Raw genomic sequence first — 115,343 nt, forward strand, 5'->3', positions numbered from 1 at the left:
TCTTTAAGTTTGTCTTTAACATCCCCAACGACCGAGTCCATTGCCCAGATCATAGCTGCATAAGTGGCATCGTTCTGTATGCTTCTTTCCTTTATTCCCTTATTTAGTGAATATTCAGCTTGTTCAGGAAGTCCCAGTTTTTCTCTTCGTTTTTCGAATCTTTCGACTAATTCTTTTGGAGCTTCTATTGGGGTATGAACATTATACATTGAGAAAAATAGAAAGAATGGATCTTTACTGTTCTTTTGCTCCTCAATAAATGCTACTGCCTCTCTACCTAATCTGTAAGGTAAATATTCGCCATCAGGACCATCCTTTAATCTTGGATTATGGTATGGTGAAAAAAAACTCCCTGGATTTCCTTTTGACCATCCAGCAATATTATTATCAAAACCTTGATTTTCCGGCCAGTACTCTTCGGTTTCACCTAAATGCCATTTTCCTATAAACTGGGTTTTATAACCACTGTTTTGAAAAGCTTCGGCCATTGTAAACTCCTCCAAAGGCAAATAAGCGCCAACACCCGGTTGAATCATTTTTTGATTCTGTCTATTTTCATATTCTTGAGCTCCTATCCAATTACTAATATTAACTCTTACATCAGCAGGATCTTTACCAGACATAATACTCGCCCGTGTAGGACTGCAGACAGGATTAGCTGCATAGGCATTCGAAAAACGTATACCTTCTTTGGCAAGTTCATCTATCCGAGGTGTTAAATAATATTTACTTCCTTGGATTCCTAAATCTGACCACCCCAAATCATCTACAAGTATAAAAACAACATTAGGTTTTTGGGTTGAATTTTCAATTTGACTAAAACTTATCGAGCTCAAAAGCATAATAAGCCAACTTAGAGATTTGAATATATTCATAATTTCATTGATTTTAAATTTATTATGGTTGACTATTGAAGAATATTCAACAGCTCTTTTGGAGTTATTTTCTGGTTAGGAGCGAATGCTTTTGAATTCATGTATTTCAAAATACTGTATTTTAGCTGGCGCGCTGCCGGACGATTGTCAAGATTCGTACTTACATCCATACTACTGAAGAATAGTTTGCCTTCACCAACTTTAGCCTCAAATAGAGTACCTAGGCTTCTATTGGTTACAAAATTATCAATCACTCGTACTACCGGTTCTATATCTAAATCATCTAAAATAATTGATTTAGAATTTTTACAGAGATCCCACCATTGCCATTGCGTAAATTCTTGAGTTGGAAATTGAGCTAAAGATTTGTGTTCCTTATCGATAAGCAACCCCATCGTCGCTGGTTGGTCAGGAAAATGGACGGGGCTCCAAAACACTGGCACAAACCTACCTGTTACACCTTTCAATTGCTCATAATCTGGATTAAGAAAAACGGATTTGCCCTCGTTCAACAATTTAATTGCCTCTTTAAAAGAACGCGTTACTTCAATAATTGAATTCTCGTCTAAAGACAAACGCTTCGGATATACCCAAACAGGCCAATGGTTTTTAAATTGAGTTCCTTCTAAGGCTACAGACAAAGTCCATTCTTGAGCACGGTCAACATCTATATCAACCTTAAAATTTCCAAGATTAATATTATTCCCTATTGAAAGATTAATATTTTCGAATTGAGATTCTTGAATAACTTCACCCGTATGACTTGTTAACTTTACGCTTAATGTTTGGCTTTTTAATTCTTTATAAAAATTGGCTACTTCGAGCTCAACGTTTAAAATATCTCCACTTTCATAATTTGCTTTGTCAAATCTTACCAATGGAACAAGGGCACTATTAAACTCTCTAAATGATTCTCCTGAAATAATTCCTTTGGACTCCCAAAAAGCATTAAGAAGTCCTACTAAAGCGGTTCCTTGACCTGGAAAATCCTGTAGTTGCAATAACTGAAATCCATCAAAACTTGGTGTTTTAAGTGCTCTTTCAATTTCTTCCTTATAGAGCATTGCTGCTAATTTACCAGAAGCTTGGGTAAAATCTGAGGCAAGATTCAATAATCCTTTTTGCTCTAAATCATTTTTAACTGCTATAAAATTTAGCGGAGATAAAACGCCGGTATATTTCTCAATTTCTGAAATATCTGGATAAACAGAATATTGACCAATCTCATGAGAAATTAAAGGTACTTTGATATGTTCGCTTTTACTATTAAAGTCTGCCTCGAAACTTGGTGAATAGTCATTAAAAACTCCTTGACCTCTAATCCAACCCTTTTCAGTCCATTGTGCAATAAAAAACTCATCTTCTTTTTCAGGCCTTGTACCTGCCGGCTTTTGAAAAGAGAAAGACGTTGTGGCATACAAATGTCTACTATCCTTTTCTTTCAAAGTTGACACCATAGAATTCAAAATACTGAAATCCCCTTCAAGTTCATTACCCATTGTCATCATTAAGAATGAGGGGTGATGCCCGTAATCCTCTATAATTTTATCAGCTTCTAATTTTAAAAAATCGGTGGTTCGCTTGTCTTCGCCTACTTTCAAGCTCCAATGTGGTAATTCTACTTGAAGGTACATACCTATTTTATCCGCTGCGCTGAAGGCAGCTTCTGGAGGACACCAGCTATGAAATCTAATATGATTCAGCCCATAATTTTTTGCTTGTTCATACAATTTCATCCATTCATTCTCAAGCATTGGAGGTCTGCCGGTTAACGGAAAGATCACACACTCTAAATTCCCTCGAAGAAATATTCTTGATCCGTTTAGAGTAAGCATCGCATTTTCATTTTTAATCTCCCGATGACCAAAAGTGGTTTGAATTATTTGATCCCGAATTTTAAGAGTTGATTTATATAAAACGGGATTAAACTCGTCCCAAGTTTTTAATTCACTTGGAATTGGTAATTCAAAAAACATGGTGTCCCCATCAGACTCAATCTTGTCCAATTTGGTTTTGAATTGTATTTGTCCAGATAAGTTCTCGATTCTAAACTCTATTTCATCTGTAATTTGATCTTTAGCATTAAAACTGACTTTAAGATTATTATTTTTTATATCAGAGTGGATCTGTAAATTTTTTATATCCTTATTATCAGATACTCTCAAATGCATTTCACCTAATATTCCATTCCATTTGATTTGAGTGTGATTAGTATATCCATGAGCCATTTCTTGATTTACTTCTAATGGATATCTATTTCCTATGACATTAATGTTAGGATATAAGTCTGAATTATCTATTAATACAGTTAATGTATGTTCACCGGGTTGCAACAGGTTTTTTAAATTATATTCATGACTACCTACTAAACTTTCTTTAGACCCTATTTTAACAGAGTCAATATAAAGTGTAGATCTCCACAAAATCCTCTCAAAACCTATTTCAATATCCTTATCCTCCCAACTTTTGGGTATTACAATACTTTTTTGATACCAAGCCTTACCGATATATTGATGGTTTCTTGTTAAATTAGAAAGGACCATATTATTAAGTGCGGGAGTTAAGGTATCCTCTGCACCTATTTTAGCTTCATCAAGGGTTCCTGGAAGCGTAATTTCAAGTCCTTCTAGTTTGGAATTAAACCATTCTTTTTCAACCCCTTGATTCAGTGAATCTAGTCTTACGTTCCACTTTCCTGCTAGATCAATGATCTGATCAGAATTATTTTTTATTTGCTCAGATTTAATTATGTTATCACTACATGAATGTAAGAGAATCATGATACATCCCAAGAGTGTAATCTTTGCTATTTTATTTAGTGTCCTTTTCATCACAATGCTTTAGTATATTTTAATTGCTATCTAAGATTTCTTGTAGTTCAGATTCTAATTGGTTCACTAGATCTGGATTTTTTTCGCTTATGTTATTTTTTTCTTCAGGATCCGTTATCAAATTGAATAATTGTGGACCTGAATTAAATCCTGGATCTACATATTTATCAGCGATCCATTTTGGTATCGTTGCATTCAGTTTAGGCTTAATATATTTCCATTTACCTTTTCTTAATCCATAAGTATAAGCTTCCTCAAGTAGTACCGTACGCCCTTCATCTGTTTTTCCCAACCAAGCATTCAAGAGCTGTTGACTGTCACGAGCTTCATTTAAATCAAGCTCACATCCCACCAATTCTGCTAAACTCGCATACAAATCAACTTGTGATAACAAAGCTTCAGAATTTGCTGGTTTAATTTTATCTTTCCAATATATAATTGTTGGAACGCGTGTACCTCCTTCATACACTGAATATTTAGATCCGGAATATATACCTGCAGGTTTATGCTTCCCAACTAACGCTCTAGCATAATCAACGTACCCATCATCTAAAATAGGACCATTATCACTGGTAAAAATCAATAGTGTATTTTCAATTAAGCCTTCTTCTTCGAGTTGATTCATAAGCTGACCGACGAACCAGTCCATTTGAGCAATTACATCGCCTCTAGGTCCCATCTCACTACTCTCAATAAATTTTTGGTTCGGTAATCTGGGTTGATGTATGTCATGAAAAGAATAATACAAAAAGAAAGGAGTTTTCTTATTTTTAGTAATAAAGTCTGTGGCCTTATCGTGTAGCACAAAAGGCAGTTTTTCGTCAATCCATAGAGCTTGAGTGCCTCCTTTCATGTACCCAATTCTACTAATACCATTGGTCACAGCTCCCAAATGATAACTATCTGTGAATTGCTTTAAAAGCTCCGGATGATCTTTACCTATTGGATATCCTTCTTCTATTATTGCATCATAGCTTATATAAATAGGATCGTCTTTCTGCAAATTATAAACCCTTTGATTTTCCAAGAAAACAGTAGGAACGCGATCACCGGTTGCAGGTATTAAAAAACTATAATCAAATCCTACTTCAGCAGGACCAGGTGCCACTCTATCATTCCAGTTAACATCCCCCGTACCTAAACCTAAATGCCATTTACCAATCACCCCAGTTGTATATCCTGCTTTCTTTAACATCTTAGGTAAGGTTTCCTTATCAGTGTCAATTATCAATGGAGCATCTCCTTCCAAAATCGCTGCTTTGCGTCTAAATGCATATTCACCAGTAAGCAAACTGTACCTTGAAGGCGTACAAGTAGCTGCAGGGCTATGTGCATCACTAAAATTAATGCCTCCACGAGCTAAAGCATCGACATTTGGGGTTTCTACTCCAATAGCTCCATTTATGCTAAGATCTCCGTAGCCCAAATCATCAATATAAATAAGAACAATGTTTGGTTTTCTCTGAACCGATTGCGCTATACCAACTGCGCATATAAAAGGCAGCAGCCATTGTATTAATCTATTAATAAAAATAATCATATGAGGAATGGATTTTATAGTAAGTTCAGGAAATCAATACAAGCTGCTTGCACTTTATAAGGTACTTGCTTCTTATCTAGAATTTCCTCAACCTCATTTTTAAATAGCGACTTCTTTTTAGCATACAACAAATAATTTATGGTAGTCAAAGTCAATTCGGGTTTGTCTGAAGAAATACTATTGGTTAAGATGGTCAAAACCTTATCATCTTCAACATTATCTAGCAAAGTCGCTGCTAGCGTAATTTTAGCAGGTTGATAGGTTTCAACTAAGGCAGATTGAACCTTTTTAATTTGAGCTTTTGTAAGTATTGCCCTATTTCCATAAAGTCCTAAAGAAGCCCAATATCTTACAAATTGATTACTATGATTTAATGCTTCCAATTTAGATTCTATACTTGATAGATCGTCGTAACCAACTTCAGTTGCAATAGTTAATATCTCATCAATAGGATAGTAATTATAGTCATGTTTTTTATTAAAAGGAGTATCATTTTGTGACAGTTGTTGAAGGGTATACTCCGGCATAAAATTAACATCAATAGATTCCTTAATATTTTGATGTAATAAGGCTCTGAATTCTAGTAATTTGTCTTGATAGGTATTTGACTCATTTAAATTATTTATTTCCCAAATATCGTCTTGTATATCGTACAGAACTTCGGGAGGTCGGGATTTAAACATTTTAGTTTGAATAGAATCTAATCTGCCCAACTGATAATCTTCCCGCATCTGCCGTGTGATTTCTGCTTGCTCAATGTATCTTATATACCTAAGTTCTGGATAGAACGGCATAAAATTTCTAGAGTACATAAATTTTCCGTCGGTGATTGATCGAACTAAATCAATTCCGTTATCAGCTCTATCCGATGCTAGATAAAGATATTCTGGAGCATTTTCCTTTTCCTTACCCAAAAATCTACGTCCATTTAGATGGTCAGGTTTTGATGTACTTGTCAGTCCTAAAATTGTTGGAGCCAAATCTTCAAAAGAAATTAATTCTTCGTTGACAACACCTGTTTTACCATTAGGAGCTAAGTGTTTATACTTTGGAGGAAACCAAACAATAAATGGCACCTTATATCCAGCAGCAATTCCATTAGTTTTCATTCTAGGAAGGCCTTCTCCGTGATCTGCAAAAATAAATATGATAGTATTCTCCATAAGATTATCTTGACGCAGTCGATCTAATATTCGACCCATCTTGAGATCAGTCAACTTGATGGAGTTGTAGACCCGTGCCATTTGCTTCCGCATTTCAGCGCTATTATTAAATATTGGTGGCATTCTAAATGCTGTGTCCGCTATATGATGCTTTACGTGAAGATCAGCAAATTCAGACACTAGACTATTTTCTGAATCTAATTCTTGCAAAGGCTGTCTTGGGTTATCTAGCCTTTTATCTAAACGTTTGGGGTTTTCTGGAAGGTAGTCTAGTACATTTTTCACATACCATTCGTAGGGCATTGACATAGTTCTTGACTGATGTGAATCTGCAATATTAAATACGGAAAAAAATGGTTGATTTTCATTTCGATTCCACCAACCTGCTTGTCCAGAACTATCATCCCAAGCTTCCTCTATAAAAGCTTGTTCATCTTGTACATTATAATCAGTTTTATAGTTATTAGTAACGTAATAACCTGAGTTTTTTAAATAATAAGGAAACCCTTTTATATTATCTGGAATTGCGTAATTACTTCTATGATTGCCTGTTCCCAATTGATAAGTTGGAACTCCAGTTATAATCGAGGTTCTACTTGGAGAACAAACAGTATTAGTTGAAAAAGCATTAATATAGCGTATGCCATTTTCAGCCATTTTATCCATTACTGGCGTTTCAGCATAAGGATCTCCATAACATCCTATAAATTGAGGCGAAGTATCCTCAAAAGTCAACCATAAGATATTAGGCCTGTCTTGGGCTAATGTAAAATTACAATAGACTAGCACAATCAACCACAAGTACTTGCTAGGTTTCAATGACATACGCATTAATTTAAACTAATTGAATTTTACTACACATTAACTTATGCAAATGAGCTGCTAAATGATATTTATCCAGATCAAGAACTATTTTAAAAGCTTCTGTAGCACGCTCATATTGACCTAGACCAAGTGCTCCTAGACCAATTAAATACTGACAATGAATACGATTACGTTGTTGTAAATCTTCTTCCCAAATTAATAAGTCTGGTAACGAAATAGCAAAATAGTCTAGCTTAGCTTGATCTTCCATATGCTCCTCCCCATAATTCAATAGATTATTAAATCGCCTATGTGCATCTTCAATTTGTCCTAACTTTAGCAATGCCAATCCTTGGTAGAAAATTTTATCAGGTTGTTGATCATTATAAAAAATTGCTGGGCTCGGCACACTTAACCCCTCAGCAGCTACTGTCCAAGCATTTTTTGCATCGGCCATCTTGTCAAGAAGATCGTAAGCACAACCTAACCAATAGAAAATATCATTTTCTTGTGCACCAAATAACTTTCCTTCACCTAGATTATGAGGGTAAGATTGAGCTGCCTCCAAATGGGCTATTGCTTTATCAGGATTATTTTGATCTAGTTCCATTTTTGCTAGTTCAACATGAGTATTTATATGTTGAAATGGGACTTTTCCTTCCCCCCCTTCCCAAGGATGAAATTGTCTTAGCTCCAAAAGTTTTAAAGAAGTATAATGTTCACCTTTAAAATTATACAAGCTAATCTTTTCAAGATAAAGATCATCTCGTGAATTGGTAAGGTCTTCATGTAATTCTAAAAAATCTAAACGTTCTTGGACACTAACGTTCATTTTTTTGTAAAGCTGGTCAAGCTCCATCAATAATCTAGCATCCTTTTTGTCTAGTGAAAAAGCGCGTTCTAAATATTCTTTTGCTTTGGTTTTCTGATCCGTTTTATTGTAATATAAAAGAGCAAGATTTCTATAACTTATAGCATTTTCGTCATCTAGCGTAACTGCTTTTTCCCAGCATTCCTGAGCTTCATTATATTGTCTCGAAGCATACCAAAAATTACCCAAATAATAGAGCGCATTAGCGTCCTTTTCATTTGCTTTAAATGCTGCCTGAAGTACAATTATTTCTTCAAGTCTATTGGGGAAACAGTAATCTTTGGGTAAACTTTGTGCATACTTAAAGGTTTTTTCTGCGCGTTCTGATGCACCCAATCGCTCTAGATAATAGCCTTTAAAATATGCGGTCATTGGGTATTGACAACCATTTTGAAGGGAAAGATCAAGTATTTCAATAGCTTCTGTAAATTGACCTGCTTGCGCATAATCAATGGCAAACTCGATATAATTATGCTCATTATTACGTAACAAGTCTTTGAAAATTTCTAAATCGCTTTCCGAACGAGTGATTAGATACTTCTCATATAGAATTCCAAAGTTAAATTGGTCAATTGTCAAAGACTCCTTTATCAATGATTCAGCTTTATCAATTTCACCTAGCTGTCTTAACAAAATAACCTTCAAATGCCTAGCTTTGTGATTATGCCAGTTAGATATTAAAGCTTTATCAACGTGTTCTAAAGCTAATCCTACATCCCCCTTAAAGCAATCGATTTGTGCAATATTGAAATATCCTGCGGCCTGCCAAGCAGCATTCCAACAAGCTTTATAAAAAGCTTCGTAAGCTTCATCCTTTCTACCTAAATAATTTAGGGTAACTCCTTTATTAAAATAGGCTTCACCATCGTAAGGGTTTGGATTCCTAAGGGTTAAAGTATCAATGGCTTTTTCGAAATAGAGTAGGGCTTTTTCGAATTGTGCCTTTTTAAGATACCATAACCCCATTGCATTATTACATCTTATATCACCAGGCTGGCGCTTTAAAGCTTCTAAATAATAGGCCGTAGGATCATATGTTGCGTGGCGATATTGCTCTAGGTGAAGTCCGTTTAAAAATAACTCTTCAACACTATCAATTACGTCTGGTTCTGGAGCTGCTTTTGCTGCTTCAGGAATTTCTCCCTCTACATCATCAGCTGGAGACCAGCTAACTAAACTTATACCTTTTTCAGTTTTAACTGTTAAACGCAGGTTTTGATAATCTGCTCCGTTTTTTTCTACAAGTTTTTCTAAACCATTCGCAGGATCTAAATCCAATACAGTTTCAAAAAGCACTTTCTCGTCGGAAGTAAGCACTACACTCGCCTTGTGATATACTGAAGTTACGTGCACCTTAATTCTGAAGCCGTTTTGCTCTTCTTCTAAATTGATAAGCGCTTCTTTGGAAGCATTTTTTACCACACCTACATTATAATAAGGCATAAAATACTGCTTAAAGCTCTTTTCTTCATACGGCTGAAGCCAAGAAAAATCAGGTTGATTATCGGTATACACACCGCACATCAATTCAATATACGGCCCATCACTATCAGTTAAATTTCGATCCCAGGCCTGTCCAAAATCGCCATTACCCCACGTCCATTGTTTCTTTCCAGGAGAAACATGATGATTAGCTACGTGTAGTAATCCTCCTTTAGAATCGTTTTCATATCCTCCTACAAAATCGTATTTAGATGTTATGGCCATATATGAGGTAGGTACAGGAATATTTTTATAACGAGAAATATCAGTACCTGGTGAGTAATCAACTTTGTAGTATTCTCCTTTAGCGATAGGAAACTCAGAAACATCACGTTTTCCGTGATCAAAAACAGCATTTACATCTGGTGGAAATACAGATTGATAATGATCATTAACTGCTACTGCAGGATTTGCCCACCATAAAAAGGTTTGTGGATGAACTGTACGATTGTAAAGCTGACCTTTAATTTCTATATAGGCTTTATCTGGATGCAGTGTAAAACCCGCCATTCCTTTAGTCCTAAACATACGTTCCAACTCACTCACCCAAACTGTGATGCTACCATCCTTATTTTCTTCGATGAACGAATCGGTAGCTTCATAAGTACTAGGACGGTGGTGTTGTGGCCAGTTAAACTCAATCCCACCGGAAATCCAAGGACCAGTGAGTCCTACTAATGCAGGTTTAATGACATGATTATAGTAAACAAAATCACGTTGTCTAATTTTATCATAAGCGCGCTGTATTCTACCTCCTAAAGCGGGTAATATCATTAACTGTATATAATCATTCTCTATAAATATTACATCCCAATCTTTATCAACCTTTTCATCGCTAATTTTTTCGACTACTGGATGAGGATATACCGCCCCTGTACTAGCTTGATACACTCTTTTTTCTAAAAATACGGGATATTTTTCTGGTGCTCCCACTTCATATGTGGGAATACTAATGGTTTCTCTCCAAGCTTTAACTTTATTCATATCTTATATTTTATCTTCTAACGTGAATATTTCTTTTACTTATAGGTTGTAAATGCTTAGTAGTTGATCGGCTTCAAGTTCAACTTGAGGATCAAATTTGCTTCCAACCATATAACTTTTCAGGCTGTGTAAGAGCTGTTGTGCTTCGACTCTTGAGTTAAGGTTTGTATTCAGATCAATACCGGAAATAAGTAATTTACCTCTACCAACTTTAGCTTCTGTTACTAAGGCTAAGCTTCGATTTTCAAACCAGTCATCTATTACACGCACTATAGGTTTTAACTCAGGATTTAGTTTACTTGTTATTATGACATTGCTGTGACTCATAGCGTCCCACCATTGCCAATTTGAATGAAATTGGGTAGGGAATTTAGCTAACGCAGGATGCTCAGGATCGCATAGAATACCTAAAGTGTGTGGCTTTTGCCCATTGGTCCAAGATGTATTCCAAAAAATACTTGAAAAGCCCACTGCAATATCACCTCCATATTCTGAAGCTATACTGCCTTTAGGTGTGTTTAACAATACTTTCCCTCCCTCTTTTAAAAATTCTAAAGTTTGGGAGTCTAGAAAGTTAACGACCTTGATATCTTCCTTATAGTTTTTAAGATTATTGGGATAAACCCAGATCTCCCAAGAATTAAAATTACCTGCAACCTCTACCCTTAGTTTTAATTGACTTTCTTGTTTAATTTCATCAAGTGCAATTTCAATCTTGCCGAGCTCATATTTATTACCTAGAGGTATTGAGTCTACTAGCTTAAGGGTACCTTTCTTTACAACATCACCTTCGAGTGTTTCTAGTTGCCATTTTGGAGTGACCAATTTGAGAGGTTTAGCACCAAAATGAGCTAATTCTACTGAAGCTTTTAAGGTATCATTATTTTTATATATACGTTTAGGTAGTCTAATCAGGGAAACTGTCGCCCCACTAAAGGATTTAAATTCTTCTGGACTTACATATCCTTTTTCATCCCAAAATGCGTCCAATACCCCCACTAAGGCCGTACCTTGACCAGGAAAATCATGAAGATCCAAAAGTTGAAAACCTGCAAAATCTTTAGTTCTTAATGCCGCTTCTATATCAGCTTTATAACACAAGGTTTGTAACTTACCAGAAGCTAACAATAAACTATCGGAAAGGTGCGCCAGTCCATTTAGAGCAAGTGATTCTTTAAAAATTTCAAAATTTTTAGGTTTTAAATTGCCTTTGTATTTGGAGATTTCTTTGAAATTAGGATATACACACCATTGTCCAATTTCGTGACTCACAACAGGCATTGAAGTTTTTTCAATTAATTCATGATAGTCAAAAGTTGTTTGCGGTGTTTTTGCGTTAATTATACTATTAAGATTCTCATTCCATTGCTGTATTCGAGGCTTCGGTGTATTAAAATAATCTGCATTCTCTATAAAGGGCCACCCGGCAGCACTCGTATACATTTTAGTTGCATCTAATGTTTTCAAATGATCAACGAAATCGATTAGATATTCTTTGTGATTTGCTCCACTCGGTTCATTCCCATACGCCATCATAACAAATGAAGGATGATTACCATAGGTACTTAGAATACTTTCAGCTTCTTTATACAACCATTGATCAATTGGAGCCCCATCACCAATTGTAGTCCAAGCTGAAGCCTCTACCTGTAGGTAAACACCTGCCTCATCCGCTGCTTGAAAAGCTGATTCTGGAGGGCACCACGAATGAAATCGCATATGGTTTAAACCGTGGTTTTTAATAATTTCAAAAATTCTAGACCACGCTGTTTTATCTGTAGGAGGATAACCTGTATTTGGAAAAATTGAACACTCTAAAGTTCCTCTTAAAAAAACGGGTTTACCATTAATCTCAAATCTTGTGTCAACCGCTTTGAAATTGCGCATTCCAAACTTTTCAAATATTTTATGAATTCCTTTTCCTTCACTTAGTGAAACCTCCATAGTATACAGGTTAGGATGAAATTCATCCCATAATTCTGGATGTTCACCCATTGGGTATTCTATTATAAATTTATTTTGCCCAGGTTTTATTTGAAACTCCTTACTTATAGACGCAATATTCTCAACTCCTGTAGTAAACCCTTTAGCCTGAAACCCAAGACTACCATTTTTTTGTTCTTTTGTGGTATTTTGAACAATAACTTCAGCTCTTACACTTTTTTCAACCACATTAGGGAACAAGCGTACATTTTCAATATAAGTTTTAGGTAAGGCTTCCAGTTTTAGATCACCAACTAAACCATTCCAATTACCTTGTGTATTGTCAGATATACTATGCGCATCAAGACCAACATTTATGTCCTTGACCCTATTATCCATTTTCACTGTTAGGGTATGGGGACCAGGCGTAAGAACACCTAACGTATAAGTATGAGGTGTGCCTAAATAATTGCGGTCGCCTATTTTCTTTCCATCGATCCATAGGCTCGAATACCAATGCGCCCGTTCGATACTAAACTGAACAATTTTGCTACTCCAATCTTGTGGAATTTCGATTTCCTTTTGGTACCAGGCTGCACCGTAATATCTTTTATCGGGTTGTAACCAAAAAGATATTTTTAAATTATCTTTCTCACGATATTTTTTATATTTCTCGCTTTTATACCATAGACTATCGTTCCATAAATTTCCAGTCCAATTTGTTTCTAGATTTATAGTATCTCCTTTTCCATTCTCTGACATAGAACCAGGTAGTTCTACTTGATCTTCAAAAAGGTTATTATACCATTGTTCTTGCTCCCCCAAATCGAGAGAATCAATTTTAAAATCCCAAGATCCTGCAAGATTTATTGTGTCATTTTGCTCAATTTGACAAGAAAAATTCAATGACAAACAGATAATTATTAAACAACATTTATAAAAATAGAGTTCGTTATTCCTTACTATCTTAAAGCATACTTCTAATTTTCCCATGAGAAATAATTTTTAAAAATAAGATTAGCTACAAGTCGATGCCCTTTAGAATTTATATGATTATTTTGAGCCATAAACCCTTCAAGATTTAGCTTATTATTCAATTGTTGAAAATATTGATAAGAATCAACTAGTCCTGTACGATATTTTTTTGCTAAAGCTCTAATTAACTCACTATGTAATGCTAATTTGGATTCACTGGATGTAATATCTTCACGTATATCTGGTGTTGGTGTTAACAAAATGACTTTAACATTTTGATCAAGCAATTCAATAATCATTGATTCCCAAGCCTCTTTCGCTTTTTCAAGCCCTAGGCTTCGATCATTTAAAGCATAATCAATAAAAACAACATCTGGATTATGTGATAAAACCTCATCAATTCGTTGAGCACCTTGTTCTGCATGTTCTCCACCTATCGAAGTAGTTATACTATTCACAACTGCATAAGGATAATTATTATTAATATCATTAAGCGTTAAAAAGGGGTATGCTCCAAGTCGATCAACCACTCCTTTAGTTGAATAACCAGAGGGTACAGAATGACCATGAAAAATCAAATTGATTGTTCTATTATGTGGCCACTTAGTTTTCAGCTCTTCCTTTAAATCGTGTAGGTATGTATTATCTGCTATTTGCGCACTCACCATTCCGGTTAAGAGGCTAAAAAATAGAATAATACAGCATCTATTTGCTTTAATCATTTTTCCGATTTATTTACCATTTCTAATTCAATTTCTTCTAGAGTTTTCCCTTTAGTTTCTGGAAGTTTATTTTTTATGAATACGTAGCCTATAATGCAGATAAAGCTATACACCCAAAACGTGCCGTAAGATCCCAAGAGGTCGTTGAGTATAGGGAATGTAAATGTCAAAATGAAAGATGCTATCCAAAGCGAAAACGTTGCAATTGACATGGCTATACCTCTCAACCTATTTGGAAATATTTCTGACAGCACAACCCAAGTAATGGGAGCTAAAGACATAGCATAAATCGCGATCGCAACTATAACCAATAATAATACGGGCCAGCCATTAAAATTAAAATAGTAGGCTCCACCCAATAGCGCGTAAACCATTGCTAACCCAATAGAACCAAACAACATAAGTTTGCGTCTCCCCCAACTATCTACAGTTCGCATAGCTACAAATGTGAAAATTAGGTTTACACTTCCTGTTATGATTATATTGAAAAGCATATCTCCAACGCTATAGCCAGCTGCAGTAAATATCTCTTCTGCATAGTTAAATATTATATTAATCCCACACCACTGCTGAAAAAATGCTAACACCACACCTATAATTAATATTGGTGCAATTCTATTATTAGTAAGTTCCGATAACTTAATACTTTTTGTATTTGTCTCTTTCAGTGTTCCTTTCATATTGGCTAGCTCTTGTTGCGCATACCTATGACCACCTATTGCTTCTAGAACTTTAAAAGCCATTTTTTCTTTTCTAATTTTAGCAAGATAGCGTGGGCTTTTAGGAACAATAAACATTAAAATGAAAAATAATCCTGCAGGAATTAGTTCTGCCCAGAACATCCATCGCCAACCGACTTGACCATTCCAAGACCCTAATATATCACTAGGGGTCATCGAGTTAGGTATAGGTTCTGCAATTAAATAATTTGCAATTTGGGCAGCCAATATTCCAATGACAATTGTTAACTGGTTTACAGCTACAAATTGACCTCTGAATTTTGCAGGAGCAATTTCTGCTATATACATAGGCGATAGTGTAGATGCCAAACCTATTCCTAAACCTCCAATAAGTCTGTAGATTATAAAGGGTTCGAAAGTATTGACATAACCTGTACCAAACGCTGATATTGAAAATAAAGACGCTGAAAGAATTAGTGGATTTTTACGCCCATATTTATCAGCAACAACCCCTGAGAGTACTGCCCCCAAAATACAACCTACTAAGGCGCTACTCATCGCCCACCCTTGCTGAGAAGGCAGTTCACTAATTCCAAAATAGAGTTCATAAAACGGCTTTGCGCCGCCTATCACAACCCAATCATATCCAAACAAAAATCCACCCATTGCTGATACCAGCGCAAGAAATATTAGATATTTAAAATTGAATTTTATACTGCTCATGATGTGAATAAATATTAAAGTGAAAACGTAGTTAGGGTTGTAATACTCCTCGGGGCTAGCGTTATTTCATTATTGACTATTTCTCTTCGTTCAAGATTTTTATCCTTTGACGTTTCAAATGCGTAATTAAAACTAATATCGTCTGAAACTACAAATAGCTTATCAGACTCATCTTTGTAATTAATTGCAACAATTACAACCTTATTAGATTTATCATCTTTGAACGCAGATACCATAAGGTCTTTATATTGTATTTCTAAAGGCTCCTTCAAGTTAGTTTTTAGTTCTACCCTGTGCATTCCTGGCCTCACGAATCTTGCATAGTTCCCTAGGGCCCAAAGCAGTTTTGAGTCGTGAACTATACCATCATATTTTAAAAGTTCTTCATCAAACAAATTATCTGGATCACCAGTATCTAAATAAACCAAACCATCTTTAAAATCTGCGCGGGTAATTGCAGTCCACCACTGCCATGATCTAGCATTGGCCAAAGTAAGATCAGCGTGAATAACTCGAGCGACATAAAGTGCTGTAGGCATTCCTAGATCTCTTTTACTACCTTGTCCTAGTTCATCAGATTTTTCAAGAATACAAAACTCACTTTGCCAATACCCAACGTTATTTTCATTAAGAATACGACTAAGCTCTATTCTTTTTTGAATTAAAGAAGACACAGGCCAAGTAGTAAAGTAACTATGACCAGATACAATACGATTTACGTTAGTTAAACCTCCCAAATAAGTTGACTGAGTGGTGTCTGATTCACTAAAAAATTCAATTATCTGATTGCTTCGTTGAGGCTTCCCATAGCTCTGATATAAAAAACGTAGATCAGCAGCCTCAGGAGTAGTAATCGTAGTATTTAAATGATTATCCTCAATTTTATCATTTAATATTTTTATTAATGACGTAATATTTGCATTTGTAGCAGGCGTGCCTTCTTGAGTTGCTTTTTCCCAATCCCATTGCGGTTCGTTAATTGGACTTAAATAATCAAAAGCAATACCTTCAGATTTAAAATGATTCAATATCTGAATCATAAATTCTGCGTAGTCATCGTAAAACTCGGGCTTTAAATTTAATATGCCGTTCGATGTTGCCGAATAGGCTTTACTATTAAATGACCAAAATACAGGCGGTGCAATAGAAAACGCTAAAAATTTTTCAACCCCAGCCTTTTTCGCTGATCTTAAAAACCACTGTTGCCCTTGTTGCTTAGTCCAGTCATACTCCCCTTTGTCATTCAAAAATGACTCTCCTCTTCTCCATTCATTGTTTATGTCAGAATTTACACCTTGTTCAGATGACCCAGCTCCTATGTAAAAACGCCATAGACTTAAGCCTATACCTAAAGGATTACCATAGTTGTCGACTTTTTGGCTGAATAATAATTCTGCTATACGCTCTCTTTTATTATCAGGCCAATTTTTACCAACAAATTGAGTCCTCCACGCATCGGAAGCTCCAAAGCCATCAATAGGCTGATATTTTTGATAAACATCTAAAGTTAACGTTGTAGTTTGAGCATAATTTATTGAAAATAGATTTACAAAAAATAGAAATACTAAGAACGTTTTGTATGTATTTAAAAGTTTTGTCTTCATATGTTTAGGGTCATAATAATCGCTTCTTAGCTTTTACATCATTAATTTCAACGCGACTTTTATTAAAATCAAGGGATATTTTTACGTGATACTTTTACTCTCATTAATCATTCTATGCTAATTAGATTTTATAGCACGGTAAATGATCCTAATTGCTTGAATTAAACAAGTATTTACCCTTCTACAAATTGAATTATATATTGAATGTATTCACATTCTTATCAATATAATTAGTAGTGTATTACCACTTGACGTAGGTTCTTAACCTTAGTAATAAGTTCTCTCTGGAGTATTTTTGCACGAGTAGCTTATAACAGTTAATTAAATATCCATTTCAAAGATATATCTAATCAAACTTGAATAAAATGGACAGAGTGTCTTATAAAATGGATAATTTTACAATTTTAGGGTAAAACATAATCTGAAAACTTTAGCAACTAAAAAAGTCCTAGTATTACTGCTATTTCAAGCTATATGACAATTATTTAATTTATCGGGATAGAACGGATAGATATAATAAGTTGTATTGAAAACGATGTAGCTATGTGCTAACCGTAAAATTTTACTAAAATAAAAAGGAGGCCTATTCATGTACGACCTCCTTTTAGCAATGCTTTAAAAATTTTTTAAACTATAATCAACCAGACATAATTCTATTCGATTAGTATTAACTTTTAGTACTCGCAGTTAATGTAACAATTGATTTAGAAGGGATTACAATATCGTTAAAATTCACATCTAATTTTTTGAGGTCACTTTGTTGAGAAGTAATGTACATTTTCAAAGAATCTTCATCCAATTGTAAGGCATCAGTTGTTAATTCAAAAGTTACTGATCTATCAAGATCTGTATTGTTAACTATTACCATAACAATATCATTAGTGGTCTCATCTTTAAATCCTGAAATCATAAAATTCTCAACAGCAGAAGAAGCTTCTGAATATTCTGGGTCTTTGATATCAAAACGCACCATTCCAGGTCTCACAAACCTACTATAATTACCTAAAGCCCAAAGCAATTTATTTTCTTGATATGTACCATCAGTATGAGATGGTCCATTACTGTTGGGTGTGTACAAAATAAGATTGAAACGAAAAGGATGATCACCAAATTTAGATTGATTAAAAGCAGTCCAAAAACTCCATCCTGTAGCATCACCATAGACTAAATCTGTATGTATAATACGACTTAACCATAACGCGTAATCTATTTCGTCAAAGGTTGCAATATCCATTCCTTGCTGATAAGCAGCTCCGAGTAAACTATATTCCGTTTGCCAATAATCCAAGTTTTTTTCGGAAGATGCTAGTGCATCACGCAAGGAAGTTCGCTGTGTAAGTGATTGCTCTGTAGTATTATTACTAAAATAGCTATGACCGGCTACATGATTAGATAGATATTCTAAATCCCCTATATAATTGGGACTGTCAGAATTGAAGAACTCATAGATTTGATTTGTAGTATTCTGATTACCTTCATAAAGATATGCTAGTTGAGCAGCTTCAGGTATCATTATTTTTGCATTCAAATCTTTTGCTCTAAAGACATCATTCATAATTCTCGTAACAGCAGCTACTTCACTATTAGTGGCTCGAGTACCAGATTGACTCGCTTCACCCACCTCTGCATTCCATTCGTATTGAGTTTCATTAAATGCACAAACGGTTAAAAAATTATAGCCCTGAGTCTCATAATAATCTAATACATCTGCAAGGAAATTGGCATAATCATCATAAGCCTCTGGATTACAGTTAAAGGTCGGTACTTCTGAAGTACTGAACGTGTATCCATTCTTTGTCATAAAATAAGGGGGAGTGGTAGCCCAAGCTGAGAATTTATTCACACCATATTCTTTAGCTTTTGAAAGAAACCATTGCTCCCCCATTTGTTTGTTAAAATTAAAGTTCCCATCAGGATTTAAATAACATTCTGTCTCTCGAAACCAGGAATTTGCACGAAAACCACTGTTTATTTGATCTGCTGCGCCATCTCCGATAATCGTACGCCATAAGGACAAACCTATACCTTCAGGATTTCCTTGATCGTCCATACTTGTGCTAAATAGCAATTTTGCTATTGGTTCTTTAGTAGCCTCTGGCCATTTTCCAATCCATTGATCTTGAAAACCACCAGAGGCTCCAAAATGATCAATCGTTTGGTAAGTTTGGTCAAGATTTAAGGTAATACTTTGAATTTCAGAATCGAATTTAGTATCATTTGGATCTGTGAAATTATCCTTCTCACAACCAGTCCAAAGTAGTACAAATAGAAGAATTAATGTTAATTGAATATTTCGTACGGTATACATAATTTTATTGTTATTTTTTCAATTAGTCAATTACATCTACTACTAGTTTATATATACAGTAATTGCTATTTTCATTTACGTTAAACATTATTGTTTTACCATCGATATAAAATGGAAAATTATCGATTGAATTCATTGGAATAGCATCGGCAGTATCTTCTAAATTCCCTGGTTGCCACATTTGAACAGACACTACCTCAGATATATTTTTCTTAATATCTAAGGTCACTGTGGTATAAGGTTCTTCCATTCCAGTAATATAAATCACAATATTACCGTCTTTATTACTTGCAGCCGCACCTCTAACATCCCCGTCTACTACACCTAAGACCTCTCCATTGAAGTCAGTAGCCATATCCTTGAAAAGTTGTGCAGTTGGATACGTTAATGTAAGTTGAAAATTAAATAACCCTAAACCAGGTATTGCGGGATTCGTAGGAGGCCAAAAAGCTGCCTCATCTGCTTCTGCAAGTGCATGCTCATAAATTTGTTCTACAAGTAAATTGGCTCCTTGAGCATAAACTTTTCCGTTATTATATGCTTTTGCTGGAGCCCATTCAGACAATGACAGATAAGTTTTACCTAAGTTAGCTTGACAATCGTCTATCTTTTTTTGTAAATCACGAATGTTATGCGTTTCAGAATCATAACCTGTATATATGTGCAGCGCCATTCCATCTATGTCATCTAAGTTTGGGCCAAATACATCACGAATAAGAGCAAACTCTTGAGGCTCAGTATAATCTCCATTCACCAAAATCTTGAAAGGTGCTTCAGGAAATTTATTTCTTAAGTGGAGAGCAAGTCGCTTAGCGATTTCTGTATATTTGAGTAATTTATCTTCTCGTTCTACATTTTGCCCCGCAAATTGAAGCCACCACTCATTACCTATTTCTACACTTAGAATATTATCAGCCCCAGTTAATTCAACCGCTTCTTCGGCTTCAAGTTTTAATTTCTCAATGGCATCCTCCCATGAAGCTGAGTAAACCGTTTCTAACATTGCCAAACGAATAGGTATTACTATACTTATCGCATTAGGGTTGGATTGTTTAATTGCTGAAATATCTGCACCTGGAATATCCGGTTTATTAGGCCAATCTGGAGTTCTATTTTCGCTCCAGTCATAATATTCTGATTCAAAGCCTCCCGGAAATCTAATAAGCTTGTAATTGATTTCTTCTAAAGCAGATTGAAAAGAAGTGTACATTGAACCAGTAATTCTTCTCCAGTCGTTGTTTACTCCATAGATTTCAGGTTTTATAGGTTTTGGGTCAGAATAATCAATAGATAACTGGGTTAATTTTGATGAAGTTGCGAAATATGGGCCTAAGGTATCTTCATCAATTTCTTCAGACAAATCTTCTATTTGCTGATATTTAAAATCATTAGAGTCTGTAAAATTATCGCGATCACATCCAACAATTGAGAAAACTGCGGAAAAACATCCTGTTATCACTATACTTTTTAACCTGCTTTTCATATTACCTAGCCAATTATTAATACCCAGGATTCTGAGTTATGTTACCTCTTGATAATTGAATTTCTTCAGGTGGTATTGGCCAAAGCATATGAACATTTACATCAAACAAAGCTCCTTTGTTTTGTGGCTCTCCAAGGTTTGTGGTTTCAAAAGAATCCGTACTTACTTCAGTATTATATTTAACAAAGGTACCATTAGGCCCTAATATGGAAGCAATACGTGGTTCGCCATTGAGTTTTTGACGACGCAAATCAAATAGTCTTTGTTGTTCCAGAGCTAGTTCAAGTCTTCTTTCCTTCCATATGGCATCTCTTAATGCATTTCCAGATAGAGATCTATCGGTTTCCAAATTTACTCGATCACGAACTTGCTCTAAAGAATTTAAAGCTGCGTTTTCATCGCCAGAAAAATATGATGCTTCTGAATGAATAAGGAGTAAATCTGCATATCTAAAACGTATTACAGGTAATGGATGTTGACCACGAACATAAGGCACTTCTCGTTTAGCAAGTGGTATATAAGCTTTTCTACTTACTCGACCTGATTTATTCCTATCAGGCGCTGCATCATAAGATGTGTTATCCGGATCACCATATACTGGTTCCCCGTGTTTTATGATTGTAGATCTCAATCGTATTTCATCCCCTTCTGATAAATAAGCATTTTCTAAATCACTCGTTGGCATGCACCATCCAAATCCTTGATCAGCGCGACTTCCAGCAGTTGTACTTATATGTCCTCCTATATTGGCAAAAGTGGGATTTGTAATCATATCAACTTCAAATATTGATTCCACACCATGGTGATTGTCAACACTAAAAATATCTTCAAAACGTGGCTCGAGTTGATACTCAGATAAATCAATAACTTTTTGGGCAGTAGCTTGAGCAAGCTCCCATTTTTCTCTATACAGATAGGTTTTAGCCAATAGCATTAGCCCAGCACCTTTAGTAATTCTACCTAAATCAGATGGTGCATACTCGCTTTTCCTAGGTAAATCTTCTATAGCAAGTAATAAATCTTCTTCTACGAAATCATAAACTTCATCTACGGTTGATCTGACCTTATCATTTATTTCAGGCTCTAATAACTCTGTATATGTTGTCACGATAGGAACTCCTCCATAGTTTCTTACAAGATCATAGTAATACCATGCTCTCAAGAATCTAGCCTCCGCAAGTAGACGGGCTTTAAGTTCCTCTTCCATTTCTACTTCTGGGATACGCTCTAGTGCTATATTTGCTCTAGTAATTCCAATATATGTATTCTCCCAAAATGCATTTATATAAAAAGATCCTGCAAATACATTATAAGCTGCTATTCCTGATATATCCGGACGTGGTTGTTCTGTATTTCCTGCCCAATTATCATCTGTAGACATTTCACAGATTTGTCTAAAAAACTCGATTTGAAACCAACTCTCTCCATTTACTTTTGCATAAACAGAATTTACGAATAGCTCTGCATTTTCAGGTGATGAAAAGAAATCGTCTAACTGTTGCCTTCCTCGTAAGGGTTGATCCAAAAATTCTTCTTTACTGCAACTTGTTGCTAAAAAAGTAAGTATCAATCCTAAAAATAAAATTATATTTTTCATATCTTAAAAAGTTAAATTAAAGCCTAGTAGGTACGTTCTTGTAACTGGAAATCTTGCGTAATCAACACCAAAGTCATTTATAATATCTCCTCCAGCTCCGACTTCTGGATCAAACCCAGAATACTTAGTTAGAGTCAAAAGGTTTTGGCCTGAAATATAAATTCTAGCCTTCTGCAAGCCTTTAACATTAAGGTTATATCCTAATTGAACGTTACGTAATCTTAGATAAGACGCATCTTCAATGAATAGACTTGATGGTCGCTGATAATTACCATTTCTATCTAATAAGGTAAGTCTAGGAAATTCAGCATTTGGATTATCGCTCGTCCATACGCGACCTAAAGTGCCAGAAGCAATATTTACATCTTGAGTACCAGCATTTATAAAAGTTCTTGTATAATTAAAAACTTCATTTCCTAAAGTACCATACCACTGCATTGAGAAATCAACATTTTTGTACTTTAAATTGGTGGAAAACCCTCCATAAAAATCAGGAAACGGGTTACCTATTGTAGTTAAATCATCATCATTTAGAATACCATCTCCATTAATATCTACAAATTTTAAGTCACCTGGTTGGGCATCTGGTTGTATTAATTGACCTGTTTCGGAAGAGTGACTATTTATTTCTGTTTGATTTTGAAAAATCCCATCTGTTTCAAAGCCATAAAACAAGCCTACGAGCTCTCCTAGTTCGGTGATTTTTATAAATCTATTTCCCAAATCCGAACGATTCTGCCCAAACAGTTGTTCATTCCCCGGTGCTAGTGCTACTGCCCTACTTTCATTAGTAGAAACATTTAGATCTAACCCTAATTCAAAATCACCTAGAGCCTTTGTATATCCAATTTGAATGTCCCATCCTTTAGATTTAAAGCTACCTACATTTTGTGCAACGCGTCCTGGGATTCCTGTATAGTTAGGCAACTCAACGTTAAACAATAAGTCTTTTGACGTTTTTTCGTAATACTCTATTGTAAAGTCAAGTGCATTATTAAATAGAGCTGCTGTAATACCAAAGTTCTTATCCTCTACCGTTTCCCATTTTAAGTTCGGATTTCCGAATTGTGATAAGAAATTAGTAACCACCCGTTCTCCTCCAAAAACGTAGTTTCCTGTTCCTATTGCAAAAAATTGTCCATTGCGGTTAATATTTTGATTCCCAATTTGACCATACCCAGCTTTAAGTCTTAGATTATTTATAAAGTCTACATCAAAAAATGACTCTGAATCGATATCCCAAGCAACTGAAACACTTGGAAAAACACCTAATCTATTTCCTTTAGCAAATTTTGACGATTCATCTGCTCTTAAAGTACCCGTAAAAAAATAGCGGTTATCATAACTATAAATACCTCTGAAAATTCCAGAAAAAATAGTTTCAACTGCTTCATTCCCTCCTACAGAAATTCCTTCTCCTGTAGCAGCGTCAAGATATCTTAGGTCAGGATTTTCATCACTAGGAATATCTTCTCTAAAGGCCGATACATAATTAAATTTCTGAGAGTCAAAAAGAACTCCACCTAAAAGGTTTATGTAATGCTTGTTAAAAGTTTGGGTATAGTTAATTGTATTATTGAACACATAATCAAAATTTTCATTTACCCTCCTAGAGATATTGTTTATCTCCTGCTGTTGATTAGGAGTTGTAAAATACGTTGGGTTAAAAATATCTTGAGTGGACTTATTGATATTCAATCCTAACTGAGAGTTAAATGTTAAAGCATCAGTGATTTCGTAATTAAGTTGAGTATTAGAAATCAGCGCAAAAAATTTCGTTTCATTAAAAAGCCTAGCGACATTTCCAACCGGATTAGGCACTTGATTATTACTTGGTGCATAAATACTGAATATATTACCTGTTCTTTCTTCTTGGGGTAAATACACCTCGGTCAGTGGGTCTATTCTCAAAATACTATAAAGAAGATTGGGCGTATTCCCAAAATTTTCCAGTCTAGGATTTAAATCTTGCTTTAAGGTCACCTTATCCGAAAGCTTAAAGTCTGTATTAAATCGGGCTGTGATCTTTTCATAATTACCTTTACTGTAATTAGAATCTTGATTAAAATAACTCATACTAGCTGAGAATTTTGCGTTCTCAGAACCTCCACTTGCTCTTATATTTAAATTAGTAACAGGAGCAAAATTTTCAATAGTTTCATCCCACCAATCAGTATCAGCTGTGAAATCCTCAGCATTATATAATGGTGCACTACCATCATTAGTTCGTCTTAGATTCATGACTTGAATGTACTCTTCGGCATTTGCAAGCTCAATCTTCTCTAATCTTTGATATCCTTGCGAAAAATCAACATTAATGCTAGCCTTTCCCTGTTTTCCTCTTTTTGTTGTTATAAGCACTACCCCATTGGAAGCTCGCGACCCATAAATTGCTGAAGCCGAAGCATCTTTTAAGATTTGGAAATTTTTAATATCTGCAGGGTTTAAAAAATTTAAAGATGTACCTTGAGGTTGGGGCACACCATCTAAAACTATGAGTGGAGAAGTCCCGTTGTTTGACGTAACCCCTCGAATTAAAATTTGCGGAGATGCTCCCGGATTTCCACCTCCCGAAAGAACTTGTACTCCTGCAGCCTTTCCTTGCAAACTTTCTGCTGGGTTACTGGCAACGATTTTAGTCAACTCTTCTCCTTCAACTGTTGATATAGAACTGCTAACCTTATCCCTATCTACAGCACCATATCCTATAACTACTACTTCTTCTAATGATTCTTGATCGCCTTTTAGTATAACATTTATTACGGATTGTGAATCAACTGAAATCTCTTGTTTTTGAAAGCCTAAATAGCTAAAAACCAGTATGGCATTTTCATTAACTTCAATCGTAAAATTCCCATCAAAGTCGCTTACAGTTCCATTATTCGTCCCTTTTTCGATGACATTCACTCCTGGTAGTATTGTTCCTTGATCATCTTTGATTATTCCGGTGACTTGAGACTGACTGTAAATTACAGGTGCTACTAAGAATAGAAGCGTATTGAAAAAAGTCTTAAAAATTTTCATATCGTAAAGTATTTATCTAACATTAGGACAGCATCATTCACCCCCACTGTTAGTGATGTCTATATATTTATTACAGTGATTTATTCTGATTTTTTAGCAATGGTAAAGGTGTTCAGAAAAATATCAACCACTACAGTATATTCCCCTTCATATTGAGTAGTAAAAGCGCAATTATTTCCACCTTGAGGTACTAATGCATTAGCAGATTCAATAGCTCCACTATTCAATCTCCAGAAAATGCTATAATTTACTTGGTTACCAATAAAGATAAATTGTCCAGACTCTTCATTAAATTCTAAATCTCCTGAATATCTATATTGAAAATCTGGATTAATATTGAGTGACGCTGAGCTATTCGCAGGATTAAATCTTGTAATATCAACACCATTAACTTTAAGACCTGAACCTGTTATATATACCCCTGTAAAACCTGAATTCACATTCTCAGGCGAGGTCGCAGCAATTGGGGTCACTTTATAGGAAAGATCTCTCAGGTCCATTGAAATATTATAATAGCCTTTTTCTTCAAGGATAATTGGGGTGAGGTTACTATCTGCTCCTATTATAAGCTCCCCCTCCTCTTCAGGATTAGCTCCAAAACTAAAAGGTCCAAAACCGGATTTTTGCGCTACAAAATAAACTCCTGTATTATCTTCTTCAGCCAAATAATCAATACTAAAGACGTATCCCTGTTCATTTGCAGAAGTACTCCCCTGAGCCGGGTACGGATAACCCGTTAAAGCTGTGTTGAAAGAAATCCTTTCTGAATCATCAGCTAAATACATATCAATAAAATTAAGATCCTCTACTACATTAATAGTTGTTGAAGTGGTAGTAGTATTTCCTGCGGCATCACTTAGGGTAAAGACAAATTCATAAATGGCCGCATCTTCAATGTTGAGAGACTTATTATAAGTAAAAGAAGAGCCTGTTAAGTCAATTGTTTCATTTAATACATCACTTTCAATCTTAAGCTTAGCCAAACTTTTATTATCTGTTAGATTAAGCTCAAACATTATCTCATTTCCTTCTCCAATTTGTACTGTTGCATTGTCATCTGGACTCTGAATTGTCAATACAGGGTTTTCGAAATCCGCATCCAACGAGATTTCAATTATCTGTCGTGTGATAATTCCACCTGAATTTTCAGCAATTAACTCTAAAGCGTGAGAAGTACCTTCTTCCTCATCCTCCGGAATTTGAAATGCATAATTTAATTCATAGGTTTCAGGTAGAGAATCCTTAACAATAGTTTTATCTAGAAACCAAGGCTCATACAATAATCTTATAGATTTTATTCCAGCTTGATCTTCTATTCTGCTTTGCAGATTAACCATTAGTCCCGGTAATGATGATATTTTTTCTCCGGTGTCGAAAAATTCAGGAGCTGAATCGACTTGAACGATATCATCTTCTTGACAACTCGTAAAAAGGGCACTAAGTAAAAGTGACGCTATACAAATTAGGTAATTAAATTTTCTCAAAATGAATCAATTTTAATTTATGAAAGTCTTTAGTTTGGTTTTAAACAATACGGCATCAAAAGTTTTACCTTAACCTTAAACGTTTGCGAAGTAGTTAAGAAAAACTTATAAAATGGATTAAACAATAATTACAAAAACAAATATATCGTTTTCGCTAACTCATAAAAATGGAAGACTTTCGCCTTTTAATAGATTATTTTACGATTATTAATTTATTAAGAAGTTCATTAAACTTCATAAAAGCTTTACACTTTAAGTGTTTGTAATACACTAATAAGACAACCCGTGTATGTTAGATTTATGTGACACTTTTAGTAATTTTAATCTTAAATAGGACAGTAAATGGAAATTTCTAAGGAACATAAAAAAATTAAAGATGGATTTTTAGGTCAACGTATGACCACTATGCCACCAAATGTTTTGAACGATATTATTGAAAATCCTATGATTGCTGAATTTTACATTACAGCCATAGGATATTATCCCAAAGCTATATATCATGATAGGAAGCGAAAGTATGGGAGTAATGAGTATATATTATTATATTGTGTAGAAGGATCGGGTTCTATCAATACGGATGGAAAAAAATACGAAATTACCGCCAACACATATTTTATACTCCCCCCAAACATTTCTCATCATTACCAAAGTTCATCAAAAACACCTTGGACCATCTATTGGTGCCATTTTTTAGGCAGAAAAGCAACATATTTATATGAGTATTATAAAGCTAGTTTTAAGAATATCGTTCCTTCAATAGCTCGTAGCGAATTAAGAAATAAAGATTTTTTTAAAATCATAGATTTACTTGAAACTGATTATTCAAATCCTAATTTAGAATATGCTAATATTTCATTTTTATCACTTTTGGCTAAGATGATTTATCATCGATCAATTAATGCTCTTGATAAAAAAAGTGATATCATTTCAAATTCAATAGAGTATTTAAATAATAACATTTCTAAAACATTCAAAGTTTCTGATATAGCCAAACAACAAAATTTATCAGTATCGAGATTTACAGAATTATTCAAACTAAAAACAGGCTATTCACCTGTTCAATATTTCAACAAATTAAAAATCCAAAAATCCTGTCAGTATCTATACTTCACGGATTTGAGTATGAAGGAAATTTGTGAAAAGATTGGATATGATGATCCATATTATTATTCCCGAGCGTTTAAAAAATTAATGGGGATGCCTCCATCTCACTACAGAAAGGAATATTCAATTCGAAATAATAAAAAAGTATAAGAACTGCTGAAAGTTCCCATATTTTTAAACAGCACAGAGCTTTTTAAAATATATAAATGATAACTCTGTTTGAAATTTTAATACGTGCCTTGCAGATTAATAAATCCTTGATTATAATAATTCAGTAATATCCATTGGAAATTGACCAACTCCTTTATTTAAGTACCATTATTGATAGATAAATTGAGCTATTTTCAATTTTTAATGTACTGGTCGTGTGACTTGTCAACCACGAAGTTGTGAGGTCTGAACCCAGTGTTGTCATTCATTTAAATATGGAACTCTTCGTAAGCATCTTCCAAAGAGGAAATTCGGTTTGGATTTAAATATTTATATCTAAAAGATCTAATGCAACTTTCTTTAAATTTTCATCAGTGGTTTTTCCAGTTCTTGAGTAGTCTAATTTCACATTTGTTTTTCAAGCACTTTGAGCAAACACTTAACTGATTAATTCAGTTTCGAGGTCAATCTTATATTTGAAGATAAACTATCGCACTAAAAACTCTATTATTTATCATCCGAATAACATCACTCCCATTAAAAGATTTTCCTGCACATATAGACTAACATCTAGGCAATACTATACGCTCCAACTGTAAAGCTCGGAAACGCCTTCTAGCAAAGTATAGCGATGTTTCTTAAGGCATTTTCGAAAGTATACAAGGAAAGTTTAAAAATTGTGAAGGAGAATTAAATACCCAGAAATGATTTAATAAGTGATGCTAGTATTAAACTAAATCAATCGTAAATCACTCAGCCTAATTATTAAATTTCTTAGACACAATATATTGTTCAATATTAGCTCTTTAAAAGTTTTGCATATGTACATCAAAAATACTTACTCAAACTCATCCTATGAGGAATAGGAAAAACGGAGTTCGTCTCAAATTCTGTTTTTCAGAAAAACTAAAAAGCAAAACATCAGACAATACGTAAATGCCCATTGTCCTTATAAGTTTTACTTTTAGTTGATGTTCTATTAGTCTGCTTAAGTTTAGATCTAAGACTACTCATATCTTTACTTATTTTTTGCTCTACGACTCGAGCATATTTTTGAGTGGTAGAAAGTTTAGTGTGACCAAGCATTTTTGAGACCGTCTCAATAGGAACATCGTTGAGTAAAGTCACTGTGGTTGCAAAAGTATGTCTGGCTACGTGGAAAGTGAGGTTTTTCTCAATCTTACATAGTTTCGCAATTTCCTTTAAATACTTATTGATTTTCTGATCACTGAATACAGGTAGTAACTTATTCGTATGCACATCCTGTGAAACTTCTTGATACTTTTCCAAAATTCGCTTAGCCTGCTCCAATAGAGGCAATTTTACTGGAGTTTTGGACTTCTGTCGTCGCCCCATTATCCAGTCTTCTTTATCGATACCGTTTACGATATCACCAGTTTTCAAGTTTTTAACTTCTATATAGCATAATCCGGTATAACAAGAGAAAACAAACACATCGCGAACAATACTCAAACTATCATCAGTAAGGGTTATTGATGAAATAGTTTTAAGCTCATTCTCTTCGAGAAACGGACAGTCGAAATCCTCGTATTTCAACTGGTACAATGCAAAAGGGTTAGATTTTATCCAACGATGCTTTAAGGCTAAGGTGGTGAATTTCTTTAGGCGCTCCAAGTGTTTCATCCTACCATTATTATTAAGTGGCTGCGCTTTTTTAAGCGTTTTGCAGTCTCTAAGGTAATCTTCAAATTTTACAATGAATGTATAATCAATCTGTGACAGATAAATATCATCACACTTATATTCAGATTTTACAAATCGTAAAATATATTTCTCTGTAGCAGCATAATTCTTAGCTGTTCCTGGAGCTAATTTTTTTAAATCATTTTCGGTATGGTATTGAATAAGATCCCTTATTGTAGATACAGGTCTATCCTTTCCAGTACATCTTAGCTTAACTGCCTTGGCACTTATTGGAACTCCTTCATTTCGGAGTTCTCTATATGCCTTCTTGATCTCAGAATAGATAGCATCCAATTCGTCATTGATACGTCGAGCGTCTTTGATGCGTTTTCCAACCCTGCTGGACTTATCGCACCAGTTTTGTTCTAAAACATTTTGTTTTGTACTTAAATCTACTCTACTGGCACTTCCAATGGAGATACGAGCATAGATTGGAAATGTTCCATCTTTTCGAACTGAACTTTTTTTCAGCCAAAAATGAACATTTAAAGTGTGTGAAGTAATCATAACTTTCGTTTAAATTAAAAAATTTGTTAAACGAAAGCCAAACCGCTCAATAGTCAAACCCGGCTATGATCCTTAAATGTAGTAATTTCTTCCCTAAAAAATAGGACATCAAATAGGACACCAACGAATATGCCTACAAATGGACATAAAAAAAACCAGTAAAAATGTATTTTACTGGTTTTCATAGAATTAGATATCAAACAACATATGTTAAATACCTATTTCGTCGGGGTGGTGGAATTACTTCCCCATCATCTCCTTCAGTAGCCTGAGTGTTGCTAAATAAACGTTCTTCATAAGCGTCTGCACTACAAGAGGAAAGCACGCCATTAAATGCCACAATACATAGGGCTATTATAATTTTCTTCATCTTCTTAAATTTTGTGATTGAACAAAGGGATGGCTGTCCGGGTAGTTCCCAGAGTTTCGCTTTTCAGCCATCATTGAGTTTTGGAGTACTCCTTTTGTTTTTTGGAAAGTGGAAATCTTATGCAGCAGCTTTAAGCTACTTTCCAAATTGGCCGAGCCACTGCATTATAGATTTCCGTAAGAATGAATGTTCTAGAAAAGCTATGTTAGCTATACATAGCAGCAATCATTCTCAGGAACAAAGTAAAGGAAGGATGAAGGTTTGGTTGCAGACAAGCATTAGACTTGTGTTGGACAACTTTTCGACACCAATAATCACAAGCCTTCATAGAAGCACTTGTCTAATAGATGTCTATATTTAATTTGTATTTTTAGAATAATGGAGGAATTCTACTTAAAGAAAATCACGAAAGAAGTATTTGAAAAAGCTCAAAATAAATCAGCCTCTCACAGTAATTACGCTTTATCTAAAGAAGTTGAGGCTACAACAACATTAAGCTATCGAACCGTAGAAAGAGCTTTTGATAAGTATATCAATGGAAGAGGTAAAGGCAATAAGCCTATAGCAAATACAATCGAAGAGTTTTGTAGATATTTGGGCTATAGAGATTATGCTGAATACGTTGAAAATAACAAATCAAAGAAACTAGTTCAAGAAGAAATTGGCTTAAGAGAAAATGAAGAAATTGATGACTCATCCGTAAAAGTTAAAGCTCTATCGAATCAAAAAAGATGGTATTCGATTTCTATTTTTGGGACATTTGCCCTGACGTTAATAATTATAGTTTATTTTATCGCTAAGAATAGAGCATCCGAACCAAGTGCATCTATAAAATGCATGACTTGGACAGGTTCTGAATTCGAAGAAATAGCCTGCGGATCAGGTGCCTATTCTACTTATGGAACTGCAATTGAGCCGTATGAAAAGAAACGTTTTGAGAACTTTAGACGGGTCGATGTAGATATCACGACTCAATTTTTTTCAGAACAGAATCAAAAACCATTATTCTGGTATTATAAAAATGATCAAGGAGAAATTGAATATTACACCTCTGCCGGCTTACATCCTGTAAATGGAGAAACTCTTAAAGCAATAACTGAATACATTATTGAAAAATATGTACCTATACATCAAAATAAGCCTTCATCATTTGTTCAAGACACCAAATGAAGAGTTCAAAAAATGAAAGCCGAGTAAGATTTTAGAACTACTTAAAACAATGGATGCTTCCATACTAGTTCGAATTTAGCACAATAAGAGTACTTCAGGGATTTGACATTAAGACAGCGACTGTTATAAATACTTCCAAAAAGAAAGAGGCTGACTGATGTTTCAGTACAGCCTCAATTAGAATGAATAGCCTTTAATTGTATATTTTTCTACGGTCGTGCAAAGTAAGGCTGTCTCCAAAAGCAAAATTTAAACCGCCACTATCTTATAATCTTCAACCTACCAGCAGCTTTATTAGAGGAAGTAGTTTTAGATTGCAGAACTTCTTGAAGTTTGTTCATATCCTCTTCTACTTTTTTATCTAAAACGCGTGCATAGATCTGTGTAGTTGCTATTTTGGTATGTCCTAAAAGCTTAGAAACGGTTTCTATTGGCATTCCATTGCTCAGTGTCACCGTTGTAGCAAACGTATGACGTGCCATATGGAACGTCAGATTCTTAGTAAGTCCACAAGCTTCCGCAATTTCTTTTAAATATAAATTGGCGCGCTCGTTAGTTATAGGTGGGAATAAAGTACCTGAAACTTCTGTTAATGGATGCTCCCTATACTTTTCAATAAGCCTAAGGGCCGTAGGCATTAAAGGTACTTTTACACGGGTATTTGTTTTCTGCCTGTTCGTGACAATCCATTTTTTATCATCTTCACCCTTCCAGATATTATTAGGTGTTAGCTTGTTTAAATCCGCATAACTGATTCCGGTATAACAACTAAACAAAAAAAGATCACGAACACGTTCTAAACGCTCTAGTGGAAATTCATAGGTAGCCAAATTAGACAATTCGTGTTCAGAGAGGAATTCTCGATCTGTTTTTTCAAAGGTAGTTTTCCAGCGTCTAAACGGATCCTTGTCCAGCCACTCTAAATGATAAGCGAGTCGAATCATTTTCCGTAGCCGCTGAATGTGTTTCATCACCGTATTGTGACTCATAGCTCTTGGATGCCCTTTAGGGTAGTATTGAACCAAAAAGGTTTCAAAATCGCAAATAAACTTATAATCCAATCGTGAAAGAAAAATATCCTCAAGCTTATTTGATTTTAAGAATTTGAGAACATAGTTTTCCGTAATTTGAAAATTCCGAATAGTGCCCTTAGCAAGTGTACCCTTGATTTTCTCACTGTGGTAATCAATCAATTGAACAAGTGTTTTAGTGCTTTTATCATCCCCCATAAAATAATCCTTGATCATTTGAGCCGTTAGCACTTTATCTGCTGCTTTCAGCTCCATATAGCTTTGATACAATTGAGATTTGGCTAGATCAAGATATTGATTCAGTTGTTTAGCCATAACCGAGTTACCAAGAACCCGTTTACTTTGACTATCCCATAATTCTAGAGGAACATTTCGTTTGAGACTAATGCTTAATCTCTTTTGATCCATGGTGATTCGTGCATAAATAAGCACTTCTCCATTTTTGTTTTTGCGTGTATCAGCCCAAAACTGAATTGAAAAGGTTTTTGAAGTTCGCATAGCTTTTGATTTAAATTAAACTTGATTGTTACGAAAGTCAAATCCAATCCCATCAAAACTCGTAAAGAGGTAGTTTTCTCAGCGGTTAAAAATTGTTACCGCGAAGGAAAAACGTTACCATATTGCTACCATTTAAACTGAAATCACTTCAAATTAAATGATAGTATAAAAATTTGAAAACCACGTATTTAATAAAAATACGTGGTTTTTGCATCCATTTATTTGGACCTTTTGTGACCCCGGAGGGATTCAAACCCCCAACCCTCAGAGCCGAAATCTGATGCGCTATTCAGTTGCGCCACGGAGCCTATTTATTTTAACATTTACTATCAGTATCAGTCTGATGTTCTATTCATCCCGACAATTAGCGGGAGCGCCTATGCGTGTATTTTTTTCGCTTGCGCGTAAAGTTGTTATGCTAATTTACTTTTTACGATAGTCGAGATCGTTTTACCGTCTGCTTTACCGGCAAGTTCTTGAGAAGCAAGCCCCATAACTTTACCCATATCCTGCATTCCACTAGCTCCGGTTTTTTCTATGATTGCCGCTACGACTTGCTCAATCTCTTCCTGACTTAATTGTTCTGGTAAAAACTGCTCGATCACTTTAGCCTGCGCAAGTTCTTCCTGAGCCATTTCTTCTCGCCCCTGCTCCTGATAAATCGCAGCACTATCTTTGCGTTGTTTTACCAATTTCTGAAGCATTTTGATCTCTTGGTCTTCAGACAACTCAGCTCCCGCTCCACTTTCGGTTTGGGCTGTAAGAATAGCTGATTTTATCGCGCGTAATGAGGCAAGAGCATTTTGATCTTTTGCTTTCATTGCTGCTTTCATCGCCGTCATTACTTCGGTCTGTAAACTCATGACTTCTCTAATTTTTGGAGAGCGAATATAGCCAAAATTCGCTTTTCACACCACACATTTCACTAAAAAGAAAGGCCGCTAGTTTTCACTAACGGCCGCTCCTACATCGGTTTTTACTAACTAATCGACATTATCGTGTAAGAATGAATTGTTTCTGCGTAGTTGCATCTCATCATTCTCATCGGTGCTTAAAGAAGTACGTGAAATAGAACTTTTAGCACTCGGGTTTGAATCTAGATTAACTCCCATTCTTTTATAAGCCGGTTGCTTCTCAATCTCATCAATGCGCGACTGATTATTATGGAATTTATAATTAAACTCCTTCATCATACGTCTGCGTTCTGCAGCGCGCTCGGTAAGCAATTGAGAGATGGGCGCATTCATAGGGTCACCATCTTCTTCCTTTACCTCTTCTTTTTCAACAGGCGCAACAGTTTTGCGCTCAAAAGCGATCTCTTCCTCTTGTTTCTTTTGAGGTTCTGCTCGTTTTTGCTGAGTAGGTTGCGCACTGTTTAAATGATCTTCCATCTCCATATAATCATCAAGGCTGTAACGCTTTTCTCCGTTTTCATTCACTTCGGTTACCGAAACGATTTCCACAGGGTTGTTCACCTCTATATCGTTGATGTCATCATCTAAATTATACACCACTTCTTCCTCATCATCTTCGGCAATAAATTCTTCTTGTACTGGAGATGTTTTTTCATTTAATGGCAAGTCAAAAGAAAGCGTAAACTGCTCTTCTTCCTCTTGATTAAACAAATCCGCTTGAGGTTTGTACGTAGGTTCTTCAACACTTACGATTTTAAATTCTAGCTCTTCCTCCTCTTCTTCAAAAGTGATCTCTGGTTCAGAGTGATCTAAAACTTCCTCATACACCACCTGAAGGTTTCTGATCAACTCTGTCGTCGGGATCAAATCCATTTTAGGCTTTGGTGTTTCCTTCTTAGGTTTATTTACCATCAGATCCATTGGATCATCCGTATCATCAAGCGTATGCACGATAGGTTTTTTCTCAGGAGCCGGGGCTTCCTGTTTTGGCGCAGGTGTATCAAAGTTTAACGTACCTCCGGTATTCTTAGGCGTAAGATCGTGTTGTGCACGCTGCTCATCTTCTAAGGTGTGAATGATCTTCTTCGTTTCGGTATTAACGATATCATTTTGCTGTTCTACATTAAACCCCGTAGCGATAATTGTTACCGAAATCGCATCACCAAGACTTTCTTCTTCTCCAACACCCATAATGATATTTGCGCTATGACCAGCCTCATCTTGAATGTGATCGTTGATCTCACCAATCTCATCAATAGTGATCTCTTCGGTTCCTGAAACGATAAGCAACAGTACGTTCTTGGCACCGGTAATTTTATTGTCGTTCAACAATGGTGAGTCTAATGCTTTTCTGATGGCGTCCTGAGCACGACTCGCACCACTAGCATTAGCACTACCCATAATAGCGGTTCCGCTATTACTCAATACGGTTTTTGCATCACGAAGGTCAATGTTTTGCGTGTAGTGATGCGTGATCACTTCGGCAATACCTCTTGAAGCAGTAGCAAGAACTTCATCTGCTTTGCTGAATCCGGCTTTGAAACCAAGGTTACCATATACCTCACGTAATTTATTGTTGTTGATCACAATAAGCGAATCAACATGCGAGCGTAATTTTTCAACTCCCAACTGCGCTTGTTCATTACGCATTTTACCTTCAAACTGAAACGGAATGGTCACAATACCTACGGTAAGTACATCCATCTCTTTAGACATTTTTGCAATCACAGGTGCTGCTCCGGTTCCGGTACCACCACCCATTCCGGCAGTGATAAATACCATTTTGGTATTGGTTCCTAACATTTGTTTTACATCCTCAGAGCTCTCGATAGCTGCCTTCTCACCAACTTCAGGATTGGCGCCTGCACCTAAACCTTCAGTAAGGCTAACACCCAACTGAATTTTAATAGGCACCGGACTGTTCTCTAAAGCTTGTGCATCTGTATTGCAGACTACAAAGTCTACTCCTTTAATCCCCTGACTAAACATATGGTTGATGGCATTACTACCACCACCTCCTACGCCTATCACTTTGATGACGTTGCTCTGATTTTTTGGTAAATCAAACGAAATGTTTTCAAAATCTGTGTTGCTCATAATATATCGTTTTACCGGTTGTTTCTTTTGTTTTCTCTTTTTCTATTGGCTTTATAAACGTATTCGCTTATCGTTTTTTTATTTTATTCTGCGTTATCTAAAAAGTCTTTAAACTTTTCTGCCCACGTATCAAAAATGCTTTTGCGTGGTTTCTTTGCCGCTGCCGGCTTTTCTTCTTCTTGTTCAGCAGGATCATCTTCCAGAAGCGGTTCTATTACAGGTTCTTCTTCTACCACTGCGGTATCCTGCGGCTCGTCGTCCTGAATGTTGCGTTGATGCTCTAAACTATTCATCACCAAACCTACGGCTGTTGCATACAACGGACTCGTAGTTTCTGAATCGCTATCACCTGCCAAATGCTCGTTAGGATAACCTATACGTGTATCCATACCCGTGATGTACTCTACCAGTTGTTTTAAATGCTTCAGTTGTGAACCACCACCGGTAAGCACAATCCCCGCAATAAGCTTTTTCTTTTGTTCCTCGTGACCGTAATTTTTGATCTCGAGATACACCTGCTCTACGATCTCAACCACGCGTGCGTGAATGATCTTAGAGAGGTTTTTAAGCGTAATTTCTTTAGGCTCTCTACCCCGTAATCCCGGGATAGACACGATCTCGTTATCTTTATTCTCTCCCGGCCAGGCTGAACCAAATTTTATTTTAAGAAGCTCTGCCTGCTTTTCTATAATGCTGCAGCCTTCTTTGATATCTTCGGTGATCACATTACCTCCAAATGGAATTACTGCCGTATGCCGAATGATTCCGTCTTTAAAAATGGCGAGATCTGTTGTACCACCACCTATATCAATAAGTGCGACTCCTGCTTCTTTCTCTTCCTGACTCAGTACCGCGTTTGCTGAAGCTAATGGCTCTAACGTAATTTTATCAAGATTGAGACCTGCACTTTTTACACAACGACCAATGTTGCGTATGCTGCTCACCTGCCCTACGACCACGTGGAAATTGGCTTCTAACCTTCCACCATACATCCCAATGGGTTGTGTGATTTCGGCTTGACCATCTACTTTATATTCCTGTGGAAGCACGTGAATAATTTCTTCTCCCGGAAGCATAACCAGTTTATGCACCTGATTGCAAAGCATATCGATGTCTTTAGGCCCTATAACCTGATCTGCATCGGCACGAGTGATATAATCGCTATGTTGCAAACTGCGTATATGCTGCCCGGCAATACCCACAACTACATCTTCTATTTTCATCCCGGAAACACTTTCTGCTTCCTGCACAGCTTGCTGAATAGACTGTATGGTCTGCGTGATATTATTCACTACCCCGCGATGTACGCCTAAACTTTTAGACTTACCAATACCTAAGATCTCTAGCTTATGATATTCGTTATACCTACCTATCATTGCCACGATCTTTGTGGTACCAATATCTAGCCCTACTGCTATGTCCTTATGCTCCATAACTTACTTTTTTGTCCCTACGACCTGCCCTTTAAAGCGCAGATCAACACTTTTATAAACTTCAAGACTATTGTCTTTTATCGCCTTTTGATAAAATGCCTTGTAGTTAGAAAATTTACTAGACAACTGCTCTATTTTGCCTATTACGACATCATAATCAAGCACTCTTAACGTGAGACTATAATCGCCATTTTTAAATCTTGAAATCCCAACAACCTGAGTTGCCAGAACTTTATCTTCTTGTAAATACTTTAAAAGCGGATAAACTTCTTTTACCTGCTCTTGTGAAACACCTGTCACTAAGGGCACACGTGCCGAATAGTTAGATGATAGCGGCATCGTCTTGCCTTCTTCATCAATATAAAACGGGGTCTGAGTCTGAACTCGAGCTAGAGGTTTTCTTTGCTTTACAGTCGCTCCCACTACACCATCTAACGTCATATAAACATCTGCATCTGCGATCATTGCGTGCGCATCGAGTTTATCTTCGAGGTCTTTCAAATCTAAAATTTCTTTGTACTGCCCCTCAATAGGTTTCCCGTTTTGTATCAACAATTTATCAACCGATTCTGCTGTAACAAAGAGGTTTGCACCGGCTTCAAAATTGATTTGAACTTCTTTTACTTTTCGGTTGGCATTGCGTTTGTGCGTAAAGGCAACCAAGCCCAGAGTAAGGACCACCAAAACCAGCATTCTTATGTAAAACCAATTGATTTTCATACCGCTAATGTTTTAGTCAGTTTTAAAATTTCTTCTCCGATATCTCCAGCTCCCATCATCACTTTTACAGTGGCTTTTGACGCCTGCAGTTTCTCTTCCAGCTGTGCTTTTGAAATCACTTCTTTTCGCGTAAGCGGAATTAACTCCAATAACTTTTCAGAAGTAACACCTCCAATAGGTTCTTCCCTAGCCGGATAGATATCTAAAAGCAGCAACTCATCAAACTGTGCTAAACTCGCTGCAAACTCTTCCATAAAATCACGCGTACGACTGAACAAATGCGGCTGAAAAACTGCCAAAACTCGTTTGTTTGGGTACATCTCGCGTACAGCACTATGCACTGCATTTATTTCTGCAGGGTGATGCGCATAATCATCAATGAGCACCTCATTTGCCTTTTTAATACGGTACGTAAATCTGCGGTTAACCCCTTTAAATGCAAACAGAGCTTTGGCGAGCTTATCGGCAGGGCAGCCGTAATGTAAAGCCATCGCCAAAGCGGTTGTTGCATTAGACAAATTATGTCTACCGGGCAGGTTAAGCACTAAATCTTCTATGAGCCCATCAGGATGTTTTAAATCAAAATGGTAGGCTCCGTTTTCTATTTTTACGTTTAAAGCAGCATAGGCTGAATGGTCTTCTACACCTACAGTAATTCCGTCGAGCGGTAGTCCGTTTTTTACAAACAGGACACCGTCTTCTTTTACTTGAGCTGCAAAATCTCTGAAGCTTTTTTGCAAGGCTTCGGCATCGCCGTAAATATCCAGGTGATCTGCATCCATCGAAGTGATTGCCGCGATATTAGGAAACAGTTGCATAAACGAGCGATCAAACTCATCAGCCTCTACCACCACGATTTCCTCACCTTGCTGAATCAAATTACTCTGATAATTTTCTGCAATTCCGCCTAAAAATGCGGTCACCGGCAGCTCGCAAAATGCCATCAAATGACCAAGCATTGCACTGGTTGTGGTTTTTCCGTGGGTTCCGGCTACTGCCAAGCAGAATTTCTCCTGAGTTAACCAACCCAAGACTTCAGCGCGCTTTTTGATCTGAAAACCTTCAGTTAAATAAAACTGATAGGCTGTATGCGCTTTAGGAACCGCAGGTGTATAAACCACCAGCGTTTTGTCTAAAACTTTAAATTCAGCAGGAATCGCTTCCAAAGTATCTTGATAACTTATACCGATTCCAAGCTCCTCAAGCGATTTGGTGATCTGTGAAGGTGTTTTATCATACCCAGCCACTTCTTTCCCGGCAGCGTGAAAATATCGCGCAAGCGCGCTCATCCCAATTCCGCCGATGCCGATGAAATAAATATGCGATATGTGATCAAGCGTTTTCACCTACTGCTTTAATAATTTTTCTACTTCGTTTACGATATGTTGTGTTGCCTGTGGCAATGCGATCTTTTTAATATTTTCACCCAAAAGCTGTTGCTTGGCTTCATCGTGAACTAATGTTTTAAAAACAGGCTTAAATTGCTGTTCTGTTTCTTTCTCTTTCAGCAGAATCGCTGCGTTTTTTGATACGATCGCCTCTGCATTTTTGGTCTGATGATCTTCTGCCACATTGGGAGATGGTATAAAGATCACCGGTTTCCCAACTAACATCAATTCAGACACAGATCCTGCCCCAGCTCTGCTGATAATGATATCAGCTGCAGCATAAGCCAGATTCATTGTGTCTATGTATGGCAACACCTGTACATCCTCAACGGCATTATGCTTTTTATATTCTTCATAATACAGCTGCCCACTTTGCCAGATGATTTGCACCTCTTGATCTAAGATGAACTGCAATTCTCTATCCAGCATTTTATTAATGGCTCGAGCTCCTAGACTTCCTCCTAAAACCAATAAAGTCTTTTTATCCTTTTTTAGGTTGAATTTTGCTATCCCTTGCTCGCGCAAACTATCAATCGCTAGCAAATCCTGACGCACAGGGTTACCTGTTTTTACAATCTTATCTTGCGGAAAAAAGCGCTGCATTTCATCATACGCTACACAAATTTTCTGCACCTTTTTAGCCAGAAGCTTATTGGTTATGCCTGCATAACTGTTCTGTTCCTGAATCAATGCCGGCACTTTGTAACGTGTTGCCATCTCAAGCAAAGGACCACTCGCAAAACCACCTGTACCGATAACCACGTCTGGCTTAAATTTTCTAATAATTCCTGCCGATTTGAATAAACTACTGATCAGCTTAAATGGAAACATCAAATTAGACCAGGTCAACTTTCGTTGAAGACCCGCGATCCACAGTCCTTTGATCTCGTAACCTGCTTTAGGAACTTTCTCCATTTCCATACGATCTTGAGATCCCACAAAAAGGAATTCCGCTTGCGGATACTTTGCTTTTAAAGCATCGGCAATTGCAATCGCCGGGTAAATGTGCCCCCCGGTTCCGCCTCCTGATAGTATGAATTTATAGTTCTTCAAATCGTTACTTTCGTTTACATCGCTTCGCTTAATACATCAAGCGGATTCATCTCATCTTCTTCTTTAGCGCGCACTTCATCACGCTTAGCACTTACGCTTAAAATAATCCCGATCGCTAAACACGTCATCCAGATCGAGGTTCCACCACTACTCACCAGTGGCAAGGTCTGCCCGGTCACCGGAAATAATTCTACCGCAACCGCCATATTGATCAATGCCTGAAACACGATAGGCAAGCCTACTCCCATCACGGCGAGCTTCCCGAAAACCGTATCGGCTTTATGTGCTACTACTAAAATTCTAAACAGCAGTAACAAGTACATTAACAACAACATCAAACCACCTACCAGACCAAATTCTTCTACGATGATCGCATAGATAAAATCTGATGAGGATTGGGGTAAAAAGTTTTTCTGAACACTTTTACCCGGTCCTAAACCGGTAAGGCCTCCGGTTGCAATCGCGATTTTAGCTTTCTCTATCTGGTAATCTCCTTCGCTATCTTCATCATCAGCAAAACTGTCTATACGGCTCATCCAGGTATCTACACGGTTGGGAAACACCCCCGGAAATGCTTTAGCCGCCAAAACAAACATTGTAAGTGCTAGTAAACCGGTCGCTACGATTATGGCTAAATATTTAAACGGGTAGCCGCCCATAAATACCAATGTCAACACCATCGCAAAAATGATCGCTGTAGTTGAAAAGTTCGCCGGAAGTATCAATCCTAAAACCAAAGCCACCGGCACCCAAAGCGGCAAAATGCTTTCTTTAAACGTGATCTGCTCGTCCTTAATTTTTGAAAGATAACGCGCGATATAGATCATCAACACCACCGAAGCCAAAGTCGAGGTTTGAAACGTAATCCCCACAAACGGCACTTTTATCCATCTACTGGCGTTGGCGCCATCAATGGTCGTCCCTTGCGCCATCGTGATCAACAAAAGGATGATCACTATAGGAATTCCTATAATTGACAATCCCTTAAAGTAATGCGCAGGTACTTTGTGCACCCCATAAATGATCGCAAAACCTAAAACCAAATGCATAAAGTGACGCACCAAAAACGGCAATGTTTCCCCATTACCATATAAGTAGGCAAGGTTGCTGCTCGCACTAAATACCGGTAAAAAGGAAAACAGCGCTAAAAAGGCAGTGATTGCCCAGATCGCCCGATCTCCCTTCAAGGTTGAAAATATGTTTTTGGTTCTACTCAACTCTACTTTCTATTTTATAGATTACGCACAGCTTCTTTAAATTGACGCCCGCGATCTTCATAATTTTCAAACAAGTCAAAACTTGCACACGCCGGAGACAACAACACATTATCTCCTTTATCGCTCAATTTGTAAGCGATTTTCACTGCTTCGGTGATCGATTGAGTTTCAATGATGTTCTCTACCATTCCTGAGAAGGTCTGCATCAACTTTGCATTATCAACACCAAGGCAAATGATCGCTTTTACTTTTTCATTCACTAGTGGGAAAAGATCTTTATAATCATTTCCTTTATCCACTCCGCCAACAATCCAAACCGTTGGCGCACTCATACTATCTAAGGCATAAAACGTAGCGTTCACATTAGTCGCTTTTGAATCGTTGATGTAAGACACGTGATTGATCTTAAGCACCTGCTCTAAGCGATGTTCAACCCCTTGAAAACCTTCTAAAGATTCTCTAATGGTCGCTTTACGAATACTTAATAAACGTGCAGCAGTTGCCGCAGCCATCGCATTCTTAGTGTTATGCGCCCCTTTAATAGTTAAGTTTTTTGTTGACATAGTCATCGTTGTATCGTCAATTAAAATGTTTATTTCTTCTTGAGCGTAATACGCTCCTTTTTTTAGTTGTTTTGAAATTGAAAAAGGTATGCACTGCGATCGCACGGGATGTTTTGCCAACCAATCAGTAATCACGGGATCGTCTGCATCATAGATCAAGTAATCCTTTTCGGTTTGGTTTTCCGCTATGCGAAATTTAGACTTGATGTAATTTTCAAAATTATACTCGTAGCGATCCAAATGGTCTGGTGTGATGTTGGTCAAAATCGCGATATGAGGCGCAAAATCTACAATACCATCCAGCTGGAAACTGCTAATTTCTAGAGCATAAAAATCCTGATCATCAAGCGCCACCCTTTTTGCAAAACTGTCTCCAATATTTCCCGCAGCCACACTTTTCAATCCGGCTTGCTTAAGCAGGTGTGCCATAAGCATTGTGGTGGTGGTTTTACCGTTACTACCGGTAATGCCGACCAAGGTTGCCTTAGTATAGCGGGCTGCAAACTCAATTTCTGAGATCACGGAAATACCTGCTTCAACCAACTTTTTAATGAGTGGTGCTTTATCAGGAATTCCCGGACTCTTCATCACGAGGTCTGCATTGAGAATTTTTGCTTCGGTGTGACCACCGTCTTCCCATTCAATTTCATTGTTTTTAAGAACGTCAAGGTATTTTGGTTTAATCTTCCCAAAGTCTGAGACAAAAACTTCAAAACCTTCTTTTTTACCCAAAATGGCTGTGCCAATTCCACTTTCACCACCACCCAAGATCACTAAGCGCTTCATCTATCTAACTTTTAAAGTGACAATGGTGATGATCGCGAGTAAAATGCCTATAATCCAAAAGCGCGTTACGATCTTACTCTCGTGAATGCCTTTTTTTTGATAATGGTGATGCAACGGCGACATTAAAAAAATGCGACGGCCTTCACCTGTTTTTTTCTTGGTGTATTTAAACCAACTCACCTGCAGCATTACCGATAGCGTTTCCATAAAGAAAATCCCGCAGAGTAATGGAATGAGTAATTCTTTACGAATAGCAATGGCGATCACGGCGATGATTCCGCCTATGGTTAAACTTCCCGTATCTCCCATAAAAATTTGGGCGGGATACGTGTTGTACCATAAAAACCCTACTAGAGCTCCCACAAATGCAGTAATAAAAATTACCATCTCTCCCGAACGCGGGATATACATCACATCGAGATAATCACTAAAGATGATGTTACCAGACACCCACGCAAAAATCCCCAAAGTGAGCACGATGATCGCTGAAGAGCCGGCAGCTAAGCCGTCAATTCCATCCGTAAGGTTGGCCCCATTAGACACTGCAGTAACAATAAATATGACAATAGGAATAAATAATAACCAAGCATATTTTACATAGTCCTCGCCCAACCAACTCACTAGAATGCTATAATCGATCTCATTATTTTTTACAAAAGGAATGGTGGTCGTTAAAGCCTTTTCTTCCGAAGAAAATTCGGTAGTAGAACTGTCAACTAATTCTTCTTGTTGCGCCGGTTTATTTGCGATCTCATCTTTTACAGTCACACCCGGATGGAAGAAAATGGTTGCACCCACAATAATTCCTAAACCAACCTGACCAAATATTTTAAACTTGCCTTGAAGTCCTTCTTTGTTCTTCTTTCTGATTTTCAAGAAATCATCCATAAAACCTATGGCACCCATCCACAACGTGGTCACAATAAGTAGGATGACATAAATATTTTCGAGCTTAGCTAACAAAAACACCGGAATCAATGTGGCCAAAATGATGATTAATCCACCCATTGTTGGGGTTCCTGCTTTCTCTACCTGACCTTCTAACCCTAAGTCACGTATAGATTCGCCCAATTGTTTTTTCTGTAAATACAAGATGATGCGCTTTCCCCAAATGGTAGAAATCGCCAGCGACATGATGATCGCTATTGCCGCGCGAAACGTGATAAAGCCAAATAAACTTGCCCCGGGGAAGTTGTATGCACGCTCTAAATATTCAAAAAGGTAATACAGCATTTAAAATTCTTTTTCGCCTTTGGCTTTTGCTTATTTATTCAGCTCGGTTAATAGTTCTTTTACAATTTTAAAATCATCAAAATCGGTACGCTCTCCCTTTACCTCTTGGTAGGTCTCGTGTCCTTTTCCGGCGATTAAAATGATGTCATTTTCTTCTGCCATCTGGCAGGCTGCTTTGATCGCTTGCTTACGCGAAGTGATCGCAACAGTCTTCTTATAATCTACAGGCTCCACGCCTTTTTCAATCTCCTCAATAATCGCATCAGGATCTTCACTACGCGGGTTATCGCTCGTAAAAACCACCTTAGTGCTTAGTGCCGCAGCGATTTTGCCCATTTTTGGTCTTTTGGTTCGATCGCGATCACCACCACAGCCCACCACCGTGATCAACTCTTCATTTTTTGTACGGATGTCATTGATGGTTTCCAAGACATTTTTGAGTGCGTCTGGTGTGTGCGCATAATCAACAATTGCCGTGATCTTTTTAGCTGAAATCATATACTGAAATCGGCCGCTCACACTGGTCAATTCTGATAAATATTGAAGCGCTTCAAGCTGACTTAAGCCTAGCAATTCTGCAGCAGCATAAATCGCCAATACGTTGTAAGCATTAAACGAGCCTATCAACTTCACCCAAACTTCCTGATCATTCACTTTTAATAACAGTCCGGTGAATTGATTTTCTAAAATCTGCGCGCGATAATCTGCAAAAGATTTTAGCGCATAAGTCACTTTTTTAGCCTGCGTATTTTGCAACATCACCTGCCCGTTCTTATCGTCTATATTCGATAAGGCGAATGCCGTTTTAGGCAGATGATCAAAGAACGATTTCTTCACATCCCGATACTCTGCAAACGTCTTGTGATAATCCAAGTGATCGTGACTAAGATTGGTAAAGATTCCACCTTCAAAGTGCAATCCTTCGGTGCGTTTTTGATGAATTCCGTGCGAACTCACTTCCATAAAGCAATATTCTACCCCGGCATCATTCATCATCGCCAAGTATTTATTGATGGTAAGCGAATCTGGAGTTGTATGCGTTGCCGGAAACTCCTCATCTCCTACCAGAACTTTCACAGTTGAAAGCAATCCGGCCTTGAAACCAGCTTTAGTAAACAACTGATGCAATAAAGTCGCAATGGTGGTTTTACCGTTGGTACCGGTGATGCCCACCAACTTTAAATTTTCAGAAGGATTCTCATAATAATTAGACGCCATCACCGCCAAAGCCTGTGCCGTATCTGAAGTTTGCACATACGTAATGCCGTTGACAAATTCTTCAGGCATGCGCTCGCAGATGATCGCTATCGCACCTTGTTCTTCAGCCTTTTTTATAAAATCATGACCATCACTTTGCGTCCCGCTGATCGCCACAAAAACATCATTTAGCCCCACTTTACGCGAATCAAAATGTATCGCGTTCACAGGTACATTAGGATTACCGGTAACCGACTCCAGCGTCACTTTATACAATATGTCTTTTAAAAGAATCACGACAGTTGTAAAATGATTTTTTGATTTTTACTTAATTTTTGTCCGGCTTTAAGTGACTGGCTTTTCACTTTTCCACTTCCTGAAAACTCTACCTGTAAGCCTAAATTCTCCAGCAAGGAAACAGCGTCCATCCCACTCATCCCCCTTACATTAGGAATTGTCTCAGCTGCCTTCTGGGCTTGCTGATAATAGTTCTCAAAATCTTTTTCTACGGAAGAAGTATTTGCATCAGCTAGTTTTACTTCATCTACTAGCGGCGTATCGCTATAAACTTTCTGAGCGATCTTTCTAAACACCGGCGCAGCGACAACACCACCGTAATAGCCTATTTTTTTATTCGGTTTATGAATAACCACTATGCACGAATATTCAGGATTCTCAGCCGGAAAATAACCAGCAAAAGAGGCGATATATTTCCCCTCTTCTTTCCAGTATTCTGTTTGACAAGTTCCTGTTTTACCGGCCATTGAGAAATTTTTAGAATAAATATCCTTTCCGGTGCCGCGCTCTACCACATTCTTCATCATTTCTTGAGCTTTATCAATGGTAGACTGGGAGCAGATCGCCGGATTGATCACTTCTTTTTCAAATTTTTCTATGGAAGCATCCCATTTTTTAACCTCTTTAATGAAGCGTGGCTTAACCATCTCTCCATCATTTGCTATGGCATTATAAAATGTCAACGTCTGTAACGGCGTAAGCGAAACTCCATAACCAAAAGCCATCCAAGGTAAAGTCGTCCCGTACCAGTTAGCATCACCGGGGTACGGAAACTTAGGACTTCCCTCTCCTTTTATCTCAAGCCCCAACTTGTCATTAAGCCCCATATTATAAAGACGCTTCAAGAAACGCTTAGGATCATCTTTGTAACCTTCATTGATGATTTTAGCAAAAGCCGTGTTTGAAGAAAGTTCGAATGCACGCGCAGCAGAGATTTTCCCATACCCACCCCAATGCGAATCATATACCGTTCTGTTGTAAAAACGTACGCGGCCATTTTCGGTATCCACTACATCACTCGTATCGATCACCCGGTCTTCAAGTGCAGCAACCATGGCCATCAGCTTAAAAGTAGAACCAGGTTCAGCCGACTCGTAAACGGCGTAATTTCGATCTTCATAATACCCATCACCATCTTCGGTACGACCCAAATTTGAGATCGCTTTTATCTCTCCAGTTTTCGTTTCCATCACCACTACACAGCCGTGGTCTGCTTCAAACTTTTCTAACGAAGCCAACAACGCGTGATGTGCTATATCTTGAATATTCACATCAATCGTTGAAATCACATCATAGCCATCCTGCGGCTCTACAATATTATCATCGCCTATAGGTTTCCACTGTCCTTTTGCAATGCGCTGTTTTAGACGCCTCCCTTCTTTACCTCTTAAATAAGGCCCAAAAGCTCCTTCTAAACCTGCCTCGCTATAACGGCCATATTCCGTAAGACGATCGTAACCTATGGTACGCTCGGCAATTTTATCTAGTGGATGCTCACGTACGGTACGTTGTTCGGTGATAATTCCTCCTTTATAAGGACCTTTATTAAATAGCGGCAATTTTTTAATCGCGAGATATTTTGAATACCCCAGATTACGCGCCAGTAGCAAGTAGCGGTTTTTATTCACTCGAGCTTTGCGCAAAAGGTCTATATAATAAGACTGAGGTTTCCCCAATTGCTCAGCAAGTCCTTTAGAAAGTCCCTGAATGTTTTCTTCAAAATCAGTCTGCTTTGGAGCCAAAGCATCAAAACGAATATCATATTTAGGTACCGAAGTAGCTAACAAGCTACCGTCACCGGCATACAAATTCCCGCGATTCGCCGGAATCGTAAACATACGCTCGGTACGGGCTTCTGCAAGCTCTTTGTATTTATCACCTTCAGCCAACTGAATGTCGCAAAGTTTAAACGCAACAAAAAGGGCGAAGAGAAACATACCTCCTGCCACTAAATACATCCGGTTCAATATGTTCTTTTCGCTGGTAGCCATTTTGAACTTAAGGTGTTTTTGTTACTTTAATTTTTTTGGGCGGCGTCAAGGAAGGCGCTAAACCTTGCTCTGCCACTTGCCGCGTTACCACGGTTTCCATTTTTAACCTCCGGGCTTCAAGCCGCGTATCTACAAATTCACTATGCAACTCTTTTACTTCAGCATTTAACTGAGAGATCAGATGCACTTTTTTATCTGCACGATGCGAACTCCCAATCATCACAATTGCCAAAACCGACAAAAAAATGATCATACGCCAGTTCTTAACCGCATCGTCACTAAACAGGAACTTACCTTTAAGTATGTGATAAATACCTTCTTTCAAATCCCTTATAATTTTTCAGCAACACGCAGCTTTGCACTACGCGCTCTGTTGTTTTGTTTTATTTCTTCTTTAGATGGAACAATCAAGCCGCCAACCTTTTTAAAAGGCACGCTGAAATTTCCAAAAATGTCTTTCTCCGGCTCTCCTTCAAAAAGACCATTGCGCATATAGCGCTTTACCAACCTATCTTCTAATGAGTGATACGAGATCAAACTCAAGCGCCCGCCGGGTTTCAACATCTCTTCGGTTTGCTGAAGAAATTCTTTCAACACCTCTAACTCCTGATTCACTTCAATACGGATCGCCTGATAAATCTGCGCCAACAATTTATGCTCGCGCCCTTTAGGTAAATACGATTGAAGCGCTTGCTTTAGATCTTCAGTAGTCTCTATAGGCTGATCTTTGCGCACAGAAACTAAAGTTCTCGCCAGCTTAGGCGCACTTCTCAATTCACCGTACTGCAACAACACTCGTGACAAATCCTCTTCTGCATATTCATTAACCACGTGATACGCCGAAAGCTTATCACCTTGATTCATGCGCATATCAAGTTTTGCATCAAAACGAGTCGAGAATCCGCGCTCAGCAACATCAAATTGATGAGACGACACTCCAAAATCACCCAAAATACCGTCTACTTGCGCCGCTCCATAAAACCTCAAAAAACGCTTCGCAAAGCGAAAATTCTCATTAATGAGCGTAAACCTAGGATCATCAATAGCATTCTCCAACGCGTCTTTATCCTGATCAAAAGCAAACAATTTACCGTCAGCACCTAGACGTTTTAGGATCTCTCGAGAATGACCACCTCCACCAAAAGTCACATCTACATAAACTCCGTCAGGTTTGATCGCCAAACCATCAACAGTTTCTTTTAATAAGACCGGGTTATGATAATCCATCAGGTATGTCATTTTGATCTCCCATTACTTCTTCTGCCAAGGCAGCAAAATCTCCATCATCATTACTCACTGCCTCTTCATAACCTACAGCATCCCAGATCTCAATGATATTTCCTCCGGAAGTCAATACGATATCCTTTGTAATCGACGCAAACGCAATCAGATCTTTAGGAATCAACAACCTCCCGGAAGCATCAGCTTCAACTAACTTTACACCTGCCGTAAACCTCCTGATGAAATCCACGTTTTTCTTCACAAAGCGATTGAGTCCGTTGAGCTTTTTCATCATCACCTCCCATTCAGACATTGGCCACAACTCTAAACACGAATTAAACACAGAACGCTTCACCACAAAGCCTTCCTGCAACTCTTTTGCAAGCTGTTTTTTCAACGCAGACGGCATCATGAGCCTTCCTTTAGCGTCAACTTTGCACTCATATGTTCCTATAAGACTGAGCAAGAATACAGTAGGTTTTAGGTATAATATTTTCAAATATATAGAATTTTATACCACATTCTCCCACATTCTACCACTTTGTTGATAAATTATCCCACTTGTTAATTATTCTGAAAATCTTAACATTAGGTTAGTAGGCTGGCTTAAAACCTCTTGTTATCGCAAGGCGGCGCAAGCATTAAAGACAAGTGTATTTTTAGATTTTCAATTTGGGCTAAATGTCTATATTTGTGGCAAAGCCGCTTGCCGACCTATTAATTATGAAGCACCAATTAAAAACCGAGGGAAAATTTACTTACTTAGAAGTAGGCGAAGGAACCCCTATCGTAATTCTTCACGGACTGATGGGTGGCCTGAGCAATTTTGATGCGGTAACCGATCACTTTTCGCAAAACGGCTATAAAGTCGTAATTCCAGAATTACCTTTATATTCTATGCCTCTTATCAAAACAGGTGTTAAAACATTTGCGAAATACCTCAACGACTTTATCGCGATGAAAGGCTTTAAAGAAGTTATTCTTTTAGGGAATTCACTCGGCGGTCATATCGCATTATACCACACTAAGCTCTATCCGGAAGTGATGAAAGCCTTGGTGATCACCGGAAGCTCGGGGCTTTACGAGAGCGCAATGGGTGAGAGCTACCCGAAACGCGGAGATTATGAATACATCAAGAAAAAGGCGGAAGATGTGTTTTATGATCCTGCAGTAGCAACCAAAGAAATTGTAGATGAAGTTTATGAGACGGTAAACGACCGAAACAAACTCATAAAAACACTTGCGATCGCTAAAAGCGCTATACGCCATAATATGGCTCAGGATCTCCCGCATATGAATACATCTACGTGTATCATCTGGGGCCGTAACGACAATGTCACACCTCCTGAGGTTGCCGAAGATTTTGATAAGCTATTACCAGATTCTGATCTATACTGGATTGATAAATGCGGTCACGCTGCAATGATGGAACACCCAAAAGAATTTAATGAGATTCTTTCAAGGTGGTTAAAAGAGCGCAATTTCTAATACACTCTTCTTATGCATATAAAATCTGCTGAATTTCTTGTAAGTAATTCTAATGTGGCCAAGTGCCCTAAAAATAAGATGCCTGAATATGCATTTATAGGACGGTCAAATGTTGGGAAGTCGAGCTTGATCAATATGCTTACCGACCGTAAAAATCTGGCTAAAACTTCCGGAAGACCCGGAAAGACACAATTGATCAATCATTTTGTGATCAATCAAACTTGGTATCTCGTCGATTTACCGGGTTACGGTTATGCTCGTGTTTCAAAAAAAGTAAAGAAGGAATTTCAAAAATTCATCACGCAATATTTTGAGGAGCGTGAGCAATTGGTTTCAGCGTTTGTACTTATAGATTGTCGCCATGAACCACAGCCTATTGACCGAGAGTTTATGCAATATCTCGGCGAAAAACAGATTCCGTTTTCTATAATCTTCACCAAAGCAGATAAACTGAAGCCAAAAGCTTTAGAACGCAATATTGAACATTATAAACAGGAATTACTCGCTGGCGCTTGGGCCGAAATGCCTAATTATTTTATTAGCAGCGCTACAAACAGTACGGGAAAAGATGAGATTCTTGACTATATCGATGCGATAAATGAGCAGCTTAAAGAGTCTTAAGCTTTGCTTTTATCGCTTGAATAAGCGCTGCTTCGGTATTTAATATTTCTAATTCTTCTTTAGACAGAAAAACATTTAGACATGTTTCGGTTTTAATCAGAATTACCGGAAACTCCCATTGGTCATTCCTTTCAGCCGTATAGTTTTGAAGAAACTCATCACGATGGCAAAACTCCATGTTTAAAGCTGTAGATTGCCTAAATGCCTTCCACATTTCACGCTCTTGAAATGCGCCATGCGTGAGCGTACACAACTTACATGAATACGTAGACGGACTCACAATCTTATGAACACCATCTAAAAGTGCATTTAAGGTTCCGGAACGTGCGTTGTAAACAAAAAGAAGTGTGACCACCTTCCGGAACTATAAAATTACTTTTTCAATTCTAGTTTTTCGGCAAAATAATCACAGAAATCCATCATCGTAGCAGACATTTTATCATCGTCTGTAGCGCGCTTAAAGGTATTAGCCATACTCACTAAAGTCTGATGAAAAAACACCTTCATCTCATCAACCGGCATATCTTTGGTCCATAAATCTATACGCGCAGCTTCCTGTTTTTTGTGATCCCAAAGCGAAAGCATCAAAGCCTTTGCCGGCTCGTGCGATACACCGCCATCGGGTGCATTCCAAGAGATTTTCTCCGGCACTCTGTTCTCATCTAATTCTACACTTAGTTTGATTTCAGTTTTCATCAACTGTTATTATTTGCGGGGTTTATAATTTGCTTGTTTAAAAATCTCGTCACTGCTTTTACCGGGCAACATTTGCAAAGGTATGGTATTCCGCTGCATATACGCTTTCACCATTTGCCAACCGATATAGCGACCCAACCTTGGCGGACTTTCGTTATCAAATTCTAAATAGAATTTTGAAAATGGCGCAGGGTTGATAAAACGGCTTAATAGCTTACTATCTGTATCAAATAACAATTCATTTTCAACAAAATACGTCCAGATATCTACTTCATTAGCTTCTGCCCAATCCAGCTGCTCAGGCGTATAGCCTATGATCTCATTCTTGGCTTCTAAGGTTAAAAGCTGCTCCATCATATAAAGTCGTTTGCCGTGATAAATCATTTCATCTAAAAAACGACGGCTTCCCTGCTTGCGCACTAAGGCTCTTACAAAAGCATCAGCAACATCAACATCTATCTGCTCCTTGCGGAAATTCTGCGTGTAAAAACGCTGAATACCCTTATAAAAATGATGGTCTTTACCTAAGTAATTATCTAACCCTATGATCAAAAGACTATCCGTTAAAATCACAGGAGTTCGGTATGCGACATCAGACGTAATGGTAACTACTTTAGGCAATGGCGTTTTTGGATAATAATATTTTATATGCTTAAATAAATTGTCAAGCTCCTGAGTTTCCTCATTAAAATCAGGAAAAGATTGAGCTACTTCGCTATTCAATTCAAGCTGAATGGTGTCCTGTATCTTATCGTGCCAAAACTGCTCATCATACTGCTCAGGAAAAAGATAAGGATATGCAGCGATCAATTCTGGGAGTTCTGAAGCATCAACTTTGGCAAACTTCTGATCAAATCGATCTACTTCTAAAGCGATAGGAATCTGTGAAATTTCTTCTGGGATTTTTACATCATTCTTACAACCCACCATCAAAAACACGGTAAGCCCTAAAAAAAACCTAAAACCCATGCTTAACGCGATGCGCACCTGCTGAAACATTTCAATTTTTAGTAAATTCACCATCATAAATTGCTGCGCAAAGGTAGCATTTACAAACCATAAATCCTGTTTCTTATGCAAACCGAAAAAGTAATAGATCATATTGTTAACTGGCTAAAAACCTATGCAACCAACGCAAATATTCAAGGTTTTGTTGTAGGTATTAGTGGCGGAATTGATAGCGCTACTACCTCAAGTCTTTGCGCTAAAACAGGATTACGTGTGCTTTGTGTAGAAATGCCCATTCACCAACCTCCAAGTCATGTTACGCGAGCGCAGGAACATATTGCACAACTTAAAAAACGTTTTGCGAATGTATCTGATGTACGTGTAGATCTCACCGAAACTTTTGAAACTTTTAAAACTGCTTTACCGGCTGCCGAAACAGATACAAACCCCGGTCTTGAGTTAAGTTTGGCTAACACGCGTGCTCGTTTACGCATGAGTACCTTGTATTATTTTGCGGGATTACACGGCTATCTGGTTGCCGGAACAGGTAATAAGGTTGAAGATTTTGGCGTTGGTTTTTATACAAAATACGGTGATGGCGGTGTTGATTTGAGTCCGATTGCAGACTTGATGAAAAGTGAAGTTTATGCGTTAGCCAAAGAACTTGGAGTTCCTGAAAGCATTCAAGTCGCTAAACCTACCGATGGTTTGTGGGGAGACGACCGTAGCGATGAAGATCAAATTGGCGCTACTTATGACGAACTCGAGTGGGCGATGCTTCAAGATGAGCAAGGTAAATCAAGCGAAGATTTTGAAGGTAGACAAAAGCAGGTGTTTTCTATTTATAAAGGCTTTAATAACGCCAATAAACATAAGATGGAGCCTATTCCAGTTTGTACGATCCCTGAAGATTTGAAATAATTTTGAAGTTCATCCTGTAAATTAATTCTTACAGCGAAAAGCATTTGCAGTTACAATTATTGGTTTTATTTTCGTCTCAAAGCGTATAAAACTCACTATGATTACTATCACAATTGCAGATCATCACCCTATAATCGTTGATGGATTAACCCATATTCTTAAGAATACCATTCACGAGATCATCGATGTGGTTTCAGACGGAAAAGACCTAATCGCATCACTAGAAGAAGAGGTGCCTGATCTGGTAATCATGGAAATTGACATGCCCAACCTTCAAGGCCTTACAGCGATCAAAGAACTGCGTAAGCTTTTCCCCGGAATTAAAATTATGGTGTACAGCACACACCCCGAAGGTATGTACGCGCTCAGCGCCATTAAAGCCGGCGCAATGGGTTACATTGGCAAAACTGCTGATACTGCAACTGTTTTAAAAGCGGTAATTCAAGTAGCGCGTGGTGGTATTTACCTCAACAATAATTTAGTGGAAATGCTTTCTAATACTGATCCTTCTCACAACAGTACGCTGGCATATCGCTACAAAAAGCTTTCTACGCGTGAGACCGAAGTTTTAAATATGCTTTCTTCCGGAAAGCGTAACAAAGACATCGCTGAATCTCTGGATATTAACGAAAAAACGGTAAGTACGTATAAAACGCGTTTGCTTAAAAAGTTAGACGCCGGAAGCTTAGCAGAACTCATTCAGCAGGCTCGACTCTTGCAAACTTCAGACCTCTAACGCATAAAAGGCATAATCACCAGATTTCGCTTTTTGGCAATTAGTACTTCTAGCGTTTTATAATCTTTGTAGTCCTCAAGGAATTCTTGAGCATTTTCTGGTAGTTCCCCTGTTTTAAGCTGCTCTCCAAATTCTGCCATTTTACGCTGAATAAGGAAGTGACGTAGATTGAGTAGGGTTTGCACCGTTTCTAATCCTGAATTTTCCTTTAAGGTTTTTACATAGATCTCGTGACGGTCCCACGCGTGCAGCGTATGCTTTTCAGGTTCAAAAGCTATAGATGATATTTTTTCCATTTGAGAAGCCGGCAACACTTCGCCCAATTGATCTAACTTGATATCGCCTTCTTCTCTGGTTAAATGCTCTATAAGTAATGGATAAATCGCCTTAAAATCATCATTAGCAAACTCTACCTCGTCTTCTTGCAAGTCTAAATAGATCTTTTCGTAGATGATCAATTCTCGCTTTTCTTCTCGCTCTATGAGTTTTCCGTCTTTATCCTCATCATATACAAGATCTACAAACTGCACCGGCTCATTAGCAAATGTAATGAGCAGCTTTATGATGTTTTGCTCCAATTCGTATTGCCGCTCAAACTTTACCTTTTCTTCATTTTTAAGCGGAATCATCTCACCTTCGGCAGGACGTTTTTCGGTGGTTTGAACAGCCTCTTTTTTACCTTTATTTCTAATTTGTGCAAGCGTATTAAAAAGCACATCTTCTTTAATATCCATAATACGTGCGCACTCTTGCACATAAATTTCGCGCTTGATCACATCAGGGATTTTAGCGATACTTTCTACCATATCGCGTACGAGACCCGCTTTTTTGATGGGATCCCCCTGAGCTTCTTTTACAAGCAACGAAGCTTTATACTGAATAAAATCTTTAGCGTTTTCCTTTAAAAAATCTTCAACCTCAGTAAGCGTATGAGATTTTGAAAAACTATCGGGGTCTTCACCTTCCGGAAAGCTGCACACCTTTACGTTCATTCCTTGCTCCAAAATCAAATCGATTCCGCGTAAAGAAGCCCGCTGCCCCGCAGCATCTCCATCAAAAAGTACTGTGATATTAGGTGTCAATCTATTGATCAAGCGTATTTGCTCTGGAGTCAAAGCAGTACCTGAAGAAGAAACCACATTTTCAATCCCCAATTGATGCAGCTGAATCACATCGGTATACCCTTCAACCAAGTAGCAATTATCTTCTTTAGCGATTGCCTGCTTGGCGTAATAAATACCATAAAGCACTTTTGATTTGTGGTAGATCTCGCTCTCCGGACTATTTAGATACTTTGCCGCCTTTTTCTCATTAGTAAGAATTCGGCCTCCAAAACCTAAAACACGACCGCTCAATGAATGAATAGGAAACATCACCCGACCTTTAAAACGGTCAAACTGCTTCTCTTCTTTGACGATGGTCAGCCCGGTTTTTTCTAAAAACTCCAGCTTGTAGCCTTTGCGAATAGCTTCTGAGGTAAACGCGTCCCAAACATCAGGAGAATACCCCAATTGAAACTTCTCGATCGTTTCTTCGGTAAATCCGCGTTCTTTAAAATACGACAAACCTATCGCCTTGCCTTGTTCAGAATTCAGTAAGGTTTTGTGAAAATAATCACGTGCAAACTCTGAAACCACATACATACTCTCTCGCTCATTAGCCTGCTCCTTTTGCTCATCGGTTTGCTCGGTTTCTTCAACCTCAATATTGTACTTTTTTGCGAGATACTTGATCGCTTCGGGATACGTAAAATGCTCGTGCTCCATCAAAAAAGCAACGGCATTACCTCCTTTTCCACTTGAGAAATCCTTCCAGATTTGTTTTACCGGAGAAACCATAAAACTCGGAGTGCGCTCATCTGAGAACGGACTCAAGCCTTTAAAATTTGATCCTGATTTTTTCAGCTGAACAAAATCACCGATTACCTCCTCAACGCGAGCGGTCTCAAATACGGCATCTATGGTGGTTTTTGAAATCAAAAAAATGAAAATTTCTTCGGTTAAAATTAAAAAAAGGTGGTCGCAAATTTACTAATAAAAAATACCTGTACGGGTTTAATCGCGCAGGTATTCTATTTACTTAACTAAGGCTGCTTGTATCTAATCCATATCAAAACGCAGACCTACTGAAAAATTGCGTTGTTCAACCGGATTATTTTTAAAGATTGTATTCAAATCGTATTTCACATAGAGCGCTGTATCTCCAAACGCGATGTAACCGCTTAGGCCATAGATAAAATTATTTGTATTAAAATTCTGCTTGAATTTATCCTTGCGATCCTCTCCGTTTTCTTCATATTTTAATTTCTGAATCGTGAGCAAATTGAATCCTGCATAACCTCCCAAACCAAGCTTAAATTGGTTGTGTGTAGAATATCTAAAGTAATCATCGTGTACTTTTTTAGTGGAAGGACCAATCTCAAAATGCACAGGAAACACCAGATGATCCATTCTGAATTTTGACTTATCCAGATCTAGCGGAAAAGTTTCTAAAACGGTCTGATCACCTTGTTCTACTAAATATTGATTATCGTCTATTTTCAAACCATTGAACTGAAAACTGAATCCATACTTTAGTCTCAGAAAATTGGTATTGTCAAAAACACGAGTTTTCCAGGCAAGACCAAGTTCAAAGAAACGGCTACCTCCTATTTTATAGGGTGAATCGTTAAGCGATTGCCCGTCAATGATCGCATTATTAAACCCAATCCCCAATACGATATCTGAGGTTGTGCGACGGTCATAAACCACCTCTTCTTTATCGCCAGAACCTAAGGTCACTTTATCTTTCCCTATAAAAATTCCAAAAATAGAATCATCATCCAGATCAGTCTCGTTGCGCTCCAGCAAATCAATTTTACTTTCTAAAATAGCGAGTTTATCTTCAATATTTCTGGCGTGCTTTTTTGCAGCTTCTTTCTTTAAAATAGTCGCTTCTTCTTCGGTTAATTCTCCGTTTTCAAAACGTTTGTTAATGGCAAGCACTTCAATTTTAAGCGCTTCTTTTTCTTTTTGCACCACTTCTTCTTTTTTCGCGTTTAATGTGGCGATCGTTTCTTCTTTTTCGGTTTCCTGCGCAAAAGTTTTTTGCGGCAAGACACTTGACAAGGTAATTAAAAGTAATAGTAAGAATCTCATAATTGTTGATTTAAGTAAAGGTTGCAGCTTCCCGCCCCGTCGAGACGGGAAGATCAACTTCCTTTCCTTTAGATTGATGAATGAATTTTTATTGGCACCCCAAAGTGCATTTTACCCCGAGGTAGTTTACTAATTGTTGCGAGAAACAATGGCTTCCCGAGCTTTTATAAAGCCATCTTTAAGCGCTTCAAAAATGCGGTCTCTAAAAGAAGGATCCAGTTCTTCTTCAACCTCATAAAGCAAAGCTTCTGCACTTATCGTATTACGCTCGCGGTCAAACATTTTTTCCGAAATGATATCTCGCTGTGCATCTCGTAAAAGTTGGTCAATTTCTGCATCAGAATAGGCGACTCCGCTGTTTTGCTGCTCCTGTACTTTACTGATCAAATCATTTACTTCGGCATCAATTTTACTTTGAGTCGTTTGATCAAGCTTTTCATCTGCTGAAGCTTTCTGAGAATCGGTCACCGCTACTGCTTCTTCATACTTTTGAATTACCGGTTGCTCCTTACGTTTCTTAGGCGGTTCAGCGATCTGTTGCTCTTCGTGAACTGCTACACTTGCTTCTTCTTGTGCTACAATGTCTTGTTGCTTTTGCTGAAGAGTTTCTATAGGTTCGCTTTTTTCCTGTTTTTGCATTTCAGCCGGAGTTTCCACCACTTGATTTACAGGGTTTTTATCCATCTCATCCTGAAAAACATAGCGTCCTGCAAGAATAAGAATTCCAATAAAACTTGCTGCGATCAAAACCCAGCCGTAGCCTTTGTTACTTTTTGCAGGCTTGGCCTCTTGATCAAGGGAAGCCTCTAGCTTTTGCCAAGCTTCAGCCGATGGTTTGATCTCCCGATGCTCCAACCGCTCTCTAATGTTATCTTCAAACTTTATCGGTGCCATACTGATAGGTATTGAGTTCGTTTAACTTTTGCTGAAGCAGTTTACGCGCTTTAAAAAGCTGAGATTTTGAAGTACTTTCAGAAATAGCAAGCATTTTTGCGATTTCCTGATGCTTATAGCCTTCTACCGCATACATCACAAACACGGCGCGATAACCTTCTGGCAAGCGATCTATCAACAACTGAATTTCTTCTGCATCGAGTTCGCTATCCACAGGATTATAGGTTGTATCATCAGCCTGCTGCTCATAATCTGTAAAGGTGATTTTCTGTTCTTTTCGTAGATAGGAGATCGATTCATTAACCATAATGCGTCGCACCCAGCCTTCAAAACTACCTTCGTCTCTAAAGCGATCCAGGTTTTTAAATACCTTTAAAAATCCGTTACACATCGCTTCTTCGGCTTGCATCACGTCATTTAAGTAGCGACGACAAACGCCCAGCATTTTAGGTGCGTGCGTATCATAAAGTTTGCGTTGCGCTTCGCGATTGCCCTGCGCGGCTTTCTTTATGAGTTGTTTCTGGCTATTAAAGAATGTAATGACTTTCACAAATCCTGTTTAAAACTGTCTTCATTAATAAAAACGCAGAAAAGTTCAAAATGGTTGCCCGGAAGATAAAATAATTTGAAATAAACTTTCAAATAACTAAATATCAGTAATTTAAAAAATTATTTTTTTCGTTCAATCACGTAATTCACCATCAGCACAAGAGCTTCTTTGTACTTTGACTCAGGGTATTTATCTAGAATTTTTAATGCCTCTTGCTGTAGTCCTTTCATTTTTGCCACGGCGTAATCCAATCCGCCGAATTCTTTCACGTAGGCAATCACCTCATTTACCCGCCTCTTATCCTTATTGTGATTTTTAACCGAATTGATGAGCCACTTGCGCTGCTTCTCATCACTGTTGTTCACCGCATAGATAAGCGGAAGCGTCATTTTTTGCTCTTTGATATCTATCCCGGTGGGCTTTCCTATTTTTTGCGAACCGTAATCAAAAAGGTCATCTTTAATCTGAAAGGCAAGACCTATGAGTTCACCAAACTTACGCATCGCCTCCACATCCTTTTTGCTAGCGTGAATGGCGCAAGCACCCATTGCGCAACAGGCAGCGATAAGCGTTGCCGTTTTTTGCCGAATAATCTCAAAGTAGACTTCTTCGGTAATATCGAGATCGCGGGCTTTTTCGATTTGAAGTAGTTCGCCCTCACTCATCTCTCTAACAGCTACCGAAATGATCTGCAGCAAATCAAAATCTTCGTTATCAATTGAAAGCAGTAATCCTTTAGAAAGTAGAAAATCACCAACAAGCACGGCGATTTTATTTTTCCATAGTGCATTTAAGCTGAAGAAACCACGACGACGGTAGCTGTCATCAACCACATCATCGTGCACTAAAGTTGCAGTATGTATAAGCTCTATAACCGAAGCACCGCGATAGGTACGATCGTTAAGACGCTCGTCGCCCAACATTTTAGCCACAAGAAACACAAACATCGGGCGCATTTGCTTTCCTTTACGGTTTACAATATAATGTGTGATGCGATTAAGAAGCGGAACTTTTGATTTCATCGAAAGCGAGAACTTCTGCTCAAAAAGTTCCATTTCGTGAGCAATAGGCTGCTTAATTTGTTCGACTACTTTCAAGTTTTAATTTTAGTGCAGTTAGTTCGCTTTTAGAAATTATAATGTTGTAGCAAAAATACTATTTTTAATACTATCCATTTTTATTAGCCAATTGCCCACAAGCCGCATCAATATCTTTTCCGCGCGAGCGACGTACGGTTACTGTGATTCCGCGATCTTCAAGTTTCGCCACATAGCGATCAATTGCTAGCGGATCTGCCTGCTGAAACTGGCCGTCATCTATAGGATTGTATTCAATTAAATTCACTTTACTAGGAACCGCCAGACAGAAATCAATTAATGCTTCAATATCCTTATCTTGGTCGTTAATACCGCGCCACACTACATATTCATAGGTGATGCGCTTTTTGGTTTTCACATACCAGTATTGCAAAGCTTCTTTCAATTCCTGAAGCGGCATTTGCTCATTAAACGGCATAATATCGGTACGCACATCATCTAAAGCCGAGTGCAGCGAAACCGCAAGATTGAATTTCACTTCATCATCTGCCATCTTTTTGATGATCTTAGGTACGCCGGAAGTTGATACCGTGATGCGCTTGGGAGACATTCCTAAACCTTCAGGATCTGTGATTTTTTCAATAGACTTTACCACGTTTTTATAGTTCATAAGCGGCTCGCCCATTCCCATAAAAACAATGTTAGATAACGGCCTGTTATGATACAACCTACTTTGCTGATCGATCGCAACCACTTGATCAAAAATTTCGTCAGGGTTAAGATTCCGCATACGCTTTAAACGTGCGGTAGCACAAAACTTACAATTTAAACTACAACCTACTTGTGAAGAAACGCAAGCCGTAGTGCGTGATGCGGTAGGTATCAAAACCGATTCTACCGTAAGATTGTCATGAAGTTTTACGGCATTTTTGATCGTACCGTCTGAACTGCGCTGCATTTGATCAACTTTGATGTGATTGATCACAAAATGCTCGTCTAGAAACGCACGAGTTTCTTTTGAAATATTGGTCATATCATCAAAAGAATGCGCGCCTTTTACCCAAAGCCACTCATACACTTGATTTCCACGGAAGGCCTTTTCGCCCTGCGAAACAAAGAAATCACGCAATTCTTCTCGCGATAGTGCTCGTATGTCTTTCTGTGTATTTTTCACGTTGCAAAGTTATCAATTAAGTCGCTCTCTTAAACCGGAATTTTGATTATAAAAAAATCCCCGTTTGCGCGGGGATTTTTTATGCTGAATAAACAAGTGATTAGATGATCAACATCGCATCACCGTAGCTATAAAACTTATATTTTTCTTTTACTGCTTGCTCATAAGCCTCTTTCATAAAATCGTGTCCTGCGAATGCAGAAACCATCATCATCAAGGTTGATTTTGGCGTATGGAAGTTTGTGATCATACAGTTTGCAATACTGAAATCATACGGAGGGAAAATAAATTTATTTGTCCAACCGCTAAATTCGTTAAGCGTTTTATTAGAGCTCACTGAACTTTCTAAAGCACGCATTACGGTAGTTCCTACAGCGCAAACTTTACGATTTTCACCAATTGCTTTGTTAATAGTAGTAGTTGCAGAACTATCAATGTACGCTTCCTCACTATCCATTTTATGCTTAGAAAGGTCTTCTACCTCAACCGGGCTAAACGTCCCTAGACCTACGTGAAGCGTTACTTCTGCAAAGTTTAATCCTTTAATTTCTAAACGCTTTAACAAGTGTTTACTAAAGTGTAGACCCGCAGTAGGAGCAGCAACTGCACCTTCATTTTTAGCAAAAATCGTTTGGTAACGCTCTGCATCTTCCGGCTCCACATCACGTTTGATGTATTTAGGAAGTGGCGTTTCACCAAGCTCAGTCAATTTATTTCTGAATTCTTGATACGAACCGTCATATAAAAAACGTAAAGTTCTTCCTCGTGAGGTAGTGTTATCAATAACTTCAGCAACTAGACTTTCGTCATCTCCAAAGTACAATTTGTTACCAATACGTATTTTACGTGCAGGATCTACAAGCACATCCCAAAGACGCGTTTCTGAATTCAATTCACGAAGTAAAAACACCTCGATACGCGCTCCGGTTTTTTCTTTATTTCCGTAAAGTCGTGCAGGAAACACTTTGGTATTGTTCAATACCATCACATCGTTAGGCTCAAAATAGTCGATCAAGTCTTTAAATAACTTGTGCTCTATAGTTTGTGTTTTGCGATTAAGAACCATCAAACGCGCCTCATCTCTGTTTTCCGCAGGATATTCAGCGAGTAGTTCTTTAGGCAAATCAAAGTTAAAATGTGAAAGTTTCATTCCCATGGGACCTCTGTTTTTTAGGTATTTAAAATAGCGTGCAAATATACAACCTCAAGGTAGGGGTTGTCAAGTAAATAAGCGATTAATTTAAAAACCAAGCAATCGCAGTATTTTCAGCAGAAAAATAAGTGCTACACTTCATTAATTTTAAAGCCCAAAGTGTGTAGATCTTCCCAGAAATCAGGATACGATTTATTGACCACTTCGGCATCTTCAAAAAGAATAGAAGCTCGCAAAGCGAAAGGTGCGAATGCCATGGCCATCCGGTGATCCTGATAGGTTTTGATCGTAACATCTGACTGAAAATTGGTCGAGCCTTCTAAATGCAAGGATTTGTCAGTCACCGAAATATGCGCTCCTAATTTTGTCAATTCGGCTTTTAAGGCTTCAAGTCTATCGGTTTCTTTGATCTTTAGGGTATGCAAGCCATACAGATCACACGCTACGCCCAACCCGTAACAAGTCACCGCAATGGTTTGCGCAATATCAGGGCTGTTAGCCAAGTCAAACTCTACACGTTTCGGTTTTGGCTGATCTACTTTTTCCAGAAGTACCGCATGCTTTGCAAAAGTAGTCTTGACTCCTAATTTTTGATATAATTCTGCCAACACAGAGTCGCCCTGCAAACTGTCTTTTTTATAACTGGAAATTTTCAGCTTTGCTGTATCACAAAGTGCTGCTAAACTGTAATAGTATGAAGCGCTACTCCAGTCTGATTCTACGACCATTTCTGAAACGTTGATCGCACCGGCTGGTTTAATTTTTATTTGCTGTCCTTCAAAACTACTCTCGACACCCAGTTGCGTGAGCAGTGCGCGAGTCATTTCTATATAAGGCACTGAAGTAACCTGACCTATGAGGTTTATTTCAATTCCGTTAGGTAAAGAAGCGCCCACCATCATCAACGCAGAAATGTACTGACTGCTCACATTTGCAGCGAGTGAAACCGTACTCTTAGTAAGCTTTTTACCTTTGATCAAAAGCGGCGCGTAGCCCTCATTATTTTGATAGGTAATGTCTGCTCCTAATTCTCTCAGGGCATCAACCAGCAAACCTATAGGACGCTCCTGCATACGCGAACTTCCTGTAAGAATGGTTTCTCTACCTTCAAAAGCTGCAAAATACGCAGTTAAGAAACGCATAGCAGTACCCGCGTGATGTATATCAACTGTCTTTTCTTTTGACGCTAATGCTTTTTGCATCACCTGACTGTCGTGGCTGTTAGACAGATTCTTGATCTTAAAATTCCCGAATAAAGCCTGAAGCAAAAGCAATCTGTTGCTCTCACTTTTAGATCCTGTAATTGCTATGTCTCCGTCTAAATGCGGTTCTTTCTGGTGGAGTTTCAGTTTCAAAATGCGTGGTTTTTGGTTGATTGTTTGTTGTGGATTACTGCAACTTTTGATTATTGTGATGCCTGTCGTGATCCCTTTTGGTTTTAAGGTCAAGCTTTTTATCAAAAGCATCTTGAAGGTCAATTCCGGTTTGATTGGCTAAACACAACACCACAAAAAGAACATCGGCAAGTTCTTCTCCCAGATCTTTATTTTTGTCGCTTTCCTTCTCACTTTGCTCTCCGTAGCGGCGCGCGATAATACGCGCTACCTCACCTACTTCTTCGGTAAGTTGAGCCATATTGGTCAATTCGTTAAAGTAGCGAACGCCGTGATTATTGATCCATTCATCAACTGCTTTTTGAGCATCATCAATTTTCATAGGTATATAATCTTTATGAAGATGCTAAATTAAGGTAAAGCAAAAAAATGAGTGCAAACTCACACGGCTTATTAAATACTTTTCTGAAGAATCACCTTCTCGGTCTCTTTTGCCACCCTGCGATTAAAAAACTCTTTCAGGCTTTGATAATAATCATAAGGAACAAATGTACCGGTTAGATTAAACTTAGTCATCACCTGCAAGGTCTGCCCCATATGCGTAATTGAATAAACAAAGCTACCCAATTCGCCGGGTAGTGCGATTTTTATAGGTTCTGGCAATTGTTGCACTTCGTAACCTTCCGGCAGCTTTAAGGTGACATTGGTATTATGAAAAAAGGGATAATTAAACTCTACCGGTGAAATACGCACATCAGACTTAAAAGGATTATCGCCCATTGTAAAAAACAGTAGTGGGTTGAGATAAATCTGGCCGGGAACCTGATCTACTCCTTGATTAATTTTGAATTCTAAAGATTCTGTTATTGGGGCGCTTAATTCTTCAATACCTTCTAATTTGAGATTAGTAACTTCATCAACTCCCAGATCAACTGCTCGTTCTTGAGTATATGTTTCTAAGCTTTCTTCATCAACCTTATGCCTAAGCTCAAAAGCTTCAAGACTTTTATAGCGCTGCTTGAGCACACCATTGATGCTTCCATCTTCATTTAAGTCTGCCATCACGTAACGATCTTTCTGCGGACTAATGGTCTCATACAAATCGATCTCCTGAGAAACACCTTCTTTATTTACCATTCTGCCATACCAATTATAAACACGTGTAGGCAAGATATTAGGCGCGCTAAACTTATCAGTAGCATCAAGAAGAATGGTTTTAAGACCGTCTCTCACACCAACAACCACATAGTTATAACCTTCTAGCGTTGGAAATGACGGAATACCGTGTTGCTTGGTACCTATCAACACAGGATTTGCCTGTACGCCACACTCTCTCAGCAACACCGTTAGCAAAAGGTTTATTTCAGCCACATCACCAGAGCCACGCTTTAGCGCCTCATCGATGCCGTCGTCTGTATATTTCCCGTAGTTGCCATTCCACTTTATTTTAGACTTGACATAGGCCAAAGCGGCTTCAATTTTCTCGGCTTGGGTTTTATGATCAGCTACCATACGAGCAGCAACTTTTTTTAAGGATAGAGACGGTCTCATCTGTCCGCCGAATTCTCTTTGCTTAAAAATTGTCTTTGCAACTTCTTCCCAAGTCGTTGCATATTCTTTTTTATTTCCTTCAGTAAATTCAGTAGATATCAACTCATATACGATGCTTCTTCGGTAATTATCAGGATTTATCAAAAACACTTCTTCCTTTAATGCCGGAACGTCGTTTTGCGTATATTCTGCAACCAACTCCTTATAACTAGCATAATTAGATTGACCATAAGCATTCTCAAAATTCACCCCACCATCAGCGATAGATTCTTTAGGAGTAATGTCAAAATATCCTTTTTTTAATCTGCGGAAAGTAAACATTCCCGGAGTTCTGATCTTTGCATAGTATTCGACAATAGGAAGGTCTTCTTGCAAGATCAAATCATCGATTTTGTAAAACGGCGATATGGTGGTGTAACTCCATTCTACGATACTCCCAACCTGTACTGCCGGCATCGTAATCGAGGTTTCGTCCCAATGCTCAGAGCGCTCATTTTCAAAAATCCCATCTTTTTTGAGTTCGATTTCTTCAATTTTACCATTAACAAGATTATACGTCACTCCCTCTATGTCATCTACGCGCTCTTTATCACTATCATTTTTATAGCTCAAAATCTTTTTTGTTGCGTAGTCCAGACCCTCTTTTGATAAGATTTTTATACGCTCTTTAAATTCGTTGATGATCAAAAAGCCGCTTGAGGTTTTATAATCAAAGTAGGTCTCTCTTACCTTGTCAAGGTAGATAGCCGCAGCGGTCGAATCTTCAGCATACACCTTTAGCTCCAACTCGTCTTTAGTTACTTTGTCTAGTTTTATTTTTTGGGCCTGAGCGCAGTGAACTGCACCCAACAAAACTACCATAGTAATCATTAAAAGTTTAAAACGCATTTTCTCTTAATTTAAATTTTAGTAAGAACGATCTTTTCATTTTGCTTTGTTACGATAGTCTCGTAAAACTTTTTAAGATCTTGATAATAATCAGGAGCGATGATCGAAGAATTGAACGCCATCTCTGTAGAGATATTGATTTTATCCTCTGACGCTGAAACTCTGTAAACATAAGAAGCCATCTTATCAGTCATATGATACAAGGCACTTTCCGGAAGGCTTTCAACTGTATATCCTTCAGGTATTTTAATACTTATAATATAGCGGTCTTTCCAAGGGAATTTAAAATCTACCGGATGTGCACGCACTTCAGATTTAAACGGATTTTCAGTAGTGGTTACGTGTAGCAACGGCGAGACATACAACTTACCCCCTACTTCTTCTACTCCGTTAAGCATCTCAAAATTATAAGCCACCTCTAACGGATTTGATACTTCTAAAGCGTTTTTCAATTCTAAGTCAGCGATGTCAACTCCAGAATGCATTTGCTCAAAAGCTTTCAATTGCTCTTCTTCTGTTCTAGAACCTAAATTTTTTCTATAGTTTAGACCATAATTCCCAGTATATCTGCTTTGCAAGTTTCCTACAGCAACCAAATCTTCGGTGATTTCTGAGCTTATGATCGTGCTTTCAGTAGCGTGCTTGCTAGGATATAAATTCACCCATTCTGAAGATCCACCCTCTCTAATTACTCGACCATTCCAGTTAAGTAACTCTTCATCTAGCAGGTCTGGCATTCCCATTTTGTTTGTAGCATCCATCAAAAAGGTATGCTCTCCTATTTTGGCTCCGGCAATTACGTCGTTAAAGCCATTACGCGTAGGAAAGACCGGGATTCCGTTATCACGTGTACTTAGGATCACCGGGTTTGCATCTAAGCCTGCATATCGAAGCATACTTACCAGCATCAAGTTGATATCTGCACTGTTTCCAACTCCTGATTTGTAAGCTTCTTTCACCCCTTCATCTGCATATATACCTATGTATTTGTTCCAAACCATCTTTTGCTTCACAAATTCATAAATGCGCGCAAGCTTTTCAACAGGATCATTTGCTCCTGTAAGCAGTTCATCTATATCATCATCAAAAAAACGTACCGACTTGAGCTGACCTCCAAAGTTTTCTGAATCATAGATAGTTTTAGAAACTGCCTCCCAACTACTGGTAATTGTTTCCAGAGGCTCGCCAGGATATTGAGTAAATGAAAGTTCAAAACTTAAAGCAGCTCTGTAATTATCAATATTTGATGAATACGCCTCCTCGCGCATTGCCGGAATATCTTCAGCCAACACCTTATAGCCTTTCTTTTGATAATCTATTTTACGCATTTGAACCCCGCTCCCCACACTGCTTCTTTGCGCAAATCCTACTGACCCTCCATTAGAAACACCTTGACGCACACGATAATTGATCGTAGCAGCCTTACTGGTCTGCTCAATATCTAAAGGAAAAATACCTTTTCGGTGCAATTGATAAACCAACCATTCTGGCGTATAAAAGCTAACATCTGCTTTATTTACAGGTATTTCTTCCTGTAATCTGATCTCATCAATGGTCGACAAATAGGGCGACACCACTTCATATTGAAATTCTATCACGCAACCTGGCTGTAAGTTGGGCATGGTGAACTTTTTTACATCGTAGAATTTATTTTTCTCCTCATCAAAAATACCATCGTTGCGCAATTTACTTTCTTCAATTTTATCTCCATTGAGTGTATAGGTAACCCCTTTTATTTTACCTACACTCTCGTTTTTTGAACCGCCGGTATATAATGGAATTTGTTGGGTTCCCCAGTCAAAGCCATCTGTATTGTAAATTTTAATGCGCTCATAGACTTCCGTTGTCAACATCAGCCCATCATTCTCAAAGTAATCTATATGAGAAAACTGCTCTCTATATAAAATTGCAGCATCTGCATCAGCATCTTTTGGGTGTACCTCTTCCTGCAGCTCTTCAACAGTTACTTTACCAAACCTAAAATCCTGAGCAACCCCAAATGAAGTCACTAGTAAAAAAGCAAACCAAGTAATTTTACGCATATTATATTTTTTGTATTAATACTTTCTGACTGTCGTTGCGTACGACAGCTTTATAAAAATCCCGATAGTTTTCATACTGAGCTACAGGGTAATTTCCTTCATTGAATTTAAGGGTGCGGGTGTAGTAAAGTTGTGTTCCCTCTCTGCGAAAAGTAGTCTGATAACTACCAAATTGCTCTTCAATAACCACATCTTCTGGCAGAGCTCCTACCTCATAACCTTCGGGAAGCGTTATCGCAATTTTATCTTCTTGAGCTGTGCCGCGCAGGATAATCAGCTCAGATTTTCGATGAGCATATTTAGGTGGAATAGCATCTCTTCCTAAAGCAAAAGCATTGAGACGCAAGAGAAAATTAGCCCCTACTTTACTACCGTAATTTGTGGCACGCGCATCAAGCGACTCCGTATACACCACATTCATTCGATCATTATTCAGCTGAATATTACTAACTGAAAGTCCGTTTATAGCATCAAAGGCTTTATAATAATAATCAGACAAATCTTTCTGATCTAAGCGTGCTAACGACATACGGTTAGCGTAAAAAATCCCCGAAGATGCTCGCGTGATCGTACCTTCAAGACCACCTGAAGCATCAAATTTAAATGTGGCCTCAAGCGCTACCCGGTTTTCATCTTGCTCATATTTTGTGGTTCTTGCAAGTTTACCACCCTCTTCTGTTAAGAGTAAAACCTCGCGATCATCAGTAAACGAACCCATGTACCCAAAAGGTGTTTCTTGACTGGTACACTCTAAGAATTGGATTTCGTCTCCCAATTGCACACCTAAAATCGCGTGATTTCCTTGCATAGCGACCACAACTGTATCAAGAGATTCCTTATCAGATTTCCCATACAATACCGTGTAATACGATTTAATCCCCACAGCTTTTAACAAACTCTGGGTATAATTGCTCAAGGCTTTACAATCACCGTATCCCAAACGATGCACATCTGATGCGTTCATAGGTTTCCAGCCGCCAATCTCTACCTGCACGCTGATATAGCGTACCTTATCCTGCACATATTGGTAAATAGCGCGGGCTTTTTCCTCGTCAGTTTCTAAACCGGCAACTAAGGTTTGCGCTTCGGTGATTGTGGCTTGATCCAGATCTTGTGTGTCTTTCACTAAATCAGTGTACATCCAACGGCCAAAGTCTTTCCAGGTTTTAGCAATACCCGGAACACCTGATAAATAAAAGGTGTCAAAAAAGCATTTCACTCGAGGCACTCGTTGATCAAGATCAGGAGCACTATACTCCCAAGTAACCGGTGCAAGATCCTTGGCCATCCAGACCGTTCTGTCTGCTAATTCTTCCTTTTCAATAGCATATCCATCAAGGTGTGTTTCTTTGACGTGAAGCGTTTGTTCCGGCGGATAAATCACTGTAAATTTTGAAAATTCGGTGCCGCTTTTATAGCGCGATAAGGGCATCCAAGGTCTTAAGAAGGCGGTAGTTTCTGAAGTGGTTTCTGATATAAAATGTACCGTAAACGGATAAGTTGTTGGCGTATAATCTAAGTAAAGCACCCTGCTATCAGCATACAGTGTACCACCATCAACAGCGCTTACATCTTTAAAATCGCGTTCTTTAAAATGCTCGCGTTCTTTACCTGAAAGATCATAAACATACGCCTCGATGCTGTTCACCTTGGTGTTGTTGTCGTAACCCGCGTATGCCGCAACATCACCTAAACCGGCTTTGTTATAAACGGTTACTACTCGAGAAATAAGCGTCTTTAATTTACCTTCCCGAGAAAGATCTAACGTAATTTCTTCGTTGCGGAACACACTATCTGCACCCTCAGAAAGTTCGGGATTTACAGTAAGCGCAGAAAGTTTTAAGTCTTGACTAAAAGCTACAGAAGATGCAACAAATAGTAATAGAAGTAGTTTTTTTGCCATTCAATAGATTGTATGGCAATATAGCAAAATCTTAATATAATCTTAAATTATTCTTTATTCTTGGAATCAATACTGATGGTCACAGGTCCATCGTTAACCAAAGCTACTTTCATATCTGCACCAAACTCACCAGTTTGTACTTGACGCTGTAACTTTTTTGAAAGTTCCCCAATGAATTTTTCATACAACGGAATCGCCTGATCAGGCTTCGCGGCTTTTATAAAAGAAGGGCGGTTTCCTTTTCTGGTAGAGGCATACAAAGTAAACTGACTAATCAATAAAATCTCTCCGTTTTTATCAAGAATGCTTTCATTCATTAAACCTTCGGCATCGCCAAAAACACGTAACCCACAAATCTTTGAAGTCAACCACTCTATATCCTCTTCAGTATCCTCTGAAGTGATCCCTAGAAGCACTACAAAACCAATTCCTATTTTGCTTTTAATGACATTTTCGATAGTGACCGAAGCTTCGCTCACGCGTTGTATAACTACTCGCATTTAATTGTTTTTAGGGGTTTTAATCATAAATATTACGGCGGTAATTCTCCTCACCACCTTCAATGATCTGCTTATAACTTTCGTATCGTGACCAGTGCAGCTCATCCCGCTCTAAAGCTTCTTTCACAGCACATTTAGGCTCTTCTAGATGCAAGCAATTATTGAATTTACAATGCTCTTTTAGCGCAAAGAATTCCGGAAAATAATCTCCTAATTCTTCCTTTTCAATGTCAACCACTCCAAAGCCTTTAATACCCGGTGTATCTATAATTCTAGCATCAAAACTTAAGTCGAACATTTCAGCAAAAGTAGTCGTATGCTGGCCTTGCATATGTTGATCACTAATAGCCTTAGTTTTTAAATCAAGCGCCGGCTCAATAGCGTTGACCAAGGTAGATTTTCCCACACCGCTATGTCCCGAGAACATACTCGTAGTTCCGGTCATCATCGCTTTGACCTGGTCTACATTTTTACCCGTTTTTGCCGAAATTCCAATGCAGGTATAACCGATTTCTCGATACATTTCTGCAAGGTATTTTACTTCGCCAAATTCTTCTGCCGAAAGCGTATCTACTTTGTTAAAGAGCAAAACCGCTTCAATCCCATAAGCTTCACAGGTCACCAAAAAGCGATCAATAAAAGCTGTAAAAGTAGGCGGATTGTTTAGTGTGATAATTAAAAAACAGCGATCTATATTAGCCGCAATAATATGCGTTTGTTTTGAAAGGTTAACCGATTTTCTAATGATGTAATTATCACGATCTTCAATCGCCTTGATCACTCCGGTAACCGCATCGCCGGTTTCTTCAAGTTCAAAAACAACACGGTCACCTACCGCAACAGGATTGGTGCTTTTGATACCCTGAATCCTAAAACGACCTTTAATGCGGCAATCGTAAAAATTGCCTGAATCATCTTTTACACTGTACCAGCTTCCGGTTGATTTATAAACTATTCCTTTCAACAAATCTTTTTACTAATTTCAACATGTAAAACTACTTTATTTTAAAGTAACTAAAATCGTTAACGCTTAAAATACTACATTATGAAATTTAAAACTACGCTACTCCTTTTACTTGGCTTGTTGAGCATTCCGCTGTGTGCACAAGTGATGGAATATCAAACCGTAACCGTAATTGAATCTATCATCCCTAACGGAATTGGCCGTTCAAGAATGATCTCAACCGAAGCTGAACGCGATTACAAAGAATTTACCAGTGAACGCTCTGATGAAGATAATTCCCGAAATAAGGCTGATCGTGGTGATATTCGCGTAAAGAATTTTGAGGAAACTAAACTGCTCAACTTTTTTAATTTAGGCGGAATACGGTTTCAAAATATTGCTGCAAATGACGCGGTAGTGACATCAAAAATCAACGCTATGGCCGAAGAAGGCTGGGAACTTGCTTTCGTCAACAGCGGTGTTGAAAGTTATGGTGGAAAAGATGATGAAAATGGGATTTACGTAACCCGCTATATTTTTAAAAGACCTAAGCAGGGATAAGAAAAACACCGAAATGTAAGAATCGGGAGTATTTCACCTGTAGGCGGTTCAAAAAAAAAAAAAAAACGGCGCTCAATGAGCGCCGTTTCTATTTAAAATGTATGCAAGAGCCTAAGCTTCTTCCATTCTAGAAATTTTCTTCTGGTGATTGATAGACTCTTGGTGAATCGCTTTAAAAACACGTAGAATAAACTCTTCGCTCAAGTTGTGCTTTTCACCTTCTAAGATCATTGCGCCTAAAATTTCATTCCAACGTTTAGACTGAAGGATCGCAACGTTATTTTCAGTTTTAAGTTCACCTATAGCATCAGCGATTTTCATACGCTTTCCTAAGCTTTCTATCAATTGATGATCAACTACATCGATCTGTGTACGCAGCGTATTCAATTTATTATTAAATTCTGCAGCGGTACCTTCTTCTTTACGAATTTTTAGATCTTTCATAATCTGTACCAAAGTAGACGGTGTGATTTGCTGTTTAGCATCACTCCACGCATTGTCTGGATCGTAGTGGGTCTCCACCATAATTCCGTCGTAATTAAGATCAAGACCAGTCTGGCATAGATCAAAAATAATATCACGACGCCCGGCAATGTGTGATGGATCTAGAATTAACGGAAGGTCCGGAAACTGGTTTTGTAAATCAACAGCAACTTGCCATTCTGGATTATTTCGGTAACGGGTTTTCTCATAGGTTGAAAAACCTCTGTGAATCACACCAAGATTTTTAACATCCTGCGTATAAAAACGCTCCACAGCCCCTAACCATAAAGCCAGATCAGGATTCACCGGGTTTTTAATAAGAACTGTTTTATCTGTTCCTTTAAGCGCTTCAGCAATTTCTTGAATATTGAAAGGAGAAACGGTGGTACGCGCACCAATCCATAGAATATCTACATCGTGTTTTAACGCAAGCTCTACGTGATTAGGATTTGCAACCTCGGTAGTAGTTAACATACCGGTTTCCTCTTTAGCTTTCTGAAGCCATTTCAAACCTAGCGCTCCCACCCCTTCAAACATTCCCGGGCGGGTACGTGGTTTCCAGATTCCTGCTCTAAAAACAGTAGCATCTGTGTCTTTTAGCTCGTGAGCAATTTTTAATACTTGCTCTTCAGTTTCTGCGCTACAAGGACCTGCGATTACAAGCGGATGATCCAGATTGAAAGCGTCTAACCAGTTTCTAAGTTCTTTCTTATTTTCCATATTCAACAAATTTACAGCTTTTAGCTGATTACGATAATCCTTTAAGTATTGATTTTATGTGGTTTGTATTGTGCATTTCATTAAAAACCTCTTCATAATTTTCGGCTTCTAGAACATTTTTGAAATGCGTTAAATTATTGATGTATTCGGTTAAGCTTTCCAGCACGTTAGCCTTATTTTCTTTAAAAATAGGCGTCCAGGTTGCCGGATTACTTTTTGCCAGACGTACTGTGGAAGCAAATCCACTGCCTGCCATATCAAAAATATCTTTTTCGTTTTTCTCCTTTTCGATCACAGTTTTCCCTAGCATAAAGCTGCTGATGTGCGACAAATGCGACACGTAAGCAATATGCTTATCATGCGAATGCGGATTCATATACCGAATCTGCATAGGCAATGCTTCAAAAATCTGCATAGCTTTTGCCAATAGATCTTCACGGGTTTTCTCAACCTCGCATAGAATCATGGTTTTGTTTTTATACAAATTCTCGATCGCTGCCGATGGCCCTGAAAATTCGGTTCCTGCAATCGGGTGCGCTGCCAAAAACTGATCGCGCTTAGGGTGATCTTGAACCGCATCACAAACGCTGCCTTTAGTTGAACCTACGTCCATCACCAAAGCGTTAGGTGCAATCGCGTCTAAAACCGGTGGTAAAAACAAATTAGCTTGATCTACCGGAATCGCCAAGATTACTAAATCGGCTTGATTGATCGCTTCAAAGCGCGCCGAATGATCGATCACACCCAGACCAACGGCTTCATCCAGGTGATCGTCGTTGCTATCAACACCATAGATTGTACTCCCCGGCAACACCCGTTTTAAATCACGCGCCAACGAACCTCCTATGAGTCCGATTCCCAGAACGAATATGTTTTTAAAATCTTCCAATGGCTTCTTTAATTTTATCTTCCGTTACACAAAGTGAAAAGCGAATGTACCCGGCTCCTTGCGAACCAAAAATACTTCCCGGCGTGATAAACACGCTTTTATTGATCAAAATATCATCGATAAAGGCTTCGGCATCTCCTGCTCCTTCGGGCAGTTTTGCCCAAACAAACATTCCTGCTGCATTTTTATCATAAGTACATCCCAGCAAATCAGCCAGCTTCCAAACTTGCTCCCGGCGCTTTTCATAGATCTCGTTCAAGCCGTTGAACCAGGCTTCACCTTCAGTCAGTACAGCAGCGGCCCCTTTTTGAATTCCGTAGAACATTCCGCTATCCATATTACTTTTTACAGTAAGCACCGTGCTTACATAATCTGCAGCACCGAGCAACATCCCAACGCGCCATCCGCTCATATTAAATGATTTACTCAAAGAGTTCAACTCAATAGCCACTTCTTTTGCACCCGTAACGCTCAAAATACTCTGCGGATTTTCATTAAGAATAAAGCTATAAGGATTGTCGTTTACTAGTAGGATTTCATTTGCTTTTGCAAACGCTACCAATTTCTCAAAGTCGGCGGTAGTCGCTTTAGCTCCTGTAGGCATATGCGGATAATTTACCCACATTAATTTCACCTTGCTCAAATCTCTTTTTTCCAGAGCTGAATAATCAGGCATCCAATTATTTGAGGCATCCAAATTGTAATAAACCGGCTCAGCTTCAACCAAACGCGTTACCGAAGTATAGGTTGGATATCCCGGATTAGGGATCAAAACTTCATCTCCCGGATTTAAAAAAGCCATGCTGATGTGCATAATGCCTTCTTTAGAACCCATTAATGGTAGAATTTCTTCTTCAGGATTTAACGTTACTGCATATCGTTTCTGATAGAAATCTGCCATAGCCTCAGTAAGCTGAGGAAGTCCCTTATAACTCTGATATTGATGTGCAGGCCCGTCTACCAACGAACTCGTCAAAGCTTTAATCACGTGGGGAGGTGGCGGTAAATCTGGACTACCAACTCCCATATTGATTATAGGTTTCCCGGCAGCCGCAAGAGCACGTACTTCTTTTAGCTTACGCGAAAAGTAGTACTCAGAGGTTTGGTTTAGCCTATTAGCCGATGCTATAATCATGATTTTCTGTTTTTATATTCACCCAGAATTTTAAATTCCTGAGCCATAATATCTAATAGTTTTTTAGCCTTTTCAAAATCTGCATAATCTTCAAAGGTTACATCTACGAAGAACGAATATTTCCAAGGCGTTTCAATGACCGGAAGCGACTGAATCTTGGTCAGATTAAGTCTGCAATCACTCATCACATTCAAAACTGCAGCGAGGCTTCCGCGTTTGTGATCGGTCAAAAATTTAACTGAAGCTTTATCGGGAACATCAGCCTCTGTACGCCCGTTAGTATTCAGTATAAAAAAGCGTGTTGAATTATCTTTAATCGTCTGAATATCGTGCGCGATCACATCTAGACCGTAAATTGAAGCCGCCGTAGTTCCGGCAATAGCACCAATTCCTTTCAGGTTTCCATCTGCAATACGTTTGGCGGCACCTGCGGTATCATCATCTTCTACCAACCTGATGTGTTCTTTATCTTTAAAGAACTCCTTACACTGCAAAAGCGCCATAGGATGCGACCACACCTCGTGAATATCTTCAAGCTTTTGGCCCGGCATCACCATCAGATTCTGACTTATAGCCAAGTAGCGTTCGCCTTCAATATTCAAATTATGATGATCTAGTAAAGCGTAGTTAGGAATAATGCTTCCTGCAATAGAGTTCTCGATCGCCATAACAGCATCTGTCGCATCGCCTTTAATCAGACGATTCACCAGGTCTTGAAAGCTGTTGCAATCAATCACCTCAACGTCTTCACTAAAAAAATCCTGAGCGACTTTATGATGAAAAGACCCTTTAATTCCTTGTATGGCTACTTTATGTTTCAACTGGTTAACTTCGGTTTATAACAAAAAAAGTCCCGATTTTTTAAATCGGGACCCTATATGATATTGTAATACTATACGTTACTCTATAGCGGTCCCATCTCTTTCCAGAAGAAAAAGAAGTAATAGCGGTTATAAAAGTAAAGTACGTTAGACATGCTCTTGTTTAATTATGCTGCTAAAGTAAATAAATAAATAGGAACTCGATTCAAAGCCGCTAATTTTTACACATATTAAAGCAATCCGCGATTTTATTTAAACATGACAAAATATAGACCCCATATTTAGGCTTTTGATTAAAAAATACATTACAACTCTTTAATTCCAACCCTCGCACGAACTTGATCTTATAAATTTTAAGGTTTTAAAAACAAAAGGCTGCAGGCTAAATGTGTACTTTTAACTTTTAAACCTTCTCCAATTCTTGCAATATGTCTATTAATGTAGAAACCATTACCAAAAATTATGGTTCGCAGAAAGCCTTAGATGGTTTATCGTTCTCTGTAAACAAAGGTGAAATCACCGGTTTTTTAGGACCCAATGGTGCCGGAAAAAGCACTATGATGAAAATCTTAACCACCTATTTAAAACCTACCTCAGGCGAGGCTACGGTAAATACCTACTCAACAGAAAAGCAACCTTTGGCGGTGCGCAAAAGTGTGGGATATTTAGCAGAGAACAATCCGCTTTATCCCGAATTGTACATTAAAGAATACTTAAAGCTGCAAGCAGAATTGAACAAGGTATCTACTTCTCGAATAGATGAAGTCATAGCTTTAACCGGATTGCAGCCTGAAATCTCAAAAAAAATAAAACAACTGAGTAAAGGCTATAAGCAGCGCGTAGGGTTAGCCGCAGCACTGATTCACGATCCCGAAGTTTTGATCCTTGACGAGCCCACGACAGGTTTAGATCCTAATCAACTACGAGAAATTCGCGCATTAATAAGACGTATAGGAAAGACAAAAACGGTTTTACTTTCTACTCATATTATGCAAGAGGTTGAAGCAGTCTGCGATCGTGTGATCATCATTAATAAAGGTAAAATTGTTGCCGATAAGCGTTTAGACGAACTGAAATCTGGCAGTGATCAAATCATTGTGGTTGAATTTGATTACCGCGTGGAGCTTGAATTTTTTCAAAAACTTGATCGGGTTACGCAAGTTGCCAATCCCGTAGGCTTTGTTTATGAGATCACCTTCAACACGGAGCAAGACAAGCGTGCCGTGCTCTTTGATTTTGCGCACGATAATGGGCTGAAAATCCTTCAGCTCAATAAAAAAAACACTTCGTTAGAACATCTTTTTCAGCAACTCACAAACTAATACCCCATGGTTTTATATGCCTTTGCTATTTTTCTGGTCATCATCGCTTTACTACCTTTAACGCAAGGCACGCATTGGATCATTAGAGGCTGGGACTTCATTCGTGTACAAACTTCTGTTTTACAAATTATTGTACTCGGGCTACTCCTTTGGCTTGAATACCCGGAAGCATCCTGGCAATATGTGGTGCTCATCAGTCTCGCCATTACCTTAGTATTTCAACTTTATGTGGTTTTTCCATACACCAGTTTTTTTCCGCGCCAAAGCAAGAAACCCAAAATCACGGCAAACCTCAATAAAATAAGTTTACTCAGCTCTAACGTGCTACAAACCAATAGAGAATATCAAAAACTTATTGAGCAGGTGCGCTTGCACAAGCCCGATCTATTATTGGTTATGGAAACCGATAAACAATGGGAAGAGGGTTTAAGCGAAATCGAACAAGATTATCCCAACGTTGTGCGGGTTCCGCTTGATAATTTCTACGGAATGCATTTGTATAGCAAATACGAACTTTCTGAAACGCAGGTGAATTATTTGGTCGAAAAGGATGTCCCTTCAATTTTCACTAAAGTGCATCACGGCGGTTCAACTCCACTTGAGCTCATTTGTGTGCATCCTGCCCCGCCTAGTCCTACCGAAAATGAAACCTCTGAAGAACGTGATGCCGAATTGCTTATCGTAGGTAAAGCGGTACGCATTCTAGAAGATAACCACCCCATTATTGTTTGCGGGGATCTAAACGACGTGGTCTGGTCTCGCGTAAGCAAATTATTTGCAAAAGTCACCGGGCTTATAGACCCACGTATTGGTCGCGGACTCTTCCCTACTTTTCACGCAGATTACTGGTATCTTAGATTTCCTATAGATCACTTGTTTCACTCTACTAATGTGACCGTAGATAAAATGATGCGCCTGCCCCATATTGGCTCCGATCATTACCCGATGTTCTTCTCTTTTTGGTTAGAGAATGGTAAACCCATTTCTCCGCCTGAAGTTGAAAAAGAGATCGAAGAAGAAGTTGAAGAACGCATTGAAGAAGGTTTAGAACGCGCCGAATAGACTCATCAAACTTTGGCATAAAAAAAGCCTCCTTTCGGAGGCTAGTAGCCAGATCTAATGTTCTATAAAGAACGAGTCCCTAAACCCAACCTGACTGTTTTCTTTTTAAAAAATTTCGGCGGAAAGCTTCTCGTAATTTTAAATTGAATTACTCTCAATCATTCAACAAACCACTATTAATTTCCATCGATAATACTTGTACAATAATACGTATAATTATTATTAAAAATAATCATTTTTTCGAAAAAGAATTCGTTCAAATACTATTAGAAATAATAAAGCAGCGCAAAAGGAATCTATTGAAGCGCTTTAATCTAAAGAAGAACTGAATTTGAACAGCTAATAACCTAATGCCCTGAAGGTTCAGCAGCATTAGCAGTTTCACTCACACCTAGACGTTTAATTACCGCGCCCACCGAAAGACCTTGCACGATGATTGAGAAAACGACGATAACATAGGTAATCACTAAAAACAAATCTCGATGCATTTCTTGTGTTAAGCTCAATGCTAGTGCGATAGAAATCCCGCCACGCAAGCCACCCCACGTCATTATCACATCAGTTCGCGGTACAAAATTGAGGTGTTTTTCAAAAAAGTTTATAGGCAGTAAAAGCGAAATATATCTACACAACAGTACTACAGGAATAGCAATACAGCCAGCAAGTAAAGCGCTGGTATCAAATGTGAGCACCAGCATTTCCATCCCAATTAAGACAAATAATATGGTGTTGAGTAATATATCTATCAGCTCCCAAAATTTGTCAACATAGGTTTCGGTTTGTTTTGACATTGTTGTTTTACGCACTGTGTCATTACCAACCACAAGACCGGCGGTAACCATCGCCAGCGGCGCAGACATATGCAATTTTTGCGCGATCACAGTACCCACCATTACCGCAGCAAGAGTGATAATAACTTCAATATCATAATCATCAATGGATTTCATCAATTTATAGGCAACCCAGCCTAATGCTAAGCCAAGAGCAATACCTCCTAGAACTTCAAGCCCAAATAATTCTAGAATATCAGTAGTAGTGACAGCTTCGGTTGACCCTGCTATTTTATATAAGGTCAAAAATACAACCACCCCGACACCATCGTTAAACAAAGACTCCCCGACGATCTTAGTTTCTAACTTCTTAGGCGCACCGGCTTGTTTTAAAATTCCTAAAACCGCAATGGGATCTGTGGGTGATATCAACGCTCCAAAAAGTAAACAGTAGATAAAACTTATGTCAAAACCTAAAAGCATCAACACATAATAAAGTGCGCTACCCACTAAAAACGTAGAGGTTAAAACACCCACAGTGGCAAAAACCATAACCGGCCAACGCTGCAACCTCAACTGTTCAAAATTGGTATGTAATGCTCCCGCAAAGAGTAAGAAGCTCAGCATTCCATCTAGGAGTACTTTTTCAAAATCAATGTTGCTAATGATTTCTTTTTCGGCTTCTAATAAAGTATCATCAACTGCGCTTAAGGCCAAAACCGCCAAAGTAAACAACAAGGTTATCAGCATTAAGCCTATGGTATTTGGGAGCTTTAAGAAACGTACATTGATGTATCCAAAAGCAGCCGCTAAACCCACTAAGATCGCAGTGATGAGGTAAAAATCCATGCTATAGCGTATTTGTATTTATTTCTATCCAATACCCATCGGGGTCTCTTAAATAGATTTGCCGCACCCCATCTGGACGCGAATTTGTAACACCGGGTTCACCGGGCCAATTCTCAAAAGGAATATTCTTTTGTTTTAGAAATGCCATAAAGCCATCTAAATCATCCACATTTAGTGCTAAATGTACGCCTTTGTGCGGTGTAAAGGAATCATCTTCACTCTCGATCAAATGAATTTGTACCTTATTATCTAGAGCAAACCATCTAAACTTTGGTCCCAAACCTGCATTATAAATTTCCGGAAGACCTAAAATAGTGCTGTAAAATTGAGCTGACTTTTCTAAATCTTTGACCAGCAAAGCATCGTGATCTTTAGTGAATTTAAAATTCTGAGCATTCAGTGCATGCATTGTAAATAGTATTGAAAAAAGAATAAATGACTTCTTAAAAACATCTTTAGCCATAAAACTAATAAATTTCATTGATCATATTGGCAATAAGCGCCGTCCAACCGGTTTGATGAGAAGCGCCAATCCCTCTTCCTGTATCTCCGTGGAAATACTCATAAAACATCACCAGATCTTTAAAGTTCGCATCTTTGTATAGTTCGTCGTGCTGTGCATTTACAGGACGATTTCCCTCTTCATCGGTTTGAAAAAGCGACAGTAGTCGCTTCATTAAATCATTACGAATTTCATTCAAGCCTAAGATCTTTCCGCTGCCTGTAGGGTATTCCACTTCTAGGTCTTTGCCATAATAATCTCTAAATTCTTTAATGGCAGTTACAAACAAGTAATTGAACGGCATCCATACAGGACCACGCCAGTTAGAGTTTCCTCCAAACATTGACGACTCAGATTCTGCCGGTTCATATTTGATTTCATAGTTGGTTCCGTTGATATCAATTTTATAGATCTCCTCGTGAATTTTAGACAACGAGCGCAAACCGTGATCGCTTAAAAATTCGTTTTGATCAAAAACCGCTTTCAGCATAATTTCAACACGTTCTTTAGGCACTAGCGCCAAAAGCAAATCTGAATCCTCTGAAAATTCTTGAATCACCTGATATTTTAAATTGGCCTGTCTATACTTTCTGAACCAATTGACACTATACTTAAAATTGGGCAGGCGATCTAGGGTTTCTTTACTGATATGCAGCACCGCAATAAGCGACATAATCCCGACAATAGAACGCACTTTTATAGGCTGAAAGGTTCCATCTTCAAACACCAGTTTATCATAAAAGAAGCCTTCTTCTTCATCCCAAGTGCCTTCATAATCCTCATTGAGCTTGTTAAGTGCTTCGGCAATAAAAATAAAATGCCCAAAAAACTTCGTCGCCATTTCCTCGTACGAAGGATCTTCAAAAGCAATTTTGATACTTATTTCAAGCATATTTAGGCAGTACAACGCCATCCACGAAGTACCATCAACTTGTTCAAGATGCGCATTACCCGGTATCCCGCTACTGCGATCAAAAACCCCAATATTATCGAGTCCTAAAAATCCTCCTTGAAAAACATTGTTCTGTCTACGGTCTTCTTGATTCACCCACCACGTAAAGTTGAGCGACAATTTATTAAATATGCGTTTGAGGAAATCTATATCCTGTTTGCCAACCGTATCGCGCTCGATTTTAAAAATCTGAAGCGCGGCAAAAGCTTGAGTAGGCGGATTCACATCACTAAAATTCCACTCATACGCCGGGATCTGCCCGTTAGGCGCCATATACCACTCTTTAGTAAATAGCAGCAATTGTTTCTTGGCAAACTCAGGATCTACATAGGCCATCGTGATACAATGAAATGCACTGTCCCAAGCCGCATACCACGGGTACTCCCATTTATCTGGCATAAGATGAATGTCGTGATTCCGTAGTGTTTTCCAGTTGCTATTGCGCCCAGATTTTCGCGATTCGGGCGGTGTAGAAACCTTGGGATCACCTTTGATCCACTGTTCTACTTCATAATTGTAGTATTGTTTTGACCAAAGCAAACCAGCAAATGCCTGCCGCTGAATCCCTTTAGCTTCGGCATTTTCAATTTGATTTACACCTTCATAAAAATCAACACACTCTTCATAGCGCTGGGTGAATAACGCATCAAAGTCAGACGAGAATGCTTCGGTTAGGGTTTCAGTGGTGAGACGTACTTTGAACACGACGGTCTCACCTCCTTTTAATTTTCGTTTATAATAAGGAGCAAACTTGGTTCCTTCCTCTTTCTTTTTCGCTAGGCGGAAATTTTTATTAATAACTGCTGTATGAAAAAAGTCCTTTTTATAAGGATGATCGTTAGGCTGAAGATACAACCGCTCATCATTGGTTTCATTCTCTGTAAACAACAGTTGATCTGGCTTCTCAAAGTAGAAATTATAATCTCCCGTGTACGGATGCTTTATGTGTACTGAATGTTTGTCGCCCTCATTTTTAGTGATCGAAGGCTTAAAAGGCATGTCTCTAAAACTCCAGAAATTACGAATCCATAGCTGCGGCAACACGTGCAATTCGGCTTTTTTAGAATTCCTATTTGTTACCGAAATTTTGATACAAATATCATCCGGGCCTGCTTTTGCGTATTCTGTAACTACATCAAAATACGCATCATTCTTAAAAACTCCGGTGTCTATTAGTTCAAACTCGGCTTCTTTACGATTGCGTTTTTGGTTTTCGCGCACCAAATCTCCGTATGGAAATTTTGCCTGCGGGTACTTATACAAATGCTTCATATAAGAATGCGTAGGCGTATTCTCCAGATAATAATAAAGTTCTTTAACGTCTTCACCGTGATTTCCTTCGGGGCCGGTAAGGCCAAATAAACGTTCTTTTAAAATGGAATCGTTACCATTCCACAACGCCAAACCAAAGCATACGTTGCAATACCTATCAGTAAATCCGGCTAAGCCGTCTTCTCCCCAACGGTAAACTCTACTTCGTGCGTGATCGTGGGGAAAATAGCCCCAGGCATCACCTTGCGGACTATAATCTTCTCTTACCGTTCCCCATTGTCTTTCACTCAAATAAGGCCCCCAATGTAACCAATCTTCTTGCCCTGCGTAATGTGCATCTAGGCGTTTTTGTTCTACTGTATTTTTTTTACCCATTTTTTGTAAATCCAGGATAGCACGTCATACCGCCATCTACAAATAGCGTCGTACCATTAATATAATCTGATTCATCTGAAGCTAACCAAGCCGCTGTATCGCCTACATCTTCAGGTACTCCTATACGCTTGTATGGAATAACCTTATACAATTCTTGTAAAGCGCTTTCGGTTTCCCAAGCATCCTTGTTAATATCGGTTTTTATCGCACCCGGAGCAATACTGTTACAACGAATTTTTAAAGGTGCATATTCTTGGCAGATGCTTTCCATCAACATTTTTAATGCTCCTTTAGAAGCAGCGTAATTCGCGTGACCTGCCCAAGGAATCACCTGATGTACAGAACTCATATGTATGATTTTCCCCAGCGCTTTTGACACGTCTTCACGCATCCCACGTCTCATAAATTCACGTATGGCTTCTCGGGCACATAAAAATTGTCCAGTGAGGTTCACATCAATAACCGTTTGCCAATCATTTAATGTCATCTCGTGAAGTGCAGCATCTTTCTGGAGTCCGCTATTGGCAACAAGAATATCTACGGTGCCAAACTTTTCGATGGTTTTTTTGAACATCGCCTGCACTTCTTCTTCTTTACTTACATCACATTGAACTATGATTGCTTCTCCGCACAGCGATTCCTTATTGATTTGATCTGCGACTTCTTGAGCTTCTTCTTCAGAAGAGTGGTAATTGACCACCACATTAGCCCCATCTCTTCCTAAGGCAAGTGCAACAGCTGCTCCAATCCCCGTACTGGAACCGGTAACTATAGCCGTTTGATTTTTGAGTCGTTCATTAGGTTTTTGCATTTCTAGTTGGTTTTAGTCTCTAAATAAGATAAAATAAAATATTATCTCTAGCCGCGCCCTTGGGTATTCTACCCATTTGGCGCCGCCAATAAAAACCTAAGTTACTGTAACGTGATGAAGAATAATAAGCTCTTAACGTTATTTAGTACTTTAAAAATCAGGAAATATCAATTCTTTAATAAAAACAGAGTCTGATTCTATTTTTAAAAATACCAAACACAAGCGACATATCAATTCGCAAATCAACTTGAGAGTTTACACCGAAGAGCAGCGAACCATAAAAAAAGCTGCCAATAAGCAGCTTTAGAAAACGATATGTATGATGTATTATTTAATAAGCACTCGCTAGTTTACCCAGCTCAAGCCCTTCAACAGGTGTGTTCATCACCTTTTTAACCAACTCGTGTAGCTCAGGAATCACTGAACTTGCTAATGAAGTTTGACTGTTAAACAGCACACAAATCCCCAAATCTTCTCCCGGAAAAATCGCAATCTCATTTCTAAAGTCACTCACGCTTCCGCCGTGATGAATCATTGTAGACGCATTGCCTGTTTCTGCATCTACAAATTCGTGTACTCGCCAGCCGTAAGCGTATGAAGATCTTAGGTGGCCTTTCCAGCGCTGATAATATTTATGCGCATCAGGAATTTCAATTTCCGGCTTAAAAACTGCTGCAAGACCTTCAGCATCAAGAATAGTTTCGCTATGCCCCAATAAGAAGCGCATCCACTTCCCCATATCGTCTGCACTCGCATTAACACCACCAGCCGCTACAGCATTAAAATACTTTCTATTCACAGGTAAACGTCTCCAGCCCTTCCAGGTGCTTTTATGCGGAAATGCATAGTTATTGGTAGTGATCATCGCCTCATAATCTGTAGAAGCCGTATTCATATGCAGCGGAGTGAATAGTTTATTCTGAAGCAACGCCTGCAAGGTTTGGCCTGTGGCTGCGTGCATCATTTCACCGCTCAACGCAAACATTGCGTTCTGATAACTGTAGATCAATCCCGGCTTTGTATAGGTATTGATTACTTTAAACCGATCTGCAATCGTCTGAAGCTTCAATCCATCTTCAACAAGATTGGTGTAGCAATGATACGGGACACCAGTGGTATGCGATAATACATTAGATAACGTGATCGTCTGGGCATTTGTTTTATCTTTTAAACCAAAAGCAGGCACGGCATCTATAAGTTTATCTTCCCAGCTCAAGTTGCCTTCTTTGACTTCAATACCCGCAAGTATTCCTGTAAAGCCTTTAGAAAGCGAACCCAATCTAAAAACCGTTTGATCATTTACCGTATCAGATTTGTAAACATTGCGCTTGCCGTAACCTGATTTTAAAATAATTGAATCGCCGGTCACGATACTTACCCCTGCGCCTATGATCAAACGATCATCTATCGCCTTTTTGAAGTACGCATCAATAGCTGTTTGTAAAGCAGCTTTACGCATTTTAAAAACACGTGCCTTTTCTTGTTGCTCTTTTAAAATAAGGGGATTAAGGAATTCGGCTGCGGGTTGCTTATGAACCGTTTGTGAATGAAACTGAGGTCTGGTAAGTGCAAATACAGCGATCAAAACAATTAAGGTGCCGATCACAAGTGGCTTTCGTACAATCATTTAGAGTCGGGGTCTTGAAATTTAGGGGTTCAAAATTAGCATTTAAACGTGTTATTAACACACCTAAACGCATTCAATTTTAATATTTATTTAAGAAAAATGCAAATAAGCCCAGTAAATTCAATATCTACTGCTATTTAATCTGAAAAACGAAATGGTTTGAGAAAATCTTTTAAGTAAGATTAAACCTACTTTAAATCAAACTTTTAGCGCATTTGTATATAACAACTATAAAAACTTGAAAAAATTATCTATGTTAAGAATTTTAACAAGTTGAATTTCTGTGAGGATATAAAATCGAGCTGAATTATGCGATCGCAAGTGCACTACTTTTAAATAGAAAGAAAGCTCGCGACTTAAGAAAAAGTATAAAACCAAAAAAGGCTTCCATTTCTGGAAGCCTTTGTGGGCGCGAAGGGATTCGAACCCCTGACCCCTTGGGTGTAAACCAAGTGCTCTGAACCAACTGAGCTACGCGCCCTTGCTGTTAGCGGATGCAAATATAAACCAATTTTTAAGTTTGCAAAGCCTTTTTTCAAAAAAATTAAATTATTTCTGCAACCACAAAAGTGCTCCCTCCCACAAATATCAGATCCTCAGCATCTGACGCCTTTTTAGCAGCATTTAAAGCTTGTGAAATTTTTTTAAACTTTTTTCCGCGAAGGCCAAAATGCAATGCTTTTTGCTGTAAATCTTCTTCAGAAAGTCCTCTTGGCACATCAGGCTTACTGAAATAATATGCCGCATCTTTAGGAAATAACGGCAGCACACTATTCAAATCTTTATCAGAAACCACTCCTAAAACAATGTGTAGCTGCTTATACTGCTCTTCTTTCAATTGTCGCATCACATAGGTCAGACCTTCTTTATTATGGCCTGTGTCGCAAACGATCTTAGGATTGGATTCCTGTATAATCTGCCAACGCCCCAACAAGCCTGTATTGCGAATGACATTTTTGATCCCGGTTATTAACGCAGCTTCCGGAATTTCAAAATCGGTTTTTTGATTCAAGACGCGTATCGCCTGTTGCACGGTAGCTTTATTTTTCTGCTGATAGCTACCTTTTAATTCGCTTTCCAGATCAGGAAACTGATTATCTGAAGCAAAAACTATAGGCGCGTGATTCTTATGAGCGCTAGCCTCAAAAACTTCTGTAGTTTCTTCTTGGCGCTCGCCGATCACCACAGGAATATTCGGTTTTATTATTCCTGCTTTTTCTCCAGCAATTGCCTTTAACGTGTCTCCCAAAAAAGCCGTATGATCTAAACCAATGTTAGTAATCACCGATAATTCTGGAGTAATGATATTTGTTGAATCTAATCTTCCACCCAGTCCAACTTCAATAATCGCAACATCTACCTGCTGGATTTTAAAGTATTCAAAAGCCATCCCAACGGTAAGCTCAAAAAAAGAAAGCTGGTGCGCTTCAATAAAAGCTTTATGTGCCTCTACAAACTCGACAACGAAGTTTTCCTCAGCCATCTCCCCATTAACGCGTATACGCTCTCTAAAGTCTTTTAAATGCGGTGAAGTATGCAATCCCACCTTGTAACCGGCTTCCTGCAAAACAGAAGCCAGCATATGACTTGTAGAGCCTTTACCATTGGTTCCGCCTACGTGAATTGACTTGAATGTATTTTGAGGATTATTTAGGTAGTCACACAATTTGGTGATATTCCCTAAATCTTTTTTGAATGCTGAAGCGCCTTGTCGCTGAAACATGGGCAAGCGCTCAAACATGTACTGCAGCGTTTGCTGATAGTTCATTATTCTGAAAGACTAAACTTGTAAACTATTTTACCGATCTGTCGTGAAGGAGCATCAGTATCCGGATTGAATTTAGTCGCCAAAGCAGCGGCTTTTGCAGGATCTAGCAAACAACGGCTATTATTTGTAGTTCCGCGCACTCCTGGCGTCGCTTTAATCACATTTCCATTGCGGTCTACCTCGATACTCACGACCACGATTCCGGCTTCGTTACAATCCTGAACACGCTTAGGTTTACTTAAAGCCTTACGCCCTCCTAACTGATAGTTTCCATCACCGTCTAAGCCTTTTCCATTTCCATAATAACTTGATGCATTAGGATCGCCGTTAGGATCTCCCTTATCTCCGGCTTGATTATCATTGCCTTCACCTCCACGTTCAGTACCCGAACTTTTAGGTCCGTTTAAAATACTTGACAGCGCGTCTGTGGTAGACTTATCTGGTTTTGGATCAGGTTTTTTAGCTTCAACCGGTTTGGTTTCGGTTTTCTTTGGCTGTTGCTCGACTGGCTTTTTAATTTCTTTTTTAGGCTCTTCTTTAATCACAGGAGCTTCTTCGGTCTCTTGCGTTACCACCTCCTCTTTCACCTCTGTAGATTTCTCAACTTGCGGAGGTTCTGGAGTGGTATTTCGCGGCGCAGATTCAACTGCAGCTTGCGGCTGAATAGTTCCTGAACCTACATCTGAAGTCCCAAAATTTATCGCAATACCACTTTCTGGCGGAGGATCTAGATACGTGAGTCCGGCGAAAAACAACAAAATCAAAAACAAGACATAGATGATGCTTGTTAAGGTAAAAGACTTGCGTTTATGTTTTGTATCTAAAAAGCTCAAGACAGCAATATTGGTTGAACATCTATGAATCAAAAATCAAACCGAATACTGCTATTCGGTTTGATGATTTTTAGTTTGGCCTAACGGCCAATACGATTTTGTATTTGTTGCGATTTGCGATATCCATCACCGAAACAGCTTCTTCGATAGGAACTCCTTCTTCCGCTCGTAAAATAATGGTAGGATCTTCTACTCCTGAAAGCTCACTATTGATAAAGGATTCAAGATTATTAGGCAAAACCCGCTCTTTATTCACGTAAATATCCAAATCTTTTGTAATGCTTACAGAAAGATTTTGCTGATTACTCGTTTTCCCTTTCGCTTTTGGCAAAATTAAGTCAAGGGCATCTGGTGTAATCGCAGGAGAAGTTAGTAAGAAAAACACCAACAACAGAAATACAATATCTGTCATGGAGCTCATACTAAACTCCGGACTCACTTTATTTCTTCCGCGTAGGTTCATACTAAACCGGTTCGTTTAACATATCTAAGAAATCTACCGCTGTAGCTTCCATCTGGTGTACTACTTTATCAGTACGCACCACAAGGTGGTTATAACCAATATAAGCGATAATACCCACGATTAGACCTGCAACTGTAGTAGTCATCGCCGTGTAAATACCTTCGGCTAAATTACCCATTTCTGCCTGACCGCTACTGGTTGCTAGCTGATGAAAAGCAAGTACCATCCCAATCACCGTTCCTAAAAATCCAATCATAGGCGCAGCACCGGCAATCGTTGCCAAAACACTCACGTTTTTCTCCAGACGATAAACTTCAAGACGACCTGAATTTTCAATAGCAGTATTTATATCTTCTAACGGACTCCCAATACGACTGATTCCTTTAGCGGTTAATCTTGAAACCGGACTGTTTTGCTGTGCGCAAAGCACTTTTGCAGCTTCGATCTTTCCGTTAGCGACGTTGTCTTTAATCTGATTCATAAAATTGCTATCCATTCCGGAAGCAGCTTTGATCGCAAACAAACGTTCAAAATAAATATAGATCGCCACAAAAAGCAGCACAAAAAGCACGAGTATAATTATTTGTCCCGGCAATCCGCCGCTCATCAATAAATCAAAAAGCGAAAGCGTCTTTTCTACCGGTTCTTCTTCGGCAGCAAGTGATGGCAAAGTTTCAGCACCTTCTTGCAACAAGAGTGTAAGCATAGTTTTTCTTAATTAGTTATGAAGTTAACGTGCAAAAGCGTTTTAAATTATATGCTCAAATACAGGATTTATAAATTTTACAAGAACATATAAACTCCCAGTAAGCCCACACCTCCTAAAACAATAGTGTACGGAAGCGCCATTTTTACCATTCTTCCGTAAGAAAGATTGATGAGCGGAGCCAATGAAGAAGTTAATAAGAATAAGAATGCAGCCTGACCGTTAGGTGTTGCAACACTAGGCAAGTTTGTACCGGTATTGATTGCCACAGCCAAGTGATTAAATTGCTCACGCGTAATATTCCCGGCATCAAAGGCAACTTGAACTTCGTTGATATAAACCGTAGCCACAAATACGTTATCACTAATCATTGATAAAATTCCGTTAGCTAAGTAGAACATCGAAGGCTGACTTGCAGGATCCATTTCAAGAACATACTCAATGATGGGAGTAAATAAATGCTGGTCGTGAATCATCGCAACCACCACAAAGAATACCACTAAAAGTGCCGTAAACGGAAGCGCTTCCTCAAAAGCCTTACCTAAACTGTGCTCGTCAGTGATTCCCATAAATGCCGTTTGAACTACGATCAAGAATAAACCGATGAACCCTACAGGCGCTAAGTGCAATGCTAAACTTAAAATCAATAAGATCGCTGAAATACCTTGAATCCAAAGACCGAAAGATTCTTTTGGAGTTCTTTTTTCGTCAACCTCAGCGGTGTAGTTCTCAATGATCGTACGCGCTACAGCCGGAAGCTTATCTCCAAAACCAAATAACTTTGTTTTTTCTAGTAAGAAGGTGGTAAGTAAACCACATACTAAAACCGGAATAGTGATTGGCGCCATACGCTCAAAGAACTCAATAAATTCCCAGCCCATTTTTTCACCAATCAATAAGTTCTGCGGCTCTCCTACAAGTGTGCAAACACCACCAAGAGCAGTACCCACAACACCGTGCATAATCAAACTACGAAGAAAACCTCTAAACTGTTCAAGCGTTTCACCACTTAAAGCTTCTCTATCCGGAACTTTATCTGCATCATAATCGGCACTTTCCATAGAGTGAATTTTATGATAAACTCCATAGAATCCTACTGCCACACTGATCAACACAGCGGTTACTGTTAACGCATCTAAGAAAGCAGAAAGCACTGCTGCCAGAAAAACAAACAGCATAGAAAGCACTACTTTAGATTTTATTTTAGTGAACACCTTAGAGAAAATGTACATCAACATCGGTTTCATAAAGTAGATACCAGCCACCATAAACACAAGCAGTAATACTACTTCTAGGTTTTGGTCAACTTCTTCATAAGCAGCCTCCGGACTCGTAAGCCCTAAGATCAATGCTTCTAAGGCTAAGATACCTCCTGATTGTAACGGATAGCATTTAAGAGCCATCGCCAGGGTAAAAATAAATTCCCCAATAAAAAGCCAAGCGGTTACCATAGGTCCTAAAACATAGTAAGAGATGACATTAAATATTAAGAAAGCAATCATAGCCATCTTAAACCAGCGTGGGCTGCTACCCAAAAAGTACTTTAACATTTGTATTCGTTTGTTGGTTAATTATTCAATTTTAATATTAAACGAGCTGCTGCAATGCTAGCTCAAAAGCAGTTTCACTCAAATTTTGTTTACTGCTGTTGTGATTAAATGTATTCTGAATTGCGTTTTTAATGGTCAATGAAGTATCGTTAAAGATCGCTTCATCGGTCATTTGTACACGACGCTCCATAAAATAGGCAAAAACACGGGCCATCCCACAATTGGATATAAAATCAGGAATCACCGAAACTTTAGCATCGGTATATTCCATAATAGGCCCAAAGAAAATCTCTTTATCTGCAAAAGGTACATTTGCACCACAAGAGATCACCTCTAACCCGGCATCAATCATCGTATCTATCTGTGCTTTAGTCACCAATCTTGATGCTGCGCAAGGCGCAAAAATTTCGGTTTTGATCTCCCAAATGCGCTTATTTACCTCTTCAAAAGGAATAAGATTTTCGGCTACCAATGTATTGCCCTTTTTATTCAGGAACAAATCTTTTATTTCTTCAAAAGAAAAACCTTCTTCATTTATGAGTCCGCCTGCTGCATCAATGATCCCAACGATCTTGGCTCCTTGTTGCGCCAAATAATACGCTGCCGCAGAACCTACATTACCAAAGCCCTGTATAACGGCGCGTTTTCCTTCTAAATTTCCGCCGTAAATCTCATAAAAATGGCGTGCTGCTTCGGCTACACCATAACCGGTGATCATATCTGCAACCGTATATTTTCTGGAAACATCAGGAGAGTATGCCGAATTCTCAAGCACTTTGATCACTCCTTGACGCAATTGCCCAATGCGATTGATCTTATCCGCTTCGGTAGGTTTAAAATGTCCGTTAAAAACACCTTCTTGCGGATGCCACACACCACTTTCTTCGGTAATCGGAATCACTTCGTGAATTTCATCTACATTAAGGTCTCCTCCGGTTCCGTAGTAACTTTTAAGTAAAGGCGAGACGGCTGCATACCAGCGCTCTAGCACTCCTTTTTTTCGGGGATCTGAAGGGTCAAAGTTGATTCCGCTTTTAGCTCCGCCAATCGCCGGGCCAGACACGGTAAACTTCACCTCCATAGTTTTGGCAAGTGACAACACTTCGTTTCGATCAAGCCCTACACGCATTCTTGTTCCGCCACCGGCAGCTCCGCCTCTAAGCGAATTGATCACCGTCCAGCCTTCGGCTTCGGTTTCGGGATCGTTCCAGTGAAAAACAATTTCCGGCTCTTTATTCTCGTAACGTTTTAGTAAATCTTTCATTAATTAATCTAGAGGGTTGACAAATATAACGACTTAGGTGGTTTTCCCTATCGTTTTCATATTAATTTAAGGTGAATACAGTAAACCTGCGCAATGATCTTTTGAAGCTCCTGTAACACACTTGAGTACATTGTTTGTGTTGCGTAAACGCAAAACACCCATAAAAGCAAAAATCAATGCTTCTTTAAATTCGATGAGGCTCGCTTCAGGCACGATCAGCTTATGCTGCACAAGATTTTGGGTGGTAGCTATAAGATGTTTGTTATACGCACCACCACCGGTTACTAATATTCCATTTTTTGCTGCTGGCAGTTGGGCGAACGTTTGTGCAAGCTGAACCGCAATATGCTGCGTAAAGGTTGCAATAAGATCTTCTACCGAGGCATCGCTCGCGTTGAGTATAGGAAAAATTTTGGCTTTCACCCATTCAAGACCCAAGGATTTTGGGCCGGTTTGCGAATAAAACGGTAACGCATTCAGTTGATCTAAAGCAGCTGTGTCAATCTTTCCACTTTTAGCAATCTGACCGTCCTTATCAAAAGGCAGCCCAAGTTTACGAGTGAGTTGATTGAGCACGATATTAGCCGGACACGTATCAAAAGCTATACGCACTTCTCCCATCTGAAAAGATAAATTTGCAAACCCGCCAATATTTAAACACGCATCATACTTGTGAAACAAGAGTTGATCTCCAATAGGCACTAACGGTGCTCCTTGCCCACCTAAAGCCACATCCTCAACTCTAAAATCACAAACTACCAGATTATTGCAAAGCTTTGCCAATTCTGGGCGATTGCCGATTTGATAAGTAATTCCCTGAGCTGGTTGATGTAAAATGGTATGACCGTGAGAGGCAATCGCGTCTATATGTTTCAACGGATTTCTAGCCCGAAAATCTTGTATTAGGGTTGCCAAATAAGCCGTATATTCTTGATCTAAACTTGCCAAGGCTGACTGAGGCAGGTCTACGGCATTTTGTAAGCGTGTAACCCACTCTGTTTCGTAAGGTATAGTCTCGCAAGAAAGCAGTTCGTACTGCCAATGCTTGGTTTTCGTAAAGCGCACATAAGCAAGATCAACTCCGTCTAAAGAGGTTCCGCTCATCACACCGAGCATTAAATAAGTGGTTGAATTCATAAAATGAATTATGCTTTTTCCTAAAAACTAGCTATAATTATAAAGAATATTTAAATTACGGCATATTTATCATTAGTTTTTGAATTTTCTATAAATTAATTGGTTTAATTTACAAAGTGTTATGCAAGCATAATAAATTGATTAATTTATACCCAAATAACACCTTTATATTTTAAACTGAACACAATTTAAGAAAACGATATAGTACAATCTAAAAGCACAAGTTAATATGGACTTTAGTTTAAGTGAAGAGCATTTAATGATTCGGGACGCAGCTCGCGAATTTGCTCAAAATGAATTACTACCCGGAGTGATTGAGCGCGATGAGCAGCAGCATTTCCCTAAAGAATTGATCAAGAAAATGGGCGAAATGGGATTCTTAGGAATGATGGCACCAACCGAGTTTGGCGGTGGCGGTATGGATACTATCTCTTATGTTCTAGTCATGGAAGAATTATCTAAGATAGATGCTTCTGCCTCGGTGATTGTTTCGGTTAATAATAGTTTGGTTAATTATGGTTTGGCAAATTACGGCAGTCAGGCTCAAAAAGAAAAGTACCTTTCTAAATTAACGACCGGTGAAAAATTAGGCGCATTCTGTTTAAGCGAACCAGAAGCAGGAAGTGATGCTACTTCTCAAAAAACCACCGCGATCGACAAAGGTGACCACTACATTTTAAACGGAACCAAGAACTGGATCACTAACGGCGGTTCTGCAGATTATTACTTAGTCATCGCTCAGACAGATAAAGAAAAGAAACATCGCGGCATCAATGCTTTTATTGTTGAAAAAGGCTGGGAAGGTTTTGAAGTAGGCCCTAAAGAGCAAAAACTAGGAATTCGCGGAAGCGACACGCATTCGCTGATTTTTAACGACGTAAAAGTCCCCAAAGAAAATCGCATTGGTGAGGACGGCTTTGGGTTTAAGTTCGCTATGAAAACATTAAGCGGCGGTCGCATAGGTATAGCAGCGCAAGCGCTAGGTATTGCGGCCGGAGCCTATGAATTGGCTCGTGATTACTCAAAAGTGCGCAAAGCTTTTGGCACTGAAATTTGCAACCATCAAGCCATCGCTTTTAAGCTTGCTGATATGAATGTGGAGATCGAAGCTGCACGTCATTTAGTAATGAAAGCAGCCTGGGATAAAGATCAAGGAAACAACTATGATATTTCGAGCGCAATGGCCAAACTTTATGCTTCTAAAGTTGCCATGGATGTTACTGTTGAAGCGGTACAAGTACACGGAGGAAATGGTTTTGTCAAAGAATACCACGTTGAACGCTTGATGCGTGATGCCAAGATCACTCAGATCTATGAAGGCACTTCAGAAATTCAAAAGATCGTAATCTCTAGAGGTTTACTGAGCTAGCACAAACAAACTTCTTTAATACAAAAGCCTTGAGGTTTAATACCTCAAGGCTTTTTTTACGCACTTACTTTAGCACTACATTATATGATTTTGGCGTGTTAAACTTTCGGCTAAACCAAAAAAAAGCCCGTTTGGCAACGGACTTTAAACTATTGATTCTCGTATTCTATTTGGCAAAATAGATATAAATACCAACTACGATCAGACAGATCACAATACCCACCTGATTCACGTATTTATACGGCTCTATAGAAACCTTTTTAGTGTACTCAAGTACAAATGGTTCCTTTCTAGGAACTACTTTGCCTATAAGCAACATGATAATAATATTAGTCACAAACAGGATCGCCATCACGTGCAGATAGTGCGGATAATTCTCCTCGCCAAAGTAAGGTTTCATCACAAACTGACTGATGATATACAGAATAGAACCTGAAACAATCCCAATTTTTGCTGCAATAGCTGGAACACGTTTCGTGAAATAACCTACAACAATTATGGTAAAAATTGGAATACTGTAAATACCGTTGATTTCTTGTAAATAGCTGAATAAACTTCCGGCGTTTGCAATCAAAGGCGCAATAAACATCGCAGCTAGCGCAAGACATACTCCAAAGATCTTTCCGTATTTAACTACCACACTTTCTGAAGCTTCTTTGTTAATATGCTGCTTATAAATATCAATACCGAATAAGGTTACAGAACTGTTCAACACACTATTAAACGAACTCAAAATAGCTCCAAACAATACCGCAGCAAAGAATCCCATTAACGGCTTTGGAAGCACTGCACGCACCAATTCAGGATATGCAAGATCACTGCTTGCTAATCCACCTTCAAAATAATAATATGCGATCATCCCAGGTAATACCAAAATAATCGGACCTAAGATCTTTAAGAACGCTGCAAGCAGAAGTCCTTTTTGACCTTCAGCTAAACTTTTTGCGCCTAATCCTCTTTGAATGATTTGCTGGTTGGTTCCCCAGTAGAATAACTGTACAAGCATCATCCCGGTAAAAATTGTAGCAAAAGGCACTTCCTGTCCCGGTTCGCCGGTAGAATCAAAACGCTCTGGATTTGCATCAACTAAAGTGCTTAACCCTTCTAGAACGCTTCCGTCACCAATAGCCATCAAACCAAAAACAGGAATCATTACCCCGCCGATGATCAATCCTACTGCATTGATACTATCAGATACCGCAACCGCTTTGAGTCCGCCAAAAACCGCATAAATAGAACCAATGATCCCGATTCCCCAAATACAAATTACAAGTGCCGTAGTATCTGAAACGCCCAGTAAGGTGGGTACGTCAAACATACCGCTGATGGCTACAGAACCAGAGTATAAAATCACGGGCAGTAAAACCACAACATAACCGGTTAAAAACAGGCCTGAGGTGATGGTCTTGGTCGTGGTATCAAAACGTTCCGCTAAAAATTGCGGTACTGTGGTGATCCCTCCTTTTAAATAGCGCGGCAATAAAAAGATCGCCGTTACAACGATAGAGAGTGCTGCCAGCGTTTCCCAGGCCATTACAGATAAACCGTCTTTATAAGCGCTTCCGTTTAAACCTACGATCTGCTCAGTAGATAAGTTGGTTAAGAGTAAAGAACCTGCGATCACTCCGGCGGTTAAACTACGTCCACCTAAAAAGTAACCGTCAGAGGTAGATTCATCAGATTTTCGAACAGCCAACCATGAAATGACCGCTACTAAAATGGTAAATGCTAAAAAGGAAATTAATGCCATAAATTTAAGTTTATCAAACTACACCGTTGTAGTTAGGTGTTATGAATGCTCATTTTTTCTGCCTCCAAATGTAAACTAAACGATTTGGTATTTATTAAAAATAGGGCTCAAAAAATGTCAAAACCCTACAAAAATGCGTCAATTTTTATTCACCACAAGATTTTGTTGTGTTTTTTAAAAGCGCGATTAATCAAAGTCTTCCAAAAACTAATTGCCCTATTCACCTTACTTTTTTAAAGTTCAAAATGGTATTGCTCAAAAAGCACCTGAGCGCATCGTTCACACCATCAGTATCTTATTGAATTTCACAAAAATAGTTTAAAAATTTTTAAACGTACAAATTACATTTAATATTATATATGTATCTTTGACATTCATTTACACAACTAATCTAAATCCTCAACGGTATTTTGGAACAGCAAATTACATATTCGCAATCTCCCGAACATATTGCGCAGCTAGGTGCATTTAAAGCCGAGGTTGTTATCAATTCACCAGGTCGCGTCAACCTTATTGGTGAGCATACTGACTATAATAATGGTTTTGTGATGCCTACCGCAATTGATAAAACCATTCAGTTTTATTTAAAAAAGAATGGCACTCCGTCTCAGGCACGCATCACCAGTTTAAACTATGATTCGCATTTTAGTTTTGACGTTGCGACTTATGATCCTAACGGCGTCGAATGGACACGATATATTGTTGGTGTTGTAGAAGAAATTAAAAAACTGGGGCATAGTCTTAAAGGTTTTGATTGTATGATGTACAGCAATCTGCCTATGGGAGCCGGCATCAGTTCTTCAGCGGCCTTAGAATGTGGTTTAGCCAAAGGGCTTAATGAACTTTTTGATTTAGGTTTGACTGATCTGGAAATCATCAAATTATCACAAATGGCCGAGCATAACTATGTAGGCACCAAATGTGGTGTTATGGATCAGTTTGCTTCTGTGATGAGTAGAGAGAACCACGTGATCCAATTGGATTGTCAAAGTCTCGAATATCAATTGCTTCCGTTTGCCATTGAACCTTACAAGTTGCTCCTATTGAACACCAATGTTTCTCACAGTCTGTCTACGAGCGAGTACAATGTACGCAGAGCGGAATGTGAAGCGGGCGTCGCATTGCTACAAAAGTGGTATCCTGAGATCATAACCCTGCGTGATGTAACTTTAGAACAATTGCAAAAACACAAAGCCGATTTTGATCCCGTGGTTTTTAAGCGATGTGAATATGTTTTAGAAGAGAACCAGCGTGTGGCGTTAGCGGCTAAAGCGCTTAAAGCAGAAGATCTAAAAACCTTCGGAACTTTAATGTATGGTTCTCACGAAGGACTTCAGCACAAATATCAAGTGAGTTGTAAAGAATTAGATTTTCTTACCGATTTTTCTAAGAATTATGATGCTGTTTTAGGTTGCCGAATGATGGGCGGTGGTTTTGGTGGCTGTACCATCAATCTAATTCACGAGGACCACATTGACGCCTATGTGGAAGCTGCTAAAAAAGCATATCACAAACAATTCAATATTAAACTCTCTACATTTACAGCAATGCCTGCAAATGGTGGAGAACGTATACACTAAACAATACAAGCCTGATTATGGTAGATTTTAATGATAATTCACACAGACGTTACAACATACTCACAGGAGAATGGATTTTGGTTTCTCCGCACAGAACTAAACGTCCGTGGCAAGGTAAAGAGGAAGATATCGTTGTTGAAGAGCGCCCTTCTTACGATCCCAATTGTTATTTATGCCCCGGAAATGAGCGTGCCGGTGGTCATATCAATGAAAATTACACCGAACCGTGGTCGTTTGTTAATGATTTTGCTGCACTTAAAAATGATGTGCCCCAAGCCAAATTTAAAAGCGGTTTACTTAAAGCTGAATCTGAAAGTGGGATTTGTAAAGTGGTATGTTTCTCGCCTGATCATTCTCTAACACTTCCTGTTATGGATGTTGAAAATATTGACAAAGTCATCGCGCTTTGGCAAAGAGAATATCGCGAATTGGGCAAAAAAAGTGATATCAACCACGTGCAGATCTTTGAAAACAAAGGTGCAACCATGGGATGCAGCAATCCGCACCCACACGGTCAAATTTGGGCGCAGCGCACCATTCCGCAGGAAGTGGCTAAAAAAAACAAACACCTCAGAGAATACTGGAATGATAACGGAGTTAGTCTTTTAGCTGAATATTTAAAAGAAGAGCTTGCCTTGCAAGAGCGTATCATTGTAGAAACCGAATACTTTGTTGCTCTGGTGCCTTATTGGGCAGTATGGCCTTACGAAGTAATGATTCTACCTAAAAAACAACACAGAACTATTTTAACCCTTTCTGAAGCAGAACGTCTCGATTATGCTAAGATCATTAAAGCAGTAACCATTAAATATGACAACCTGTTTAAGATCTCGTTCCCTTACAGTTCAGGAATTCATCAGGCACCCACTGATGGTCAGGATTGGGACTGCTGGCATTTTCATATGTCGTTCTACCCGCCATTACTGCGCTCAGCTACGGTTAAGAAGTTTATGGTAGGCTATGAAATGTTTGCTACACCACAAAGAGACATCACAGCAGAGATGGCTGCAAAAACTTTACGTAATTTAGCAGACACACATTACACTAAAAATTAAAATGTCTACTAAAACCACATTAAAAGGAATTGCAGAACACCTCAACTTATCTATTTCTACAGTCTCAAAAGCATTAGCAGACAGCCCAGAAATAAGTGAGGCTACAAAACTTTTAGTAAAAACAGCAGCCAGACAACTCAAATATCGCCCTAATGCGATGGCTCGGGGATTAAAAAGCAGCCGTACCAATACCCTTGGCGTTGTGATCCCTAACATTATGCATAACTTTTTTGCAAAGGTCATTGTGGGGATGGAAGAAGAAGCCACAAAAAATGGTTACAGTCTGGTTACCTGCATCTCTAACGAATCTCTAGAAAAAGAAAAGCAAAGCCTCAATATGCTGAGCGATGTTTCGGTAGATGCGATTATTATCAGCCTTACTTCTGAGACGCAGGAATCTAACGAAATCGAGCATCTCAATGATGTATTGCATTATGATATTCCGTTAGTGATGTTTGACCGTGCAAATACTGATGTAGCTTGTGATAGCGTGGTAATTAATGATTTCTCCGGAGCTTTTGAAGCCACCAGTTATCTCTATAAAACGGGTTGTAAAAATGTGGCGTTATTGTCTACATTGAGCAATACTTCGGTGGGCAATAAAAGACTCGCGGGATATCAAGCCGCCGTTTCAAAAGAAGAAGGTGCGGTTCCTAAAGTTTTATATACCAAGCTGGCAACGCTGGAACAGGATTTAGGAACTTTTCTTGACAAGAATGAAATAGACGCTCTGATCACCACAGACGAATCTAGCGCGATCTACGCGATGAATACCATTCGCACTAAAGGTTTAGAAGTTCCTAATGATGTAAGTGTTATAGGGTTTACTGACGGAACGCTGGCGCGAAATTATTTCCCATCGGTGACCACAGTAAAGCAACAAGCCGAAATTATGGGAAAAAAGGCAATCGAGATCGCACTTAAAAACATCAACGCCAAAGAAAAAGAAGCACCCAAACAAGAAGTTATAGAAACCGAATTGGTGATTCGTAATAGCACGCGCAAACTTTAAAACATACATTCTTTAAAAAAACACAAAAGCCCAAATCGGATTGATTTGGGCTTTTGTGTTTTACATCGCTTTTCAAATTACTTAATACCGCGAACTTTTTTCTCCCATTTCCATGCAGAGTCAAGTGCATCAGCGAGCGTCAACTCTGATTTCCATCCGAGTTCGTTATTGGCGTGTTCGGTGTCTGCATAGGCTGCAACCACATCACCTTCTCTTCGGTCAACAATCTTATAAGGCAGTTCCACTCCGGAAACTTCTTTAAAAGTATTGATCACTTCAAGCACAGAACTTCCGGTGCCGGTTCCTAAATTAAATACTTCGTAATTGCTTTTATTTTCGCTTTCCACCAAACGTGTTAGCGCCTTTACGTGCGCTTTGGCCAAGTCAACCACGTGAATATAATCACGTACACACGTACCATCTTCGGTAGGGTAATCATTGCCAAACACACTAAGTTCATCACGCAATCCGGCTGCTGTCTGCGTAATAAACGGCACCAAATTCTGCGGAACGCCTAGCGGCAACTCCCCTATTTCTACACTTTCGTGTGCTCCAATCGGATTAAAATAGCGTAACGCTATAGCTTTAAAATTCTCGTAAACTTTAGCCGTGTCTCTAATGATCTCTTCCCCGATCTGCTTAGTATTTCCGTACGGAGATTCCGCAGGTTTTACCGGTGCGCTTTCGGTTATAGGCAATTCATCTGCCTGCCCGTAAACCGTGCACGACGAACTGAATATAAAATTAGCCGAAGCTTTTCCCGTGAGTTCTTTCAACAGATATACTAACGAACTTAGGTTGTTTTCGTAATACAACAAAGGCTTATGAACACTTTCTCCTACTGCCTTTGAAGCTGCAAAATGAATCGCCCCGCTTACGTCTGCATATTTTTTAAAGAAAGCTGAAACCGCGTTACGATCTCTTAGATCCAATTTTTCAAACTCAGGCCTTTTGCCGGTAATGGCTTCTATTCCATCTAAGACATCTTCTGAAGCATTAGACAGATCGTCAATAATGACCACCTCGTATCCTGCATTTTGTAATTCAACTACGGTATGCGAACCTATAAATCCGAGTCCGCCGGTTACTAGTATTTTCAAAATTCTGCTACGTTATTTTCAACGGAAAGCTTCTCTAAAGCCTCGTCGATGTTAAAATCTTTGAGTGAGTCGATGACCATATCAGGACCAAATGCATACGTACCTATTTCCTCTTGCTTCGAAACCCCAGAAAGGGTGAGAATGGTTTTATATCCCATCTGGATAGAACCCAAAATATCAGTATCCATCGTGTCTCCTATTACTATGGTTTGATCTGTGGTCAAGCCTAATTTTTTTCGAGCGGCACGCATCATTACAGGACTAGGTTTTCCGACAGAAAAGGCTTTACGCCCGGTGGCTTCCTCTATCATTTTTACGATCGCTTTGATTCCTAGATTAGACCAACCAATTTTCTTAGGCGAAGGGTCTAAATTGGTTGCGATCAGTTTAGCGCCACCAAGTATCATATCTACAGCATTGTTTGCCATTTCTAAAGTGAAATTTCGACCTTCTCCCACCACAACATAATCAGGGTCTTGAGTTACTAAGCTGTACCCATTTTCGTGTAAACTACTAAGAAGTCCACCTTCACCAAGAACGTAAGCTGTTCCGTTAGGCTTTGTAAACCCTAAAAACCAAGCGGTTGCCATAGCACTGGTGTACACATTCTCTTCCTTAATATGAATTCCCATCGGGCGTAATTTATTTACGACATCAATAGGACTACGTTGACTGTTATTGGTCATAAACAAGAACGGAATCTCCCGATCTTGCAATGTTTGTATAAATGTATCTGCTCCCGGAATCAAGTCATTACCGCTGTAAATGACTCCGTCCATATCTATTAAAAATCCTTTGTCCATTGGGCTATTTATTTAAACGTAAAAATAACGTTTAATTTTTAAGAGCTAGAAAGCTTAAGCAGAAATTTAGCTAAGAATCTCAGATTCATAAAAATGCGTTGCATCGTATAACAACTCGTCAAGCTTCTTATTTTCAAAAGCAACGCGCTCTTCATCCCAATCTAAATAGTTGATAAAATCTTGAACAGCTATTTGACGGTATTGCTCTACCGTATCGATATTGAAATAAAGTCGGCCCGTGCGTCGCACAAAGAAATCTGCCAGACTGTTGGTCATTTCATAATTTACACTGTACCATAATTCGGCACGCAACAAACGATCATTTACATCTGAATCTCTAAAATAATTGATCTTATTCTTGATAACATCGGTCTGCTTGCCGTAAGTAGAGACAAGGTACCAAGCTTTAAAAGCAGCGTTGTCAATTTGCATAAATTCTAACTCCTGCTGTAAGTAGTTTTGATAATCTTCTACCTCTTGGGTATTCCGCATTGCGTGAGAAGTCAAGGCAATATGCTGAGTGCGCGACTCATCATAGGTTTTGCCAAACTTCTCTTTAAGTCGCTTACTTACTGTTTCGTTTACACGTTGGGCCATTTTACGGTATCCGGTAAGTTTTCCGCCGGCAATAGAGATCAAGCCACTTTTACTAATAAATGTTTCATCCTTACGCGATAATTCTGAAGGATCTTTCTCATCCTCGTGAATGAGTGGTCGAAGTCCTGCCCAGCTCGACTCGATATCTTCTTCGGTCAAATTAATATCAGGGAAGGTTCCGTTTACGGCATCAAGCAAATATTTAATATCGGCTTGGGTAGCCACTACTCTATCTAAACTTCCGGAATAATTGGTATCTGTGGTTCCCACATAGGTCACTCTACCTCGCGGAATCGCAAAAATCATACGTCCGTCTGGAACGTCAAAATAGAGCGATTGATGAACGGGTAATTTTTCCTTCGGAAAGACCAAATGCACTCCTTTAGTCAAATGCAAATGCTTGTTGTTCATCGACTCATCTTTCTTCCTAAGCTTATCAACCCAAGGGCCGGTGGCAGAAACAAACGTTCTTCCTTCTACCTCAAAGGTTTTTCCTGTGTTATGATCCTTGCAGTTAACCGCGGTGATCTTGCCTTTATAGTTGTACACAAAATCTTCCATCTCGCAGTAGTTGAGGCAAATCGCACCAAAACCAGCGGCTTTTTTCATCAACTCAATAGTAAGACGAGCATCGTCAGTTCTATATTCCGCATAAAAACCACCACCCAGCAAAGTGCTCTCATCAAGAATGGGTTCGCGCTCGAGCGTCTCTTCTTTGGTCAACATACGACGTTTATCTTCGTCATCTACATTGGCAAGCAAGTCATAAACTTTCAGCCCTATAGAAGTCAAAAATTTACCATACTGCCCACCCTCAATAAGTGGTAGGAGCATTTTCTCAGGCACCACAAGGTGCGGCGCCAACTTGTGTACGATGGCACGCTCTGTCCCTGATTCTTTGACCAGACCGATTTCCATTTGCTTTAAATAGCGCAAACCGCCGTGTACCAATTTGGTACTTTTATTACTAGTTCCTGAAGCGAAATCATTTTTCTCGATCAGGCAAACGCTCATACCGCGGGTCGCTGCATCGAGCGCGATCCCCGCTCCGGTAACTCCGCCACCAATGATGACCAAATCAAATTTTTTCTTCTTCGCTTTTTTGATATAACGCTTACGATCCCGCACGCTAAAACGTAGAGGCTCTTTTTCCTTTTCGATGGTTTCTGCATAACCAGAGCGTGTGCGCATCACCGCAAGCTCCCAGCCTTCTTGCTTGTGGTTACGCGTTCTTACATCCATTTGAGGTTCAAAAACCTGATCAGCACTGCGCAATGTAGCAATGTCTTTTTGGGTCCAAATACCCACTTTGATTCCCGCTAATAAGGCCGCACCCCAGGCGGTAACTTCAAGCATTTCTGGGCGATCTACCTGCGCATCTAAAAGATCTGCTTGAAATTGCATCAAGTAATCATTAGCACAAGCGCCACCGTCAACCTTCAGAGTTTTTATTTGCTTACCACTGTCTTCTTCCATCGCTTTAATCAAGTCGGTTACTTGATAGGCAAGCGCTTCAACCGTAGCTTTTACTAGTTCTTTGCGACCTGTTGAAAAGGTCAATCCTTGAATACTTCCTTTCGCATTTCCGTCCCAATATGGAGCTCCAAGACCGTTGAATGCAGGAACAAAAAACAGATCTTCAAGCGGCGGAATGCTTTGACAAATCGCATTAGTTTCTTCAGCATTCTCAATAATTCCTACCTGATCCCGCAACCATTGGATTGAAGCTCCTCCCACAAATACACTTCCTTCTAGAGCATATTTTGGCTTTTTATCTTCGAGCGTGCAGCATAAGGTTGTTATGAGTCCGTTTTTAGAAAACGAAGGTTTTTTTCCGGTGTTCAAAAGCATAAAACAACCAGTTCCATAGGTGTTTTTTGCCATTCCTGATTTGTAACCGCCTTGCCCAAAAAGCGCCGCCTGTTGATCACCGGCAACTCCATAAATAGGAAAATCAAATTCCTGATACGTTATCGTCCCAAAATCTGAAGATGAAGGTTGCACTTTAGGCAACATTTTTTTCGGAATAGTCAATTCCTCAAGCAACTCCTGATCCCAAGCCATATCTTTAATATTGTACAGCATGGTTCGGCACGCGTTAGTATGGTCAGTACGGTGTTTGCCGGTGAACTTGTAGATCAACCAGCTATCTACCGTACCAAAGAGCAGATCACCAGCTTCGGCTTTTTCACGCGCTCCTTCTACATTATCAAGAATCCACTTTATTTTAGTTGCCGAAAAATAACTGTCAATTACCAGTCCGGTGTTTTTAAGAATATATCTTGAAAGGCCGCGCTCCCGCAAGCCTTCGCAAATCGCTTCGGTACGCTTATCTAACCAGCAGATCGCGTTGTAAACCGGTTTTCCAGTTTTCTTATCCCATACAACAGTAGTCTCACGCTGATTGGTGATTCCAATTCCTTTTATTGCATCAAGCGGAACTTTTGCTTTTTGGACCACCGCCTCAAAAACTTCCTTTTGATCATTAAAGATCATTTCCGGATCGTGTTCTACCCAACCGGACTTCGGATAATATTGTTTCAATTCCTTTTGTGAAATAGCAACAACCTTACCGTGCTCATCAAATAAAATGGCCCGAGTACTGGTTGTGCCCTGATCAAAAGCGATGATATATGAAGTTTCCATTTATAAAAATTTATACGTGATGGTATGCTTATACTGTTCTCCCGGTTTTAAAACCGTTGACGGAAAATTGGGATGGTTGGGCGTATCCGGGAAAAACTGTGGTTCTAAACACAAGGCCGGCGAAGGCCCTTGAATCGTTCCTGTCTTGTTCTCTATCTTTTCAATTCCGTTGGCGCTATAAAACTGTATCCCCGGTTGGGTGCAGTACAATTCCATTTTAGGTATTCCCGAAGGTGCAGCAAGTACTGCAGCCGGTACTTCTTTACTGTATTTTTCAAGAACATAATTATGATCATAACCGCCTTCAAGTTGCGCAAGCGGCTGTTCTAAAACACGAAGTTCACGCAGATCAAACGGCGTATTCTCCACCGGTTTAACGCTACCGTCAGGAACGTTTTGCTCTGTTTTGGGTAAAATCCCTTCTCCGTTAATCAATAGTTGATGCTTTGCAATGCCTTCCCCACTTGACGGGTTTAAATTGAAATATTCGTGACGGGTAAGATTTACAATAGTTTCTTTATCGGTTGTGGCTTCGAGACGCATTTCTAGCGCATTCTCTTCAGTTAGTTTGACAAACATTTTAGTCTCTAAATTCCCGGGATAGCCTTCTTCACCGTCTTTACTCAAATAAGAAAAAACCACCTCATCTTCCAGCTCAGCAACTTCCCAAATTTTCTTACCGAAACCTTCAAAACCACCGTGAAGATGATTTGTGCCTTCGTTAGCACTCAAAGCAACTTTTTTCCCGTCAAGGCTCACTGTTGCATTAGCGATTCGGTTTGCGCTTCGACCCACCAATTGCCCCATAAAAAAGGTATCTTCTTCATAAGAACGCAAGTCATTATATCCCAAAACCACATCGGTAAATCCGCCGGCGTCCGGAACAATTAATCGTTGTAGTATGGCGCCATAGGTGATGAAATGTGCTTCCATCCCTGAGGAGTTTTTCAGTATTACACTTAAAACGGGATGACCGTCTTGCGTGGTATCAAAGGGTTTTATTGTTATCAAAGGAACGTTGTTTTTTAAAGCTAAATATATGAAATACTAAAGGGAAACGTCACGGAATTACCGCCCTCTTTTAAAGCATGCTGTAATTCACGTGCTTATCGATTCCTTTAAAATCAAACCAAAAAAAGCGTTTCTTCGTAAGTTTTACCAGAACTAAGAAACTGCCTTTTTAATACCTCAGAATGAAATTTCACCTGCTTCTCGCTCTTCTACTTCCTCTTTTAGGCTTCTGCCAGAAAAAATCTATTGATAAACTTCTGGAAACCTACAACACCCGAAGCATTCCTTATATTTCTGTGCAAGAACTCAAAATGAATTTCGAAGCTTACACCATTCTAGACACCCGTAAAAGACAAGAGTTTGAGGTAAGCCATCTTCCGTCAGCGATCTGGGTTGGAGAAAAACCTCAAGATGCATTTTTAGATTCCATATCAAATAAGAAAAAGCCAATCGTAGTGTATTGTACTGTGGGCATCCGTAGTGAAGATTTTGGCGAAAAGCTTGAACGTAAAACCGGCAAAACCGCTTATAATCTCTACGGCGGAATTTTTGCTTGGAAAGACGCAGGCTTTAAAATTGTGGATGCTAAAGGCAAAAGCACTCAAAAAGTACACACCTTTTCAAAAAATTGGGAAGATTATTTAAGTACGGGAATTGTGGTTCATTAAATTTGACTTTTATCAATTAACAACATCTAATGGGTCTATTAAGCAAAAAAGACACCGATTCTGAAAAAGATTTCGAGACAGAATTTCATTTTCCTACCTCAGATAAAGCCCTTTTAATCTTTACCCGCAATCCCGAATTGGGCAAAGTAAAAACCCGACTTGCAGGCGGTGTGGGTGATGTTGCTGCGCTTGATATCTACAAGTTTTTGCTTCGGCACACGGTTAGAATTACCCAAAATTTGAGCGTAGATAAACAGGTTTTTTATTCTGAAAAAATACGTGCTTCAGATTATTGGGATGAAAACACGTTTACCAAAAAATTACAACACGGTGATGATCTGGGAGCCCGAATGCAAAAGGCGTTTTCAGGGACTTTTGCGAGCGGCTATAAAAAAGCGATCATCATTGGCAGCGATATGTATGACCTTTCTCAAAAAGATCTAGAGGAAGCATTTGCAGCAATTGATGAGCACGATTTTGTAGTAGGTCCGGCTGAAGATGGCGGGTATTATTTGCTCGGAATGACCTTCTTAAAGCCAGAACTTTTCAGCAATAAAACTTGGGGCACCGAAACCGTTCTTAAAGACACGCTTGCCGATTTAAGCTCAGAATCTGTTAAATTGCTCGAAACCCGTAATGATGTAGACTATTACGAAGACATAAAAGGTATTGAGGCCTTCAAGCCTTTTTTACCAGAACATTTGAAATAAAAATCCATGAAAAAATTTATTGAAGAATCTGCACAGTTTCTAAAAGAGCGCGGTTTTGAAGCTCCGGAAATCGGTATCATTTTAGGTACCGGTCTTGGCCAATTTGTAGATAAAGTTGAGATCATCAGTTCCGTGAGCTACAACCACATTCCTAACTTCCCGACCGCCACGGTTGAATTCCATACCGGAAAACTGATCTACGGAACTTTAGGTGGAAAAAAAGTGATCGTGATGCAAGGTCGTTTTCATATTTATGAAGGCTACACCCTACGCGATGTGAGTTACCCGGTGCGTGTTATGAACGAACTTGGCATAAAAAAACTACTCATCAGTAATGCAGCCGGAGCGATCAACCTCAACTTCAAAAAGGGTGAGATTATGCTTATTGAAGATCACATCAATCTGCAAGGTGGTTCTCCCCTAGCGTTTAAAGGAGTTGAACAATTAGGTTCACGCTTTACTGATATGAGCGAACCATACGACGTTCCTATGCGCAACATTCTTAAAGATATCGCAAAGACCGAAGGAATCACGTTGCATGAAGGTGTTTATGCATCTGTTGTTGGCCCACAGCTTGAAACCCGCGCCGAATATAGATTCCTTAAGATCATCGGCTCTGACACGGTTGGGATGAGTACCGTTCCAGAAGTGATTGTCGCCAACCACCTCGATTTGCCGGTTGCTGCAGTCTCGGTAATTACCGATGAGTGCGACCCAGAAAACCTGGCACCTGTAGACATTCAAGATATTATGGCTGCCGCCGGAAAAGCAGAACCTGATATGGTTAAACTTTTTACGCAGCTCATTGAAAAACTTTAGGGTTTTTCCGCATTAAAAAAACCACAACACAATTATCTCCGTAACTACTCGTGTAGTTATGCTTTTTATAACTCAAAACAAAAAATCATCATGGCTAACAACAATTATTACGATCCGGCAGACCTGAGAAAATTTGGTAAGATCACCGAATGGAGCGAGGAACTGGGTACAAAATTCTTTGATTACTACGGAAAAGTTTTTGAAGAAGGTGCGCTTACTGCACGAGAGAAGGCGCTTATCGCCCTTGCTGTTGCGCATACCGAGCAATGCCCGTATTGCATCGACGCGTACACCAAAGATACCTTGCAACGTGGCGTGACCAAAGAACAAATGATGGAAGCCATTCACGTGGGTGCTGCGATCAAGAGTGGCGCTACCCTCGTACACGGTACGATGATGATGAATAAAGTGAATAAGCTAGAAATGTAGCACTAAAGGCTATATTCTAGCAACTTAGTCCTATCTTAGTCACTACTGAAAAAGAAAAACAAACGCTTTTATGCCTGCAACTCAAACAAAAAAATCCCTACATAAACGTCACGACGATCTCGCTCAAGCCAATAAACAGCTTGAGGTTTTATCCGGTGGAATTTTTGCCGATGGCGAACTTCCTACGTTTGCCAAAAAGATCAAAGAGACCAATCAATTTCCGTTACGACCTAAAAAACTGGAAATCCTTCAGATCAATGTGGGATATATGTGTAATCAGGTGTGTGAACATTGTCACGTAGATGCCGGTCCAGATCGTAAAGAAATAATGACTTGGGAAACGATGGAGCAGTGTCTGGAAGTGATCAAAAACACCGGCGCACATACACTGGATCTTACCGGTGGTGCTCCTGAAATGAATCCTAATTTCAGACGTTTTGTTGAAGAAGCGAGTAAAGCAGGGATTAAAGATTTTATTGTCCGCAGTAACCTGACGATTATTCGCGCCAATAAGAAATACTACGATCTACCGGAATTTTTCAAGAAACACAATGTACACGTGGTGAGCTCGATGCCGCACTGGACACGTGGTAAAACCGATAAGCAACGTGGTGAAGGTGTATTTGACAAGTCAATTAAAGCTTTACAGGAATTAAATGCCGTAGGTTACGGAATGCCCGACAGCGACTTACGCTTAGACCTTGTTTACAATCCTAACGGCGCTTACCTACCTTCTGATCAAGCAGGAATGGAAAAGGATTTCAAAAAAGCCTTGATGGAAGATTTCGGTATTCAATTTCATAATCTGTTTGCAATTACCAACCTTCCTATCGCACGCTTTCTGGATTACTTGATCGCTTCGGAAAACTACGAGGATTATATGTACCAACTTGTTGAAGCTTACAACCCGGCTGCGGTGGCGAATGTGATGTGTACTAATACGATCTCGATTAGTTGGGACGGCTGGTTGTACGATTGTGATTTCAATCAAATGCTGGATCTTAAAGTAAATTCAAAAGTGAAGCATATTTCAGAGTATAATGAAGATGTGCTAAACGATCGAAATATCATCATTTCACAGCATTGCTACGGCTGTACTGCCGGCGCAGGAAGCAGCTGCCAGGGAACTGTAGCCTAATCTCAAAATAACCAGAAACACGCGTTGCGTTTACCGCCTTATTGAAGACTAATACTGCTATATTAATTTTTGCCCGCTCTGCGGCAGAAGATGCACGACACAAGTCGATGCATAATGGCGTGCAACTTTTTGAAGCGCTCAATCGGCAGACTTTAAAAACGGTAAAACAAAGCGGACTCCCCTTCTTTATTTATTCTGAAAAGAATCAAAAAGGGGCAACGTTTGCTGAACGCTACACACAAGCCTTTACAGAAGTTTATGAGCTGGGTTACGATAATGTCATCAGTATTGGGAATGACAGTCCGCATTTAACCAAACAGCATCTACTCACCGCCGCAAACGAATTGCAAAATTGCCCGATGGTCATTGGTCCTTCCGTTGACGGCGGGTTCTATTTAATGGGTCTAAACAAAGCGCATTTTAATGCACAAGCGCTTTTAGAACTCCCTTGGCAAACCTCAAAACTCACGCAAATCATTCTGCGGAAAGTACGTGAGCAGAAAATTCAGGCTACAATACTTGAGGTGCTGCACGACTTAGATTCGGTTTTTGATGTTGCTGCACTTTTAGATCGCGGGCAACTTCCATATTTGATCAAAAAACTGCTTTTACGCATACATTTTGGAGGGACGCAACCAATCACCAACCAAAAGTTCGTCTTTGATGCCTTTCAGTATCAAAACTACTTCAACAAAGGTTCTCCGGTTAGTTTAAGTATTTAAGACAACATCATTTGTCTCGCGGTGTGCTGTACAATCAAGCCGCTTCCTTTTACTAATCAGAAACAAAAAAATGAAACACCTTTATTTTGGGCTAATGCTCTTGCTGTGTGCAGTTGCCAATAGCCAAACTACCATTTCGGGTACGGTAACCACCTCAAGCGACGGAACGACCGTCCCGTTTGTAAATGTCATTGCCGTCAATACCGATGCTGCTACGATAACCGATGAAAACGGAATGTTTTCGCTGGAAGTTCCTGCTGCAGCCAACGAACTACGCTTTTCAGCAATTGGCTTCATCACCCAAACCTCATCAATCAACGGGCGAACTAGCATCAATATCATTTTACAAGAATCTACTACAGACCTCGATGAAGTAGTCATCACGGCGCTCGGTCTCGAGCGTGAGACTAAAGAGTTGGGCTATGTAGTGCAAACCATCGAGGCAGAAGAAGTTTCTGCGGTAAAAGCGCCTAACTTCCTCGACAATCTTGCAGGAAAATTAGCCGGTGTCACCGTTTCACAAGGCGCTACCGGCGTGGGTTCTTCTTCAAAGATCACCATTCGCGGTGAGGCTTCCTTTTCAAACAACAATCCGCTGTTTATCGTTGACGGAACGCCCATCAATAACAACACGGTTTTTAATGAAAGTAACGAGGCGGCAGCCGGTTTTCAAGAGATCGATTTTGGTAACGGCGCGATGGAAGTCAATCCAGACGATATTGCTTCGGTAAGTGTGCTTAAAGGCCCAAGTGCCGCAGCACTTTATGGTACGCGCGCATCAAACGGTGTGATCATTATTGAAACCAAAAACGGAAGCCAAAGCAAAGGTTTAGGCATCAGCATCAATACTTCGGTTTTTGTAGATACGCCTTTTAAACTTCCTGAATTTCAAAATCAATACGGGCAGGGAAATTCCGGTCAGTTTGAATTTGTTGACGGTTTAGGCGGCGGGGTCAACGACCTTATCTCCTATTCTTGGGGACCGCGTTTAGATCAAGGCACATTGATCGCACAATTTGATTCACCCGTAACTTTACCTGACGGAACGGTCGTTCGCGGTGGAGATACTTCGCTTTACAATGGGATCGCCATCACGCCAACAGCCTTCAATTCACATCCCGATAACCTGAAAGATTTTTACGAGACCGGCGTGACCACGATCAATAATGTGGCGATAGGCAGTGGTTTTGACAAAGGAAACTATCGTATTTCGTTTACCGATTTACGCAGTGAGTCGATCATTCCCGGAGTAAATCTGGACCGCCAAACAGTAGCTACCAAACTGAATTTTAAACCGACAGACAAAACCACGTTTAATGCTTCCATCAGTTATGTAAATTCCGGGAGCGACAACCGTCCTTCTAACGGCTACGGAAGTGAGAACGCCAATTATGCGCTTGTGGCTTGGGGACCGCGCTCGCTAGACATTAACAGCTTGCGTCAATATTGGCAACCGGGATTAGAAGGTGTGCAGCACTACTCCTTCAACTACACGTATTTTGACAATCCGTTTTTTACAATGTATGAAAATCGGAATTCTTTCAACCGGGATCGGGTTTTTGGAAATATTTCTATCAAACAGCAAATCACAGAAAACCTCAGCCTTTCGCTACGTTCGGGAATGGATTATTCTTCAGAAACACGCCAGCTGCGTCGTGCTTTCAGCTCTAACCGTTTTCAAAATGGAGGCTATGCCGAGCACGATGTGTTTTATCGCGAGATCAACACCGATTTCTTACTGAATTACAACAACATCTTTGGCGACTTTTCTCTTGATGTTTCGCTGGGCGGAAACCGTCTGGACCAAAAAGCCAACACCAAACAGTCACAAACAGTGAATCTTGCTCAACCGGGAGTTTTCAATCTGAATAACGCTGCTTCGCCAATTGACGTATTTCAATTTGAATCAAATAAGCGCATCAATTCCCTCTACGGAATTGCAAAACTAGGCTACCGCGACTTTTTATTTTTAGACCTTACCGGCCGTAATGACTGGTCAAGTGCGCTTGCCACACCGTTTTCGGTAGATGGGACTTCGTTCTTTTACCCTTCGGCATCGGCGAGTTTTATTCTTTCTGAAGTTGCTGAGTTACCCAAAGCTTTTTCCTATGCGCAACTTCGCGCGAGCGTAGCTCAAGTGGGTAACGATACGCAGCCTTATCAAACCAGCGGTGCGTTTATTTCACAAACGGCTTACAATGGGCAACCCACTTTCAGCAATCAAAATTTCATACCGAATGCTAATCTGAGACCTGAGCAAACTACCTCCTATGAAGTTGGTGCCGACATCCGATTTCTTAAAGATCGTATTCGATTAGATGCGACCTATTACAACGCGTTGACCAAAGATCAGATTATTTCACTACCCATCGCGATCTCCTCAGGATACAATCAGCAGGTGGTGAATGGCGGTGAAGTGCGCACCCAAGGAGTCGAACTTATCGCAGATCTCACACCGATTCTGACCGCTAATTTTAAATGGAATACTACATTCAATTTTAGTAGTAATGCGTCGAGAGTAGAAAGTTTACCACAAGCTGACGGAAGGCTGACCTTGGCTTACAGCCGAATTTACGACAGTGCCAACCAGACCGTTTGGTTTCAGGTAGAAGAAGGCGGAAAAATTGGCGATATCTACGGAACCGGCTATCAAAAAACCGAAGACGGCCAGTTTATCCTAACTCCTTCCGGAAGCTATATTGCAGATAATAACCTCAAAAAAATAGGAAACTACACCCCTGACTTTATGCTAGGTTGGAACAACAGCTTCAGCTATAAAAATTGGAATTTGAGCTTCTTATTTGACTGGCGACAAGGCGGCGAACTCGTTTCACGTACGCGCGCTTTGGGAACTGTGGGTGGCCAACTTGCAAAAACAGCCAATCGCCCTGTAGAAGGTATTGTTCCGGAAGGTGTAGTTAATACAGGAACAGCAGAAAATCCGCAATATGTACAAAATACTACAGCGGTTTCTGCAGAAACCTATTACCGCCAATTTTACGATCGCAACCACGAAGAAAACAATATTTATGACGCTTCGTACCTAAAGCTTCGTCAGTTTTCAGTGGGGTATACTTTTAATCTAAAGGATGGCTTTTTAGGCTTAAGTAACGGGATGGACATCGACTTGTCGCTTGTGGGGCGCAACCTCTTTGCCTTTTCAGAAATACCACATTTTGATCCTGAGCAACTCGCAGTACAAGGCACCGGCTTTGTAAGCGGTGTGGAAGATATGAGCTACGCCACCACGCGCAGTATTGGTTTAAAAGCAGGCTTTAATTTCTAAGGCTTGAAGCCTATCAAAACTAGTTAGAAGATGAAAAACACGATATATACCATTCTAATCTTGAGTCTAAGCTTCTTTACGGCCTGCACTACAGATTTTGAAGAAAAAAACACCAATCCCAATGCACCGGTAAGCGTGCAACCGGGATTGCTTTTACGCCAGGTTATTTATGACTTTGGCGAGCAAATGAGCTATGAAGGTTTTGCCGCAGGCGATCTCCTTTCACAGCATCGCACGGCTTTAGACTTTAACCTCTTTGACCGTCACGCATTAAAATCGCCGCAATTGGGTGGAAATCCCTGGCCGATATTTTACACCAATCTTAGAGACAACGAACTCTTGCTTAAACAGGCTCAGGAAGTTGAAACCTTTAAAGTTTATGAAGGTCCGGCATTGATTCTCAAAGCGTATATGGCACAAGGTCTTACTGATTTGTTTGGCGATGTTCCCTATTTTGAAGCATTTTATGGAATTGACGGCACCGTCACCGCCCCTTATGATGCTCAAGAAGACATCTATTTAGCTGAAGGCGGAATTCTGGAC

Annotated in this window: 89 protein-coding genes and 2 tRNA genes (2 of these 91 cut by a window edge); 21 read left to right on the top strand and 70 right to left on the bottom strand. The window is 39.1% G+C overall.

Features of this window, described 5'->3' with window-relative positions:
• The 14 genes from HCN54_RS12400 to HCN54_RS12465 all read right to left on the bottom strand — a co-directional run.
• Nucleotides 1-875, bottom strand: partial view of a sulfatase gene (locus HCN54_RS12400; RefSeq protein ID WP_167598041.1) — the 5' portion only. It extends 574 nt beyond the left edge of the window; only the first 875 of its 1,449 coding nucleotides appear in the window; its start codon is at nt 873-875; the stop codon falls past the left edge of the window.
• A 32-nt stretch (nt 876-907) separates the two neighbouring features.
• Nucleotides 908-3,706 carry a sugar-binding domain-containing protein gene (locus tag HCN54_RS12405; RefSeq protein ID WP_167598042.1) on the bottom strand — a complete coding sequence of 933 codons (2,799 nt, stop codon included), beginning with the start codon at nt 3,704-3,706 and terminating at the stop codon, nt 908-910.
• 19 nt (nt 3,707-3,725) lie between these two features.
• Entirely contained in the window at nt 3,726-5,246 is a 1,521-nt protein-coding gene (locus tag HCN54_RS12410) for a sulfatase family protein (RefSeq protein ID WP_167598043.1), read from the bottom strand.
• A gap of 14 nt (nt 5,247-5,260) precedes the next feature.
• Entirely contained in the window at nt 5,261-7,234 is a 1,974-nt protein-coding gene (locus tag HCN54_RS12415) for a sulfatase (RefSeq protein ID WP_167598044.1), read from the bottom strand.
• Between the two features lie 10 nt (nt 7,235-7,244).
• Nucleotides 7,245-10,550: a DUF5107 domain-containing protein gene (locus HCN54_RS12420; protein ID WP_167598045.1), complete on the bottom strand. Its 3,306-nt coding sequence runs from the start codon at nt 10,548-10,550 to the stop codon at nt 7,245-7,247.
• Between the two features lie 39 nt (nt 10,551-10,589).
• Nucleotides 10,590-13,466 (bottom strand): glycoside hydrolase family 2 TIM barrel-domain containing protein, encoded by a 2,877-nt coding sequence (locus tag HCN54_RS12425; RefSeq protein ID WP_167598046.1) that lies wholly within the window; start codon nt 13,464-13,466, stop codon nt 10,590-10,592.
• Complete coding sequence (locus HCN54_RS12430; protein WP_167598047.1) at nt 13,454-14,170, bottom strand: SGNH/GDSL hydrolase family protein; 717 nt, start codon at nt 14,168-14,170, stop codon at nt 13,454-13,456. Before HCN54_RS12430 ends, HCN54_RS12425 begins: the two co-directional genes overlap by 13 nt.
• Entirely contained in the window at nt 14,167-15,573 is a 1,407-nt protein-coding gene (locus tag HCN54_RS12435; RefSeq protein WP_167598048.1) for a sugar porter family MFS transporter, read from the bottom strand. Before HCN54_RS12435 ends, HCN54_RS12430 begins: the two co-directional genes overlap by 4 nt.
• 14 nt (nt 15,574-15,587) lie before the next feature.
• Nucleotides 15,588-17,177: a glycoside hydrolase gene (locus HCN54_RS12440; RefSeq protein ID WP_167598049.1), complete on the bottom strand. Its 1,590-nt coding sequence runs from the start codon at nt 17,175-17,177 to the stop codon at nt 15,588-15,590.
• A gap of 667 nt (nt 17,178-17,844) precedes the next feature.
• Nucleotides 17,845-19,485 carry a glycoside hydrolase gene (locus HCN54_RS12445; protein ID WP_167598050.1) on the bottom strand — a complete coding sequence of 547 codons (1,641 nt, stop codon included), beginning with the start codon at nt 19,483-19,485 and terminating at the stop codon, nt 17,845-17,847.
• A 22-nt stretch (nt 19,486-19,507) separates the two neighbouring features.
• Nucleotides 19,508-20,968, bottom strand: a complete 1,461-nt coding sequence (locus HCN54_RS12450; RefSeq protein ID WP_167598051.1) for a hypothetical protein — start codon at nt 20,966-20,968, stop codon at nt 19,508-19,510.
• A 16-nt stretch (nt 20,969-20,984) separates the two neighbouring features.
• Entirely contained in the window at nt 20,985-22,565 is a 1,581-nt protein-coding gene (locus HCN54_RS12455; protein ID WP_167598052.1) for a RagB/SusD family nutrient uptake outer membrane protein, read from the bottom strand.
• Nucleotides 22,566-22,568: 3 nt separating this feature from the next.
• Entirely contained in the window at nt 22,569-25,589 is a 3,021-nt protein-coding gene (locus HCN54_RS12460; RefSeq protein ID WP_167598053.1) for a SusC/RagA family TonB-linked outer membrane protein, read from the bottom strand.
• An 80-nt stretch (nt 25,590-25,669) separates the two neighbouring features.
• Nucleotides 25,670-27,073 (bottom strand): hypothetical protein, encoded by a 1,404-nt coding sequence (locus HCN54_RS12465; RefSeq protein ID WP_167598054.1) that lies wholly within the window; start codon nt 27,071-27,073, stop codon nt 25,670-25,672.
• 342 nt (nt 27,074-27,415) lie between these two features.
• Here HCN54_RS12465 and HCN54_RS12470 point away from each other — a divergent pair, with 342 nt between their 5' ends.
• On the top strand, nt 27,416-28,327 hold the full coding sequence (locus tag HCN54_RS12470) for an AraC family transcriptional regulator (RefSeq protein WP_167598055.1): 912 nt from the start codon (nt 27,416-27,418) through the stop codon (nt 28,325-28,327).
• Nucleotides 28,328-29,248: 921 nt separating this feature from the next.
• On the opposite strand, the gene HCN54_RS12475 is transcribed toward HCN54_RS12470, so the two are convergent.
• The gene (locus tag HCN54_RS12475; RefSeq protein WP_167598056.1) at nt 29,249-30,538 is read right to left on the bottom strand and encodes a site-specific integrase; all 1,290 of its coding nucleotides are present in this window, start codon (nt 30,536-30,538) and stop codon (nt 29,249-29,251) included.
• Between the two features lie 748 nt (nt 30,539-31,286).
• Between HCN54_RS12475 and HCN54_RS12480 the strand changes: the two genes are divergently transcribed.
• Nucleotides 31,287-32,078 carry a hypothetical protein gene (locus HCN54_RS12480; RefSeq protein WP_167598057.1) on the top strand — a complete coding sequence of 264 codons (792 nt, stop codon included), beginning with the start codon at nt 31,287-31,289 and terminating at the stop codon, nt 32,076-32,078.
• Nucleotides 32,079-32,338: 260 nt separating this feature from the next.
• On the opposite strand, the gene HCN54_RS12485 is transcribed toward HCN54_RS12480, so the two are convergent.
• The 16 genes from HCN54_RS12485 to mraZ all read right to left on the bottom strand — a co-directional run bounded on the left by HCN54_RS12485 (nt 32,339) and on the right by mraZ (nt 50,183).
• Nucleotides 32,339-33,607, bottom strand: a complete 1,269-nt coding sequence (locus tag HCN54_RS12485; protein ID WP_167598058.1) for a site-specific integrase — start codon at nt 33,605-33,607, stop codon at nt 32,339-32,341.
• A 234-nt stretch (nt 33,608-33,841) separates the two neighbouring features.
• Nucleotides 33,842-33,915 (bottom strand) — tRNA-Arg (locus tag HCN54_RS12490).
• A gap of 105 nt (nt 33,916-34,020) precedes the next feature.
• Nucleotides 34,021-34,470: a GatB/YqeY domain-containing protein gene (locus HCN54_RS12495; protein ID WP_167598059.1), complete on the bottom strand. Its 450-nt coding sequence runs from the start codon at nt 34,468-34,470 to the stop codon at nt 34,021-34,023.
• Nucleotides 34,471-34,590: 120 nt separating this feature from the next.
• Nucleotides 34,591-36,618: a cell division protein FtsZ gene (gene ftsZ / locus HCN54_RS12500; protein ID WP_167598060.1), complete on the bottom strand. Its 2,028-nt coding sequence runs from the start codon at nt 36,616-36,618 to the stop codon at nt 34,591-34,593.
• An 83-nt stretch (nt 36,619-36,701) separates the two neighbouring features.
• Nucleotides 36,702-38,051, bottom strand: a complete 1,350-nt coding sequence (gene ftsA, locus HCN54_RS12505) for a cell division protein FtsA (protein WP_072983309.1) — start codon at nt 38,049-38,051, stop codon at nt 36,702-36,704.
• Nucleotides 38,052-38,054: 3 nt separating this feature from the next.
• A complete protein-coding gene (locus HCN54_RS12510; RefSeq protein ID WP_167598061.1) occupies nt 38,055-38,771 on the bottom strand; it encodes a cell division protein FtsQ/DivIB in 717 nt (238 codons plus the stop codon).
• Nucleotides 38,768-40,117: a UDP-N-acetylmuramate--L-alanine ligase gene (murC, locus tag HCN54_RS12515; protein ID WP_167598062.1), complete on the bottom strand. Its 1,350-nt coding sequence runs from the start codon at nt 40,115-40,117 to the stop codon at nt 38,768-38,770. Before murC ends, HCN54_RS12510 begins: the two co-directional genes overlap by 4 nt.
• Nucleotides 40,118-41,212, bottom strand: coding sequence for an undecaprenyldiphospho-muramoylpentapeptide beta-N-acetylglucosaminyltransferase (gene murG / locus HCN54_RS12520; RefSeq protein WP_167598063.1), 1,095 nt, complete (start codon nt 41,210-41,212; stop codon nt 40,118-40,120).
• Between the two features lie 14 nt (nt 41,213-41,226).
• Nucleotides 41,227-42,429: an FtsW/RodA/SpoVE family cell cycle protein gene (locus tag HCN54_RS12525; protein ID WP_072983302.1), complete on the bottom strand. Its 1,203-nt coding sequence runs from the start codon at nt 42,427-42,429 to the stop codon at nt 41,227-41,229.
• A 14-nt stretch (nt 42,430-42,443) separates the two neighbouring features.
• The gene (gene murD / locus HCN54_RS12530) at nt 42,444-43,778 is read right to left on the bottom strand and encodes a UDP-N-acetylmuramoyl-L-alanine--D-glutamate ligase (RefSeq protein WP_167598064.1); all 1,335 of its coding nucleotides are present in this window, start codon (nt 43,776-43,778) and stop codon (nt 42,444-42,446) included.
• A complete protein-coding gene (mraY, locus tag HCN54_RS12535) occupies nt 43,779-45,011 on the bottom strand; it encodes a phospho-N-acetylmuramoyl-pentapeptide-transferase (RefSeq protein WP_167598065.1) in 1,233 nt (410 codons plus the stop codon).
• A gap of 30 nt (nt 45,012-45,041) precedes the next feature.
• Nucleotides 45,042-46,505, bottom strand: coding sequence for a UDP-N-acetylmuramoyl-L-alanyl-D-glutamate--2,6-diaminopimelate ligase (locus HCN54_RS12540; RefSeq protein WP_167598066.1), 1,464 nt, complete (start codon nt 46,503-46,505; stop codon nt 45,042-45,044).
• A complete protein-coding gene (locus tag HCN54_RS12545; protein ID WP_167598067.1) occupies nt 46,502-48,496 on the bottom strand; it encodes a penicillin-binding protein in 1,995 nt (664 codons plus the stop codon). The genes HCN54_RS12540 and HCN54_RS12545 overlap by 4 nt, the downstream gene beginning before the upstream one ends.
• A gap of 7 nt (nt 48,497-48,503) precedes the next feature.
• Nucleotides 48,504-48,821 (bottom strand): FtsL-like putative cell division protein, encoded by a 318-nt coding sequence (locus tag HCN54_RS12550; protein WP_072983294.1) that lies wholly within the window; start codon nt 48,819-48,821, stop codon nt 48,504-48,506.
• A gap of 5 nt (nt 48,822-48,826) precedes the next feature.
• Nucleotides 48,827-49,723 (bottom strand): 16S rRNA (cytosine(1402)-N(4))-methyltransferase RsmH, encoded by an 897-nt coding sequence (gene rsmH, locus HCN54_RS12555; protein ID WP_072983292.1) that lies wholly within the window; start codon nt 49,721-49,723, stop codon nt 48,827-48,829.
• The gene (mraZ, locus tag HCN54_RS12560) at nt 49,710-50,183 is read right to left on the bottom strand and encodes a division/cell wall cluster transcriptional repressor MraZ (RefSeq protein WP_072983290.1); all 474 of its coding nucleotides are present in this window, start codon (nt 50,181-50,183) and stop codon (nt 49,710-49,712) included. Before mraZ ends, rsmH begins: the two co-directional genes overlap by 14 nt.
• 257 nt (nt 50,184-50,440) lie before the next feature.
• On the opposite strand from mraZ, the gene HCN54_RS12565 reads away from it, so the two are divergent.
• Nucleotides 50,441-51,205 (top strand): alpha/beta fold hydrolase, encoded by a 765-nt coding sequence (locus HCN54_RS12565; RefSeq protein ID WP_072983859.1) that lies wholly within the window; start codon nt 50,441-50,443, stop codon nt 51,203-51,205.
• Nucleotides 51,206-51,217: 12 nt separating this feature from the next.
• Nucleotides 51,218-51,826 (top strand): ribosome biogenesis GTP-binding protein YihA/YsxC, encoded by a 609-nt coding sequence (yihA, locus tag HCN54_RS12570; RefSeq protein WP_167598068.1) that lies wholly within the window; start codon nt 51,218-51,220, stop codon nt 51,824-51,826.
• Here yihA and HCN54_RS12575 read toward each other — a convergent pair.
• From HCN54_RS12575 to gldB, 3 genes are read right to left on the bottom strand one after another with little or no spacing between them, the layout of a single operon-like run.
• Complete coding sequence (locus HCN54_RS12575) at nt 51,813-52,181, bottom strand: GTPase (RefSeq protein WP_167598069.1); 369 nt, start codon at nt 52,179-52,181, stop codon at nt 51,813-51,815. The two genes, yihA and HCN54_RS12575, sit on opposite strands and share 14 nt — an antisense overlap.
• A 17-nt stretch (nt 52,182-52,198) precedes the next feature.
• Nucleotides 52,199-52,522, bottom strand: coding sequence for a gliding motility protein GldC (gene gldC, locus HCN54_RS12580; protein ID WP_072983855.1), 324 nt, complete (start codon nt 52,520-52,522; stop codon nt 52,199-52,201).
• Nucleotides 52,523-52,531: 9 nt separating this feature from the next.
• Nucleotides 52,532-53,623 (bottom strand): gliding motility lipoprotein GldB, encoded by a 1,092-nt coding sequence (gldB, locus tag HCN54_RS12585; protein WP_240924885.1) that lies wholly within the window; start codon nt 53,621-53,623, stop codon nt 52,532-52,534.
• On the opposite strand from gldB, the gene nadE reads away from it, so the two are divergent.
• Both nadE and HCN54_RS12595 read left to right on the top strand, forming a co-directional pair.
• Nucleotides 53,597-54,391: an NAD(+) synthase gene (gene nadE, locus HCN54_RS12590; protein WP_072983285.1), complete on the top strand. Its 795-nt coding sequence runs from the start codon at nt 53,597-53,599 to the stop codon at nt 54,389-54,391. The genes gldB and nadE overlap by 27 nt on opposite strands.
• 97 nt (nt 54,392-54,488) lie before the next feature.
• On the top strand, nt 54,489-55,127 hold the full coding sequence (locus HCN54_RS12595) for a response regulator (RefSeq protein ID WP_084673139.1): 639 nt from the start codon (nt 54,489-54,491) through the stop codon (nt 55,125-55,127).
• On the opposite strand, the gene dnaG is transcribed toward HCN54_RS12595, so the two are convergent.
• The 14 genes from dnaG to rsgA form a co-directional block, all read right to left on the bottom strand.
• Complete coding sequence (dnaG, locus tag HCN54_RS12600) at nt 55,124-57,106, bottom strand: DNA primase (protein WP_167598070.1); 1,983 nt, start codon at nt 57,104-57,106, stop codon at nt 55,124-55,126. The genes HCN54_RS12595 and dnaG overlap by 4 nt on opposite strands.
• Nucleotides 57,107-57,226: 120 nt before the next feature.
• A complete protein-coding gene (locus HCN54_RS12605) occupies nt 57,227-58,264 on the bottom strand; it encodes a hypothetical protein (RefSeq protein WP_167598071.1) in 1,038 nt (345 codons plus the stop codon).
• A gap of 129 nt (nt 58,265-58,393) precedes the next feature.
• Entirely contained in the window at nt 58,394-59,158 is a 765-nt protein-coding gene (locus HCN54_RS12610; RefSeq protein ID WP_167598072.1) for a hypothetical protein, read from the bottom strand.
• Nucleotides 59,139-59,708 carry an RNA polymerase sigma factor gene (locus tag HCN54_RS12615; protein WP_167598073.1) on the bottom strand — a complete coding sequence of 190 codons (570 nt, stop codon included), beginning with the start codon at nt 59,706-59,708 and terminating at the stop codon, nt 59,139-59,141. Before HCN54_RS12615 ends, HCN54_RS12610 begins: the two co-directional genes overlap by 20 nt.
• A 119-nt stretch (nt 59,709-59,827) precedes the next feature.
• On the bottom strand, nt 59,828-60,805 hold the full coding sequence (locus tag HCN54_RS12620) for a polyprenyl synthetase family protein (protein WP_167598074.1): 978 nt from the start codon (nt 60,803-60,805) through the stop codon (nt 59,828-59,830).
• 70 nt (nt 60,806-60,875) lie between these two features.
• Entirely contained in the window at nt 60,876-61,919 is a 1,044-nt protein-coding gene (rlmN, locus tag HCN54_RS12625) for a 23S rRNA (adenine(2503)-C(2))-methyltransferase RlmN (protein ID WP_072983275.1), read from the bottom strand.
• Between the two features lie 100 nt (nt 61,920-62,019).
• Complete coding sequence (gene queA / locus HCN54_RS12630; RefSeq protein ID WP_072983850.1) at nt 62,020-63,069, bottom strand: tRNA preQ1(34) S-adenosylmethionine ribosyltransferase-isomerase QueA; 1,050 nt, start codon at nt 63,067-63,069, stop codon at nt 62,020-62,022.
• 134 nt (nt 63,070-63,203) lie between these two features.
• Complete coding sequence (locus HCN54_RS12635; protein ID WP_167598075.1) at nt 63,204-64,427, bottom strand: 3-phosphoshikimate 1-carboxyvinyltransferase; 1,224 nt, start codon at nt 64,425-64,427, stop codon at nt 63,204-63,206.
• A gap of 34 nt (nt 64,428-64,461) precedes the next feature.
• Nucleotides 64,462-64,788, bottom strand: coding sequence for a nucleotide pyrophosphohydrolase (locus tag HCN54_RS12640; RefSeq protein ID WP_167598076.1), 327 nt, complete (start codon nt 64,786-64,788; stop codon nt 64,462-64,464).
• Between the two features lie 71 nt (nt 64,789-64,859).
• Nucleotides 64,860-66,845: a DUF3857 domain-containing protein gene (locus HCN54_RS12645; protein WP_167598077.1), complete on the bottom strand. Its 1,986-nt coding sequence runs from the start codon at nt 66,843-66,845 to the stop codon at nt 64,860-64,862.
• An 11-nt stretch (nt 66,846-66,856) separates the two neighbouring features.
• Nucleotides 66,857-68,887 carry a DUF3857 domain-containing protein gene (locus HCN54_RS12650; RefSeq protein ID WP_167598078.1) on the bottom strand — a complete coding sequence of 677 codons (2,031 nt, stop codon included), beginning with the start codon at nt 68,885-68,887 and terminating at the stop codon, nt 66,857-66,859.
• 1 nt (nt 68,888) lies between these two features.
• Entirely contained in the window at nt 68,889-70,790 is a 1,902-nt protein-coding gene (locus tag HCN54_RS12655; protein ID WP_167598079.1) for a DUF3857 domain-containing protein, read from the bottom strand.
• 47 nt (nt 70,791-70,837) lie between these two features.
• Nucleotides 70,838-71,290 (bottom strand): D-aminoacyl-tRNA deacylase, encoded by a 453-nt coding sequence (dtd, locus tag HCN54_RS12660; RefSeq protein WP_167598080.1) that lies wholly within the window; start codon nt 71,288-71,290, stop codon nt 70,838-70,840.
• 19 nt (nt 71,291-71,309) lie between these two features.
• On the bottom strand, nt 71,310-72,254 hold the full coding sequence (gene rsgA, locus HCN54_RS12665) for a ribosome small subunit-dependent GTPase A (protein WP_167598081.1): 945 nt from the start codon (nt 72,252-72,254) through the stop codon (nt 71,310-71,312).
• Between the two features lie 81 nt (nt 72,255-72,335).
• On the opposite strand from rsgA, the gene HCN54_RS12670 reads away from it, so the two are divergent.
• Entirely contained in the window at nt 72,336-72,794 is a 459-nt protein-coding gene (locus HCN54_RS12670; protein ID WP_167598082.1) for a hypothetical protein, read from the top strand.
• Nucleotides 72,795-72,905: 111 nt separating this feature from the next.
• On the opposite strand, the gene HCN54_RS12675 is transcribed toward HCN54_RS12670, so the two are convergent.
• The 4 genes from HCN54_RS12675 to HCN54_RS12690 are packed head-to-tail and all read right to left on the bottom strand — an operon-like array spanning nt 72,906 to nt 76,842.
• Complete coding sequence (locus HCN54_RS12675; RefSeq protein ID WP_167598083.1) at nt 72,906-73,997, bottom strand: bifunctional 3-deoxy-7-phosphoheptulonate synthase/chorismate mutase type II; 1,092 nt, start codon at nt 73,995-73,997, stop codon at nt 72,906-72,908.
• A gap of 28 nt (nt 73,998-74,025) precedes the next feature.
• Nucleotides 74,026-74,886 (bottom strand): prephenate dehydrogenase, encoded by an 861-nt coding sequence (locus HCN54_RS12680; protein WP_072983257.1) that lies wholly within the window; start codon nt 74,884-74,886, stop codon nt 74,026-74,028.
• A complete protein-coding gene (locus HCN54_RS12685) occupies nt 74,873-76,021 on the bottom strand; it encodes a pyridoxal phosphate-dependent aminotransferase (RefSeq protein ID WP_167598084.1) in 1,149 nt (382 codons plus the stop codon). Before HCN54_RS12685 ends, HCN54_RS12680 begins: the two co-directional genes overlap by 14 nt.
• Nucleotides 76,018-76,842, bottom strand: coding sequence for a prephenate dehydratase (locus HCN54_RS12690; RefSeq protein ID WP_167598085.1), 825 nt, complete (start codon nt 76,840-76,842; stop codon nt 76,018-76,020). The genes HCN54_RS12685 and HCN54_RS12690 overlap by 4 nt, the downstream gene beginning before the upstream one ends.
• A 428-nt stretch (nt 76,843-77,270) precedes the next feature.
• Here HCN54_RS12690 and gldA point away from each other — a divergent pair, with 428 nt between their 5' ends.
• Entirely contained in the window at nt 77,271-78,164 is an 894-nt protein-coding gene (gldA, locus tag HCN54_RS12695) for a gliding motility-associated ABC transporter ATP-binding subunit GldA (protein ID WP_167598086.1), read from the top strand.
• Between the two features lie 6 nt (nt 78,165-78,170).
• Nucleotides 78,171-79,226, top strand: a complete 1,056-nt coding sequence (locus tag HCN54_RS12700; protein ID WP_167598087.1) for an endonuclease/exonuclease/phosphatase family protein — start codon at nt 78,171-78,173, stop codon at nt 79,224-79,226.
• 347 nt (nt 79,227-79,573) lie between these two features.
• Here HCN54_RS12700 and HCN54_RS12705 read toward each other — a convergent pair whose 3' ends face one another.
• From HCN54_RS12705 to HCN54_RS12765, 13 genes are all read right to left on the bottom strand, one after another.
• Nucleotides 79,574-80,845 carry a cation:proton antiporter gene (locus HCN54_RS12705; RefSeq protein WP_167598088.1) on the bottom strand — a complete coding sequence of 424 codons (1,272 nt, stop codon included), beginning with the start codon at nt 80,843-80,845 and terminating at the stop codon, nt 79,574-79,576.
• 1 nt (nt 80,846) lies between these two features.
• The gene (locus HCN54_RS12710; protein ID WP_167598089.1) at nt 80,847-81,326 is read right to left on the bottom strand and encodes a VOC family protein; all 480 of its coding nucleotides are present in this window, start codon (nt 81,324-81,326) and stop codon (nt 80,847-80,849) included.
• Nucleotides 81,313-83,946 carry an MGH1-like glycoside hydrolase domain-containing protein gene (locus HCN54_RS12715; RefSeq protein ID WP_167598090.1) on the bottom strand — a complete coding sequence of 878 codons (2,634 nt, stop codon included), beginning with the start codon at nt 83,944-83,946 and terminating at the stop codon, nt 81,313-81,315. The genes HCN54_RS12710 and HCN54_RS12715 overlap by 14 nt, the downstream gene beginning before the upstream one ends.
• A complete protein-coding gene (locus tag HCN54_RS12720) occupies nt 83,939-84,757 on the bottom strand; it encodes an SDR family oxidoreductase (RefSeq protein WP_167598091.1) in 819 nt (272 codons plus the stop codon). Before HCN54_RS12720 ends, HCN54_RS12715 begins: the two co-directional genes overlap by 8 nt.
• A gap of 331 nt (nt 84,758-85,088) precedes the next feature.
• On the bottom strand, nt 85,089-86,384 hold the full coding sequence (locus HCN54_RS12725; RefSeq protein ID WP_167598092.1) for a serine hydrolase domain-containing protein: 1,296 nt from the start codon (nt 86,382-86,384) through the stop codon (nt 85,089-85,091).
• A gap of 406 nt (nt 86,385-86,790) precedes the next feature.
• Nucleotides 86,791-86,865: transfer RNA gene (locus HCN54_RS12730), tRNA-Val, on the bottom strand.
• Nucleotides 86,866-86,928: 63 nt separating this feature from the next.
• Nucleotides 86,929-88,152: a bifunctional folylpolyglutamate synthase/dihydrofolate synthase gene (locus HCN54_RS12735; RefSeq protein ID WP_167598093.1), complete on the bottom strand. Its 1,224-nt coding sequence runs from the start codon at nt 88,150-88,152 to the stop codon at nt 86,929-86,931.
• On the bottom strand, nt 88,152-88,985 hold the full coding sequence (locus HCN54_RS12740; protein ID WP_072983237.1) for an energy transducer TonB: 834 nt from the start codon (nt 88,983-88,985) through the stop codon (nt 88,152-88,154). The genes HCN54_RS12735 and HCN54_RS12740 overlap by 1 nt, the downstream gene beginning before the upstream one ends.
• 70 nt (nt 88,986-89,055) lie before the next feature.
• Nucleotides 89,056-89,448 (bottom strand): ExbD/TolR family protein, encoded by a 393-nt coding sequence (locus HCN54_RS12745; RefSeq protein ID WP_072983235.1) that lies wholly within the window; start codon nt 89,446-89,448, stop codon nt 89,056-89,058.
• Between the two features lies 1 nt (nt 89,449).
• A complete protein-coding gene (locus HCN54_RS12750) occupies nt 89,450-90,154 on the bottom strand; it encodes a MotA/TolQ/ExbB proton channel family protein (protein ID WP_072983233.1) in 705 nt (234 codons plus the stop codon).
• Nucleotides 90,155-90,231: 77 nt separating this feature from the next.
• Nucleotides 90,232-91,704 carry a sodium/proton antiporter NhaB gene (gene nhaB, locus HCN54_RS12755; RefSeq protein WP_072983231.1) on the bottom strand — a complete coding sequence of 491 codons (1,473 nt, stop codon included), beginning with the start codon at nt 91,702-91,704 and terminating at the stop codon, nt 90,232-90,234.
• Nucleotides 91,705-91,741: 37 nt separating this feature from the next.
• Nucleotides 91,742-92,968 carry a Glu/Leu/Phe/Val dehydrogenase dimerization domain-containing protein gene (locus tag HCN54_RS12760; protein ID WP_167598094.1) on the bottom strand — a complete coding sequence of 409 codons (1,227 nt, stop codon included), beginning with the start codon at nt 92,966-92,968 and terminating at the stop codon, nt 91,742-91,744.
• A gap of 66 nt (nt 92,969-93,034) precedes the next feature.
• Complete coding sequence (locus HCN54_RS12765; RefSeq protein ID WP_167598095.1) at nt 93,035-94,105, bottom strand: anhydro-N-acetylmuramic acid kinase; 1,071 nt, start codon at nt 94,103-94,105, stop codon at nt 93,035-93,037.
• A gap of 229 nt (nt 94,106-94,334) precedes the next feature.
• On the opposite strand from HCN54_RS12765, the gene HCN54_RS12770 reads away from it, so the two are divergent.
• A complete protein-coding gene (locus HCN54_RS12770; RefSeq protein WP_072983226.1) occupies nt 94,335-95,474 on the top strand; it encodes an acyl-CoA dehydrogenase in 1,140 nt (379 codons plus the stop codon).
• 166 nt (nt 95,475-95,640) lie between these two features.
• Here HCN54_RS12770 and HCN54_RS12775 read toward each other — a convergent pair whose 3' ends face one another.
• On the bottom strand, nt 95,641-97,224 hold the full coding sequence (locus HCN54_RS12775) for a solute:sodium symporter family transporter (protein WP_167598096.1): 1,584 nt from the start codon (nt 97,222-97,224) through the stop codon (nt 95,641-95,643).
• A gap of 410 nt (nt 97,225-97,634) precedes the next feature.
• Between HCN54_RS12775 and galK the strand changes: the two genes are divergently transcribed.
• From galK to HCN54_RS12790, 3 genes are read left to right on the top strand one after another with little or no spacing between them, the layout of a single operon-like run.
• Nucleotides 97,635-98,804 (top strand): galactokinase, encoded by a 1,170-nt coding sequence (gene galK / locus HCN54_RS12780; protein ID WP_240924886.1) that lies wholly within the window; start codon nt 97,635-97,637, stop codon nt 98,802-98,804.
• Between the two features lie 17 nt (nt 98,805-98,821).
• Nucleotides 98,822-99,859 (top strand): UDP-glucose--hexose-1-phosphate uridylyltransferase, encoded by a 1,038-nt coding sequence (locus HCN54_RS12785; protein WP_072983222.1) that lies wholly within the window; start codon nt 98,822-98,824, stop codon nt 99,857-99,859.
• Nucleotide 99,860: 1 nt separating this feature from the next.
• Nucleotides 99,861-100,871 (top strand): LacI family DNA-binding transcriptional regulator, encoded by a 1,011-nt coding sequence (locus HCN54_RS12790; RefSeq protein ID WP_167598097.1) that lies wholly within the window; start codon nt 99,861-99,863, stop codon nt 100,869-100,871.
• Between the two features lie 77 nt (nt 100,872-100,948).
• Here HCN54_RS12790 and galE read toward each other — a convergent pair whose 3' ends face one another.
• The 4 genes from galE to HCN54_RS12810 form a co-directional block, all read right to left on the bottom strand.
• Nucleotides 100,949-101,971, bottom strand: a complete 1,023-nt coding sequence (gene galE / locus HCN54_RS12795; RefSeq protein WP_167598098.1) for a UDP-glucose 4-epimerase GalE — start codon at nt 101,969-101,971, stop codon at nt 100,949-100,951.
• Nucleotides 101,968-102,774 (bottom strand): HAD-IIA family hydrolase, encoded by an 807-nt coding sequence (locus HCN54_RS12800; RefSeq protein WP_167598099.1) that lies wholly within the window; start codon nt 102,772-102,774, stop codon nt 101,968-101,970. Before HCN54_RS12800 ends, galE begins: the two co-directional genes overlap by 4 nt.
• Before the next feature lie 66 nt (nt 102,775-102,840).
• Nucleotides 102,841-106,017: a glycerol kinase GlpK gene (glpK, locus tag HCN54_RS12805; RefSeq protein WP_167598100.1), complete on the bottom strand. Its 3,177-nt coding sequence runs from the start codon at nt 106,015-106,017 to the stop codon at nt 102,841-102,843.
• Nucleotides 106,018-107,028 carry an aldose epimerase family protein gene (locus HCN54_RS12810; protein WP_167598101.1) on the bottom strand — a complete coding sequence of 337 codons (1,011 nt, stop codon included), beginning with the start codon at nt 107,026-107,028 and terminating at the stop codon, nt 106,018-106,020.
• Nucleotides 107,029-107,210: 182 nt separating this feature from the next.
• Here HCN54_RS12810 and HCN54_RS12815 point away from each other — a divergent pair, with 182 nt between their 5' ends.
• The 8 genes from HCN54_RS12815 to HCN54_RS12850 form a co-directional block, all read left to right on the top strand.
• Nucleotides 107,211-107,696 carry a rhodanese-like domain-containing protein gene (locus tag HCN54_RS12815; RefSeq protein ID WP_167598102.1) on the top strand — a complete coding sequence of 162 codons (486 nt, stop codon included), beginning with the start codon at nt 107,211-107,213 and terminating at the stop codon, nt 107,694-107,696.
• Nucleotides 107,697-107,725: 29 nt separating this feature from the next.
• The gene (locus HCN54_RS12820) at nt 107,726-108,406 is read left to right on the top strand and encodes a TIGR04282 family arsenosugar biosynthesis glycosyltransferase (protein ID WP_167598103.1); all 681 of its coding nucleotides are present in this window, start codon (nt 107,726-107,728) and stop codon (nt 108,404-108,406) included.
• Between the two features lie 6 nt (nt 108,407-108,412).
• Entirely contained in the window at nt 108,413-109,225 is an 813-nt protein-coding gene (locus HCN54_RS12825) for a purine-nucleoside phosphorylase (RefSeq protein ID WP_167598104.1), read from the top strand.
• 90 nt (nt 109,226-109,315) lie between these two features.
• The gene (locus tag HCN54_RS12830) at nt 109,316-109,654 is read left to right on the top strand and encodes an arsenosugar biosynthesis-associated peroxidase-like protein (RefSeq protein ID WP_040532960.1); all 339 of its coding nucleotides are present in this window, start codon (nt 109,316-109,318) and stop codon (nt 109,652-109,654) included.
• A 70-nt stretch (nt 109,655-109,724) separates the two neighbouring features.
• Nucleotides 109,725-110,792: an arsenosugar biosynthesis radical SAM (seleno)protein ArsS gene (arsS, locus tag HCN54_RS12835; protein ID WP_072983208.1), complete on the top strand. Its 1,068-nt coding sequence runs from the start codon at nt 109,725-109,727 to the stop codon at nt 110,790-110,792.
• Between the two features lie 41 nt (nt 110,793-110,833).
• Nucleotides 110,834-111,514, top strand: a complete 681-nt coding sequence (locus HCN54_RS12840; RefSeq protein ID WP_167598105.1) for a DUF2064 domain-containing protein — start codon at nt 110,834-110,836, stop codon at nt 111,512-111,514.
• A gap of 70 nt (nt 111,515-111,584) precedes the next feature.
• Nucleotides 111,585-114,800 carry a SusC/RagA family TonB-linked outer membrane protein gene (locus HCN54_RS12845; RefSeq protein WP_167598106.1) on the top strand — a complete coding sequence of 1,072 codons (3,216 nt, stop codon included), beginning with the start codon at nt 111,585-111,587 and terminating at the stop codon, nt 114,798-114,800.
• A 30-nt stretch (nt 114,801-114,830) separates the two neighbouring features.
• Nucleotides 114,831-115,343, top strand: partial view of a SusD/RagB family nutrient-binding outer membrane lipoprotein gene (locus HCN54_RS12850; RefSeq protein WP_167598107.1) — the 5' end (the start) only. It continues 930 nt past the right edge of the window; the window shows 513 of its 1,443 coding nt (coding positions 1-513); its start codon is at nt 114,831-114,833; the stop codon falls past the right edge of the window.

The organism is Leeuwenhoekiella sp. ZYFB001 (assembly GCF_011784865.1).
Lineage (GTDB): Bacteria > Bacteroidota > Bacteroidia > Flavobacteriales > Flavobacteriaceae > Leeuwenhoekiella > Leeuwenhoekiella palythoae.

Bases quoted from the DNA above. Each gene is read 5' to 3' on its own strand.
- HCN54_RS12405 (WP_167598042.1), bottom strand. From the start codon at position 3,706: ATGAAAAGGACACTAAATAAAATAGCAAAGATTACACTCTTGGGATGT.
- HCN54_RS12410 (WP_167598043.1), bottom strand. From the start codon at position 5,246: ATGATTATTTTTATTAATAGATTAATACAATGGCTGCTGCCTTTTATA.
- HCN54_RS12415 (WP_167598044.1), bottom strand. From the start codon at position 7,234: ATGTCATTGAAACCTAGCAAGTACTTGTGGTTGATTGTGCTAGTCTAT.
- HCN54_RS12420 (WP_167598045.1), bottom strand. From the start codon at position 10,550: ATGAATAAAGTTAAAGCTTGGAGAGAAACCATTAGTATTCCCACATAT.
- HCN54_RS12425 (WP_167598046.1), bottom strand. From the start codon at position 13,466: ATGGGAAAATTAGAAGTATGCTTTAAGATAGTAAGGAATAACGAACTC.
- HCN54_RS12430 (WP_167598047.1), bottom strand. From the start codon at position 14,170: ATGATTAAAGCAAATAGATGCTGTATTATTCTATTTTTTAGCCTCTTA.
- HCN54_RS12435 (WP_167598048.1), bottom strand. From the start codon at position 15,573: ATGAGCAGTATAAAATTCAATTTTAAATATCTAATATTTCTTGCGCTG.
- HCN54_RS12440 (WP_167598049.1), bottom strand. From the start codon at position 17,177: ATGAAGACAAAACTTTTAAATACATACAAAACGTTCTTAGTATTTCTA.
- HCN54_RS12445 (WP_167598050.1), bottom strand. From the start codon at position 19,485: ATGTATACCGTACGAAATATTCAATTAACATTAATTCTTCTATTTGTA.
- HCN54_RS12450 (WP_167598051.1), bottom strand. From the start codon at position 20,968: ATGAAAAGCAGGTTAAAAAGTATAGTGATAACAGGATGTTTTTCCGCA.
- HCN54_RS12455 (WP_167598052.1), bottom strand. From the start codon at position 22,565: ATGAAAAATATAATTTTATTTTTAGGATTGATACTTACTTTTTTAGCA.
- HCN54_RS12460 (WP_167598053.1), bottom strand. From the start codon at position 25,589: ATGAAAATTTTTAAGACTTTTTTCAATACGCTTCTATTCTTAGTAGCA.
- HCN54_RS12470 (WP_167598055.1), top strand. From the start codon at position 27,416: ATGGAAATTTCTAAGGAACATAAAAAAATTAAAGATGGATTTTTAGGT.
- HCN54_RS12475 (WP_167598056.1), bottom strand. From the start codon at position 30,538: ATGATTACTTCACACACTTTAAATGTTCATTTTTGGCTGAAAAAAAGT.
- HCN54_RS12480 (WP_167598057.1), top strand. From the start codon at position 31,287: ATGGAGGAATTCTACTTAAAGAAAATCACGAAAGAAGTATTTGAAAAA.
- HCN54_RS12485 (WP_167598058.1), bottom strand. From the start codon at position 33,607: ATGCGAACTTCAAAAACCTTTTCAATTCAGTTTTGGGCTGATACACGC.
- HCN54_RS12495 (WP_167598059.1), bottom strand. From the start codon at position 34,470: ATGAGTTTACAGACCGAAGTAATGACGGCGATGAAAGCAGCAATGAAA.
- ftsZ (WP_167598060.1), bottom strand. From the start codon at position 36,618: ATGAGCAACACAGATTTTGAAAACATTTCGTTTGATTTACCAAAAAAT.
- ftsA (WP_072983309.1), bottom strand. From the start codon at position 38,051: ATGGAGCATAAGGACATAGCAGTAGGGCTAGATATTGGTACCACAAAG.
- HCN54_RS12510 (WP_167598061.1), bottom strand. From the start codon at position 38,771: ATGAAAATCAATTGGTTTTACATAAGAATGCTGGTTTTGGTGGTCCTT.
- murD (WP_167598064.1), bottom strand. From the start codon at position 43,778: ATGAAGCGCTTAGTGATCTTGGGTGGTGGTGAAAGTGGAATTGGCACA.
- mraY (WP_167598065.1), bottom strand. From the start codon at position 45,011: ATGCTGTATTACCTTTTTGAATATTTAGAGCGTGCATACAACTTCCCC.
- HCN54_RS12545 (WP_167598067.1), bottom strand. From the start codon at position 48,496: ATGGCTACCAGCGAAAAGAACATATTGAACCGGATGTATTTAGTGGCA.
- rsmH (WP_072983292.1), bottom strand. From the start codon at position 49,723: ATGGATTATCATAACCCGGTCTTATTAAAAGAAACTGTTGATGGTTTG.
- HCN54_RS12565 (WP_072983859.1), top strand. From the start codon at position 50,441: ATGAAGCACCAATTAAAAACCGAGGGAAAATTTACTTACTTAGAAGTA.
- yihA (WP_167598068.1), top strand. From the start codon at position 51,218: ATGCATATAAAATCTGCTGAATTTCTTGTAAGTAATTCTAATGTGGCC.
- gldC (WP_072983855.1), bottom strand. From the start codon at position 52,522: ATGAAAACTGAAATCAAACTAAGTGTAGAATTAGATGAGAACAGAGTG.
- nadE (WP_072983285.1), top strand. From the start codon at position 53,597: ATGCAAACCGAAAAAGTAATAGATCATATTGTTAACTGGCTAAAAACC.
- gldB (WP_240924885.1), bottom strand. From the start codon at position 53,623: ATGATCTATTACTTTTTCGGTTTGCATAAGAAACAGGATTTATGGTTT.
- HCN54_RS12595 (WP_084673139.1), top strand. From the start codon at position 54,489: ATGATTACTATCACAATTGCAGATCATCACCCTATAATCGTTGATGGA.
- HCN54_RS12605 (WP_167598071.1), bottom strand. From the start codon at position 58,264: ATGAGATTCTTACTATTACTTTTAATTACCTTGTCAAGTGTCTTGCCG.
- HCN54_RS12610 (WP_167598072.1), bottom strand. From the start codon at position 59,158: ATGGCACCGATAAAGTTTGAAGATAACATTAGAGAGCGGTTGGAGCAT.
- queA (WP_072983850.1), bottom strand. From the start codon at position 63,069: ATGAAACTTTCACATTTTAACTTTGATTTGCCTAAAGAACTACTCGCT.
- HCN54_RS12640 (WP_167598076.1), bottom strand. From the start codon at position 64,788: ATGAAAATTGATGATGCTCAAAAAGCAGTTGATGAATGGATCAATAAT.
- HCN54_RS12645 (WP_167598077.1), bottom strand. From the start codon at position 66,845: ATGCGTTTTAAACTTTTAATGATTACTATGGTAGTTTTGTTGGGTGCA.
- HCN54_RS12650 (WP_167598078.1), bottom strand. From the start codon at position 68,887: ATGCGTAAAATTACTTGGTTTGCTTTTTTACTAGTGACTTCATTTGGG.
- HCN54_RS12655 (WP_167598079.1), bottom strand. From the start codon at position 70,790: ATGGCAAAAAAACTACTTCTATTACTATTTGTTGCATCTTCTGTAGCT.
- dtd (WP_167598080.1), bottom strand. From the start codon at position 71,290: ATGCGAGTAGTTATACAACGCGTGAGCGAAGCTTCGGTCACTATCGAA.
- HCN54_RS12670 (WP_167598082.1), top strand. From the start codon at position 72,336: ATGAAATTTAAAACTACGCTACTCCTTTTACTTGGCTTGTTGAGCATT.
- HCN54_RS12675 (WP_167598083.1), bottom strand. From the start codon at position 73,997: ATGGAAAATAAGAAAGAACTTAGAAACTGGTTAGACGCTTTCAATCTG.
- HCN54_RS12685 (WP_167598084.1), bottom strand. From the start codon at position 76,021: ATGATTATAGCATCGGCTAATAGGCTAAACCAAACCTCTGAGTACTAC.
- gldA (WP_167598086.1), top strand. From the start codon at position 77,271: ATGTCTATTAATGTAGAAACCATTACCAAAAATTATGGTTCGCAGAAA.
- HCN54_RS12700 (WP_167598087.1), top strand. From the start codon at position 78,171: ATGGTTTTATATGCCTTTGCTATTTTTCTGGTCATCATCGCTTTACTA.
- HCN54_RS12705 (WP_167598088.1), bottom strand. From the start codon at position 80,845: ATGGATTTTTACCTCATCACTGCGATCTTAGTGGGTTTAGCGGCTGCT.
- HCN54_RS12710 (WP_167598089.1), bottom strand. From the start codon at position 81,326: ATGAAATTTATTAGTTTTATGGCTAAAGATGTTTTTAAGAAGTCATTT.
- HCN54_RS12715 (WP_167598090.1), bottom strand. From the start codon at position 83,946: ATGGGTAAAAAAAATACAGTAGAACAAAAACGCCTAGATGCACATTAC.
- HCN54_RS12720 (WP_167598091.1), bottom strand. From the start codon at position 84,757: ATGCAAAAACCTAATGAACGACTCAAAAATCAAACGGCTATAGTTACC.
- HCN54_RS12725 (WP_167598092.1), bottom strand. From the start codon at position 86,384: ATGATTGTACGAAAGCCACTTGTGATCGGCACCTTAATTGTTTTGATC.
- HCN54_RS12735 (WP_167598093.1), bottom strand. From the start codon at position 88,152: ATGAACTATCAGCAAACGCTGCAGTACATGTTTGAGCGCTTGCCCATG.
- HCN54_RS12745 (WP_072983235.1), bottom strand. From the start codon at position 89,448: ATGAACCTACGCGGAAGAAATAAAGTGAGTCCGGAGTTTAGTATGAGC.
- HCN54_RS12750 (WP_072983233.1), bottom strand. From the start codon at position 90,154: ATGCTTACACTCTTGTTGCAAGAAGGTGCTGAAACTTTGCCATCACTT.
- nhaB (WP_072983231.1), bottom strand. From the start codon at position 91,704: ATGTTAAAGTACTTTTTGGGTAGCAGCCCACGCTGGTTTAAGATGGCT.
- HCN54_RS12760 (WP_167598094.1), bottom strand. From the start codon at position 92,968: ATGAAAGATTTACTAAAACGTTACGAGAATAAAGAGCCGGAAATTGTT.
- HCN54_RS12765 (WP_167598095.1), bottom strand. From the start codon at position 94,105: ATGAATTCAACCACTTATTTAATGCTCGGTGTGATGAGCGGAACCTCT.
- HCN54_RS12770 (WP_072983226.1), top strand. From the start codon at position 94,335: ATGGACTTTAGTTTAAGTGAAGAGCATTTAATGATTCGGGACGCAGCT.
- HCN54_RS12775 (WP_167598096.1), bottom strand. From the start codon at position 97,224: ATGGCATTAATTTCCTTTTTAGCATTTACCATTTTAGTAGCGGTCATT.
- HCN54_RS12785 (WP_072983222.1), top strand. From the start codon at position 98,822: ATGGTAGATTTTAATGATAATTCACACAGACGTTACAACATACTCACA.
- HCN54_RS12790 (WP_167598097.1), top strand. From the start codon at position 99,861: ATGTCTACTAAAACCACATTAAAAGGAATTGCAGAACACCTCAACTTA.
- HCN54_RS12800 (WP_167598099.1), bottom strand. From the start codon at position 102,774: ATGGACAAAGGATTTTTAATAGATATGGACGGAGTCATTTACAGCGGT.
- glpK (WP_167598100.1), bottom strand. From the start codon at position 106,017: ATGGAAACTTCATATATCATCGCTTTTGATCAGGGCACAACCAGTACT.
- HCN54_RS12815 (WP_167598102.1), top strand. From the start codon at position 107,211: ATGAAATTTCACCTGCTTCTCGCTCTTCTACTTCCTCTTTTAGGCTTC.
- HCN54_RS12820 (WP_167598103.1), top strand. From the start codon at position 107,726: ATGGGTCTATTAAGCAAAAAAGACACCGATTCTGAAAAAGATTTCGAG.
- HCN54_RS12825 (WP_167598104.1), top strand. From the start codon at position 108,413: ATGAAAAAATTTATTGAAGAATCTGCACAGTTTCTAAAAGAGCGCGGT.
- HCN54_RS12830 (WP_040532960.1), top strand. From the start codon at position 109,316: ATGGCTAACAACAATTATTACGATCCGGCAGACCTGAGAAAATTTGGT.
- arsS (WP_072983208.1), top strand. From the start codon at position 109,725: ATGCCTGCAACTCAAACAAAAAAATCCCTACATAAACGTCACGACGAT.
- HCN54_RS12845 (WP_167598106.1), top strand. From the start codon at position 111,585: ATGAAACACCTTTATTTTGGGCTAATGCTCTTGCTGTGTGCAGTTGCC.